Annotated in this window: 122 protein-coding genes, 10 tRNA genes, 3 pseudogenes, 2 riboswitches and 1 other annotated feature (2 of these 138 running past the window's edge); of the genes and pseudogenes, 115 read left to right on the forward strand and 20 right to left on the reverse strand. The window is 39.5% G+C overall.

Annotation, left to right across the window (positions count from 1 at the left end):
* Nucleotides 1–211 carry the final stretch of an acyl-CoA thioesterase gene (locus PI20285_RS02275; RefSeq protein WP_057771785.1) on the forward strand. The gene continues 245 nt to the left of window position 1, outside the view, so only the last 211 of its 456 coding nucleotides appear in the window; the start codon falls outside the window, past its left edge; its stop codon occupies nucleotides 209–211.
* Nucleotides 212–300: 89 nt separating this feature from the next.
* Here PI20285_RS02275 and PI20285_RS02280 read toward each other — a convergent pair whose 3' ends face one another.
* Nucleotides 301–1257, reverse strand: coding sequence for an alpha/beta fold hydrolase (locus tag PI20285_RS02280; protein ID WP_057771786.1), 957 nt, complete (start codon nucleotides 1255–1257; stop codon nucleotides 301–303).
* A 176-nt stretch (nucleotides 1258–1433) separates the two neighbouring features.
* Between PI20285_RS02280 and PI20285_RS02285 the strand changes: the two genes are divergently transcribed.
* From PI20285_RS02285 to PI20285_RS12070, 7 genes and pseudogenes are all read left to right on the forward strand, one after another.
* Entirely contained in the window at nucleotides 1434–1976 is a 543-nt protein-coding gene (locus PI20285_RS02285) for a MarR family winged helix-turn-helix transcriptional regulator (RefSeq protein WP_057771787.1), read from the forward strand.
* Nucleotides 1977–1999: 23 nt separating this feature from the next.
* Nucleotides 2000–3805 (forward strand): ABC transporter ATP-binding protein, encoded by a 1806-nt coding sequence (locus tag PI20285_RS02290; RefSeq protein WP_057771788.1) that lies wholly within the window; start codon nucleotides 2000–2002, stop codon nucleotides 3803–3805.
* Nucleotides 3793–4653, forward strand: a complete 861-nt coding sequence (locus PI20285_RS02295) for a TMEM175 family protein (protein WP_082623204.1) — start codon at nucleotides 3793–3795, stop codon at nucleotides 4651–4653. The genes PI20285_RS02290 and PI20285_RS02295 overlap by 13 nt, the downstream gene beginning before the upstream one ends.
* A gap of 88 nt (nucleotides 4654–4741) precedes the next feature.
* Entirely contained in the window at nucleotides 4742–5335 is a 594-nt protein-coding gene (locus PI20285_RS02300; protein WP_057771789.1) for a peptidylprolyl isomerase, read from the forward strand.
* Between the two features lie 75 nt (nucleotides 5336–5410).
* Entirely contained in the window at nucleotides 5411–5722 is a 312-nt protein-coding gene (locus tag PI20285_RS02305; RefSeq protein ID WP_057771790.1) for a nucleoside triphosphate pyrophosphohydrolase family protein, read from the forward strand.
* 203 nt (nucleotides 5723–5925) lie between these two features.
* On the forward strand, nucleotides 5926–6522 hold the full coding sequence (locus PI20285_RS02310) for a hypothetical protein (protein WP_057771792.1): 597 nt from the start codon (nucleotides 5926–5928) through the stop codon (nucleotides 6520–6522).
* Nucleotides 6523–6583: 61 nt separating this feature from the next.
* A pseudogene (locus tag PI20285_RS12070) lies at nucleotides 6584–6679 on the forward strand (LPXTG cell wall anchor domain-containing protein); the annotation flags it as partial.
* Nucleotides 6680–6793: 114 nt separating this feature from the next.
* Here PI20285_RS12070 and PI20285_RS02320 read toward each other — a convergent pair.
* A complete protein-coding gene (locus PI20285_RS02320) occupies nucleotides 6794–7183 on the reverse strand; it encodes a hypothetical protein (protein ID WP_057771794.1) in 390 nt (129 codons plus the stop codon).
* A 174-nt stretch (nucleotides 7184–7357) separates the two neighbouring features.
* On the opposite strand from PI20285_RS02320, the gene recQ reads away from it, so the two are divergent.
* From recQ to rpsN, 3 genes are all read left to right on the forward strand, one after another.
* Entirely contained in the window at nucleotides 7358–9142 is a 1785-nt protein-coding gene (gene recQ / locus PI20285_RS02325; RefSeq protein WP_057771796.1) for a DNA helicase RecQ, read from the forward strand.
* Between the two features lie 111 nt (nucleotides 9143–9253).
* Nucleotides 9254–9376 (forward strand): putative metal homeostasis protein, encoded by a 123-nt coding sequence (locus tag PI20285_RS11595; RefSeq protein ID WP_158694967.1) that lies wholly within the window; start codon nucleotides 9254–9256, stop codon nucleotides 9374–9376.
* A 6-nt stretch (nucleotides 9377–9382) separates the two neighbouring features.
* Nucleotides 9383–9652: a 30S ribosomal protein S14 gene (gene rpsN / locus PI20285_RS02330; RefSeq protein WP_057771798.1), complete on the forward strand. Its 270-nt coding sequence runs from the start codon at nucleotides 9383–9385 to the stop codon at nucleotides 9650–9652.
* Between the two features lie 53 nt (nucleotides 9653–9705).
* Here rpsN and brnQ read toward each other — a convergent pair whose 3' ends face one another.
* Nucleotides 9706–11091 (reverse strand): branched-chain amino acid transport system II carrier protein, encoded by a 1386-nt coding sequence (gene brnQ, locus PI20285_RS02335; protein WP_057771800.1) that lies wholly within the window; start codon nucleotides 11089–11091, stop codon nucleotides 9706–9708.
* Between the two features lie 74 nt (nucleotides 11092–11165).
* Nucleotides 11166–11405: a binding site (T-box leader), on the reverse strand.
* A 140-nt stretch (nucleotides 11406–11545) separates the two neighbouring features.
* On the reverse strand, nucleotides 11546–11692 hold the full coding sequence (locus PI20285_RS11695; RefSeq protein ID WP_164481576.1) for a hypothetical protein: 147 nt from the start codon (nucleotides 11690–11692) through the stop codon (nucleotides 11546–11548).
* A 184-nt stretch (nucleotides 11693–11876) separates the two neighbouring features.
* On the opposite strand from PI20285_RS11695, the gene PI20285_RS02340 reads away from it, so the two are divergent.
* From PI20285_RS02340 to PI20285_RS02385, 10 genes are all read left to right on the forward strand, one after another.
* Nucleotides 11877–12452, forward strand: a complete 576-nt coding sequence (locus tag PI20285_RS02340; protein WP_057771802.1) for a hypothetical protein — start codon at nucleotides 11877–11879, stop codon at nucleotides 12450–12452.
* A gap of 137 nt (nucleotides 12453–12589) precedes the next feature.
* A complete protein-coding gene (locus PI20285_RS02345) occupies nucleotides 12590–13222 on the forward strand; it encodes a TMEM175 family protein (RefSeq protein WP_057771803.1) in 633 nt (210 codons plus the stop codon).
* Between the two features lie 13 nt (nucleotides 13223–13235).
* Nucleotides 13236–14114, forward strand: coding sequence for an RluA family pseudouridine synthase (locus tag PI20285_RS02350; RefSeq protein ID WP_057771805.1), 879 nt, complete (start codon nucleotides 13236–13238; stop codon nucleotides 14112–14114).
* On the forward strand, nucleotides 14107–14658 hold the full coding sequence (locus tag PI20285_RS02355; RefSeq protein ID WP_057771806.1) for an NUDIX hydrolase: 552 nt from the start codon (nucleotides 14107–14109) through the stop codon (nucleotides 14656–14658). The genes PI20285_RS02350 and PI20285_RS02355 overlap by 8 nt, the downstream gene beginning before the upstream one ends.
* 98 nt (nucleotides 14659–14756) lie before the next feature.
* A complete protein-coding gene (locus PI20285_RS02360) occupies nucleotides 14757–15356 on the forward strand; it encodes a GNAT family N-acetyltransferase (RefSeq protein ID WP_057771808.1) in 600 nt (199 codons plus the stop codon).
* 145 nt (nucleotides 15357–15501) lie between these two features.
* A complete protein-coding gene (locus tag PI20285_RS02365) occupies nucleotides 15502–15948 on the forward strand; it encodes a hypothetical protein (RefSeq protein WP_057771810.1) in 447 nt (148 codons plus the stop codon).
* Between the two features lie 16 nt (nucleotides 15949–15964).
* Nucleotides 15965–16939, forward strand: a complete 975-nt coding sequence (locus PI20285_RS02370) for a Gfo/Idh/MocA family protein (RefSeq protein WP_057771812.1) — start codon at nucleotides 15965–15967, stop codon at nucleotides 16937–16939.
* Nucleotides 16940–17404: 465 nt separating this feature from the next.
* Nucleotides 17405–18952 carry a ribonuclease Y gene (rny, locus tag PI20285_RS02375; protein ID WP_057771814.1) on the forward strand — a complete coding sequence of 516 codons (1548 nt, stop codon included), beginning with the start codon at nucleotides 17405–17407 and terminating at the stop codon, nucleotides 18950–18952.
* Nucleotides 18953–18954: 2 nt separating this feature from the next.
* Entirely contained in the window at nucleotides 18955–19620 is a 666-nt protein-coding gene (locus tag PI20285_RS02380) for an HD domain-containing protein (protein ID WP_057771816.1), read from the forward strand.
* A gap of 12 nt (nucleotides 19621–19632) precedes the next feature.
* Complete coding sequence (locus tag PI20285_RS02385; RefSeq protein ID WP_057771818.1) at nucleotides 19633–20313, forward strand: phosphatase PAP2 family protein; 681 nt, start codon at nucleotides 19633–19635, stop codon at nucleotides 20311–20313.
* 69 nt (nucleotides 20314–20382) lie between these two features.
* Here the strand turns inward: PI20285_RS02385 and PI20285_RS02390 are convergent, their stop codons facing one another.
* A complete protein-coding gene (locus PI20285_RS02390) occupies nucleotides 20383–20844 on the reverse strand; it encodes a hypothetical protein (protein ID WP_057771820.1) in 462 nt (153 codons plus the stop codon).
* 232 nt (nucleotides 20845–21076) lie between these two features.
* Here PI20285_RS02390 and PI20285_RS02395 point away from each other — a divergent pair, with 232 nt between their 5' ends.
* Nucleotides 21077–22639 carry a bifunctional metallophosphatase/5'-nucleotidase gene (locus PI20285_RS02395; protein ID WP_057771822.1) on the forward strand — a complete coding sequence of 521 codons (1563 nt, stop codon included), beginning with the start codon at nucleotides 21077–21079 and terminating at the stop codon, nucleotides 22637–22639.
* A 100-nt stretch (nucleotides 22640–22739) separates the two neighbouring features.
* Nucleotides 22740–23636 carry a cation diffusion facilitator family transporter gene (locus PI20285_RS02400; RefSeq protein WP_057771824.1) on the forward strand — a complete coding sequence of 299 codons (897 nt, stop codon included), beginning with the start codon at nucleotides 22740–22742 and terminating at the stop codon, nucleotides 23634–23636.
* A gap of 15 nt (nucleotides 23637–23651) precedes the next feature.
* On the opposite strand, the gene PI20285_RS02405 is transcribed toward PI20285_RS02400, so the two are convergent.
* On the reverse strand, nucleotides 23652–23993 hold the full coding sequence (locus tag PI20285_RS02405) for a hypothetical protein (RefSeq protein ID WP_057771826.1): 342 nt from the start codon (nucleotides 23991–23993) through the stop codon (nucleotides 23652–23654).
* Nucleotides 23994–24138: 145 nt separating this feature from the next.
* Here PI20285_RS02405 and PI20285_RS02410 point away from each other — a divergent pair, with 145 nt between their 5' ends.
* The 5 genes and pseudogenes from PI20285_RS02410 to PI20285_RS02430 all read left to right on the forward strand — a co-directional run bounded on the left by PI20285_RS02410 (nucleotide 24139) and on the right by PI20285_RS02430 (nucleotide 28121).
* Nucleotides 24139–24801 (forward strand): metal-dependent transcriptional regulator, encoded by a 663-nt coding sequence (locus tag PI20285_RS02410; protein ID WP_057771829.1) that lies wholly within the window; start codon nucleotides 24139–24141, stop codon nucleotides 24799–24801.
* 218 nt (nucleotides 24802–25019) lie between these two features.
* Nucleotides 25020–25220, forward strand: coding sequence for a cold-shock protein (locus PI20285_RS02415; protein WP_046871276.1), 201 nt, complete (start codon nucleotides 25020–25022; stop codon nucleotides 25218–25220).
* A gap of 161 nt (nucleotides 25221–25381) precedes the next feature.
* A pseudogene (locus PI20285_RS02420) lies at nucleotides 25382–26125 on the forward strand (threonine/serine exporter family protein).
* A 13-nt stretch (nucleotides 26126–26138) separates the two neighbouring features.
* Nucleotides 26139–26585 carry a threonine/serine exporter family protein gene (locus PI20285_RS02425; RefSeq protein ID WP_057771831.1) on the forward strand — a complete coding sequence of 149 codons (447 nt, stop codon included), beginning with the start codon at nucleotides 26139–26141 and terminating at the stop codon, nucleotides 26583–26585.
* A gap of 111 nt (nucleotides 26586–26696) precedes the next feature.
* On the forward strand, nucleotides 26697–28121 hold the full coding sequence (locus PI20285_RS02430; RefSeq protein WP_105782174.1) for a GW dipeptide domain-containing protein: 1425 nt from the start codon (nucleotides 26697–26699) through the stop codon (nucleotides 28119–28121).
* An 86-nt stretch (nucleotides 28122–28207) separates the two neighbouring features.
* Here PI20285_RS02430 and PI20285_RS02435 read toward each other — a convergent pair whose 3' ends face one another.
* A complete protein-coding gene (locus PI20285_RS02435; RefSeq protein WP_082623206.1) occupies nucleotides 28208–29365 on the reverse strand; it encodes an LCP family glycopolymer transferase in 1158 nt (385 codons plus the stop codon).
* A 278-nt stretch (nucleotides 29366–29643) separates the two neighbouring features.
* On the opposite strand from PI20285_RS02435, the gene PI20285_RS02440 reads away from it, so the two are divergent.
* From PI20285_RS02440 to rpoC, 18 genes are all read left to right on the forward strand, one after another.
* Nucleotides 29644–30204: a GNAT family N-acetyltransferase gene (locus PI20285_RS02440; RefSeq protein WP_057771833.1), complete on the forward strand. Its 561-nt coding sequence runs from the start codon at nucleotides 29644–29646 to the stop codon at nucleotides 30202–30204.
* Complete coding sequence (locus PI20285_RS02445; RefSeq protein WP_057771835.1) at nucleotides 30191–30733, forward strand: Rrf2 family transcriptional regulator; 543 nt, start codon at nucleotides 30191–30193, stop codon at nucleotides 30731–30733. The genes PI20285_RS02440 and PI20285_RS02445 overlap by 14 nt, the downstream gene beginning before the upstream one ends.
* A gap of 40 nt (nucleotides 30734–30773) precedes the next feature.
* A riboswitch (Lysine riboswitch) is annotated at nucleotides 30774–30958 on the forward strand.
* Between the two features lie 122 nt (nucleotides 30959–31080).
* Nucleotides 31081–32550 carry an amino acid permease gene (locus PI20285_RS02450; protein WP_057771837.1) on the forward strand — a complete coding sequence of 490 codons (1470 nt, stop codon included), beginning with the start codon at nucleotides 31081–31083 and terminating at the stop codon, nucleotides 32548–32550.
* A gap of 131 nt (nucleotides 32551–32681) precedes the next feature.
* Entirely contained in the window at nucleotides 32682–33314 is a 633-nt protein-coding gene (locus tag PI20285_RS02455) for a deoxynucleoside kinase (RefSeq protein ID WP_057771839.1), read from the forward strand.
* Between the two features lie 279 nt (nucleotides 33315–33593).
* Nucleotides 33594–34871 (forward strand): serine--tRNA ligase, encoded by a 1278-nt coding sequence (gene serS, locus PI20285_RS02460; RefSeq protein WP_057771841.1) that lies wholly within the window; start codon nucleotides 33594–33596, stop codon nucleotides 34869–34871.
* A gap of 107 nt (nucleotides 34872–34978) precedes the next feature.
* Nucleotides 34979–35051 (forward strand) — tRNA-Val (locus tag PI20285_RS02465).
* A 2-nt stretch (nucleotides 35052–35053) separates the two neighbouring features.
* Nucleotides 35054–35126, forward strand: a tRNA-Lys gene (locus PI20285_RS02470).
* Nucleotides 35127–35144: 18 nt separating this feature from the next.
* Nucleotides 35145–35226, forward strand: a tRNA-Leu gene (locus PI20285_RS02475).
* Between the two features lie 27 nt (nucleotides 35227–35253).
* Nucleotides 35254–35326, forward strand: a tRNA-Thr gene (locus tag PI20285_RS02480).
* 20 nt (nucleotides 35327–35346) lie between these two features.
* Nucleotides 35347–35418: transfer RNA gene (locus PI20285_RS02485), tRNA-Gly, on the forward strand.
* A gap of 33 nt (nucleotides 35419–35451) precedes the next feature.
* Nucleotides 35452–35537: transfer RNA gene (locus PI20285_RS02490), tRNA-Leu, on the forward strand.
* Nucleotides 35538–35545: 8 nt separating this feature from the next.
* Nucleotides 35546–35619: transfer RNA gene (locus PI20285_RS02495), tRNA-Arg, on the forward strand.
* A gap of 103 nt (nucleotides 35620–35722) precedes the next feature.
* A tRNA-Pro gene (locus PI20285_RS02500) sits at nucleotides 35723–35796 on the forward strand.
* 68 nt (nucleotides 35797–35864) lie between these two features.
* Nucleotides 35865–35938: transfer RNA gene (locus PI20285_RS02505), tRNA-Pro, on the forward strand.
* A gap of 217 nt (nucleotides 35939–36155) precedes the next feature.
* A complete protein-coding gene (locus tag PI20285_RS02510; protein ID WP_057771843.1) occupies nucleotides 36156–36620 on the forward strand; it encodes a CtsR family transcriptional regulator in 465 nt (154 codons plus the stop codon).
* A gap of 20 nt (nucleotides 36621–36640) precedes the next feature.
* Nucleotides 36641–39124, forward strand: a complete 2484-nt coding sequence (locus tag PI20285_RS02515) for an ATP-dependent Clp protease ATP-binding subunit (RefSeq protein WP_057771845.1) — start codon at nucleotides 36641–36643, stop codon at nucleotides 39122–39124.
* Nucleotides 39125–39380: 256 nt separating this feature from the next.
* A complete protein-coding gene (rpoB, locus tag PI20285_RS02520; protein WP_057771846.1) occupies nucleotides 39381–43001 on the forward strand; it encodes a DNA-directed RNA polymerase subunit beta in 3621 nt (1206 codons plus the stop codon).
* 48 nt (nucleotides 43002–43049) lie between these two features.
* Nucleotides 43050–46691 (forward strand): DNA-directed RNA polymerase subunit beta', encoded by a 3642-nt coding sequence (gene rpoC / locus PI20285_RS02525; protein ID WP_057771848.1) that lies wholly within the window; start codon nucleotides 43050–43052, stop codon nucleotides 46689–46691.
* Between the two features lie 74 nt (nucleotides 46692–46765).
* Here the strand turns inward: rpoC and PI20285_RS02530 are convergent, their stop codons facing one another.
* Nucleotides 46766–47449, reverse strand: a complete 684-nt coding sequence (locus tag PI20285_RS02530; RefSeq protein ID WP_057771851.1) for a prepilin peptidase — start codon at nucleotides 47447–47449, stop codon at nucleotides 46766–46768.
* Nucleotides 47450–47788: 339 nt separating this feature from the next.
* Here PI20285_RS02530 and rpsL point away from each other — a divergent pair, with 339 nt between their 5' ends.
* From rpsL to fusA, 3 genes are all read left to right on the forward strand, one after another.
* A complete protein-coding gene (gene rpsL, locus PI20285_RS02535) occupies nucleotides 47789–48202 on the forward strand; it encodes a 30S ribosomal protein S12 (RefSeq protein WP_046871289.1) in 414 nt (137 codons plus the stop codon).
* Between the two features lie 13 nt (nucleotides 48203–48215).
* A complete protein-coding gene (rpsG, locus tag PI20285_RS02540) occupies nucleotides 48216–48686 on the forward strand; it encodes a 30S ribosomal protein S7 (protein ID WP_057771852.1) in 471 nt (156 codons plus the stop codon).
* A 135-nt stretch (nucleotides 48687–48821) separates the two neighbouring features.
* Nucleotides 48822–50921, forward strand: a complete 2100-nt coding sequence (gene fusA, locus PI20285_RS02545; protein WP_057771854.1) for an elongation factor G — start codon at nucleotides 48822–48824, stop codon at nucleotides 50919–50921.
* A 61-nt stretch (nucleotides 50922–50982) separates the two neighbouring features.
* On the opposite strand, the gene PI20285_RS02550 is transcribed toward fusA, so the two are convergent.
* Nucleotides 50983–51537, reverse strand: coding sequence for a cysteine hydrolase family protein (locus PI20285_RS02550; protein ID WP_057771857.1), 555 nt, complete (start codon nucleotides 51535–51537; stop codon nucleotides 50983–50985).
* Between the two features lie 313 nt (nucleotides 51538–51850).
* On the opposite strand from PI20285_RS02550, the gene rpsJ reads away from it, so the two are divergent.
* The 35 genes from rpsJ to rpsI all read left to right on the forward strand — a co-directional run bounded on the left by rpsJ (nucleotide 51851) and on the right by rpsI (nucleotide 70250).
* Complete coding sequence (rpsJ, locus tag PI20285_RS02555; RefSeq protein WP_046871293.1) at nucleotides 51851–52159, forward strand: 30S ribosomal protein S10; 309 nt, start codon at nucleotides 51851–51853, stop codon at nucleotides 52157–52159.
* Nucleotides 52160–52206: 47 nt separating this feature from the next.
* Entirely contained in the window at nucleotides 52207–52842 is a 636-nt protein-coding gene (gene rplC, locus PI20285_RS02560) for a 50S ribosomal protein L3 (protein WP_057771859.1), read from the forward strand.
* 18 nt (nucleotides 52843–52860) lie between these two features.
* Nucleotides 52861–53484, forward strand: coding sequence for a 50S ribosomal protein L4 (gene rplD, locus PI20285_RS02565; RefSeq protein WP_057771860.1), 624 nt, complete (start codon nucleotides 52861–52863; stop codon nucleotides 53482–53484).
* Nucleotides 53484–53771 (forward strand): 50S ribosomal protein L23, encoded by a 288-nt coding sequence (gene rplW, locus PI20285_RS02570; protein WP_057771863.1) that lies wholly within the window; start codon nucleotides 53484–53486, stop codon nucleotides 53769–53771. The genes rplD and rplW overlap by 1 nt, the downstream gene beginning before the upstream one ends.
* 26 nt (nucleotides 53772–53797) lie before the next feature.
* Nucleotides 53798–54646 carry a 50S ribosomal protein L2 gene (rplB, locus tag PI20285_RS02575; RefSeq protein ID WP_057771865.1) on the forward strand — a complete coding sequence of 283 codons (849 nt, stop codon included), beginning with the start codon at nucleotides 53798–53800 and terminating at the stop codon, nucleotides 54644–54646.
* Between the two features lie 29 nt (nucleotides 54647–54675).
* The gene (rpsS, locus tag PI20285_RS02580; protein WP_057771867.1) at nucleotides 54676–54963 is read left to right on the forward strand and encodes a 30S ribosomal protein S19; all 288 of its coding nucleotides are present in this window, start codon (nucleotides 54676–54678) and stop codon (nucleotides 54961–54963) included.
* Nucleotides 54964–54975: 12 nt separating this feature from the next.
* Nucleotides 54976–55323 (forward strand): 50S ribosomal protein L22, encoded by a 348-nt coding sequence (rplV, locus tag PI20285_RS02585; RefSeq protein ID WP_057751157.1) that lies wholly within the window; start codon nucleotides 54976–54978, stop codon nucleotides 55321–55323.
* A 12-nt stretch (nucleotides 55324–55335) separates the two neighbouring features.
* On the forward strand, nucleotides 55336–56007 hold the full coding sequence (rpsC, locus tag PI20285_RS02590) for a 30S ribosomal protein S3 (RefSeq protein WP_057771869.1): 672 nt from the start codon (nucleotides 55336–55338) through the stop codon (nucleotides 56005–56007).
* Nucleotides 56008–56009: 2 nt separating this feature from the next.
* Nucleotides 56010–56444 (forward strand): 50S ribosomal protein L16, encoded by a 435-nt coding sequence (gene rplP, locus PI20285_RS02595; protein WP_057771871.1) that lies wholly within the window; start codon nucleotides 56010–56012, stop codon nucleotides 56442–56444.
* Complete coding sequence (rpmC, locus tag PI20285_RS02600) at nucleotides 56434–56628, forward strand: 50S ribosomal protein L29 (RefSeq protein WP_046871302.1); 195 nt, start codon at nucleotides 56434–56436, stop codon at nucleotides 56626–56628. The genes rplP and rpmC overlap by 11 nt, the downstream gene beginning before the upstream one ends.
* Before the next feature lie 26 nt (nucleotides 56629–56654).
* A complete protein-coding gene (gene rpsQ, locus PI20285_RS02605; RefSeq protein WP_057771873.1) occupies nucleotides 56655–56921 on the forward strand; it encodes a 30S ribosomal protein S17 in 267 nt (88 codons plus the stop codon).
* Between the two features lie 54 nt (nucleotides 56922–56975).
* Nucleotides 56976–57344 (forward strand): 50S ribosomal protein L14, encoded by a 369-nt coding sequence (gene rplN / locus PI20285_RS02610; protein ID WP_057771875.1) that lies wholly within the window; start codon nucleotides 56976–56978, stop codon nucleotides 57342–57344.
* Between the two features lie 33 nt (nucleotides 57345–57377).
* On the forward strand, nucleotides 57378–57689 hold the full coding sequence (gene rplX / locus PI20285_RS02615) for a 50S ribosomal protein L24 (RefSeq protein WP_057771877.1): 312 nt from the start codon (nucleotides 57378–57380) through the stop codon (nucleotides 57687–57689).
* A gap of 25 nt (nucleotides 57690–57714) precedes the next feature.
* Entirely contained in the window at nucleotides 57715–58257 is a 543-nt protein-coding gene (gene rplE, locus PI20285_RS02620; RefSeq protein WP_057771880.1) for a 50S ribosomal protein L5, read from the forward strand.
* A gap of 18 nt (nucleotides 58258–58275) precedes the next feature.
* Nucleotides 58276–58461 carry a type Z 30S ribosomal protein S14 gene (locus tag PI20285_RS02625; RefSeq protein ID WP_074693903.1) on the forward strand — a complete coding sequence of 62 codons (186 nt, stop codon included), beginning with the start codon at nucleotides 58276–58278 and terminating at the stop codon, nucleotides 58459–58461.
* Between the two features lie 33 nt (nucleotides 58462–58494).
* Nucleotides 58495–58893, forward strand: a complete 399-nt coding sequence (gene rpsH / locus PI20285_RS02630; RefSeq protein WP_057771881.1) for a 30S ribosomal protein S8 — start codon at nucleotides 58495–58497, stop codon at nucleotides 58891–58893.
* Nucleotides 58894–58922: 29 nt separating this feature from the next.
* Nucleotides 58923–59459, forward strand: a complete 537-nt coding sequence (gene rplF / locus PI20285_RS02635) for a 50S ribosomal protein L6 (protein ID WP_057771883.1) — start codon at nucleotides 58923–58925, stop codon at nucleotides 59457–59459.
* Between the two features lie 34 nt (nucleotides 59460–59493).
* Nucleotides 59494–59859, forward strand: coding sequence for a 50S ribosomal protein L18 (rplR, locus tag PI20285_RS02640; protein ID WP_057771885.1), 366 nt, complete (start codon nucleotides 59494–59496; stop codon nucleotides 59857–59859).
* Nucleotides 59860–59880: 21 nt separating this feature from the next.
* Nucleotides 59881–60384 carry a 30S ribosomal protein S5 gene (gene rpsE / locus PI20285_RS02645; protein WP_057771887.1) on the forward strand — a complete coding sequence of 168 codons (504 nt, stop codon included), beginning with the start codon at nucleotides 59881–59883 and terminating at the stop codon, nucleotides 60382–60384.
* 12 nt (nucleotides 60385–60396) lie between these two features.
* Nucleotides 60397–60579 carry a 50S ribosomal protein L30 gene (rpmD, locus tag PI20285_RS02650; RefSeq protein ID WP_046871311.1) on the forward strand — a complete coding sequence of 61 codons (183 nt, stop codon included), beginning with the start codon at nucleotides 60397–60399 and terminating at the stop codon, nucleotides 60577–60579.
* Nucleotides 60580–60608: 29 nt separating this feature from the next.
* Nucleotides 60609–61043 carry a 50S ribosomal protein L15 gene (gene rplO, locus PI20285_RS02655; RefSeq protein ID WP_057771889.1) on the forward strand — a complete coding sequence of 145 codons (435 nt, stop codon included), beginning with the start codon at nucleotides 60609–60611 and terminating at the stop codon, nucleotides 61041–61043.
* Nucleotides 61043–62356 (forward strand): preprotein translocase subunit SecY, encoded by a 1314-nt coding sequence (gene secY / locus PI20285_RS02660; protein ID WP_057771891.1) that lies wholly within the window; start codon nucleotides 61043–61045, stop codon nucleotides 62354–62356. Before rplO ends, secY begins: the two co-directional genes overlap by 1 nt.
* Nucleotides 62357–62376: 20 nt before the next feature.
* Nucleotides 62377–63036 carry an adenylate kinase gene (locus tag PI20285_RS02665; protein WP_057771893.1) on the forward strand — a complete coding sequence of 220 codons (660 nt, stop codon included), beginning with the start codon at nucleotides 62377–62379 and terminating at the stop codon, nucleotides 63034–63036.
* Nucleotides 63037–63196: 160 nt separating this feature from the next.
* A complete protein-coding gene (gene infA / locus PI20285_RS02670) occupies nucleotides 63197–63415 on the forward strand; it encodes a translation initiation factor IF-1 (protein WP_057771895.1) in 219 nt (72 codons plus the stop codon).
* A gap of 30 nt (nucleotides 63416–63445) precedes the next feature.
* Entirely contained in the window at nucleotides 63446–63565 is a 120-nt protein-coding gene (gene rpmJ, locus PI20285_RS02675) for a 50S ribosomal protein L36 (RefSeq protein WP_011668476.1), read from the forward strand.
* Nucleotides 63566–63586: 21 nt separating this feature from the next.
* Complete coding sequence (gene rpsM / locus PI20285_RS02680; RefSeq protein ID WP_057771897.1) at nucleotides 63587–63952, forward strand: 30S ribosomal protein S13; 366 nt, start codon at nucleotides 63587–63589, stop codon at nucleotides 63950–63952.
* Nucleotides 63953–63973: 21 nt separating this feature from the next.
* Nucleotides 63974–64363, forward strand: coding sequence for a 30S ribosomal protein S11 (gene rpsK / locus PI20285_RS02685; protein ID WP_057771899.1), 390 nt, complete (start codon nucleotides 63974–63976; stop codon nucleotides 64361–64363).
* Nucleotides 64364–64445: 82 nt separating this feature from the next.
* Nucleotides 64446–65390, forward strand: coding sequence for a DNA-directed RNA polymerase subunit alpha (locus PI20285_RS02690; protein WP_057771901.1), 945 nt, complete (start codon nucleotides 64446–64448; stop codon nucleotides 65388–65390).
* A gap of 21 nt (nucleotides 65391–65411) precedes the next feature.
* Complete coding sequence (gene rplQ, locus PI20285_RS02695; protein WP_057771904.1) at nucleotides 65412–65795, forward strand: 50S ribosomal protein L17; 384 nt, start codon at nucleotides 65412–65414, stop codon at nucleotides 65793–65795.
* A gap of 231 nt (nucleotides 65796–66026) precedes the next feature.
* Nucleotides 66027–66863, forward strand: a complete 837-nt coding sequence (locus PI20285_RS02700; protein WP_057771906.1) for an energy-coupling factor ABC transporter ATP-binding protein — start codon at nucleotides 66027–66029, stop codon at nucleotides 66861–66863.
* A complete protein-coding gene (locus tag PI20285_RS02705; RefSeq protein ID WP_057771907.1) occupies nucleotides 66839–67711 on the forward strand; it encodes an energy-coupling factor ABC transporter ATP-binding protein in 873 nt (290 codons plus the stop codon). Before PI20285_RS02700 ends, PI20285_RS02705 begins: the two co-directional genes overlap by 25 nt.
* The gene (locus PI20285_RS02710) at nucleotides 67704–68501 is read left to right on the forward strand and encodes an energy-coupling factor transporter transmembrane component T family protein (RefSeq protein ID WP_057771908.1); all 798 of its coding nucleotides are present in this window, start codon (nucleotides 67704–67706) and stop codon (nucleotides 68499–68501) included. The genes PI20285_RS02705 and PI20285_RS02710 overlap by 8 nt, the downstream gene beginning before the upstream one ends.
* 10 nt (nucleotides 68502–68511) lie before the next feature.
* A complete protein-coding gene (truA, locus tag PI20285_RS02715; RefSeq protein ID WP_057771910.1) occupies nucleotides 68512–69279 on the forward strand; it encodes a tRNA pseudouridine(38-40) synthase TruA in 768 nt (255 codons plus the stop codon).
* Between the two features lie 120 nt (nucleotides 69280–69399).
* Entirely contained in the window at nucleotides 69400–69843 is a 444-nt protein-coding gene (gene rplM / locus PI20285_RS02720) for a 50S ribosomal protein L13 (RefSeq protein ID WP_057771912.1), read from the forward strand.
* Between the two features lie 14 nt (nucleotides 69844–69857).
* Nucleotides 69858–70250 carry a 30S ribosomal protein S9 gene (rpsI, locus tag PI20285_RS02725; RefSeq protein WP_057771913.1) on the forward strand — a complete coding sequence of 131 codons (393 nt, stop codon included), beginning with the start codon at nucleotides 69858–69860 and terminating at the stop codon, nucleotides 70248–70250.
* A 152-nt stretch (nucleotides 70251–70402) separates the two neighbouring features.
* Here rpsI and PI20285_RS02730 read toward each other — a convergent pair whose 3' ends face one another.
* Nucleotides 70403–70939 (reverse strand): phenolic acid decarboxylase, encoded by a 537-nt coding sequence (locus PI20285_RS02730; protein ID WP_057771916.1) that lies wholly within the window; start codon nucleotides 70937–70939, stop codon nucleotides 70403–70405.
* Between the two features lie 95 nt (nucleotides 70940–71034).
* Here PI20285_RS02730 and PI20285_RS02735 point away from each other — a divergent pair, with 95 nt between their 5' ends.
* Both PI20285_RS02735 and PI20285_RS02740 read left to right on the forward strand, forming a co-directional pair.
* Nucleotides 71035–71571 (forward strand): PadR family transcriptional regulator, encoded by a 537-nt coding sequence (locus PI20285_RS02735; RefSeq protein WP_057771919.1) that lies wholly within the window; start codon nucleotides 71035–71037, stop codon nucleotides 71569–71571.
* Between the two features lie 91 nt (nucleotides 71572–71662).
* Complete coding sequence (locus PI20285_RS02740; RefSeq protein ID WP_057771921.1) at nucleotides 71663–73084, forward strand: APC family permease; 1422 nt, start codon at nucleotides 71663–71665, stop codon at nucleotides 73082–73084.
* Between the two features lie 66 nt (nucleotides 73085–73150).
* Here the strand turns inward: PI20285_RS02740 and PI20285_RS02745 are convergent, their stop codons facing one another.
* A complete protein-coding gene (locus PI20285_RS02745; RefSeq protein ID WP_057771923.1) occupies nucleotides 73151–74104 on the reverse strand; it encodes an NAD(P)-dependent oxidoreductase in 954 nt (317 codons plus the stop codon).
* A 118-nt stretch (nucleotides 74105–74222) separates the two neighbouring features.
* Between PI20285_RS02745 and PI20285_RS02750 the strand changes: the two genes are divergently transcribed.
* The 12 genes from PI20285_RS02750 to PI20285_RS02805 all read left to right on the forward strand — a co-directional run bounded on the left by PI20285_RS02750 (nucleotide 74223) and on the right by PI20285_RS02805 (nucleotide 87890).
* The gene (locus tag PI20285_RS02750; RefSeq protein WP_057771930.1) at nucleotides 74223–74828 is read left to right on the forward strand and encodes an ECF transporter S component; all 606 of its coding nucleotides are present in this window, start codon (nucleotides 74223–74225) and stop codon (nucleotides 74826–74828) included.
* A 37-nt stretch (nucleotides 74829–74865) separates the two neighbouring features.
* On the forward strand, nucleotides 74866–75507 hold the full coding sequence (locus PI20285_RS02755; protein ID WP_057771932.1) for a glycoside hydrolase family 73 protein: 642 nt from the start codon (nucleotides 74866–74868) through the stop codon (nucleotides 75505–75507).
* A 20-nt stretch (nucleotides 75508–75527) separates the two neighbouring features.
* Complete coding sequence (locus PI20285_RS02760) at nucleotides 75528–76100, forward strand: xanthine phosphoribosyltransferase (RefSeq protein WP_057771934.1); 573 nt, start codon at nucleotides 75528–75530, stop codon at nucleotides 76098–76100.
* Nucleotides 76101–76230: 130 nt separating this feature from the next.
* Nucleotides 76231–77397 carry an ATP-grasp domain-containing protein gene (locus PI20285_RS02765; RefSeq protein WP_057771936.1) on the forward strand — a complete coding sequence of 389 codons (1167 nt, stop codon included), beginning with the start codon at nucleotides 76231–76233 and terminating at the stop codon, nucleotides 77395–77397.
* A 181-nt stretch (nucleotides 77398–77578) separates the two neighbouring features.
* Entirely contained in the window at nucleotides 77579–79840 is a 2262-nt protein-coding gene (pcrA, locus tag PI20285_RS02770) for a DNA helicase PcrA (RefSeq protein ID WP_057771938.1), read from the forward strand.
* Nucleotides 79841–79957: 117 nt separating this feature from the next.
* Nucleotides 79958–81124 (forward strand): CamS family sex pheromone protein, encoded by a 1167-nt coding sequence (locus PI20285_RS02775; protein ID WP_057771940.1) that lies wholly within the window; start codon nucleotides 79958–79960, stop codon nucleotides 81122–81124.
* Between the two features lie 263 nt (nucleotides 81125–81387).
* Complete coding sequence (gene gatC, locus PI20285_RS02780; protein WP_057771941.1) at nucleotides 81388–81705, forward strand: Asp-tRNA(Asn)/Glu-tRNA(Gln) amidotransferase subunit GatC; 318 nt, start codon at nucleotides 81388–81390, stop codon at nucleotides 81703–81705.
* Nucleotides 81706–83169 (forward strand): Asp-tRNA(Asn)/Glu-tRNA(Gln) amidotransferase subunit GatA, encoded by a 1464-nt coding sequence (gatA, locus tag PI20285_RS02785; RefSeq protein ID WP_057771943.1) that lies wholly within the window; start codon nucleotides 81706–81708, stop codon nucleotides 83167–83169.
* Nucleotides 83169–84596 (forward strand): Asp-tRNA(Asn)/Glu-tRNA(Gln) amidotransferase subunit GatB, encoded by a 1428-nt coding sequence (gene gatB / locus PI20285_RS02790; protein WP_057771945.1) that lies wholly within the window; start codon nucleotides 83169–83171, stop codon nucleotides 84594–84596. Before gatA ends, gatB begins: the two co-directional genes overlap by 1 nt.
* A 155-nt stretch (nucleotides 84597–84751) precedes the next feature.
* Nucleotides 84752–85777 carry a diacylglycerol kinase gene (locus PI20285_RS02795; RefSeq protein WP_057771946.1) on the forward strand — a complete coding sequence of 342 codons (1026 nt, stop codon included), beginning with the start codon at nucleotides 84752–84754 and terminating at the stop codon, nucleotides 85775–85777.
* Nucleotides 85778–85888: 111 nt separating this feature from the next.
* Entirely contained in the window at nucleotides 85889–87259 is a 1371-nt protein-coding gene (rlmD, locus tag PI20285_RS02800) for a 23S rRNA (uracil(1939)-C(5))-methyltransferase RlmD (RefSeq protein ID WP_057771948.1), read from the forward strand.
* Between the two features lie 289 nt (nucleotides 87260–87548).
* Nucleotides 87549–87890 (forward strand): helix-turn-helix domain-containing protein, encoded by a 342-nt coding sequence (locus PI20285_RS02805; protein ID WP_082623210.1) that lies wholly within the window; start codon nucleotides 87549–87551, stop codon nucleotides 87888–87890.
* A 199-nt stretch (nucleotides 87891–88089) separates the two neighbouring features.
* On the opposite strand, the gene PI20285_RS02810 is transcribed toward PI20285_RS02805, so the two are convergent.
* Nucleotides 88090–89421, reverse strand: a complete 1332-nt coding sequence (locus PI20285_RS02810; RefSeq protein WP_105782175.1) for an APC family permease — start codon at nucleotides 89419–89421, stop codon at nucleotides 88090–88092.
* 134 nt (nucleotides 89422–89555) lie between these two features.
* On the opposite strand from PI20285_RS02810, the gene PI20285_RS02815 reads away from it, so the two are divergent.
* Nucleotides 89556–90338, forward strand: a complete 783-nt coding sequence (locus PI20285_RS02815) for a GH25 family lysozyme (protein ID WP_057771953.1) — start codon at nucleotides 89556–89558, stop codon at nucleotides 90336–90338.
* Nucleotides 90339–90376: 38 nt separating this feature from the next.
* Here the strand turns inward: PI20285_RS02815 and PI20285_RS11820 are convergent.
* Nucleotides 90377–90769, reverse strand: a pseudogene (locus tag PI20285_RS11820) (DUF4828 domain-containing protein).
* 171 nt (nucleotides 90770–90940) lie between these two features.
* On the opposite strand from PI20285_RS11820, the gene PI20285_RS02830 reads away from it, so the two are divergent.
* Genes PI20285_RS02830 through thiD form a run of 3 tightly spaced genes read left to right on the forward strand, consistent with a single transcriptional unit; the run spans nucleotide 90941 to nucleotide 94139 of the window.
* A complete protein-coding gene (locus tag PI20285_RS02830) occupies nucleotides 90941–91942 on the forward strand; it encodes a Gfo/Idh/MocA family protein (RefSeq protein ID WP_057771956.1) in 1002 nt (333 codons plus the stop codon).
* A 17-nt stretch (nucleotides 91943–91959) separates the two neighbouring features.
* Nucleotides 91960–93312 (forward strand): DEAD/DEAH box helicase, encoded by a 1353-nt coding sequence (locus PI20285_RS02835; RefSeq protein ID WP_057771958.1) that lies wholly within the window; start codon nucleotides 91960–91962, stop codon nucleotides 93310–93312.
* A 2-nt stretch (nucleotides 93313–93314) separates the two neighbouring features.
* A complete protein-coding gene (thiD, locus tag PI20285_RS02840; protein ID WP_057771961.1) occupies nucleotides 93315–94139 on the forward strand; it encodes a bifunctional hydroxymethylpyrimidine kinase/phosphomethylpyrimidine kinase in 825 nt (274 codons plus the stop codon).
* A 158-nt stretch (nucleotides 94140–94297) separates the two neighbouring features.
* Here thiD and PI20285_RS02845 read toward each other — a convergent pair whose 3' ends face one another.
* Nucleotides 94298–95371 (reverse strand): IS30 family transposase, encoded by a 1074-nt coding sequence (locus PI20285_RS02845; protein WP_105782158.1) that lies wholly within the window; start codon nucleotides 95369–95371, stop codon nucleotides 94298–94300.
* Nucleotides 95372–95953: 582 nt separating this feature from the next.
* On the opposite strand from PI20285_RS02845, the gene PI20285_RS02850 reads away from it, so the two are divergent.
* The 4 genes from PI20285_RS02850 (at nucleotide 95954) to PI20285_RS02865 (ending at nucleotide 100805) form a co-directional block, all read left to right on the forward strand.
* Complete coding sequence (locus PI20285_RS02850; RefSeq protein WP_057775488.1) at nucleotides 95954–96916, forward strand: glycosyltransferase family 2 protein; 963 nt, start codon at nucleotides 95954–95956, stop codon at nucleotides 96914–96916.
* Between the two features lie 53 nt (nucleotides 96917–96969).
* Nucleotides 96970–97941 carry a glycosyltransferase gene (locus tag PI20285_RS02855; RefSeq protein WP_057775486.1) on the forward strand — a complete coding sequence of 324 codons (972 nt, stop codon included), beginning with the start codon at nucleotides 96970–96972 and terminating at the stop codon, nucleotides 97939–97941.
* 252 nt (nucleotides 97942–98193) lie between these two features.
* A complete protein-coding gene (locus PI20285_RS02860; RefSeq protein WP_057775484.1) occupies nucleotides 98194–99615 on the forward strand; it encodes a flippase in 1422 nt (473 codons plus the stop codon).
* A gap of 152 nt (nucleotides 99616–99767) precedes the next feature.
* Nucleotides 99768–100805: an LCP family glycopolymer transferase gene (locus tag PI20285_RS02865; RefSeq protein WP_057775482.1), complete on the forward strand. Its 1038-nt coding sequence runs from the start codon at nucleotides 99768–99770 to the stop codon at nucleotides 100803–100805.
* 106 nt (nucleotides 100806–100911) lie between these two features.
* On the opposite strand, the gene PI20285_RS02870 is transcribed toward PI20285_RS02865, so the two are convergent.
* On the reverse strand, nucleotides 100912–102153 hold the full coding sequence (locus PI20285_RS02870) for an ISL3 family transposase (RefSeq protein ID WP_245080621.1): 1242 nt from the start codon (nucleotides 102151–102153) through the stop codon (nucleotides 100912–100914).
* A 211-nt stretch (nucleotides 102154–102364) separates the two neighbouring features.
* Between PI20285_RS02870 and PI20285_RS02875 the strand changes: the two genes are divergently transcribed.
* Nucleotides 102365–103075 carry a hypothetical protein gene (locus PI20285_RS02875; protein WP_057775559.1) on the forward strand — a complete coding sequence of 237 codons (711 nt, stop codon included), beginning with the start codon at nucleotides 102365–102367 and terminating at the stop codon, nucleotides 103073–103075.
* Nucleotides 103076–103144: 69 nt separating this feature from the next.
* On the opposite strand, the gene PI20285_RS02880 is transcribed toward PI20285_RS02875, so the two are convergent.
* Complete coding sequence (locus PI20285_RS02880) at nucleotides 103145–103687, reverse strand: VanZ family protein (protein ID WP_057775557.1); 543 nt, start codon at nucleotides 103685–103687, stop codon at nucleotides 103145–103147.
* A gap of 214 nt (nucleotides 103688–103901) precedes the next feature.
* On the opposite strand from PI20285_RS02880, the gene PI20285_RS02885 reads away from it, so the two are divergent.
* From PI20285_RS02885 to PI20285_RS02905, 5 genes are all read left to right on the forward strand, one after another.
* Nucleotides 103902–104357 (forward strand): hypothetical protein, encoded by a 456-nt coding sequence (locus PI20285_RS02885; RefSeq protein WP_057775555.1) that lies wholly within the window; start codon nucleotides 103902–103904, stop codon nucleotides 104355–104357.
* Nucleotides 104358–104426: 69 nt separating this feature from the next.
* The gene (locus PI20285_RS02890) at nucleotides 104427–104705 is read left to right on the forward strand and encodes a hypothetical protein (protein ID WP_057775553.1); all 279 of its coding nucleotides are present in this window, start codon (nucleotides 104427–104429) and stop codon (nucleotides 104703–104705) included.
* Nucleotides 104706–104923: 218 nt separating this feature from the next.
* Nucleotides 104924–106579 (forward strand): peptide ABC transporter substrate-binding protein, encoded by a 1656-nt coding sequence (locus tag PI20285_RS02895; protein ID WP_105782179.1) that lies wholly within the window; start codon nucleotides 104924–104926, stop codon nucleotides 106577–106579.
* A gap of 358 nt (nucleotides 106580–106937) precedes the next feature.
* A complete protein-coding gene (locus PI20285_RS02900) occupies nucleotides 106938–107804 on the forward strand; it encodes a DegV family protein (RefSeq protein ID WP_057775575.1) in 867 nt (288 codons plus the stop codon).
* Between the two features lie 24 nt (nucleotides 107805–107828).
* On the forward strand, nucleotides 107829–108056 hold the full coding sequence (locus tag PI20285_RS02905; protein WP_057775573.1) for a helix-turn-helix domain-containing protein: 228 nt from the start codon (nucleotides 107829–107831) through the stop codon (nucleotides 108054–108056).
* Nucleotides 108057–108089: 33 nt separating this feature from the next.
* Here PI20285_RS02905 and PI20285_RS02910 read toward each other — a convergent pair whose 3' ends face one another.
* The 4 genes from PI20285_RS02910 to PI20285_RS02925 all read right to left on the reverse strand — a co-directional run bounded on the left by PI20285_RS02910 (nucleotide 108090) and on the right by PI20285_RS02925 (nucleotide 111204).
* Entirely contained in the window at nucleotides 108090–108938 is an 849-nt protein-coding gene (locus PI20285_RS02910) for an IS3 family transposase (protein WP_245080623.1), read from the reverse strand.
* Between the two features lie 20 nt (nucleotides 108939–108958).
* Complete coding sequence (locus PI20285_RS02915; RefSeq protein WP_105782181.1) at nucleotides 108959–109444, reverse strand: helix-turn-helix domain-containing protein; 486 nt, start codon at nucleotides 109442–109444, stop codon at nucleotides 108959–108961.
* 189 nt (nucleotides 109445–109633) lie between these two features.
* Complete coding sequence (locus PI20285_RS02920) at nucleotides 109634–110509, reverse strand: GW dipeptide domain-containing protein (RefSeq protein ID WP_057774187.1); 876 nt, start codon at nucleotides 110507–110509, stop codon at nucleotides 109634–109636.
* Nucleotides 110510–111130: 621 nt separating this feature from the next.
* Nucleotides 111131–111204: transfer RNA gene (locus tag PI20285_RS02925), tRNA-Arg, on the reverse strand.
* Nucleotides 111205–111371: 167 nt separating this feature from the next.
* On the opposite strand from PI20285_RS02925, the gene PI20285_RS02930 reads away from it, so the two are divergent.
* From PI20285_RS02930 to PI20285_RS02940, 3 genes are all read left to right on the forward strand, one after another.
* On the forward strand, nucleotides 111372–113243 hold the full coding sequence (locus tag PI20285_RS02930) for a heavy metal translocating P-type ATPase (RefSeq protein WP_057774193.1): 1872 nt from the start codon (nucleotides 111372–111374) through the stop codon (nucleotides 113241–113243).
* A gap of 96 nt (nucleotides 113244–113339) precedes the next feature.
* Nucleotides 113340–113573 (forward strand): heavy-metal-associated domain-containing protein, encoded by a 234-nt coding sequence (locus PI20285_RS02935; protein WP_057774184.1) that lies wholly within the window; start codon nucleotides 113340–113342, stop codon nucleotides 113571–113573.
* A gap of 101 nt (nucleotides 113574–113674) precedes the next feature.
* A riboswitch (purine riboswitch) is annotated at nucleotides 113675–113774 on the forward strand.
* Between the two features lie 110 nt (nucleotides 113775–113884).
* Nucleotides 113885–114301: the 5' end (the start) of a nucleobase:cation symporter-2 family protein gene (locus PI20285_RS02940; RefSeq protein WP_057774191.1), read on the forward strand. The gene runs 906 nt beyond the window's last position; only the first 417 of its 1323 coding nucleotides appear in the window; the start codon lies at nucleotides 113885–113887; its stop codon lies off the right edge, out of view.

Consider the following 114301-nt stretch of genomic DNA (forward strand, 5'->3'; position numbering starts at 1 on the left):
CGTTGCTGAAGTGTTTGGGAGAGCCTACAATTCAAAGCACGAACTGATTGCTTATGCTTTCTTCACATACATCGTGTTGAATAAGGCGTATCAGCTACCGGAAGTTATTCCAGAGACTGATGAAGAAAAGCAAATTGCGGCCGATTTTCTGAAACGGCAGCAGCGTTCGATGGAAGATCACGCTGCTGCTCAAGTTTGGATCAAAGATTAGATAAGGTTAATTTAAAAAAGTAAAAGCCCCTTAGGTAGATGCGGACAATAACTTGTCGCTCAAATCTATCTAAGGGGGCTTTTTTGACGTTAACTAATTAGTGGTGTCACTTGCTTGGTTAATTCAGCCAAGAAAAATTTTGGATTAGAAAAAAAACAGAGATGCCCACTATTTGGAACAATGATCATCCTTTTGTATGGGGCCTGGACCTGATTGAAATATGCTTGAGTTGCAGCGGTTGGCGTAATTGGATCATGACTGCCTTGAAAAACCACGAAAGGGATGCTGGTTTTGGAGAACAGCCGATTATAGTCGAAACTGTCCAGTTCTGGTTGAATAGCCTGACGACTGGCAATAAGTCCGCGACAAAAGGCCAGCCACGCCTTAATATTTAGGCCATAAGCATGCAGCAAGTTTTTGATGAATAAATCTGTAACCATATTTGGGACGTCCGTGTGTTGCAGCGCGAAAAAAATAGTAAATTGGGCAATTTGTTTGGCAGACCACGTGCTAGCGGCGTATGGTAATTTATTCAGCCAAGCCGTTTTTAAAACGTGTTTCTTAGAATCGAATAAGGTTTGATTAAAGGCAATTTGATGAGAACGACTGGTCATTTGTTCAGTAGCGATGTAGGCTGCAAAAGAGCTTTCAGCTTGCTGCACCATTAAATTGGCAATGATACTGCCAATGGAACTACCAAGGAGGACAATTTGGACGCCCGGAAACGCGCCTTTTAGTTGTTTTGTCAGAGCAAGACCATCATTAACTAATGTTTGGAGGTTATCAGGCATGACGGGTTGCTTTAGGTAAGTTTTGCCAGCACCACGCTGATCCCAATGAACAACGGTAAATGTTGTCGAGAAAAAACGAGTGGCTTCGGTAAACATCGAATAGGTTGACGCCGGTCCACCATGAATGATAAATAATAACGGATTCGTTGTTTCCTGGCCTTCAATTTGGACCCATTGTTGAATGCCATTAATAGGTAGGTAGCCTTGAAATGAAATTGCGTTTTTCGCGGTTAGCCTGGGCATTGATTTTTTCAATTGCGCACCTTCTTTTAGAGATTGATTTCTTAACTTAAAGTCTAAGAAGTTGGCGGGTATTTTGCAAATAAAATGGTCATGCGTAGTTAGTTTTGTGTTGACGACCGCTAACTAAATACGTACAATGGATTTCGTTTGTAAATGAGCCATTAAAATTAACTAAAAGAGGAATAGACATGTCAGAAGAATCACAGGAATTACTTAGCCTTTTTGGAAATTTATTCCAAGAAAGATTTTTCGTAGCCGCCGCCGTTAAAAGTAGTCGCGATGATGAGACTTCACAAGCTAATCAGCGTGGGCAACTCCGCGTTCTGCGTTTGCTGGTAGCCAAGGAGCCATTAACGAATTCGCAAATTGTCGAAGAACTAGATATTCGGCCGAGTTCCGCAAGTGTGCTCGTTAGTAAACTAGCAGACAGCGGATTAGTGAAGAAAGTCGATTCGCCAGACGATAAACGCGTGACTTTCATTTCATTAACGGATAAAGGGCGCGCATCACTCGAAAAATCGCGAAGGTTTAAGAACGAATTATCCGATTCTTTTTTCGAAACTTTATCTGATGAGGAACAACAGCAATTTAAAAGTTACATGCAAAAATTACTGCAAAACTTGAATGATAAAGCGCCTGAATGGGAAACCAAACAAAATTGGGCGGAAGTTTTAGGGGCTCCAGAGGGTTTTAATCCCAAAAATTGGAATCATCGACCTTTTCAAAATTAACGTTATATAACGGAGATAAAGAGATGCAAAATACACAAGAAACAGCCAAGTTAAAACAGGATAAATTTAATTTTACAGATTTTGCCAGTTTAGTTAGACAAATCAAACCCCACTTTTGGCAACTAGTTGTGGGTTTAATATTGGGAATTATTGCTACTGGTTCACAATTGATTGTGCCGAAAATCGCCCAAAAGTTGGTCAATCAGTTGAACCACACAATCAATGTCAAACTCGTGATTGTCGTCGTTGCCCTATGTGTGTTAGGTGCCGTTATCAGTGCGATCTCAGGGGCTGTTTTGGGGTTCTTTGGAGAAGACGTTGTAAACAAATTACGCCGATATTTATGGAATAAGATTTTATCTTTACCAGTGAGCTACTTTGATGAAACTAAATCTGGAGAAATCACTTCCAGACTAGTTAACGATACGTCGCAAGTAAAGGATATGTTGGCTAATTCCTTACCAAATATGATTACATCCATCCTTCAGTTGGTGGGTGCGCTCGTATTCATGGTTGTGATGGACTGGAAAATGACGCTGATTATGTTTATTGGCGTGCCGTTAGTGATTTTATGTATTATGCCCGTCATTTCCAGGTCGCATAAAATTGCGCTGGCTAGACAAGATGCCCTTGCGAAGTTTAATGGGGCAGTGAGTGAAACATTAGGTGCGGTTCATTTGGTGAAAGCATCCACTGCTGAGAACGCCGAACGGGCCTCTGGATATAGTAAAATCAATCGCTTGTACAAAATAGGGCTTAAAGAAGCCATTTATGATTCGGTGACGCAACCTATCACTCAAATGGCTATGATGGCACTAATTGTGTGTACCTTAATTTATGGGGCGAGCCGTGTTACCCAGGGGACGATGTCATTTGGAACTATTATTTCTTTCCTACTATACTTAACACAAATGATTGGGCCCTTCGCCATTTTAAGCCAATTTTTCACCAGTATGGCTAAGGCAAGTGGCTCAACCGCCCGCATTCATGAATTACTTCAGGTAACTGAAGAGGTTCAAAAACCGGGGAAACCGGCGAATGCGCAAGGAAAGACATTATCGGTTGAACATGTTAATTTTTCCTACGAAGATCAAAAGGCAATTTTAAAGGACGTTTCTTTTTCAGCGGAACCTAACAAAGTAATTGCGTTTGCAGGTCCATCTGGGGGCGGTAAGTCCACAATTTTTAGCTTGCTAGAACGTTTTTACGAGCCAACTAGTGGTCAAATTAAAATTGGGGACACGAAAATTAAAGATATTAATTTAACCGAATGGCGGAATCAGATTGGGTTAGTGAGCCAGGATGCAACCGTGATGAGTGGGACCATTCGCTATAACCTCACGTACGGATTAAAGGATGAATATTCGGATGATCAACTTTGGCGCATGCTAGACATGGCGTATGCCAAAGGGTTCGTCAAACATATGGAAAGAGGCTTGGATACCCAGGTTGGGGAACGTGGCACGAAGCTTTCCGGAGGCCAACGCCAACGAATTGCGATTGCGCGGGCATTTCTTCGCGATCCCAAAATCCTCATGCTGGACGAAGCAACGGCTAGTTTAGATTCAGAATCAGAAATGATGGTCCAAAAGGCTTTAGAAAAATTAATGTATAACCGGACCACCTTAGTGATTGCCCATCGTTTGAGTACAATTGTGGATGCGGATCAGATTTACTTTATTCAACATGGAAAAGTGAGTGGTCATGGAACCCATCAAGAACTGATTGATACCTTACCGTTGTATCATGATTACGTTGAAAACCAGTTGAACGTCCAATCAGATGAAGCAGTGCTTAATGGAAGAAAATTGTCATCATGGAGAAATTAAAGGAACGACTCGATATGTTTAGTGATGCGGTGATTGCCATCATCATTACCATTATGGTGTTGGAACTGCCCATGCCACAGCATGATTCTGTATCGGAGTATTTGCAGTTTGGGAAGGCGATTGGGATCTTCTTTATTAGCTTTTGTTATGTGGCCAACATCTGGTATCAACACTCAATTTTATACAATGATGCAGAAACGATTAATAATAAGGTCTTTATCTCTGAATTCATCTTTTTGGCCTTTCTGTCATTAATTCCGACCTTTACAAAGTTAATTACGGTTGATACCAATCGCCACACAGTTTTGTCGTACGGAATTCTCACATTTATTGTAAACGGATTGTTTATGTTGACGAGTTATGCAGTTGTGCACCAGAAGTACAGTGATAAAAGTGATACTCAAAAGATCTTTCAGAAGATTTACCTGAATCACAGTAACTTTTTAGGGATGATTAACGTCATTGTTTTGATTCTTGCCTATTTCAAACCAAACTGGGCAGTTTGGTGTTATCTAGCATTACCAGTGATTTCATTTGTGTTCAATCGCGATGATCAAGTAGATTTACAAGAAGTTACGAAGCTGCCCCAAGCTGATCAGGACAAATATTTGAATCTCTCGAACACAGATATGCGCGGATTTCGCAAAAGACAACACCAAATTGGGCAGAAGTATATGAAACAAAGACAGACTAATCCAAATTGGCAAGACGATATGGGAAAAGAAATGCGCGACCTATTTAAAGATGGTAGGTTTGATCGATCAGCAGTGAGAGGTGGCTATTCGGGTCGCCCACATCGATTTGAAGAAAATAACGATCAAGAAAAGAAAGATAAGCCAAGCAAATAAATTTGACAGAGCTTAGTTTACCTGGGAAAATACATTAGCACTCACACGGACTTAATCATTAGAATTTAAAATTCAAAGGAGATTTAACATGACTTATCCACAATTAGATTTAGAAAATGTTGCCGGACCTAAAGCAACCATCCAAACCAACCAAGGGGACATTAAGATTCAATTGTTTCCAGCCCAAGCTCCAAAAGCGGTCGAAAATTTTGTAGCTCTTGCTAAACAAGGATACTATGATGGCATTATTTTTCACCGTGTCATTCCTGATTTTATGATTCAAGGCGGGGATCCTACTGGAACTGGTGCTGGTGGTCAAAGTAGCTTTGGCACAGAGTTTGAAGATGAATTCTCTGATGAAGTATTTAACTTAAAGGGTGCTCTTTCAATGGCCAATGCTGGCCCTAATACAAACGGTAGTCAGTTCTTTATCGTTTCAAAGGAGAATGTGCCAGCTGATATGATTGGTGACATGAAACAAGCTGGTTACCCAAGTGAAGTTATTGATGCCTACAAGCAAGGCGGAACGCCATGGTTAGATCATCATCATACTGTTTTTGGTCAAACCATCGGCGGCTTAGATGTGGTCGAAAAAATTAGCAACGCAGCTCGTGATTATCAAGATAAACCTAATGATGATATTACGATCAAAACGGTTATTATTGAAGACGCGACAAAGTAAATAGTTTGATTAAACGTGGGGATCAATAATTTTGTGATCGCCACGTTTTTTATTGAAAGAAAAAGGAGAATCAGTATGGAAATTAAAGAATTAGCTGACCGGTCAAAGAGAATTCGGGAAGCCTATCATGAATTAGAACGTAAGCAAGATGGTCGACCATGGTCCCCAGAACAAGATGCCTTAGCGTTTTTGACGGATGCTGGACTAGTAGGTAGATTGGTGATGGATAAGCAAGGAAGTTGGCCAACTTCAGATCCGGAGCCAACACTTGATTATAAAATTGCAGAAAATATTTGGTGGTTGAGTAGTATTGCCGAGGCCAATGGAATTGACCTGGAAACAGCCTTAAATAACTTTTTGAAGTCCAGAGAGCAACATTTGAATTAACGATTAATTGATAAGTAATGTTCAGAGACTAACTGAACATTATTTTTTCCAAAATTTCAACCAGACAGGTCAATAGCAGGGTTCGTTAACGGATAGGGGTACTTTAATTACGATATCAGGTAAATAAATTAGAAAATTGGTTTATTATAGATGTATAACTGATATAATTGATTTATTTAGTAGCATAGTGGAGGTTGCATGGAATGGATTATAAATTAATTGCTTGGGTGCTGGGCGCACTTATTTTATTGGTACTAATTATTTTTTATTTCGCTTATTCGAAATACGCACGTCAAAAAATTGCAAGACACGCAGTTAATGGATTGGAAAGGTTGCTCAAACGAACCCGACTAATTTTAATTATTTTAGTCTTAGCACTAGCAGGGGATCTTGGCTATGGTCATTTTTCTCCCCAAAATAGTGCAATTCACATGAATCTGTTTGCAAGAACGAGCAAAGTTTTTTCGAGTGTCAAGAACAAGGTTTTCGATAAATCTGCTGAGAGTTCTTCAATGGATCTAAAAAAGAAAGAAAGTTCTGAAAAAGCTTCATCGAAAAAAGCTTCTTCTGAAAAAAAGGAGCAATCTGAAAAAAACGCGGTCAAGATTGTTAAGGGTTATTACGAAAAACAAGGAACTCAAACAAACGTCGAAAAATATGAATTTATTAAGACTAAGATCAGCCGTTATTCTAAGGATAAAGTATATGAAGTCGGGGCTTATGAGACCGAAAATGGCAAGCTAGTTCAGGTCCATGACTATGAAGTAAATATCAAAGGAAAGTTTAATCTGCTTTACTAAAACACAAAAAATTATAAGAATGAACTGAACAAACGCTGTTTTTACAACGACATTACCACAAACTGATGAAGCAAACAGTTCAGTAGCCATAGTTGGTTTACTTGGTGCTGTTACTGCATTATTCGGTTTAGCAGGTATCCGTCGTCGTGAAATCTAAATTAAATAACTTATTCTAAATCAAAAAGGCGATCTTATGATCGTCTTTTTTTGTGTTCAAAATTTCAATTATGATGTGTCTAATTAAGAAATTTTTCAATAAAAAAAGACCGTCCTATTCCTTTGGGAGATAGTGACGTTCTGGTAGTTTGTTACTGATTCGTTTTGCAAGAGGTCTGTCGCGTAATTCCTGATAATCTTTAAAGAGATTTTGTTTATCAACATTTAAATCAGCAACTTGTTGTTGCAGGTTTGTATATTGGTGTGGATCCAGATTTTTGTTTTGAAGAACGAGTTTTTTAGCCTCCAAATCAGCATCTAATTGAGCAAGCTCTTGAGTTTCTCGACTGATTTTTTTGCTTAATTCTGTCTCTTGTCGATTCAGCACTTCAAAGCGGCTATATAAGTTATTAACAAGTTGTTGATTTTTAATAACCTCAGCCGCAAGTTTTTCTTTTTGTTGAGTTAATTCATCAATCTTTGAAGATGAATTTTCTGCGGACATGACATCCAACCTCTTTTCAAATAATTAGATTAAGTAACAATATCATAACTCTTTAAAGTGCTTCCGTCACGTTTGCGTATTAACTTATGTAACGTATACTTAGAACTTTATTATCAATTTATCTAGTTTTCCGTTAAGATAGATATGAAGATCTTACAGAAAGAATGGCTGCATATGACACCAGAAACAATTCTAAAAGAAAAATTTGGGTATAGTACCTTTCGTGATGGCCAAAAACAAGTCATTAATAAAATTTTGAATAAGCAAAGTGTTTTAGCAATTATGCCAACTGGAGGCGGAAAATCTCTCTGTTATCAGATTCCTGCAATGCTTTTTAGTGGCATTACCTTAGTTATTTCACCGTTAATTGCTTTGATGAAAGATCAAGTTGACGCTCTGAATGAAAATGGGATTCCTGCCACCTTTATTAATAGTAGCATTGGTGTGACTGAAATGCGGCAACGATTCCAATTAGCAGCCAGTGGGCAAGTGAAGTTATTATATATTTCCCCAGAACGCTTAGATTCCAGTAGCTTTTTATATCAACTGCAGGATTTAGAGATTTCTTTAGTAGCCGTTGATGAAGCACACTGTATTTCCCAATGGGGTCATGACTTTCGACCCAGCTATTTGCGTTTAACCGACACTTTGGCTCAATTACAAATGAATCCTACCGTAGTGGCATTGACAGCGACAGCAACGCCTAAGGTAGCTGAAGACATCAAGAAACGGTTGAACATTCCTGCTAAACAGGAAGTTAAAACAGATTTCACCCGCGATAATCTTTCTTTTCAGGTCATTAAAGATCAAAATAGTGATCAGTTTTTGTTGGATTATTTAAAAACCAATAAAACCGAAGCCGGCATTATTTATGGTAGCACGCGCAAGGAAGTGGAACGATTAACGAAGCTTCTTAAAAAACATAAAGTGAGTGTGACTATGTATCACGGCGGGATGTCAGAGGACGATCGGCGCCAGAATCAAGAGGACTTTCTTTACGATCGTGATCGGGTTATGGTGGCGACTAATGCGTTTGGGATGGGAATTGATAAGAGTAATGTGCGGTTTGTGATTCATGCCCAGGTTCCTGGCAGCTTAGAAGCTTACTATCAAGAAGCGGGCCGTGCTGGGCGAGATGGCTTGCCTAGCGATGTGATTTTGTTATTCAAACTACATGATGTGCAAATTCAACATTTCTTTATTGATCAATCTGAAATGGATGATGATAATAAAAGTCGCGAGTATCAGAAATTGCAGGATATGACGCAGTATGCAAATACGCAAGAATGTTTGCAACAGTATATTTTGAATTATTTTGGTGAAGAGGGCCCTAAATGTGGGAAATGTAGTAACTGTTTAGATGAGCGCGATTCGCAAGACATTACGGTCGAGGCCCAAAAAGTGCTATCTTGTGTGAAACGGATGCACGAAAATTTTGGGAAAGTTTTAATTGCCCAAGTTTTAGCGGGTTCCAAGAATCAACGGATTAAACAATTTAGCTTTGACCAGTTAAGCACGTACGGCTTGTTAAAAAATAAATCCCAGAAGCAACTAACCGAATTAATTGATTTCTTGTCAGCAGCCGGCTACTTACAGGCATCAAATGGACAGTATCCGGTCCTTTCGTTAACGCAGACTGGCGTTCATGTTTTACAAGGAAGCGAACAGGTTTTCCGTAAAATGGCGGTTCCAGTCAAAACCAATATTTTGGAGGATAGTGAACTCTTTACCAAGTTACGGATGTTACGTCGCAATTTGGCGGAGACGCAAGGCGTGCCACCGTTTGTTATTTTCTCGGATAAAACGCTCCGGTCGATGTGTGCACTTTTGCCAAAGACGCTAAGTGAGATGGCAGAGGTCAAAGGGGTCGGGAGTCAAAAGTTAGAAAAATATGGACAACAATTTATTGATGTGATTCAAGCAGACGAGGGTGTCCTTTCCCAAGTTGCTGAAAAATAGAAAGATTAAACTTAACCGGTTTAATCTTTTTTTAAACTAAATGCTTGGCAAAAGTAAGTTAATGTGGTTAAATAGTAATCATTACGATTAACAGAAAGAGGCATTGAGATTATGAGAAAAGCAATGGATACAGCAAGTGCTTATCGCCGTTTGAAGAGTCCAAGTTTGAAAACGAGAAAAGCAGCTTTAAGAGTTATTAAAGCCGCTAAGAAGCAAAGAAAAGGAGTTGCATAAAACACAATGGCAAAGAAATCTAAGATTATTAAAGAGCAGAAAATTGAGGCAACCGTTGCTCACTATGCACAAATCAGAGAAGAGCTACGTAAGAATCATGATTATGCTGGATTAAGTCAATTACCACGGAATGCTTCCCCTACAAGAATGCATCGCCGTGATCACTTAGATGGGCGCCCACACGCATATATGCGTAAGTTTGGGTTATCACGCTTAAACTTCCGTGAATTAGCGCATAAGGGTCAGATTCCTGGCGTTCGAAAAGCTAGTTGGTAAATACACAAAAATACTTCACATCAATTTCAAGCTGATGTGAAGTATTTTTTTGATTAGTTTTGATCTTCTTGTGGGACTTGAACCTTTGTGGCAGCGTGTTGTTTTACCAGATGGCAAGCAACGCCAAGCACCATGCCGAGTAAAGCAGGTAGGAGCCAATCTAAGCCATACTGAGCGAGCGGTAGATAACTCTGTTGGAAATTAGCCATGAGTTTACCAAGCGCGCTCTGACTCACAACAGGAGGGAAAGCAGCCATCATATCAAATAGGGCGGGAATGACTGTGAAAGTAACAACGAATTTGTAGACCACCGGATCTCGTTTGAAAAGTGGTGACAAAACAGATAAGAGGATCAAAGCCATTGCTAAGGGATACAGGAACATTAACACAGGGGTTGACCACGAAATGATTTGGTTTAACCCGAGGTTAGCTGTTAAAAATGAGGCAGCACTGGTAAATGCTAACCAGGTTTTGTAACTGATTTTTGGGAAATGTTTGTGGAAATCTTGGGCAAATGCGGCAACTAATCCAATCGCGGTTGTCAAACAAGTTAAAGTGATCAATGCAGCTAGAATTGATTGACCGACAACTCCTAAGTAATGATTTACAATTTGGTCGAAGGCAATTCCGCCATTGGCACTAAGTTTGAATTTGCCAAGTGACATGGAGCCTAATAGGATTAAGGCCACGTAGATAACCCCTTCAAATCCCATTGAGAACAGGCCAGCGCGGGCAGTGACCATGGCGATTCCGTTGGGATTTTTCTTTCCCATGTATTTGATGGCTGTAACGACTGTGACACCAAAGGCCAGGCCGGCGAGCGCATCCATGGTGTTGTAACCTTGCAAGAATCCGTTTGTGAACGCGCCAGTCTTATAAGCTGAAGTAACAGCTTGTTTAACGGGTGTTCCCATGGGATTACTGAAACCAAGAAAGAATACGAATGCTAGTAAAACGAGAAAAACTGGATTTAACAGTTTGCCGACATTAGAAACAATTTTACTTTGTTCGACAGATAAGAAATATGCGAGTCCAAAGAAAACTGCGGAAAAAACGACTAAACCTAAAGTCTGATACTGAGCTGGGATGAGCGGAGCGAGGCCAACTGTGTAAGAAACAGTTGCCGTTCTTGGGGTTCCAAAAAGCGGGCCGATCGTGCCATGAATGAGAACCATGAAGACTAAAGCAAAAGTAGCTCCCAAAGGCTTGCCAATATCATAAACCCCTTCGGAACGGGTGATACTGATTGCCAGTACTGATAGCAAGGGCAACAAGACGCCAGTTACTAAAAAGCCTAAGGCAGCAGGTAACCAACTTGACCCCGATAATTGGCCAAGGTGAAGGGGGAAAATAAGGTTTCCAGCTCCGAAAAATAAGGCAAACAACATTGAACTTACGACTACATAATCTTTTTTGGTTAATTTTTTCTCTTCTAACATATAAACACTCCTTAAATTTTAATGACTGGCCGCAAGAAGAAATAAAAAAACGCCCCTGTCGGAATATAAATTCCAACAAGGACGTTTTAAACGCGTTACCACCTTTGTTTACAGCGTCATCACTAACACTGCCTTTTCGAGTACGGACCTGCAGATCGATACTCTAGCTCTATAATGGGAGCCCCCAGTGCCTACTCAAGATTCGTAAGCATCGCTCAAAGATGATAGCTTGAAAAATTCATTGACGTCCTTTCACCAATCGACGCTCGCTAAACAATGGAGATTTTTCGTACTTTTCTTTTCACAGCTTTTCTCATTTATTTATAATATGGATTTAATTTACTCTAATATTTAAAATACGTCAAGTACAAAATGAAAACTTTTTTGAAATTAAATGTAAAAAAAAAACAACCGCTAAAATCACAGTTGAATTTTTTAAATGGCAAAAAGCCGATTATTTAACTTTTGGTGTATCTACAATTTCTTCAGTCTTGCCTTTAGCGAAACGTTGGATAGCGACGATTCGTGCTTGACGACGACGACGTTCACGTTTACCAGCAACTGGACGACGCTTTGCAAATGAGTTATATGGTGATCGCATGATGTTCCTCCTAAAAAATAAGTTATTACCATTGTAATCTTAAACGACCCTAAAATGCAAATATATTTTAAAGAAAAATAAACTAATACGCCGATGTAAGCTTTTATTAATCTTAGTTTCAACGTCTAGTAATCTTTCTGAAATACTTTATCGGTAAGATTGAGGACAAGTTAAAGTAATTAACATGAGTCAAACAAATTCAAGAAACGATCAGAAAGGAGCATTGCTTATTAAAAGACATGGATATTTTACTAATTGGATTGAAAAGCAGCTCCAAAAAAGACGACCCAAACCTGCTAACTTCTTTACTACGTTTGGACGTCTAAGCCGGATTATGAACGCCATTGAGGATGACAAGGATTTATTGGTTAACTATGAGGACGAAGAAATCCGGGTGGCTCGATCATTAATGCACATGACCAACACAATGTTTTTAGATGAAATTGCGACGCTAAAAACACATACGGTTGAGCTTTCTGGTGATGGCATTCAAGTTTTACGCTGGTTTAAAGAGCGAGACTTAAATGACCAAGGAAATCTAGTCAGCAATCTCGGATTCTTAACAGATATTGTGCACGATCATAAGCAAGAGCAGACCTCGGCTTGGGATCAGCAAACAGTAAAAATTGCCAAAATGGCCGAACAACTCAATAATGATGAGTTGATCACGGCCCTTTTAAAAGTCCAAGCAAAGCAGCAAGTGCCTGAATGGAAAGCTAGTTATGCACCGAAAAATAAAACGACTGATTTTGATATTTAAACTCTCCTATTATGATAGGAGAGTTTTTTTATTACCGACCTAGCAAGCCGTGTTTCGTTCACCCTGCCAATAAACTAGGGTATAATGTTAACGAGTTGAAATAATTTGTTTGAAGCAGGAGCGGGGAGGTTAAAATTATGAAAGTTGATCGGATGCAGGCGTTTAGCGATGGGGTCTATGCCATTCTTATCACAATTTTGGTGTTGGACTTTAACGTCCCAGAATATCATGTGGGAAATTTACTGGCAGCCCTGATTAAACAATGGCCTACCATGTTTGCCTATGTGGTTTCATTCCTATACATTGGGACGGTTTGGCTGTTTCATCACGATTTTTTCCAAACGCTAAAATTCACGAATACGAGTTTGAACGTCATCAATTTAGTGATGCTTTTTTCTGTGACGCTGATTGATTATCCAACGGCGTTAGTCTCAAATTCATTGATCATGGGAAATGTGGCCGATATGCGCGTTGCTTTTATCTACTATGACCTTGTAGCGCTGTTTATCTCGTTAACTTTTGCGTGGTTATACAGCTATGTTCGTCATCACCCAGAGCTAACGCAGATGAAAAAAGATCAGCAACATTTTTATCAAGCCATCAAATTTGATCCCATTCGCAGTGTTTTAATCTATGGCTTGGCAATTGTCGCGACGTTCTTTTCAATTTGGCTAGGGACATTTTTATTGCTAGCCGGAATTGTTTATCATTTTCTTGCGTATTTAAGATTAAGCAAGTCAATGCGGCATGCGCTCAAAGTTTCAAAATAATGGAGAATTAAACATGATAATTAGCTTTCAAAATACAACTGCAGAACCGCTGAAAATTAAAGTTTTTTTGGTTTCTAAAGGCTTTAGCCACCGCTTAATTAGTTCAATAAAAAAAGGCGGGATCCTACAGATCAACGGTAAAAAGCAAACGACTGCAGACATGATTGCTCCTACTGAGGTTTTAAAGTTACGATTACCGAAAGAAAAGTCCGATCCAAATGTTCCTTTTAGTTTTCAGCCACTTTCTGTGGTGTTCGAGGATGATAATTGGCTGGTAATCAATAAACCAGCGGGACTTTCATCAGTACCAGGCCCAAGCAACCGGGATGATACGGTGGTCAATCGAGTTAAGGGCCATTTGAAAAATCAAGGAAGCCAGGATTTAGTGCCACACGTAATTACAAGATTAGACCGGTTTACGAGTGGAGTGATGCTAATTGCGAAAAATCGCTTGGCGGCCAGTGCTTTATCCCCACAAATCGAAAATCATACGATTCAAAAAAAGTATCGAGTTTTTGTTTCAGGGCAGTTAGATGAAATGCAAGGAGTCATTAACCAGCCAATTGCCAAGGCAGCAGATGGCATTCATCGTGAAGTTTCAGCAGAAGGACAACAGGCGCAAACCCGATTTCGACTAATTCACCAGTATGCTCATTTTGCAGAAGTAGAAGCAGAATTACTGACTGGTCGAACGCATCAAATTCGGGTCCACTTTGCCAGTTTGGGCCAGCCACTTTTGGGTGATGAATTGTACGGTGGACCGATGAACATGGGGATTAAGCGACAGGCACTGCATGCAGAGTCCTTAACGTTTACAGATCCGCTAACTGATCAAGAACATACATTTGAAGTGGTGTTACCAAAAGATATGGAGAGTGTAAAAAATGTTTAAAAATGAAGGCAAAACAGGCAAGATAGTGGCTCAGAAACAAGTCTATGCGGGGCCAATTTTTCAATTAGATAAACAAAAAATCGAAACGCCGGATGGTTTGTTGGTAAATCGGGATGTGATTGTGCACCAACCGGCCGTAACCATTTTGGCGTTTACGCCAGATCAACACGTTTTGTTGAATACAGAGTATCGGGTTGGGGTTAACGCGGAAAGTTTGTCCTTACCGGCAGGATTAATAAACGCAAACGAGACGGCAGAAGACGCCGCCAAGCGAGAATTACTGGAAGAAACGGGTTATGAAGCAACAAAAGTACAAGAGTTGACCACAATTACGGCATCGGAAGGATTTTCAACCGAAAAAGTAATTTTGGTTGTGGCGAAGATCAATCCGGTTAAAAAAGCTGCTCAACATTTTGATGCAGATGAGTTTGTAAATAGCCAGTTGATTCGCTATGACCATTTAAAACAGTTAATTAAGCAAGGTAGAATTCGCTCGGCCCAAGCAATTGCAACAGTTGGTTACTACGAAATGTTTGGTGGATAGTAATTTTCTAGTTCAGAAGAAGTTGGCATTAAGGGCAGGTAGCTTTACATTTTTATCATCATACCGTAATCTAGTAAATAGATTAAAGGAGGATTTTTGTGATAATTATACGTGAAGCTGATAAAGATGACGCCGGTCAGATAGCCCCATTAATTAATATTATTTATGAAGAAATGGAGCTTGATGAATTGGATGATGTCCCTGACCCTGTCTGGATGCGCGTGTTACAGCGGGCCTATCAAACAGATGCTTATACTGGTGAAAAAGCCACAACAATTGTGGCCGAGGAAAATACCACAGGTAAAGTGGTAGGGGTAGCTTTCGGGTATCCAGACCAGTATGAAGAAGATTTAGATGCGATTATTGATCGAATCAGTCTTAAGGCAAATGTTTTTGACGGGGATGTGTTGGATCCTGATTTGGAAGCCTTTAAAGATGAATGGTATCTTGATTCCATTGCAGTCGATCCAGACTATCAAGGGCAAGGAATTGGCGGTCGGCTATTAAAGGCCTTGCCAGAATTCGTTCGTCAAGACGGTGATACCATCATTGGGTTGAATGTGGACTTTGCAAATCCCGCCGCCGAACGTCTGTATTCCCGGCATGGATTTAAAAAAGTGGGGACTAAAAAAATTGGCGATCACATGTATGATCATATGCAAAAACCGATTGTGACGACCGAACCAGTTTACGCTTAAATACTTAAATTAAATAAAATGCATAAGTCGAATTCAGTTAGTTTTCTGAATTCGGCTTTTTTCTAATCGTAGCAGTATCTTTTACCCATGTTTTATTATAAAATCAAGGTAATCAAGAAAATAAGAAAGTGATGAGGTAATTAAATTGAGTAATGAAGATGAAGAATTCCAAGATATCGAATTAACATTAGGTGACGAAAAGTTTGACCAGATGCTGATGGTTTTAAATCACGGTATTACAAAAGACAATGCCAGTGAATATAATTTTAATGGCAATGACATGCAAGAAGTTGGCGAAAACGTTTGGGCCGTTCCAGCTTATATGGCAGACGACTTTTCAATCTTTTTCCTGTATACCCAAATTGATTCAAAAGATTGGGTTGTGGCCTTTACAGAAGGAAAAATGGGCAAGGAACAGTTTGAACTCGGTGTGCCAATGACCACTGGGAAGGGTTTAAATGTTTTAGCTGAAAAAGATATGGAACGTGCCCAAATGGTAACTGGTTTTGTGAATGATATTTCCAAAGCCGGCGAAGGTGAGTGGCGGATGATCAATGATCCAGATGCAGAAGAGGAACCAAAGAAAGACTAATCTTTGAGGCAATAAAATGGCAGAAAAACTTGTTCGATATGGCATTATGGGAGCAGCTTCCATCGTTCCACGTATCATTGCGGGGATTCAAGAGTCGCCTAATAGTGAGGTTGTGGCGATTGCTGCACGTAAATTAGACAAGGCCGCAGCGGTGGCAAGTCAATTTAAAATTTCCAAAGCCTATGGTAGTTATCAAGAGCTTTGCGAGGATCCTAATATTGATGTGGTTTACATTCCCCTTTGGAATGCTGGCCACTATTCGGGAGCTAAACTTGCGTTGGACAACCATAAAAATGTGCTTTTGGAAAAACCATTTACATTGACGTTTTCACAGGCTCAAGACTTATTTGAGCTGGCAAAAAAGCAACACTGCTTTTTAATGGAAGCACAAAAGGCCGCTTTTTTGCCCATTACGAAGCAAGTACGTACCCAGCTTTTAGATAAGCAAGCGATTGGCCAAATTCAAGGAGTCACGATTCAAGAATCTCATCCAGGGATCGATAAAATTCCGTGGTTTCACGATGTATCCGTCGGTGGGGGTGCTTTTTACGGAAGTGCATCGTACTCTTTGGAATACCTGCAGCTTGTCTTGAAAACCGATATTACGGATTATCAAGGCCAAATAAGTAAAGTTGGTTCACAAGCAGATGATCAAGCACAAGTGCATGTTCAACTTGCTTCAGGAATTTTGGCAAATGTTTATGTGACCACTACGACAGATGAAGTTCCGAGTCAGATCACCTTTTGGGGGACTGAGGGTTCTTTGACAGTGCCAAACTATTGGAAGACTGATCGTTATGAATTGACGATTGGCAATAAGACCCAAACGTTTAAACACACGCAAGCCAGTGAATTTGTTTATGAATTTGATCATGTCTCGAAACAAGTTTTACGCGGAAAACAAACCAGTTCCGTTATGACGCCAGAAATTACGTTACAAACGACGAAAATTATTGAGGACCTATATCGCGGTTGGTATCCCAAACATTAAAGTTCTGGTTCTTTCACGCCTTTTTGCTTGTTAGTTAGTTTCAAAGATGCTACTCTTTGTTGGGGGTAGGGTTCGATCTTAGTACCAAGCAATACCTGCAATGTCGGCCGATTTTTTGGATGGGCTGATGCTTATCATGTTGCAACGTTTTTAAGAAGAAAGTTTTGTGAAAGATTTTTTAATTAGATGCGTACAAATACGCTTTGGCTACTCTTCCTACCGAATCCTAGGAAAAGTAAGGAATCGTAATTGAAACAATATGTACCTTGAAACTTTATGTTTTAGATTGGTACTTAGATCTATCCCCAGGCACTTTTCAAGTTGAGCAGGTTCTTGAAAGGTGCTTTTTTGATGGATTTTTACGAGTTTTTATATGCCTGGAAAAGCAAGAAGCAACCAGAGACAATGTGATATAATGAAAGATATGAAATTAACGATTAAATTTTGAAATAGGAGGAAACTTAGATGTTTGTTGTGAGTATTATTATCCTTCTGATTGCTGTTGCAATTGGATTTGAAATTCGTAAAATTGAACATCAACGGCAGTTAAGAATTGCCCACGAACAAGCACAACAGACCCTTGAAAAAGCTGAACAAGAAGGCAAAGTTGCGGCCAAAAAAGCCTTGAAGTTGGGCAAAGTTGAGACATTGGCTTATCAAGAATCAATTGAGCAAGAAATTACAACTGACGTACAAGACAACGAACGTAAATCAACTTGGCTTGATCAACGAGAACAGGTTTTACAAGAAAAAGAAGACTTGTTGAATCGTCGTTTTGATAATTTTAAGTCTAAAGAAGCTGGTTTAAAAACCGAAAAGCAAGCCGTTAAAGAAATTAAACAACAGGCAGAAGAATTAGTTAACAAACGCGAAGACACGCTCCAAGATGTGGCGGAGATGAGCAAAGGTAAGGCTAAAGATTATGTCTTAGATCAGACTTCCCGTGATTTGAAGGAAGAAGAAAAGCGCGTCGTTCGGAACACAGAAACGGAGTATCAAAGTAGCAGTGAGAAGGAAGCTAAGAATTTAATTGCCCATTCTATTGAGCATAGTGGCATTCGCTCCCATGTGTACTCATCAAATCGGACGATGGATGTGCCAAATAATGAGGCACTGGGTAAAATTATTGGTAATTCAGGCCAAAATGTCCGGACTTTAGAGGCATTGACCGGGATTGATATTAATATTGACGATCAACAACGTTTGATAACGTTGAATGGGTATGATCCGATGCGCCGCGAAATTGCAAAACGGGCGATGACTCAGATTGTTCAAGTTAATCGAATTAATCCAGATATTGTGGAACAAATTGTGAACCAGACTGTCAGAACAGTTGATGAACTGATCCGCGGCTTTGGTGAACAGGCAATTAATGAATTAAATGTTAAAAATATCCATCCAGATTTAATTAAGTTTATTGGCAGAATGCATTTCCGGACCAGTTATGGTCAAAATATTTTGGATCACTCGATTGAAGCCGCTAATTTGGCGGGCGTGTTTGCTGCTGAATTGGGAGAAGACGTTGATCTGGCCAAACGAGCGGGCCTTTTGCATGATATTGGAAAGTCCATTGATCGCGATGTTGAAGCCACCCATGTTGAATTAGGGGTGGAACTTGCCACTAAGTATCATGAAGATCCCGTTGTTATTAATGCAATTGCATCGCACCATGGGGATGTTGAAGCTAAGTATGTTATTTCTGATTTGGTGGCTGCTGCAGATGCTATTTCTGGTTCTCGTCAGGGTGCGCGAAGTGAATCAGCAGCTGATTACTTGCAACGAATTTCTAGTTTAGAGGGGATTGCCAATAAATATCCTGGCGTCCAAGAAAGCTATGCGATTCAGGCAGGTCGTGAACTTCGGGTGATTGTCAAACCTAACCAAACGTCAGATAAAAGTATTGAAAAATTGGCTGGCAACGTTAAGGATCAAATCGAGCAAGAAGTGACCTATCCGGGACAGGTAAAGGTAACTGTTGTCCGTAAATTACAAGTAGTTGAGTACGCGGGGTAAGTATGAAAGAATTAAATAATAACGAACAAACAATTCTCAAAGGAATTGATAAATTTGTCTTTTCAAAACTAAATGATGATAAAACCGGCCACGACTATGCACATATTCAACGGGTGGTAAAAATGGCCCAACGGTTGGCTTCAGACAGTGATCAAGGACAGCTTTTTGTGGTGTTAGCAAGTGCTGAATTACATGATGTCATTGATGAAAAGATCGTTTCAGATCAAACGAAGGCTGAAAATGAAGTTCGCGCATTTTTGAAAGACCAAGATGTAGCTCAGACTGATATTGAGGCGATTTTTGCAATTATTACGCACATGTCGTTTTCGAAGAATCTTGAACATCACTATCAGCTGTCTGTTGAGGGCCAAATTGTGCAAGATGCTGATCGGTTAGATGCAATTGGGGCCATTGGTATTGGCCGGGTCTTCTATTATGGAGGTGCTCATGGGCATACTATGTATGATCCCCAAATTGCCCCCCGAACAGAGATGACGCATGCACAATATCGGCAAAACGAAACCGTGATTAATCATTTTTACGAAAAGCTTTTAAAACTTGTAGATTTAATGAATACCAAAGCTGCAAAGCAAATCGCCGAACAGCGAACAAAGGTCCTGACAGATTTTCTAGATGAATTCAAAGCTGAATGGAATCAAACTAAATAATTGGAGCGTATCATGTTAAAAAATCAAAACTCAATTTCTGCCAAATATGCCTGGACTTCAGGGCTTCTTTTTGTCTTATTACTGGCAGCTGTCAGAGCCAACTCTGCGATGCTTTTAAAGTTGGACACTGGGATTATTGGGATTGTTCAAAACAGCATGCCTACATTTGAAACCAGTTTGATGAAGGCTGTTACAACCATTGCAGAACCTAAATTTGCCATTGTCTATGCTGTTATTATTGCGGCTGTTTTATGGTTCATGCGGCTAAGAGTGGATGCAATTTGGACACTGGCTACTTTAGCTGGTGGGGATGTCGTGGCATACATTTTCAAAGAATTTGTGCAGCGTGCGCGACCAAGGTGGAATCAAGTAATCCCAGAGAGCGGCTTTAGTTTTCCTAGTGGTCACACGTTTGGCGCCGTACTAATTGTCTTTTTCTTGGTTTGGTTCTTTGTGAGCCGCATTCGGTCACAAAACTTACAAAAAGTTTGCCAAATCATCTTGATCATCTGGGTTGTTTTGGTGATGTACTCTAGAATTTATCTGGGTGCTCATTATCCTTCAGACGTATTGGCAGCATTCTTTTTAGCTGTGGCTTGGCTAGCAATTGCCCGATGGCTATACAAAAAGCTTTATGATTTTGTTGCCCGGTTCGTTGAAAAAGACGTTCAAGGCCGGCACAGTCAACATTAAAATAAGTGGTTAATAAAAAGGCGTCCTCAAACGATTTTCGTTTGAAGACGCCTTTTTTGATAGGAGAATCTAGTAAGTTCCTTTAATGACAAAATAAGAACCCCGAATGGTACCAGCTAAGCGAGATTTCTGATGGGCAAATTTGAATTTACCTTCAAATTCCTTTGGTACGGCCATCCCGTCTGAAAGTTTAAACCCGACTGCGCGTTTGCCAGTGGGGTCCAAGCTATACATGACATTTACAACAAGGCCATTTTCATAAAAGACGTAGGCCATTTTGAGACCGTCGACTTCAAACGTGCTCGTTTCCAGTGGCTCATATGGAAACTTCATATCTTTTTCTAAGAGAACTTTATTGATCCATTCCAGCGTTTTTGAGTCGTCTTTTGCCGGGGACGTCACAAAGACGTGTTTGTATTTATTCCAGTAATAGCGAGCCTCATTAGCGCGTAAACCAGCTAAAGTTTCAGCAACAGGTGAAGTTTCCAGACCAATTGTTGAAACTGTTTTAAAATTTACCTCATAAGCCATTCTAAGTTTCCTCATTTCTACATTTGTAATACTGTCAGTATAGGGGTTCACGGGGTTGGGGTCAATTTTTAAAGGCTACAAATGTAACAGTATTAGGTAACTAATTTTGAGGTGTTTAGAAATTATTTTACGAAAATTACCATTATCATTTGTTTTGGATTAAATAAACCTCGCGCTTAGATTAGTTTGTGGTAAAATTTAAGTTATCGAAAGTATTGCAGGGGGCGAAATTTTGGCATTTAATTTAACGTTACTTTCAACAAGTGATGTTCACGGCTTCGTGTATCCAACTAATTTTATAAAACGCCATTCAAATTTACCGTTCGGCCTTTTAAGAGCGGCAACTGTTATTGAAAATGAGCGTAAAAGTACGACAGATCCTGTTTTAACCATTGATGCAGGAGATGTGTTAGAAGGGTCCCCGTTGACCGAATATTTGGCTAAGTTTAGTAATCCGCCCGCACCGCACCGCTTACTGAAAGCCTACAATGCGATTAATTATGACATTGGAGTTTTAGGCAATCATGAATTTAATTACGGATTGAATTATCTGAAGACCGCGATTCAGAGTGCGACTTATCCAATTTTATCAGCTAATATTTTGGATGAAGAGAATCACCCAATCGGCGATGGTGCCTATCGGATTTTTAAAATTAAAGGGGTTCGCGTAGCTGTTTTAGGACTAACAACTGCTTATATCCCTTTTTGGGAAGATCCAGTACATATTGAAGGGCTCAAGTTTAACAAGGTGCTCGAAACGGCAAAACATTATGTACCTTGGTTAAAAGAACGGGCTGACGTGGTTATTGTTGTTTATCACGGTGGATTTGAACGAGATCTAAAAACGGGCTTAGAGACCGAATCGTTACGTGGTGAGAATGTTGGCTATAAACTTTTGGAAACAGTTAAGGGCATTGATGCTTTGATTTCGGCGCATCAACATCGTTTAATTGCGACTAAGTTATTTGGAATTCCGGTTGTTCAAGCAGGGCATCGCGGCGCTGCGGTTGGCAAGATTGTTTTAAAAATTGATCCCAAGAGCCCACATATGGTTGTCGGGGCCACTTCTGAACTGTGTTCAACGGCAAAAATGCCTGTACATAAAGATATAAAAGCAGTTATGGCAGATGTGGAAGCCGACACGCAAACTTGGCTGGATCAACCGCTTGGACGGGTTCATGGTGATATGAAAATTACGGATCCTTTCCAAGCGCGGATTGAAGAATCAGCCTTCATTGAGTTTATTCAAAAGGTACAGATGGCAGCCACCGGGACGTCCATTTCTGCAACGGCGCTATTTAACGATGAAGCAACTGGGTTTGGTGAAGAGATTTCGATGAGAGAAGTAGTCACAAATTATGTTTATCCCAATTCACTAGCAGTTCTCAGAGTTTCAGGAACAGATATTCGCGCAGCTCTTGAAGTGAGTGCCAAATATTTCAAACTGAATGAACATGATGAGTTAATTGTGAATCCAAGGTATTTGACCCCCAAGAAACGTCATTATAATTATGATATGTACGAGGGCATTGACTATACACTGGATATTTCCAAACCGGTTGGTCAACGGGTAACTCGGTTGAGTTGCAAAGGCCATGTCATTCAACCTAACGACTCGTTTGAAATTGTGTTGAATAAATATCGCGCAGTCGGTGGTGGCCATTATCCGATGTTTTCAGAATCTAAAATCATTCGCGAAAATACAGAGGCCATGTCAGAATTGATTGCCGATTATCTTCAAAAACATCCAATCATCGAAGCAACCGTTAATAATAATTTTAAAATCATCAAATAAGAGTTCGCGATTAAAAATTGCGGGCTCTTTTTAGATAACAGCCTGAGCTTGCTTAGTCGTCTGTTTTGGTTAATAATTATGACCGAAGGGGAGTTTTATGATGCATAACAAGTCAAAAATGAGCGGGACCCGGTTTTTGCTCGTTACAATTTTGAACGCTTTGATCACGGTGGTTGAACTGGTAGGAGGGATGCTTTCTGGTAGTTTAGCGCTTCTTTCTGATGCTTTTCATAATTTAGGTGATTCTGCATCGGTCGTGTTAGCGTACGTGGCAAGTCGAATTGGACTTAAAACTTCAAATGATTCTAAAACTTTTGGTTATCGACGGGCCGAAATTATTTCAGCGTTTGTAAATGCCATTTTTTTGATTTTGGTTTCGGTTGTCTTGATTGGCGAAAGTTTACGCCGGCTAATGCATCCCGAGCCAGTAAATGGCGGCATTATGCTTATTGTGGCTATTATCGGCACAATTGCAAACTTTGTGTCTGCCTTGTTGTTGAGCAAAGGAGCTAAAGATAATTTAAATCTAAAGGCTACATATCTGCACATTTTAAGTGATGCATTATCCTCTTTTGGGATTATTATTGGCGCCATTATCATTCAGATTTGGAAAATTGATCTTGTTGACCCAATTGTTACAATTCTAGTTTCAATTTATATATTACGTGAGACGTGGCCCGTTTTGAAAGAGTCCATTGATATTTTGATGCAAGCAGCTCCAATTCTGGATTACGAAGCGTTAAAACGAGATATGTTAAAGGAACCGGGAGTTGTCAATGTGCATCACATTCATGTTTGGCAAATCGATGAAAATCGGATTATGTTTTCTGCACATATCAATTTAAACGATCAATTATTAAGTGATGTGGAGCCTATTTATCGACATTTAGAGAATTTATTGCAAAAAAAATATCACGTGGATCACGTGACTTTACAAGCTGAAGTTTTTCGTGGAAAAAGTAATGAGCTATTTACGCGTGATCGCCATGATATTTAAAAAGGGGGCAGTTGGTTAGCTCTCTTTGACAAGTTGCTTGTGATGAGCGTTAAGCCAGTCATGCCAAGGTGTTTCTGGAACTCCATTAGAAGTGAAGTTTTGATCCAGATGTGCAATTACTTGCACATAATCTGTTCGTGAAGCTTCAACACTGATGGCTAGAAGCCCTTCTTTAGTTAGGTAGCGATTGCGTGTAATGAAGGCGTTGATATCGCTAAGATAGCCAGCAGGAACGTATGAAGAAATAATCTCGAGACTTTCTGTCTTGTAAAGTTGAATATAAAACTTTGCAAATGCGTTAACTGCTTTGAGTTGATTTGGTGCACTCAATTCTGTGATTGATACTGAATTACCCATAATAGTCCTTCCTAACTTTGTTGTTTACAATTTAAGTATAGACCTTAATCAATAAAAGTGTAAAATTAAAGTTTGGGATGCCTTAGTTGTATTTCCGAGCTATATGAGTTATAAAAGTAGTATTAATAATAATGAGGTGAATGAATTGACCCCTATGAAGGAAGACTATCTCAAAATCATTTTTGAGCTAGGCGGGAAATCAAAGAAAATATCTAACAAACAAATTGCAATGGGACTAAATATTGCGGCCGGTTCGGTTACGGAAATGGTAACCAAGCTAGTGGAAGAGGGGCTCGCAAAGCACACACCCTATGCTGGAATTTCGCTAACTGATGAAGGAATTCAAATTGCTGAGATCATGGTTCGCAAACACCGGATTTGGGAAACCTTTTTGGTGGATAAATTGGATTATAAACTTTCTGAAGTGGATACCGATGCGGAAGTTTTGGAGCATGTGACTAGCGACCACTTATTGGATTCGCTTGATAAATTTCTCGATTATCCAACCCATTGCCCCCATGGTGGTGTGATTCCGGATAAAGAGGGAAACTATCACGAAGACAGTCATACGCTGTTAGCCGACGTAAAAGAGGGAACAACGGTCACAGTAGATCGATTTATTGATAATCATGAACTGTTGAACTACTTAGATGAGATCGATTTAGATATTGGCGATAAAGTACATGTTATTCATCACGCCCCATTTGAAGGTGCCACAACGGTTAAACTAATTGATAATGATTCGGCGACTGATGAGCGTCAAATTAGTTATAAGGCAGCTCATTATGTTTTCGTCCAAGAAGATTAGCTTTATAAGGCTTAATTTAAGTTTAAAAAGACCCGTTAACAAAAAAACAACACTAATTTCTGAATTTACTTTCTTTTTCTAAAAATACATGGTACAATTACTTTGTATTTTGGTTAGGTAATTTTGGTAAGATTGTTTCATAAAGAAATATCCCCAATTTGCACCGGATCAAGTATTAAAATATTTAGTGCAAAAAGCACTCAGGAGGATTTTCTATTATGGAACATGGTACAGTTAAATGGTTTAACGCAGACAAAGGTTTTGGTTTTATTACTCGCGAAAACGGTAGCGATGTATTCGTACATTTCTCAGCTATCCAAGGCGACGGCTTCAAGACTCTTGAAGAAGGCCAAGCAGTTACTTTCGATGTAGAAGAAAGTGACCGTGGACCACAAGCAGTTAACGTAAACAAAGACTAATTTAAAATTAGAATTTATCAAGTCAGGAATTTTATTCCTGGCTTTTTTTGTGTTTTGAGCCTAAATATTCCTGTGCCAGTTTTAGGAATCCTGAATTAGTGGGTGTTTTGTTTGAAAGGCTATGGCATAATAGAGCTTGATTAATTAATGGGGTGATAGTTATGGACCAAACTGACTTGGTAGTGGATACCTGCTTGTTAGCAGGAAGAATTATGATTGAGAGCGGCTCAGAAATGGCGCGCGCGGAAGACACAATCATGCGAATTGCGACAAACTCGGGTTTTCCAAGTACCCAAGTTTTTTCCACGGTCACAGGAATTATTATGTCAATTCCAGATCAAAAAAATGCGTAGGTAATAAGTGTGAGTCGCCGCAGCATTGATTTGGAAAAAGTGAGTTGGGTGAATCGGCTCTCTAGAGATTATGCGGAGCACAAAATCACCCTAGAGACGTTTTACGATCAACTCCAGACCCTTGATCAGGCGGTTCCTTATTTTCCTTTTTGGTTACAAGTTTTGGGAGCAGCTTTAGTAAGTGGGCCATTAATGACCATCTTTTGTAATAATTTTTATGACATTGGGGTTACTTCCATTATTGGGGCAGTGGGATTTGCTATCTATTATGTGATCAACAAATACCTTAACATCAAGTTCATTAGTGAATTTGTGGCATCCCTTTTAATTGGCATAATGGCAGTGATAACGGTACGTCTTGGCATGGGCCATTCGGTGGATAATATTATTATTGGTGCTGTGATGCCTTTAGTTCCCGGTGTGCCACTAACAAATGCCGTTCGTGATATTTTGAACGGCCATTTTGTCAGTGGGCCAGCACGGGGCATTGAAGCACTTCTAACGGCGGCAGCAATTGGTTTTGGTATCGCGTTTGTATTCCGATTTTTCTAAGGTGGGACTCGAAATGATTATGATAGTTGAATTGTTTTTTGCGTTTATTGCAACAGTAGGTTTTGGCATTATTATTAATATTCCTCATCGTGCCCTGGTGGCAGCTGGGTCGATTGGGACGGTTGCCTGGCTGATTTATTGGGCGATTGTTAACATGAAACTTGGTTTAGCTTTAAGCAATTTGACAGCTGCGGTGGTGATCGGGATTTTAAGTGATGTAGCAGCTAGGAAAATGAAAATGCCAATGCTGATTTTTAATATCCCCAGTTTGGTGCCCCTTGTTCCGGGAGGGCAGGCCTACCAGATGGTCCGCAACATTGCATTGGGAAATGTCGCTCAAGGGGTTCATTTTTTAACCCAGGTGATTGAAATTACAGGCTCAATCGCGATTGGCTTTTTGCTTGCCGAATTGTTGAATAAACTATGGAAAAAGCTCAAGGCAAAAAAAGCATCTGTGTGAATGTCATAAAATTGTAAAAATGATGATATCGGAATGTTGGGTAGAAATATTAGTATGAAACTATACATAGTGATTAATTGTGCAGATCGGGAGAATATTGGAGGAATTAGTTTGAAAGAGACACAAAAACGGGGAATTATGACGGCGGTTTTATTAACGCTCACTTTATTGGTCGGACTATTAGTCGTAAAAACACCAAGTGTAAAAGCAGAAGCAGTCAATAGCTATATTAGTTCAAAAAAAATTAAACCCGCTGGTATTACAACAGCAATTTGGAGTGGTTTTCCAAAGAATGATTACAATAAGGGATATGGTAAGCCTGAAGGGGTTGTCGTCCATGAAACGGCTAACGCTAGCTCCACAATTTATGGCGAAATTAATTATATGAAGGCTAATTATAATAATGCGTTTGTCCACAGTTTTGTGGATGCCACTCACATTATTAACATTGCCAATACAAATTATTTGTCATGGGGTGTTGGGTATCCAGGAAACGGCAAATATGTCCAGTTTGAACAAATTGAAGTGCACTCTAAAAGTGCCTTTGCCCATGAAATTGCCAATGCAGCTTGGTATACAGCTTATTTGCTAAATAAATACAATTTAAGCCCGAATGACGCTTGTTATGATGGAAAAGGGACAGTGTGGTCTCACAAGGCAGTTGCCCAGTATTATGGGGGTTCAACCCATACTGATCCTTATGGTTATTACATGAGTAATGGGAAAAAATACTTTGGCCAGGGTTATACCATGGCGCAGTTCTATCAATTAGTTAAGAAATACTATACTTCTATCCACGTTAAAAATGTGAAATATACGAGCACTAACTTGACGATGGACGTCAAGTCAACTTCGGGTCATGATTTTTATAATCATGTTCCTGAAAGTAAGTATACGACGAAACGGGTTCATTATGGAAAGACCTACGCGGGTAAGACGATCACGGTTAATATGACTGGTAAACGTGACGGCACTGGCACCCTTTATTATCGTTGTTATTATAACGGTAAATTGATCGGCTGGATTTACGGCGGCGGCTTAGCTAAGCACGTGAGTTATACAACGACTAGCAAGACCATGGATGTAAAAGTAGCACCAGGTAACAATTTCTATAATCATGTGACAAGCAGTTTATATAATAATAAATTGTTACACTATGGCAAAACTTATGCAGGAAAAACGGTCACGATTGATAATGTGGCATACCGCGATGGCACCAAAACACCGTATTACCGTTGTTACTACAATGGCAAACGGATTGGCTGGATTTATGGTGGTGCTTTAGGAGTGCAAGTTACCTACAAGACCATCAATCAAACCAAGACGGTCAAGGCAGTTCCCGGTGCACATGACTTTTTAAATCATGTGACCGCTAGTAAATATACCGTAAAAAGAACCTACTATAGCAAGGATTATGCCGGTAAACAGGTTACTGTTGATAACATTGCTTATCGTGCGGATTGCAAAGTCCCTTATTACCGTTGTTATTATAACGGTAAATTAATTGGCTGGATCTACGGTAGTGCTTTAAACTAGGAAATTTCAGAAATTAAAACCAACAAAACAGGCTTTAGTACATGTATCAGCATGTAACTAAAGCCTGTTTTGTTGTAAATTTTTATTTAATAACCAGTTGTGTTATCTGTTCCTGTTTGGGTACTATCGTAATAGCTTGATTGACTTGTGTCAGCAGTGGTACCGGTTGTGACGCTGGTCAAATTGGCTGTTCCGGTTGATTTGTGACCAAGATCTAAACCTTTTCGAATGAAGTTTGTGACTCGCTGCATTTCAGTTTGACTGGTAACTTCAAAATCTTGACCATTGATAAGCTGAGTGGTTCCTTGGAGATGGGTAGACTTAAGATGATGTGTAGCTACCCGATATTTAGTGGATAAAGCAACAATCTCATTGAAGCTTAAATCAGTTTGGGTTTGTTTCTTTAAAGAATCCATAAAGTTTTGACTGAGTAAAGTGGAGATGGAATCACTTTTACGTAAAATAGCCATCAAAACTTGGCGTTGACGAACTTGCCGGCCATAATCACCTTGAGGATCGTCATCCCGCATCCGAGAATAGTCTAATGCGGCCTTTCCGCCTAAATGGATCTTTTTACCTTTGACAACGTTGGCTGCCCCATACTTAAATGTGAGAGTTGGTTTGACGGTCACACCACCAACACCGTTGACGATTTTCTCTAAGCCGCCCATATTGATCAATCCGTAGAAATCAATGGGGACATCTAATAGTTGCTGAATGGATTTGATACTGGTTCCCGCACCGCCAAATGAGTAAGCGGAATTTAATTTTGAAGGCGCATATTGTGTGTATCCCGGAATTGAAAGAGCAGTATCACGGGGGATACTAGTTAGGGTCATGCTTTTCTTTTTGGGATTTAAAGTGGCAATGATGATAGTGTCGGTTCGGCCACGATAATTTCGGCCAAGAGCCCCGGTATCAGTTCCTAAAAGTAAGATAGAAATGGGCTTATTTTTTTTGATAACCGATGAGACATCTCGCGCTTTTTGAATATTTGCACTATTAAAAACAGAATTTGCAGCTTTTTTCGCAGCATACCACTTGTAGGCGGCAAAAACACCGACTGCGATGATAAGAAGACAAACAATCGTGATAATGAGTCGTCTTCGCCGGGAACGTTTGGGACGATTTGGTCGCTGATGTTGACCACCGTTTTCCGGTTCTCTATGCATCTCGGTTCGAGTTGGCGGAACGTTAAAATGGTTGTGCAGCTCGGATCTTTTGGGTGTTTGGTCCTCATTCATGGGGTTGCCTCCTGAAGCAATATAAAATAAAAGTTTGTATGTGCTTAAGCATAACCGATTAAGCAGTCGAAAAATTGGATTTTATTTTGATTTAATCTTTTTTTAAACACCAAAAGTATATCACATATCTACCGCATTACGAAAACGCAATCAAAATAAAATTAGCTGATTTTGGTAGTTTTAATTAAAAGTGGCTTTTATAGGGAAAAATCTGGTATTCTTTAGGAAGAGAAGTGTGATCAGATGAGCATTCGATGAATCGGGTGGTGAGGAAAACTGTGAACAACAAAATTTTGACACCAAGATTAAATTTAAGACCATTTACGACGACGGATTTATTTAAGCTCCGAGAAATTGTTGAAAACGCAGAGATTGCTAAAAGGGCTGGCTTTCGCGTTTCTAACAGCGCCTTTGAGAGTAACTTTTTCTTACAGCAACTTATGCAGACAAATATTTGGGCGATCACTCTAAAGCAAAGTGCAGATGTTATTGGCAGCATTGGTTTATACTCAGTGAGTGATAAGACGCATGAACCGGACCCGCTGAAATTCGAGATTGGCTACATGTTAAATCAAGACTTTTGGGGCACGGGCTATATGAAAGAAGCTGTTTATTATGTTTTACAGCAAGCCTTTCAAGAAAATCCGGCGTATACTGTGTTAGCCAGTACTTATACTGAAAATAAACGGTCGAAACTACTTTTAGAGCACCTCGGGTTTGAAATGACCGGCCAGCATACTTTGCTAGCAAGTGTCTTGAACCCGGATCCTAAACAAGAGACGTACTATGAATTAACAGAAAAAGGATTTAGAGAAGGCGGTAATTATGCAACTCACTAAAGGGTTTGAACAGGCAGCATGTATCATTGCGTTATTATGTACTCAGGATCGAAAGGTTCCGTTGACAACGGCGGTTATTCACAAGCGGTTAACAGGTTCGGAGGCCTACTTACGAAAAATTATGCGTAAACTTGTGCTGGCCGGGCTAGTGACGTCGATTCCTGGAAATAACGGTGGTTTTCGTTTGGCTAAGGATCCAAGCAAAATTTCGTTGTTGGATATTGTAGAAGCTAGCGAAGGCACGATAAAAACGTATCCCGACATGGGGTTTATTGAAAACATTTTTTCTGATGCGCGGCCAATTGCCGAACGTGGTAAAGACGTTTTAAATAAAACGTTTCAAAGCGCTGATGATCTTTGGCGGAACTATCTAAAGGAACAAAGTCTAAGCGATATTCTTATGCAAATTATGGGCGAGCCAGCTGCTCCTGGAATTGATTGGAACGGCTCAGACTCGGAATTGCAAGCAAATTTTTTAAAGTTAAATCAAAAAATTGAAAACGTAAGAACTGATTTAAATGGGGATTAGGAGTTGTCAGACTAGTCTTGCTTGTATATAATTGAATCATATCGAAAGAAGAGGTTGCCAAATTCATAAGTAACAACTCTAAGGTGATAAAGCATCGATGAGGAGTTGTGAAAGGGGAGTTGGCCGAAATCTAAAGGTGCTTTTTCACTTTTGGGTTGGGCCCTGGTTCAACAAATCAGGGACTGTCGTAATGCTTGTAGAGCAGTACGGGGCGCTATCTACGATTTGACTGAGAAATTTATCGGAAGTCTTTTTGTATGGCGATTTGTTATACAAAGAGGCTTCTTTTTTATTGGTTAAAAATAGGATTGCCTTTTTAATTAGAAACTTAAGGAGGAAACATATTTATGGCAGAACAAGAGAATCACAGCATTGATCGCTCATTGAAGACCCGTCACATTTCAATGATAGCGCTTGGTGGGAGTATCGGAACTGGCTTGTTTGTAGCAAGTGGTTCTGCAATTTCAGAAGCAGGTCCTGGCGGGGCTTTGTTAGCATACGTGGCGATGGGGATCATGGTTTATTTTTTGATGACCAGTTTAGGCGAGATGGCCACTTATATGCCAGTTTCGGGCTCTTTTGCGACCTACTCAACAAAGTATGTGGACCCGGCTATGGGCTTTGCGATGGGATGGAATTACTGGTTTAACTGGGCCATTACTTTGGCTGTTGATATCAGTACAGTTTCAATCGTCATGAAATTCTGGTTGCCAAATGTCCCCGGTTGGGTATGGAGTGTGTTGGCGTTAGTACTAATTTTTTCCGTTAACGCTCTTACCGTCAAGGCCTTTGGTGAAACTGAATATTGGATGGCATTGATTAAGGTCGTTACAGTTATCATTTTCTTAGTAGTTGGTGTGGCCGTTATTTTTGGCATCATGGGTGGACATGCAACCTATTTAAATAATTTCACGTATAAAAAAGCGCCATTTGTTGGCGGAATTCCGATGATTCTTAGTGTATTCGTTGTCGCGGGTTTCTCATTTCAAGGAACTGAATTAATTGGGATTACAGCTGGTGAATCAGAAGCACCTGAAGAAAGTGTTCCTAAGGCGATTAACCAAGTGTTTTGGCGAATTATTTTATTCTATATTTTGGCGATTTTTGTGATTGCTTGCATTATTCCTTATACAAGTCCTGATTTGTTAGGATCTTCGGCAAGTGACGTTAAGATCAGTCCGTTCACCTTAGTCTTTCAACGAGCCGGGTTAGCCGGAGCAGCAAGTATCATGAACGCAGTTATTTTGACATCGGTCATCTCTTCGGCAAATTCAGGGATGTATGCTTCCACAAGAATGTTATACTCATTGGCTTTACAAGGGTATGCCCCAAAAACATTTGGATTAACAACAAAACGAGGAATCCCTTTAATGGCCTTGATTGGGACGACCATTGTTGGTGCGTTAACCTTTATCTCAAGTATTGAAGGCCCCCATATCTATATGTGGTTGGTTGCAGCAAGTGGTTTGACTGGATTTATTGCCTGGCTGGGGATTGCTATTTCTCATTTTCGCTTTCGTCGCGCATTTGTTAAACAAGGACACAAGGTGGAAGAACTTAAATATCATGCAAAATGGTTCCCATTTGGACCGATATTTGCTTTTGTAATTTGTTTGTTGGTCATTGCTGGCCAGGATCTTCATTCCTTTGCGACGTTTAACTGGGAAGCAATCGGAATTAGTTATATTAGTGTGCCAATCTTCATCGTTTTGTACGTATTCTATAAAGTGAAATATCATACGCATATTATTCCGTTGGACGAAGTTGATTTAACGCAACCCGATTTTATTTTAAAGTCTCGAAAAATCAAGAAATAAGTGTATAATGCAAGATGCTGTAATAAAAGAGAAATCATGGTAATTGGTTGATTTTTAAAACCATATATTGTTTTTGAATCTGAATATGCTACAATATATAGTATTAAAAGATGAATAAAGGGGAACTTCGAATGATTGCATTATCAGGTCCAATTGGAGCAGGAAAAACAACGTTAACGGAAATTTTATCTCAACATTTAGGCACAAAAGCTTATTATGAATCAGTTGATGATAACCAAATTTTGCCACTTTTTTACAAAGACCCTAAGCGCTACGCATTTTTACTGCAAATTTATTTTTTGAATCGACGTTTAGATGGCATCAAAGAAGCTTTTCAGACTAAAAATAGTGTGATGGATCGTTCGATTTATGAAGATTCACTTCTTTTCCATTTGAATGCAGATTTAGGACGGGCAACCAAGACAGAAGTGCAAATTTACGATTCTTTATTAACTAATATGATGGAAGAATTACCAGAAACCCATTATAAGAAAAATCCGGATTTATTGATTGATATCAACATTTCCTTTGATACGATGTTAAATCGGATTCAAAAACGAGGCCGTTCTTACGAACAAATTGATAATGACCCTAGCTTGTATGAATATTATCAGGATTTGAATCATCGTTATGCTGAATGGTATGACAATTATAACGAAAGTCCTAAGATTCAGATTGACGGGGATCAGTTTGATTTTGTAGAAGACCCACAGGCCCGTGAAAAGGTCATTCAAATTGTGGATAAAAAAATTGCTGAAATTTAGTTGTTTCTTGGAACTTTTTCGGTTATGATAAGTGTAAATAGTAAACGTGAAGCCTTTTTTAAGTAGATTTAAAGCGAGATAGAGCTAGTGAAAGCTATCAATCGAAACTCCGAGAGGCAAAAGCGGGTGAGTAATATCACACGGCTGCGGTCGTTAACCATAATTGAGGGTGCTGGTAACAGCAAACTTGGGTGGTACCGCGAAATAAAGTCTTTTCGTCCCAATTGATGGGATGAGAAGGCTTTTTATTGTGCAATTAAAAATTAGGAGGTTTTAATAATGTTAGATTTAAAAGAAATTCGAAATAATACGGATTATATTAAAGAACGCTTAGGCACACGAGGAATTGATCCAAAAGAAATTGATAAGCTTTTAGACATGGACCAAAAACGTCGAGATTTGATTGTTGAAAGTGAAAATTTGAAGAAGACCCGAAATGAAGTGTCAGATCAAATTTCACAGTTAAAACGCAATAAAGAAGATGCCAACGATAAAATTACAGAGATGCGTAAAGTCGGGGGCGAAATCAAAGAACTTGATCAACAGCTTCAAACTTTAACTGAAGGAGTTCAGAACAAGGCTGCGCATTTGCCAAATATCCCTAATAAAACAGTTCCAATTAGTTTGACGGAAGAAGGCAGCGTTGAGCTTCGTAAAGTTGGCAAGCCTCGCGAGTTTTCGTTTAGTCCTAAACCTCATTGGGAAATTGGTGAGGATTTAGGTATCTTAGACTTTGAACGAGCAGCCAAAGTTTCTGGTAGTCGTTTTGTGTACTATGTAGGACTAGGTGCTCGACTTGAGCGTGCGGTATACAACTTTTTCTTAGATCAAAACACTGAAGCCGGATATACAGAAATGATTACCCCCTACATGGTTAATGACGATTCTATGTTTGGCACAGGTCAATTTCCAAAGTTTAAAGAAACGCATGCTGGGTACGAAATTCAAGATAGTGACCTGACCTTAATTCCTACTGCTGAAGTACCATTGGTCAATTTTCATCGCAATGAAATTCTGGATGCTGATACTTTACCAATCAGTGAGACTGCATTATCCCCTGCATTTCGTTCAGAAGCCGGAAGCGCAGGCCGAGATACCCGAGGGTTGATTCGGATGCACCAATTCAATAAGGTAGAAATGGTGAAGTTCACCAAACCTGAAGATTCATGGAATGAACTTGAAAAGCTGACAAATCAAGCCGAAAGCTTATTAAAACTGTTGAAGTTACCATATCATGTGATTACGTTAACCACTAGTGATATGAGCTTTACAGCGGCAATGACACATGATTTGGAAGTCTGGATTCCAGCCCAAAATATGTATCGAGAAATCTCTAGTTGTTCAAACTGTACAGATTTCCAAGCCCGACGCGCACAGATTCGGTATCGTGATGACCAAGGGAAACTACAGTACGTGCATACCTTGAACGGTTCCGGATTAGCGGTTGGACGAACAGTTGCAGCCATTTTAGAAAATTATCAAAATGAAGATGGTTCAGTAACGGTTCCCGAAGCATTGATTCCATATATGGGTGGCATAACGAAGATTACTAAATAGGTAAGTCGAAAAGCTCGTTTTTTAGACAAATAATTTTTGCGACAACTACAAAATGTTATTGACAATTACTAATGGTCAATGATAATATTATGTAGTTGTCATTTGATGGAGGATTAGCTCAGTTGGGAGAGCGTCTGCCTTACAAGCAGAGGGTCACAGGTTCGAGCCCTGTATCCTCCATTGAGCCGTTAGCTCAGTTGGTAGAGCATCTGACTTTTAATCAGAGGGTCGGCAGTTCGAGACTGCCACGGCTCATTTACACATATAAGCATTGCGGGCGTGGCGGAATTGGCAGACGCGCAAGATTTAGGTTCTTGTATCGAAAGATGTAAGGGTTCGAGTCCCTTCGCCCGCACTTCTAATTAATAGATATTATTAATTAGCCGACTTAGCTCAGTTGGCAGAGCATCTGTCTTGTAAACAGGGGGTCGGAGGTTCGAATCCTCTAGTCGGCATTCACCAATTTAATAACTTTGCGGAAGTAGTTCAGTGGTAGAACATCACCTTGCCATGGTGGGGGTCGCGAGTTCGAATCTCGTCTTCCGCTTTGTAGTTTTATAACTACAAGCACATAAGCATTGCCGGGGTGGCGGAATTGGCAGACGCACAGGACTTAAAATCCTGCGGTCAGTGATGACCGTACCGGTTCGATCCCGGTCCTCGGCATTTAATAAGCACCCATAGCGCAATTGGATAGAGTGTCTGACTACGAATCAGAAGGTTGTAGGTTCGACTCCTACTGGGTGCATCATTATTATTAAAGTTTACTGTTTAATCAGTAGACTGAATAAGTTAAAATGCCAACTGTGAGTTTTTACAAGTTGGCATTTTAATTAGTTTGATAATATGAGCGGGAAGTAGCTCAGCTTGGTAGAGCACCTGGTTTGGGACCAGGGGGTCGCAGGTTCGAATCCTGTCTTCCCGATTAAGCACTAAGACGGTGGAAAAGTGCCCTTACGTAAGAATTACCCACTTAAAGTTATTTACCAGTAACGGGAAGTAGCTCAGCTTGGTAGAGCACCACGTTCGGGACGTGGGGGTCGCAGGTTCAAATCCTGTTTTCCCGATAATGGAAAATAAGAAAGTCACGAAGTCAAACTCGTGGCTTTTTTATTTTTTTAAAAGTGAAGCAATTAATTAAGATCTTAAAAACAATAATTTATCCCTAAAAATAGCTGTCATTAGTGCGAACCACCTTAGAAAGTTAAAAAACTTTGCTTTTTAATGAGAGTTTCGTATAATGAAAGTCAACATTAGTCAAAGATGCAAGAAAGGGTGTGCAAAATGAGTCAAAACATTTCCGATATCATTGAAAAATATTTAAAACAAATTTTGGCTGATTCAGAGGAAATTGAGATTCGGCGCTCGGAGATTGCTGACTTGTTTGATGTTGTGCCTTCTCAAATTAATTATGTCATTAAGACCCGTTTCACCATTCAAAATGGCTATGTAGTGGAAAGTAAACGTGGTGGTGGTGGCTACATCCGGATTGAAAAAGTCAAATTACTTGATGATTTGGATGTTTTAGATACACTTATTCAAGTGATTGGTGAGGCCATCAATCAACGAGACGCGCTCTCCATCGTTAAAAGTTTGTACGAGGACGATGTCATTGACAAAAGAGAAGGAAACTTGATTTTGGCGGCAATTGACAAGAAAACTTTAGCAATGAGTGATCGTGTTGAGGAAGATCAATTACGAGCAAGAATTTTAATTGGAATTTTAAATCATTTACGGTATGAGAGCTAAAAAGAAAGTAGGGTGTTAACATGGATAACTTATTTACACCAAGTGCAAAGAATGTTTTGGCTATTTCGCAAGAACAAGCTAAGCGTTTTAAACACCAAGCAGTAGGAACAGAACACTTATTGTTGGCCCTAGCGATAGAAAAGAACGGCATTGCCTACAAAGTATTTCAGCAGTTTTCGGTTACGGAAACAGATATTGTGGAAGAAATTGAACGTTTTACAGGCTATGGGACTTTAAAAAATATTGGCGCTAACGATTATTTGCCATATTCGCCAAAAGCCAAAGAAGTTTTGGCAACTGCTGGTGATGAGGCTAAGCGATTAGGTGCTGCTAAAATTGGCACAGAGCATTTACTGTTGGCTCTATTAAGTGATGAAAATATTTTGTCATCCCGGATTTTAATCAGTTTGGACATGGATCTTGCTCAAACACGCAAGGTTATTTTACGCAAATTGGGAGTCAGTGCTTCGGCACAAATTCGCCAAAATCAAGCGCAAACTCGGCGAGGGGCCAAACCTCAAGGTACACCAACGTTAGATTCAGTGGCGAGTAATATGAGTCAGATGGCCCAAGATGGTCAGATTGATCCAGTGATTGGTCGTGAAAAAGAAGTTAAACGAGTGATTCAAATTTTGAGTCGCCGTACAAAAAATAACCCAGTTTTAATTGGTGAACCGGGGGTTGGTAAGACAGCGATTGCTGAGGGCCTTGCTCAACGCATGATTGATGGCAATGTGCCTGCAGATCTTGCTAACAAGCGATTGATGATGCTTGATATGGGATCACTTGTAGCTGGCACAAAATATCGTGGTGAATTTGAAGATCGCCTTAAAAAAGTGATTGATGAAATCCATGAAGATGGCCATATTGTATTGTTTATTGATGAACTGCATACGTTGATCGGTGCAGGTGGCGCTGAAGGGGCGATTGATGCTTCTAATATTTTGAAGCCAGCCTTAGCGCGTGGTGAGTTACAAACAATCGGTGCGACCACTCTGAATGAGTATCAAAAATATATTGAAACAGATGCAGCTTTAGAACGACGGTTTGCCAAGGTTGAAGTTGATGAACCTACGACCGAAGAATCTGTTCAGATTTTACGGGGACTACGACCAAAATATGAAGAACATCACTATGTCGCAATTACCGATGATGCCATCAAACAAGCTGTGTCATTATCAGATCGATACATTAGTGATCGCTTTTTACCAGATAAGGCCATTGATTTAATGGATGAAGCGGCCGCTAAAGTTAGAATTGATCAAATGGGTGAAACCAAGAAATCAACTTCTGAAACTAAATTACAAAAATTGACGGATGAAAAAGAAGCCGCAATTGAAGCACAAGATTTTGAGGAAGCTCAAAAGATCAGAGTTAAAGAAGAAAAACTACGCAATAAAATTGAAAAAGCTCAGGCTGATTCTCAAGACGAAGATAAAAAGCCTAAGTATCAATTACAAGAAACTGCAGAAGATGTTGCACAAGTTGTTTCTGAATGGACCGGGGTGCCACTCACACAGTTACAGAAAACAGAAAGTGATCGTTTAGTTAACCTGGAATCAATCTTGCACAAGCGGGTGATTGGCCAAGAAGAAGCTGTCTCAGCAGTTTCACGGGCAATCAGACGTGCTCGGAGTGGTTTAAAAGATCCTGGGCGCCCAATTGGCTCATTTATGTTCTTAGGACCAACCGGAGTCGGAAAAACTGAGCTGGCAAAAGCTTTGGCAGAAGCAATGTTTGGATCGGAAGACAATATGATTCGCATTGATATGTCAGAGTATATGGAACGCTACAGTACAAGCCGTTTAATTGGATCGGCACCTGGCTATGTTGGGTACGATGAAGGGGGCCAATTAACCGAGCGAGTTCGTCAAAAGCCATACTCTGTCGTTTTATTTGATGAGGTAGAAAAAGCCCATCCTGATGTGTTCAATATCCTTTTACAAGTTTTAGATGATGGTTATTTGACTGATTCTAAAGGACGTAAAGTTGATTTTCGCAACACAATTCTGATTATGACTTCTAACTTGGGTGCAACAGCACTGAGAGACGAGAAATCAGTTGGCTTTGGTGCTAAAGATGCCAGTCAAAACTACACGGCTATGGCCTCTAAGATTCGTGAAGTCCTTAAGCAGAGTTTCCGTCCGGAATTTTTGAACCGAATTGACGAAAATATTATCTTCCATTCCTTAACTCGTCCTCAACTTCACCAAATTGTGAAATTGATGTCGCAACAAATTCTTAAACGAGTTGCTGATCAAGGAATGACGGTCAAAATCACGCCGGCTGCTATTGATGCCGTTGCGGAAGCAGGTTTTGATCCGGAGTATGGCGCACGGCCAATTCGCCGGGCTTTCCAGACCAAAGTCGAAGACCAATTAAGTGAGTTAATGCTTTCCGGTCAGGCCAAGATTGGTGACAACATCACAGTTGGAGCTCGTCATGGCAAAATTCAAGTCGTTGTGAAAAATCCAAAAGCGGATACGAAACAACCGACCGTTTAATTAAATAAATACTTGCAGTCAAATATTTGACATGCTTAAACAAAATGAGTATGATTAAATTTGTTTGTAACTGTGAATGAAATGAAGTGCTGCGATCTATTGTCCGTAGTACTTCTCATAAAAAGGCAAAAATAGCTTTCCGAAAAAAAGAGCTATTTTTGGTTTTTTTTTGCCAAAAAACAGGGCAATTTGGTAATTGTAATCAAATTGTAATATTTTCTGGCCGTTTGCGGAATATTTTAGAGAGGTGAATAACTTGGCAGGACATTTGGTAAAATACGGTAAACACCGAACTCGTAGAAGTTACGCACGGATTAAAGAAGTGCTGGAACTTCCTAACTTGATTGAGATTCAAAGTAATTCATACCAATGGTTCCTTGATGAAGGGTTAAAGGACATGTTCGATGACATTATGCCTATCGACGACTTTGCTGGAAATCTTTCTTTGGAATACATTGATTATCAGTTACTAGAACCAAAATATACGGTGGATGAAGCACGTGAACACGAGGCAAATTATTCAGCGCCTTTACATGTGACTTTACGTTTAACTAACCACGAAACTGGTGAAATTAAATCTCAACATGTTTTCTTTGGTGACTTCCCATTAATGACAGAACAAGGTACTTTCATTATTAATGGTGCAGAACGGGTTATTGTTTCCCAGTTAGTTCGTTCTCCTGGTGTTTATTACACTAAGTCTGCTGATAAAAATGGTCGTGATGTATGGGGAACCACGGTTATTCCTAATCGTGGGGCCTGGTTAGAATACGAAACAGATGCCAAGAACATTGCATATGTGCGTATTGACCGAACTCGTAAAATTCCAATGACTGAATTAGTCCGAGCACTTGGCTTTGGCTCAGATGAAGAAATTGTGGAAATGTTAGGTGAAACTGACGCTCTTGATAATACTTTAGATAAAGATGTGCATAAAAATTCTGAGGATTCTCGTGTTGAAGAGGCTTTAAAGGATGTTTATGAACGTTTGCGTCCTGGTGAACCAAAGACAGCTGACAGTTCACGTAGTTTGTTGACGGCTCGTTTCTTTGATCCAAAACGTTATGATATGGCTCCTGTTGGTCGTTACAAGGTTAACAAGAAGTTAAGTTTGAAGACGCGTTTGGTAGGCCAAACTTTGGCGGAAACTTTAGCAGATCCAGATACTGGTGAAGTTATTGTTCAAAAAGGAACAGTTGTTACTAAAGATGTGATGAAGGACCTAGCTCCATATTTAGATAAAAAAGATTTCAAGGCTGTCACATATACACCTTCTACAGAAGCAGTTGTGACAGAACCTATGACTGTTCAATCAATTAAGATTGTTAGTCCTAATGACCCTGAACGTGAGTTGACAATGATCGGCAACGACAACATTGATCTTAAACTCAAACATATTACTCCTGCAGATATTGTTTCGACGATCAACTACTTCTTCTTATTGCAAGAGGGTGTTGGTTCTACAGATGATATTGATCACTTGGGTAATCGTCGTATTCGTTCCGTGGGTGAACTTTTACAAAATCAATTTAGAATTGGTCTTTCACGAATGGAACGAGTTGTTCGTGAACGGATGTCAATTCAAGATGCAACTACAGTTACACCACAACAATTAATTAATATTCGTCCTGTTGTTGCTTCTATTAAAGAATTCTTTGGTTCATCTCAATTGTCACAATTCATGGATCAAACTAATCCTTTGGGTGAACTTACGCATAAGCGTCGTCTTTCAGCCCTTGGACCTGGTGGTTTAACTCGTGATCGTGCCGGATATGAAGTTCGTGATGTGCATTACACGCATTATGGTCGGATGTGTCCAATTGAAACGCCTGAAGGTCCTAATATTGGATTGATTAACAGTTTGGCTAGTTATGCCAAAATTAACAAATATGGTTTTATTGAAACTCCATATCGTCGTGTTTCATGGACGAGTCATGCGGTTACCAATAAGATTGATTATTTGACTGCTGATGAAGAAGATCAATTCATTATTGCGCAAGCTAACTCACCATTAAATGATGATGGTTCGTTTGTGGACAACGTGGTTATGGCGCGTCATGAAAGTGATAACATCGAAATTGGCATCGATAAAGTCGATTACATGGATGTTTCACCAAAACAAGTAGTTGCAGTTGCAACGGCCTGCATTCCTTTCTTGGAAAATGATGATTCTAACCGTGCTTTGATGGGTGCTAATATGCAGCGTCAGGCTGTTCCTTTGTTAGATCCTCATGCTCCATTAGTTGGAACTGGGATTGAATACAAAGCTGCTCATGATTCTGGAGTTGCCTTGATCTGTAAGCATGATGGAACGGTCGAATATGTTGATGCAAATCAAATTCGTATTCGTCGTGACGATGGTGCTTTAGATACGTATAAATTAATGAAGTTCCGCCGTTCAAATGGTGGTAAAAACTACAACCAACGCCCAATCGTTAAAGTTAACGATCATGTGGACAATGATGAAGTCTTAGCTGATGGTCCTTCTATGGAAGGCGGAGAATTAGCACTTGGTCAAAATCCATTAGTTGCTTTCATGACATGGCAAGGTTATAACTTCGAAGATGCCATCGCGATTAATGAACGTTTGGTTCGCGATGATGTTTATACTTCAATTCATATCGAAGAATATGAGTCAGAAGCGCGTGACACTAAACTTGGACCTGAAGAAATGACTCGTGAAATTCCTAACGTCGGTGAAGATGCTCTTAAAGATCTTGACGAAGATGGAATTGTTCGGATCGGTGCTGAAGTTGAAGATGGCGACATTTTGGTTGGTAAGGTTACACCTAAGGGAGTGACTGAATTATCTGCTGAGGAACGTTTGCTACATGCTATCTTTGGTGAAAAGGCTCGTGAAGTTCGAGATACTTCGTTGCGGGTTCCTCATGGTGGCAGCGGTATTATCCAGGATGTTAAGATCTTTACTCGTGAAAATGGGGATGAGCTTTCACCTGGTGTTAACATGATGGTTCGAGTTTATATTGCTCAAAAACGTAAGCTACAAGTTGGAGACAAAATGGCTGGACGTCATGGTAACAAAGGGACTGTTTCAGTGGTTATTCCTGAAGAAGATATGCCATACATGCCAGATGGTACCCCAATTGACATTATGTTGAGTCCCATGGGTGTTCCTTCTCGTATGAATATTGGCCAAGTATTGGAATTGCATTTAGGGATGGCTGCTCGTAATTTGGGTATTCATGTTGCAACACCTGTTTTTGATGGCGCAAACGATAAAGATATCGCAGATGCTGTTAAAGAAGCTGGAATGCAAACTGATGCTAAAACGGTCTTATATGATGGTCGTACTGGTGAACCATTCGAGCAACGGATTGCCGTTGGGGTAATGCACTACATGAAATTAGCCCACATGGTTGATGATAAGATTCATGCACGTTCAATCGGACCATACTCATTAGTTACGCAACAACCATTAGGTGGTAAAGCACAATTTGGTGGTCAGCGTTTTGGTGAAATGGAAGTTTGGGCCCTTGAAGCTTATGGTGCTGCCTACACACTTCAAGAAATCTTGACATACAAATCAGATGATGTGGTTGGTCGTGTGAAGACTTATGAAGCAATTGTAAAAGGCGATCCAATTCCACGTCCAGGAGTTCCTGAATCATTCCGAGTTCTTGTAAAAGAATTACAGGCACTTGGTTTGGATATGAAGGTCTTGGATAATGACAAGAACGAAATTGAGTTGCGTGATATGGACGACGAAGATGATGATGTTGTCAATGTAGATGCACTCAGTAAGTATGCTGAAGAACAGAAAGACAAATCAAAAGAGGAAGCTAAAAAAGCTTCAGCCTCCGCTGATAAAGCTTCTGCAAGTGAAACTAAAGCTGAAACAGAGAAAAATCAAAAGTAGTTTTTGAGACGTTAAACCAGTCAATAAATCAAGAAGGAGGTCGATCCTTTGATCGATGTCAATAAGTTTGAAAGCATGCAAATTGGGCTCGCATCACCTGACAAGATCAGAAGTTGGTCATATGGTGAAGTTAAAAAGCCAGAAACGATTAATTATCGGACTTTAAAGCCTGAAAAAGATGGCTTGTTCGATGAGCGAATTTTCGGACCAACAAAAGATTACGAATGTGCCTGTGGAAAGTACAAGCGGATTCGTTATAAGGGAATTGTCTGTGACCGTTGTGGTGTTGAAGTTACTAAGTCAAAAGTTCGTCGTGAACGAATGGGCCATATTGAATTAGCCGCTCCTGTTACACACATTTGGTACTTTAAAGGTATCCCAAGTCGAATGGGACTTGTTTTAGACATGAGTCCTCGGGCTCTTGAAGAAATTATTTACTTTGCTTCATACGTCGTAATTGACGCCGGTAAAACACCTTTGGAAAAGAAACAATTATTAACTGAACGTGAATACCGTGAAAAGCTTGGCGAATATGGGAATACATTTAATGCCAAAATTGGTGGAGAAGCTATCAAAGAACTTCTCCAAGATGTTGATCTTGAAAAAGAAGCTGAAGTTTTAAAAGTTGAATTAAAAGATGCTTCCGGTCAAAAACGGACACGTGCAGTGCGTCGTTTAGACATTATTGAGGCCTTTATTAAATCTGGTAATGAACCAGACTGGATGGTAATGGATGCCATTCCCGTTATTCCACCGGATTTACGACCAATGGTTCAATTAGATGGGGGACGTTTTGCCACATCTGATTTGAATGATTTATATCGTCGAGTAATTAACCGTAACAACCGTTTGAAACGCTTGTTAGATTTAAATGCACCTGGAATTATCGTTCAAAACGAAAAACGGATGTTACAAGAAGCCGTTGATGCTTTGATTGATAACGGTCGTCGTGGCCGTCCAGTTGCTGGTCCAGGAAATCGTCCATTGAAGTCTCTTTCACACATGTTGAAGGGTAAGCAAGGACGTTTCCGTCAAAACTTACTTGGTAAACGGGTTGATTATTCTGGTCGTTCTGTTATTGATGTTGGACCTTCACTTAAGATGAACCAAATGGGCTTGCCAGTTCCAATGGCTTTGGAATTATTCAAACCATTTATCATGAAAGAATTGGTTTCTCGTGGCTTAGCTTCTAACATTAAGAATGCCAAGCGTAAGATTGATCGTAAAGATGACGATGTTTATGATGTCTTAGAAGACGTTATCAAAGAACATCCAGTTCTTTTAAACCGTGCACCTACTTTGCATAGACTTGGTATTCAAGCATTCGAACCTACTTTAGTTAGTGGAAAAGCAATGCGTTTGCATCCATTAGTTTGTGAAGCTTACAATGCCGATTTTGATGGAGATCAGATGGCTATTCATTTGCCTTTATCAGACGAAGCACAAGCCGAAGCTCGTTTGCTTATGTTAGCTGCTCATCATATTTTGGCACCTGCAAATGGAAAACCAGTTGTAACGCCATCTCAGGATATGGTTATTGGTAACTACTGGTTAACTATGGAACGTGAAAATAGCAACGGCGAAGGCATGATCTTTAAAGATCTCAATGAAATTCGTTTAGCTATGCAAAATGGTTATGTTTCTGAGCATTCACGAATTGGTTTGCAAGTAAGTTCAATGCCAAAGAAACCATTCACTGATGAACAACGTCAGCAAATTTTGGTTACCACAGTTGGTAAAGCCATTTTTAATGACATTTTACCAGGTGGCTTAATTTACTTGAACGAACCTACTAATGAAAACTTGGTAGATGGCACACCAGATAAGTATTTCTTAAAGGCTGGTGAAGACATCAAGGCTTTCATTAAGGATCAACCATTGATTCCACCATTCAAGAAGGGATTTTTAAGTGACATTATTGCGCAAGTTTACAAGCAATATAAGGTTACAGAAACTTCTCTACTTTTGGATCGGATGAAGGACCTTGGCTATGATATTTCAACAAAATCTGGCTTAACAGTTGGGATTGCTGATATTACCGACTTGAAGGAAAAACCAGAAATCGTTAATGCTGCTCATAAACAAGTAGCTACGGTTACAAAACAATTCCGTCGTGGTTTAATTACTGATGACGAACGATACGAACGAGTTGTTGGAATTTGGAACGATGCTAAAGATGCTATTCAACAAAAATTGATGGAGAGTTTTGATCCTCAAAATCCAATTTACATGATGAGTGATTCTGGTGCTCGTGGTAACATTTCTAACTTTACTCAGTTAGCTGGTATGCGTGGATTGATGGCTGCCCCTAATGGTAAAATTATGGAATTACCAATTCTTTCAAATTTCCGTGAAGGACTTTCTGTTTTGGAAATGTTTATTTCAACTCATGGTGCTCGTAAAGGTATGACTGATACGGCCCTTAAGACGGCCAACTCAGGGTACTTGACTCGTCGTTTGGTTGATGTTGCTCAAGACGTTATTGTGCGTGAAAAAGATTGTGGAACCGACCGTGGTTTAACAATTTCATCAATTGTTGATGGTAATGAAGTGATTGAGTCCTTGTATGACCGGATCTTAGGCCGTTACACACAAAAATCAGTTTATAATCCTGAAACAGGTGAAAAGATCGTTGGCAAGAACGTCATGATTGACGAAGATATTGCTCAAAAAGTTATTGATGCTGGTGTTGAGACTGTTACTATTCGTTCAGCATTCACATGTAACACGCGTCATGGTGTTTGTGAACGTTGTTATGGACGTAACATGTCAACCGGTGACCGTGTTGAAGTTGGTGAGGCAGTCGGAACTGTTGCTGCTCAGTCAATTGGTGAACCCGGAACACAGCTTACTATGCGTAACTTCCATACTGGTGGTGTGGCTGGTAACGAAGATATTACCCAAGGACTTCCTCGTATTCAAGAAATTGTGGAAGCACGTAATCCTAAAGGTCGTGCGGAAATTACTGAAGTTACAGGTACTGTTGAATCAGTTGAAGAAAATCCCGCAGAACGTACTAAAGAAATTACGATCAAGGGTGAAACTGATACCAGAACTTATACTTTGCCAATCACAGCTCGGATGAAGATTGCAGAAGGCGACTTTATTCATCGTGGTTCTGCAATGAATGAAGGCTCAATCGATCCTAAGGAAATGTTGAAAGTTCGTGATGTACTTTCAACTGAAACTTATTTATTGGGTGAAATTCAGCGTGTTTACCGTATGCAAGGTGTAGAAATCTTGGATAAGCATGTGGAAATCATGGTTAGACAGATGCTTCGTAAGATTCGTGTTATGGATCCTGGCGATACAGATGTTCTTCCTGGTACCCTGTTAGATATCAATGATTTCAAAGATGCTAACTACAAGACATTAATTGCCGGTGGCATTCCAGCGACTGCCCGTCCTGTTTTACTTGGAATTACTAAAGCTGCTTTGGAAACAAATAGTTTCTTGTCAGCTGCGTCATTCCAGGAAACAACCCGAGTATTAACTGATGCTGCAATTCGTGGTAAGAATGATCCACTTGTTGGTTTGAAGGAAAATGTTATTATCGGTAAGATCATTCCTGCTGGAACAGGGATGCCTGATTACCGTAAGATTATTCCAAAGACCGTTGGTGGAAAAGTGGCAGAACCTAAGTCACTCAGCGATGTTGAAAAAGAAATGGATACTGAAACATCTAAATAGATGTAGTTAGTTCCATTAAACAAAAGGCAGTGCTTGATTTTTAAATCAGGCGCTGCTTTTTTGAATACATAGGATTAAAACGGGAGCAAAAAATAGCCGAAAGCTAAATACGGGATAAAAGGGATCTGTCGCGGAACGATTTTTTGAAAAATGAGTGTGAAACTTAAACAAGTTAAAGACGCAAAAAAAATAATTGCTGGAAGTGATTGGATACCATGCAGAATAGCAAAAACGAAAATGAGTTCAATATCGGCTTCACCAAAACCTTTAACTATATTGGAAAATTGAAAATGAGAAAATATACTTATTAAAAGAAAAAAAGCTAAAAGTAAGTTGATCGTACTTGGATGTTTTAAAAGCCCCAGTATTCCGAGAACCCCAATTAGACAGACGTTTACACAAGTGTGAGTTAAATCGTCTAAACTGAGATAGATTAAAATAGTGGCGGTCAGTAAATTCATGGTAAGAGGTAAAGGGTGGTAGGTGACAAAAGAAATTTGTAAATAAAGTAAACCCAAAGTCAGTTCAACCAAACAAGAGTTAGGCGGAAATGGTTGCTTGCAGTAACGACATTTACCGTTAAGGACACAATAACTAAGGATTGGAATGAGATCATAAGTCCGTAGCAGGTGATGGCAAGTGAAACAATGAGATCGTGGGCTAATAATTGATTGACCAAGATCAATGCGATCTATACAAAGTGTTAGAAAAGAACCAATAATTGTACCGATTATAAAAAAATAACTGTGAATAAGCATATTAAGACCTCCATTAATTATAAGTACGGGTTTTAAGAACTTTTTAACGAATAATCAGGTGAATATTTTTACGCTGTAATTTTCAATTAGCTTTTAAAAAAGGCGGTGCATCAGGAGTTATTTAAAAATAATTGACGAAACATCATTGACAAGTTATGCGGATGATGATAATCTAAAAAAGGTGCTTTTGTGGACAGGTTCTGTATTAGACAGACATGCTGACTGGAAACAGTGGTACAAAGCGATGTTCAGGCGCGTTTTTTTATAACAAAAAAAGGACCACCTGGATGTGTGTGCTTAAACTAAAAAGATTTTAAATTTGGAAGGGGAAACAAATCAATGCCTACAATTAACCAATTGGTTCGTAAGGGCCGTCATTCACACGGTTCTAAATCGAAGGCTCCTGCTTTGAATTATGGCTACAATAGCATGAAGAAAAAAGCAGTTGCTAACCCAGCTCCACAAAAACGTGGGGTTGCAACTCGTGTCGGAACTATGACACCTAAGAAACCTAACTCTGCTTTACGTAAATATGCTCGTGTACGTCTTTCTAACTTGATTGAAGTTACAGCATACATCCCAGGAATTGGCCATAACCTTCAGGAACATAGTGTTGTGCTTATCCGTGGGGGCCGTGTTAAGGATTTACCTGGTGTACGTTATCACGTTATCCGTGGTGCACTTGATACAGCCGGTGTTACAGATCGTAAACAAAGCCGTTCTAAATACGGTACAAAGAAACCTAAGAAGTAAGGAGGTAGTTTAAATGCCAAGAAAAGGCCCAGCATCAAAACGTGAAGTATTACCTGATCCAATTTATAACTCAAAGTTAGTAACTCGTTTAATTAACCATTTAATGTTAGATGGTAAACGTGGTACAGCTTCAAAAATTCTCTATAATGCATTTGATCTTATCAAATCCGAAACTGGTAACGAACCAACAGAGGTATTTGATGAAGCAATGAAGAACATTATGCCAGTTCTTGAAGTTAAAGCTCGTCGTGTTGGTGGTTCTAACTACCAAGTACCTATTGAAGTTCGTCCAGATCGTCGATCAACATTAGGTCTTCGTTGGCTCGTGAATTATTCACGCCTTCGTGGTGAACACACAATGACAGAACGTCTTGCTCGTGAAATCATGGACGCTGCAAATAATACAGGTGCTTCAGTTAAAAAGCGTGAAGATACACATAGAATGGCTGAAGCCAACCGAGCATTCGCTCATTATCGTTGGTAATTTTCCACTTGTTGCTTAAGCCAATTTGATTTGGAGAGCAACAACGAATGGCTATTATATGGAGCCCATATAGTAGTCATTTTTTCTAAATTTGATTATTTAACCATTCATTCGAAGGGAGAAACATTTTTTACTATGGCTAATAAACGAGAATTTCCACTTGAAAAGACTCGTAATATCGGAATCATGGCCCATATCGATGCCGGTAAAACGACTACTACAGAGCGGATTTTATACTACACAGGTAAAATTCATAAAATTGGTGAAACTCATGATGGAGCTTCACAAATGGACTGGATGGCACAGGAACAGGAACGTGGAATTACAATCACGTCTGCTGCAACTACTGCTGCTTGGAAAGATCACCGAATTAACATCATTGATACACCAGGACATGTTGATTTCACTATTGAAGTTGAACGTTCATTGCGTGTTTTAGATGGTGCAGTTGCGGTCCTTGATGCACAAGCAGGTGTAGAACCTCAAACTGAAACAGTTTGGCGTCAAGCATCTGATTACAGTGTTCCTCGGATTGTTTTTGCAAATAAGATGGATAAAGTTGGTGCTGACTTTGATTTCTCTGTTCAATCACTTAGAGATCGTTTACAAGCAAATGCTTTACCAATCCAAATGCCAATTGGTGCCGAAGATGATTTTGAAGGGGTCATTGACCTTGTTGAAATGAAAGCTGATCTTTACGATGAAGATAAGCTAGGTACTGAATGGGATACAGTTGATGTTCCTGATGATTACAAAGAAGAAGCTGAGAAGCGTCGGACTGCAATGATCGAACAATTAGCTGATATTGACGATGACATCATGGAAAAATACCTTGGTGGAGAAGAAATCAGTAAGGATGAAATCAAGGCTGCTATCCGTAAGGGTACTTTGAACCTTGAACTCTTCCCTGTATTAGCTGGTTCAGCTTTCAAAAACAAAGGTGTTCAAATGATGTTGGATGCCGTTGTTGACTACTTACCATCACCATTGGATGTTAAACCATACAATGCTGTTGATCCCGAGACAGACGAAGCCGTTGAATTAATTGCCGGAGACGACAAACCATTCTCTGCTTTAGCATTTAAAGTGGCTACAGATCCTTTCGTTGGTCGTTTGACTTATATCCGAGTTTATACAGGAACATTGGAATCAGGTTCTTATGTTTTGAACTCTACTAAAGACAAACGTGAACGTGTTGGTCGTTTGCTACAAATGCATTCTAATCACCGTCAAGAAATCCCAGAAGTTTTCTCAGGTGATATTGCAGCTGCTATTGGTTTGAAGAATACCACAACTGGTGATTCTTTAACTGATCCTGATCATCCATTACATTTGGAATCAATGACTTTCCCAGATCCAGTTATCCAGGTTGCCGTTGAACCAAAATCTAAAGCTGATCAAGATAAGATGGATATTGCTTTACAAAAACTTGCTGAAGAAGATCCTTCATTCAAGGCTGAAACAGATCCTGAAACCGGTGAAACATTAATTGCCGGAATGGGTGAGTTACATTTGGATATCATTATTGATCGTATGAAACGTGAGTTTAACGTTGAGGCATCTGTTGGTGCACCTCAAGTTGCTTATCGTGAAGCCTTCACAAAACCTGCTTCTGCACAAGGTAAGTTTGTGCGTCAGTCTGGTGGTAAAGGTCAATATGGTGATGTTTGGATTGAATTTACACCTAACGAAGAAGGAAAAGGATTTGAATTCGAAGACGGCATCGTTGGTGGTGTTGTTCCTCGTGAATTCATTCCAGCTGTAGAACAAGGTTTACGAGAAGCTTTGAATAACGGTGTGCTTGCCGGTTATCCATTAGTTGACTTGAAGGCTAAGTTATACGATGGTAGTTATCATGAAGTCGATTCTAGTGAAGCTGCATTTAAGGTAGCTGCATCAATTTCACTTCATAATGCTGCTAAAAAGGCTGCTCCAGTAATTTTGGAACCCGTTATGAAAGTTGAAGTTCGTGTTCCTGAAGAGTACATGGGCGATATCATGGGCCAAATTACTGCTCGTCGTGGACGTGTTGAAGGTATGGAAGCTATCTCTGGTGCTGAAGAGATTCATTCATTCGTACCTCTTTCAGAAATGTTTGGTTATGCCACAACATTGCGTTCAGCTTCACAGGGCCGTGGAACGTTTACAATGACATTTGATCATTACGAAGCAGTTCCTAAGTCAATTCAAGAAGAAATTATCAAGAAAAATGGCGGTTCTTCAAGTAAGGACTAATTAATTTTAATTGATAGAAAAAAACCTCCAAACAGTGAAAGCTGCTTGGAGATTTTTTGTGTTAAATGATTTCGGCACCTAAACAAGTTTTGAAGTGATTCAAAGCCCATTTATGCCCAGCTGGATCAAAACTTGCGACTGCAGACGCGGGAATTCTAAGCTGATAATTCAGGTTATACGCAGAAACTGCGGTGTGTAAAATGCAAATGTCTGTATACACACCAACTAAAGTTAACTTCTTTATATGACGACTACGTAAAAAGTTATCGAGATTTGAATTTACAAACGCGCTATAACGATTTTTATTATAGTAATAAACTTGAGAGCTATTTTGATTTTTCTGATACCATTGTTGAACTTGATCGTAAAGTTCATGTCCCCAAGTTTCTGCAAGGTTATGGGGCGGAAAAAGCTTTGTCTCAGGATGGTAGGGATCGTTTAAATCGTGTAAATCTGTCGGAAAAATAATAAAATTTCCTTTTTGTTTAAATTCATTTGCTAATTTAATGATTTGAGATTGAATTTCTTGTCCTGGTTTAGCGGTTGTTAGCGAACCTTGGTCAGCCACAAAATCATTTGTATAGTCTATAATAAGTAAAGCTTCCGCTGATTTCATTAAATAATCCTCCGATTTATTCTTAAGTATAATTGTTTTGATGATAGTAATCATCTTCTTTGATTGTTACAAATTGATTACATTTTAAGAAAGTAAGGATTAATTGGCTTAAAGGCCTTGTAAAGCCCGGGTTTATCTAGTAATATAGACAAGTACTTGAGTTTTGACGGGTGAACTATGCCCATCAATTCAGGTAAAACAAGGAGCTTTGATGTGAAAGGTTGCGACACACCCGGCCGCTTTGCCATGAGGGTGCGGCGGTAATTTTCACGGAGCAAGTCTCATTTTTAAAATAGACGAAGGAGGGAACACAATGGCAAAACAAAAAATTCGTATCCGTTTAAAGGCATACGAACATCGTATTTTAGATCAATCCGCAGACAAGATTGTCGAAACTGCAAAAAGAACTGGTGCCACAATTTCTGGTCCAATTCCATTACCAACAGAACGTACAATCTATACGGTTTTAAGTTCACCGCATAAATTCAAAAAGGCTCGTGAACAGTTTGAAATGCGTACACATAAGCGTTTGATCGATATCGTTAACCCAACACCAAAGACAGTTGACTCATTAATGAAGTTAGACTTACCCAGCGGTGTGGATATTGAAATTAAGCTTTAGTATTTAGATCTATATTTTAAAGAAACAAACACATTGGAGGTGTACTCATGACCAAAAAAGGAATTTTAGGAAAAAAGATTGGTATGACCCAAGTCTTTACAGACAACGGCGAGTTAGTTCCAGTTACCGTTGTTGATACAACGCCAAACGTTGTATTACAAGTTAAAACCGTTGAAAGTGATGGTTATAACGCAGTGCAATTAGGGTTCGATGACAAACGTAAAGTGCTAAGTAACAAGCCTGAACAAGGACATGTTGCAAAAGCAAATACGAATCCTAAACGGTTCATCCATGAAGTTAGAGATGTTGCATTGGACGAATTAAAAGTCGGAGATACAATTAGTGCTGACTTATTCGCTGCAGGTGATATCGTTGACGTCACTGGTACTACCAAGGGACATGGTTTCCAAGGTAATGTCAAAAAAGATGGACAACATATTGGTCCGATGGCACATGGCTCCCGTTATCATCGTCGTCCAGGTTCTCTCGGTGCTATTATTAACCGAGTATTTCCTGGAAAGAAGTTACCAGGACGTATGGGTAACAATACACGAACTATTCAAAACCTTGAAATCGTTAAGGCTGACACAGAAAACAACGTATTGTTGATTAAGGGAAATGTCCCTGGATCAAAGAGCTCATTCTTAGTTGTTAAGAATGCAGTTAAGCCACATAAAAAGTAGAAAGGAGGACTAAATTAAATGACAAGCGTATCTTTATTTAAACAAGATGGTACAAAAAATGGCGACGTTGAACTTAACTCAGACATTTTTGGTATCACACCAAACGATAATGTGATTTTTGAAGCTGTGATTATGCAACGCGCATCAATGCGCCAAGGCACACATGCTGTTAAAAACCGTAGTGCAGTTCGTGGTGGTGGAAGAAAGCCGTGGCGTCAAAAGGGAACTGGTCGAGCACGACAAGGTTCAATCCGTTCACCACAATGGCGTGGCGGTGGTATCGTCTTCGGTCCCACACCTCGTTCATATGCTTACAAGTTGCCAAAGAAAATGCGTCGTTTAGCACTGAAGTCAGTACTTTCACAAAAAGTATTGGATGACAGTTTGTTAGTTGTTGATGATTACAGCTTTGAACAACCAAAGACAAAGGCATTTGCCCAATCACTCGACAGCTTAAAAGTTTCGACGAAAGCATTATTAGTCCTTGAAGAAGATAACGAAGCAACTGCTCGTGCAGCTCGCAATCTTGAAAACATCAAAATCGTTTCACCAAGTGGTGTTAATGTATTAGATGTTATCAACAGCGATAAGCTTATTATCACTAAAAAGGCTCTTTCTCAAGTAGAGGAGGCTCTCGCATAATGGAATCACGTGATATTATTTTACGTCCAGTCGTCACTGAATCATCAATGGCTGAAATGGACAATAAACGCTATACATTCGATGTTGATACTCGTGCAACGAAGACAGAAGTTAGAAAAGCTGTTGAAGACGTTTTTGATGTTAAAGTTGTTAAAGTAAATGTTATGAATGTTAAAGGTAAATTGAAGCGTCAGGGACGTTATTCTGGTTATACTAAGAAACGTCGTAAGGCAATTGTCACTTTGTCTGCTGACTCAAAAGAAATCAAATTATTCGACGAAGAATAATTAATAAAATATAGGAGGAAAAACACGTGGGGATTAAGAAGTTTAAACCAACGACAAATGCTCGTCGTGGTATGACGCAGCTTGATTATAGCGAAATCACCAAGACGACTCCTGAAAAATCGTTACTTGAGTCTCAAAAACATACGGCCGGTCGTAATAACTCTGGTCGAATGACAGTTCGTCATCGTGGCGGTGGTAACAAGCGTCAATATCGTGTTATTGATTTCAAACGAATCAAAGATGATGTTGCTGCAACAGTTAAAGCCATTGAATACGATCCAAATCGTACTGCTAACATTGCTTTAATTGGCTATGATGATGGTGTTAAGGCATACATCATTGCACCAAAAGGATTGAAGGTTGGTGACAAAGTTCAATCTGGACCTGATGCAGATATTAAAGTTGGAAATACATTACCATTAACCAATATTCCTGTTGGTACTATTATTCACAACATCGAATTAAAGCCTGGCAAGGGTGGCCAATTGGCTCGTTCTGCTGGTGCTTCAGCTCAATTGCTTGGTAAAGAAGGAAAATATGTTCTTGTACGTTTAGCTTCATCAGAAGTTCGTATGATCTTATCTACTGGCCGTGCAACTATTGGTGCTGTTGGTAATGAAGAACATGAACTTGTTAATGTTGGTAAAGCTGGCCGTACTCGCTATGCTGGACAACGTCCACATGTTCGTGGATCTGTAATGAACCCTAACGATCATCCTCATGGTGGTGGTGAAGGTAAAGCACCAATTGGTCGTCCATCACCTCTTTCACCTTGGGGTAAGAAGACTATTGGTAAGAAGACACGTAACAAACGGAATAAATCAAATAAATTTATTGTTCGTGGTCGTAAACGCGGTCGCTTAGGTAATATTTAGTTGAAAATTTCCCTAAAGGAGGTTTCATAATGGGTCGTAGTTTAAAAAAAGGACCATTTGCAGATGAACATCTTTTGAAAAAGATCGATGCACAAAAAGATCAAGAAAAGAAATCTGTAATTAAAACATGGTCACGTCGTTCTACAATTTTCCCAAGTTTTATCGGTTATACAATTGCTGTCTATGATGGCAGAAAGCATGTCCCAGTTTATATTCAAGATGACATGGTTGGCCATAAGCTTGGCGAGTTTGTACCAACGCGTACATTCCATGGTCATGGTAATGGTACCGACGATAAAAAGACAACTGCTAAATAAGGAGGATGAATCATGGCTGAACAAGTAACATCTGCACATGCAACTGCAAAAACTGTTCGCATTGCCGCTCGTAAGGTTCGTTTAGTAGTTGATCTTATTAGAGGAAAAAGCGTCGCAGAAGCAATTGCAACTCTTAAATTTACACCAAGAGGCGCATCGCCAGTAGTAGAAAAAGTTTTAATGTCTGCTGTAGCGAATGCTGAAAATAACTTTGATTTAGATCGCGAAGATTTGGTTGTAAGTGAAGCTTATGTCAATGAAGGACCAACGTTAAAACGTTTCCGTCCACGGGCAAAAGGTTCTGCTTCACCAATCAACAAGAGAACAAGTCATATTACAGTAGTCGTATCTGAGAAATAGGAGGGAACACGCGTGGGTCAAAAAGTAAATCCAAATGGATTTCGTGTTGGTATCATCCGTGACTGGGAAGCAAAATGGTATGCTGAAAAAGATTTTGCTAACTACTTGCGTGAAGATTTACAAATTCGTAAATTCATCTCAACTAAGCTTGCCGACGCATCTGTTTCCAATGTAGAAATCGAACGTGCTGCAAATCGCGTTAACGTTTCTATCCATACCGCAAAACCAGGTATGGTCATTGGAAAAGGCGGATCCGAAGTAGAAAGCTTACGGAAACAATTAAATGAGCTTACAGGTAAACGAGTTCATATTAATATTATTGAAATTAAGAAACCTGATTTAGATGCTAAATTAGTTGGCGAAAACATTGCTGCTCAACTAGAAGGCCGTGTCGCTTTCCGTCGAGCAATGAAACAAGCAATGCAACGTACAATGCGTTCAGGCGCTAAGGGTATCAAAACCCAAGTTGCTGGACGATTAAACGGAGCAGATATGTCCCGTGTTGAGCATTACTCTGAAGGAACAGTACCTTTGCACACATTACGTGCTGACGTTGATTATGCTTGGGTCGAAGCAAGCACAACATACGGTCGTTTAGGTGTTAAAACTTGGATCTACCGTGGAGAAATCTTGCCAGAAGCAAAGAGTTCCAAAGGAAATTCTAAAGAACAAGGAGGGAAATAATCATGCTAGTACCAAAACGAGTTAAGTTCCGTCGTGTGCATCGTGGTAAGATGCGTGGTGCCGCAAAAGGCGGTAAAACTGTTACATTCGGCGATTTTGGTTTACAGGCTTTAGATTCACATTGGATCTCAAACCGTCAAATTGAAGCAGCCCGTGTTGCTATGAACCGTCACATGAAACGTGGCGGTAAAGTTTGGATCAAAATTTTCCCTCATAAGTCTTACACTTCAAAAGGTGTAGGTGTTCGTATGGGTAATGGTAAAGGTACTCCCGAAGGTTGGGTAGCACCAGTGAAACGCGAAAAAGTGATGTTTGAAGTTGGTGGTGTTGATGAAGAAACTGCACGTGAATCATTACGTCTTGCTTCAATGAAATTACCAGTAAGAACAAAGATCATCAAACGCGAGGAAGTAGGTGGCGAATCAGATGAAGGCTAAAGAAATTAATGAATTAACCACTGATGAGATGCTTAAAAAGGAGCAAGATTATAAAGATGAGCTTTTCAATTTACGTTTCCAATTGGCTACTGGTCAATTAGAAAATACAGCTCGTTTAAAGCAAGTTCGTAAGAACATTGCCCGAATCAAAACTGTTTTACGTCAAAAAGAGTTAAGTAAGTAGAAGAATACGAAGGGAGGACTTACCACATGAGTGAGGAACGTAACGCTCGTAAAGTATATCAAGGTAAAGTTATTTCCGATAAAATGGAAAAAACTATTACTGTTGAGATTAGTACTACCAAAAAACATCCTGTTTATGGCAAACGTGTTAAATATTCAAAGAAAATTAAAGCACATGATGAAAATAATGAAGCTAAAATTGGCGATGTCGTAAAAGTTATGGAAACCCGTCCGTTGTCCGCAACAAAACGTTTCCGTTTAATTGATATTGTTGAAAAAGCAGTTATTATCTAAATTTTGTTATTTAAACTCGTATTCTGATACAAAGATGGAAGGAGGACACTAACTGTGATCCAACAAGAAAGTCGTTTAAAAGTTGCTGATAATTCTGGAGCACGTGAGATTTTAGTAATTAAAGTTTTGGGTGGTTCTCGTGTTAAATTTGGTTATATTGGTGATATTATTGTTGCTACTGTCAAACAAGCAACACCAGGTGGCGTTGTCAAAAAGGGTGACGTTGTCAAGGCTGTAGTTGTTCGGACAAAAACTGGTGCACATCGTGCTGATGGCTCATACATCAAATTTGATGAAAATGCTGCAGTTTTAATTAAAGATGATAAGAGCCCACAAGGAACACGTATCTTTGGCCCCGTTGCACGTGAATTGCGTGACAAAGATTTCATGAAGATTGTTTCTTTGGCCCCTGAAGTATTGTAATTAAGGATCGGATCGAAGGAGGTGCAACACGACATGTTCGTAAAAAATGGTGACAAAGTTCGCGTAATTAGCGGCAAAGAAAAGGGCAAGGAAGGAACAATTACAAAAATCCTTGCTAAACAAAATCGCGTTGTTGTAAAAGACGTAAACAAAGTTAAAAAACATCAAAAAGCTAGCAACACTAATCCCCAAGGTGGCATTATTGATGTTGAAGCAGCAATTGATGCTTCAAACGTGATGTTAATTGATCCATCTACAAATGAACCTACTCGTGTAGGCTATAAAGTAGTAGACGGTAAAAAAGTACGTTTTGCCAAAAAATCTGGCGAAACAATCGATAAATAATTCATGAAAGGAGGAAAAATTTTTCATGTCTAACCGATTAAAAGAAAAATATGTTAAAGAAGTTACCCCAGGACTCATGAAGAAGTTTGAATATACTTCAGTTATGCAAACACCTAAGGTTGATAAAATCGTCTTGAACATGGGTGTTGGTGATGCAACAACAAATGCTAAAAACCTTGATGAGGCTGTTGAAGAATTAACTTTAATCTCTGGTCAAAAACCATTGGTTACAAAAGCTAAAAAATCAATTGCTGGTTTCCGTTTACGTGAAGGTATGTCTATTGGTGCAAAAGTTACGCTTCGTGGCGAACGTATGTATGACTTCTTAGATAAGTTAATCAACGTTTCTTTACCACGTGTTCGTGATTTCCACGGTATCAGTGCTAAAGCATTTGATGGTCGTGGTAACTATACACTTGGGGTTCGTGAACAATTAATCTTCCCTGAAATTGATTATGATAATGTTAACCATGTACGTGGTTTAGATATTGTTATCGTAACAACCGCAGAGACAGATGAAGAATCTCGTGAATTGTTGGCACAAATGGGAATGCCATTCGAAAAGTAAACGAAGGGAGCAATTAACTTGGCAAAAAAATCATTAGTTATTAAGAGTCAACGTCCTGCAAAGTATTCGACACAGAACTACACACGTTGTGAACGTTGTGGCCGTCCACACTCTGTATATCGTAAATTTCATCTTTGCCGTATTTGCCTTCGCGAATTAGCTCATGAAGGCCAAATTCCTGGCATGAAAAAAGCAAGCTGGTAAAATTATACCGGAGTAAAAGGAGGGTAAACATTAATGTCTATGACTGATCCTATTGCAGATTTCTTAACACGTATTCGTAACGCCAACATGGTGCGTCATGAATCATTGGAAGTTCCTGCATCAAAAATCAAACGAGATATTGCTGAAATTCTTAAGAATGAAGGCTTTATCAAAAATATCGAATATGTCGATGACGACAAACAAGGTATTATTCGTGTATTTCTTAAATATGGTAAAAACAAAGAACGCGTTATTACTGGCTTGAAACGTATTTCAAAACCTGGTTTACGTTCATATGTTAAAGCTGATGACGTACCTAAGGTCTTAAACGGTTTAGGTATTGCTATTATTTCAACATCTGAGGGTGTAATCACTGATAAAGAGGCTCGTGCCAAAAAAGTCGGTGGCGAAGTTTTAGCTTACATTTGGTAAAATTTTAAAAGTAAGGAGGTGCCATTAAATTGAGTCGTATTGGTTATAAAGCTGTAGAAATTCCATCAGGCGTTGAAGTTAAAGCCGATGGTGATCAAGTAACTGTCAAAGGTCCTAAGGGTACATTAACACGTACTGTTAGCACGGAAATCACAATGACTGTTAAAGACAATGTGGTTACGTTTGACCGCCCAAGTAATGATAATAAAATGCGTGCCTTACATGGTGCAACTCGTGCCAACTTCAATAACATGGTTGACGGAGTTACAAAGGGTTACAAGAAAGAACTACAATTGGTTGGTGTTGGATATCGTGCACAACTTAAAGGTAAGACTTTAGTTTTGAACTTAGGTTATTCCAACCCTGTTGAATTAGAAACTCCTGCTGATATTGAGTTAGAAGTTCCTGACAATACACACGTTAATGTTAGTGGAATTAGCAAACAACATGTTGGCGATTTTGCTGCTGAAATTCGTGCCGTTCGTTCTCCAGAACCTTATAAAGGTAAAGGTGTTCGCTATGTTGGCGAATATGTTCGTCTTAAAGAAGGTAAAACTGGTAAGTAATGCCGCATAGGCTAATCATTAGAAAATTTTAGAGGTGAAAATTGTGATTTCAAAACCAGATAAGAATAAAACACGTCAAAAGCGTCATTTACGTGTTCGTAGCAAGATTTCTGGGACTGCAGAGTGCCCACGCTTAAATGTATATCGTTCAAATAAAAACATCTACGCTCAAGTAATTGACGACGTAGCGGGTGTAACGCTAGCAAGTGCCTCAACATTGGACAGTGAAGTTAGTGAAGGTTCAAAAGCTGAACAAGCAAGTTCTGTTGGTGCTTTAGTTGCAAAACGAGCAGCAGCAAAGAAAATCGAAAAGGTCGTTTTTGATCGTGGCGGTTACTTATACCACGGACGAGTTGAAGCATTAGCTGAAGCAGCTCGTGAAAATGGACTTAAATTCTAAGATAAGGAGGGAATACCGTACATGTCGAATTATATCGATCCAGAAAAGTTAGACTTGGAAGACCGTGTTGTTTCTATCAATCGTGTAACAAAGGTTGTTAAAGGTGGACGTCGTCTTCGTTTTGCTGCTTTAGTTGTTGTTGGCGATAAAAATGGTCACGTTGGTTTTGGTACTGGTAAGGCTCAAGAAGTTCCAGAAGCTATTCGTAAAGCCGTTGAAAATGCTACAAAGAGTTTGGTCCAGGTACCAATTATTGGCACAACCATCCCTCACGAAATCATCGGTGAGTTTGGTGGCGGACGAATTTTGTTGAAGCCTGCTGAAGAAGGTTCTGGTGTTGCAGCCGGTGGTGCTGTTCGTGCCGTTATGGAACTTGCAGGAGTTGATGATGTTACAAGTAAACGTTTAGGTTCAAATACACCTGTTAACGTTATTCGTGCAACATTTGAAGGCTTAAAAGGTTTACGTAGTGCTGAGGAAATTGCTGCTTTACGTGGCGTTTCAGCAGATCACTTGGCTGAATAAGGAGGAACAATGATGGCTCAATTAAAAATTACACTTATTAAAAGTGCGGTACATCGCCTCCCAAAGCAACGCAAAATTGTTAAAGAATTAGGTTTGGGACGGGTTAACAGCTCAGTTGTCTTACCTAATAATGAGGCGACTCGTGGTGCAATTTTCCTTATTGCCCATTTAATCGAAGTTGAAGAAGTTAAATAATTTAAATTAGTTAGGAGGTGCTGAAACTTATGAAGTTAAATGAATTAAAACCTAGCGAAGGTTCACGTCGCGAACGTAACCGTCTTGGCCGTGGAACATCATCTGGTAATGGTAAAACATCTGGTCGTGGTCAAAAGGGACAAAAAGCACGTAGCAAGGTTCGTTTGGGCTTTGAAGGTGGGCAAATGCCACTTTATCGTCGTATTCCAAAACGTGGATTTACTAACATTAACCGTAAGGAATATGCGATCGTTAATCTTAATGACTTAAACGCCTTTGATGAGGGTGCAGAAATTACACCTGAAGCACTTTTAAAGGCTGGAGCTGTTAAGAAAGCACTTAGCGGTGTTAAAGTTCTTGGTAGTGGTGAGTTATCAAAGAAACTTACAGTTAAGGCTAACAAGTTCTCAGAAAGTGCAGTAAAAGCAATTGAAGCTGCAGGCGGCAAAACTGAGGTGATTTAATGCTATCGACTATCAAAAACGCTTTTAAAGTAAAGGATATTAGAAATAAAATTCTGTTTACACTAGGTGTTTTGATTGTTTATCGTTTAGGTGCGTATATCACAGTTCCTGGGATTAACGCCAAAGCATTACAAAGTGTTGCTTCCTCCGGATTGGTTGGCATTCTAAATACATTTAGTGGTGGTGGCCTATCCAATTACTCTATTTTTGCGATGGGGGTTTCCCCATATATCACGGCTCAAATTGTTATTCAACTTTTACAAATGGACATCGTGCCCAGATTTGTAGAGTGGAGTAAACAAGGAGAGGTTGGACGTCGAAAGCTAAATCAAGCTACAAGATATTTAACTATTATCTTGGCATTTGTTCAGTCAGTCGGAATTACAGCCGGATTTAATGCTTTAAGTAGTTTAAATCTAGTCGAAAATCCAAGTGTTCAAACTTACATTACAATTGGATTGATTTTGACTGGTGGTACAATGTTAGCAACTTGGTTGGGTGATATGATTACTGACCGGGGCCTCGGAAACGGGGTTTCAATTCTAATTTTTGCCGGGATTATTGCTCGGACACCAACAAGTATGTATCAAATTTATCAAGAACAATTTGTCGATACGGCAAAAAGTGATTGGTGGAGCAGTTTCTTATTCGTTGGTGCGCTGATTATCGCAGTTTTAGTTATTGTTATATTTGTCACTTGGGTTCAACAAGCTAGTCGTCGTGTGCCAATTCAGTACACTCGCCGTGCTTCTGGAGCTTCAGACAGCAGTTACTTACCGTTAAAGGTTAACGTAGCTGGTGTTATCCCTGTTATTTTTGCAAGTTCGTTTATCGCAACGCCTCAAACTATTTTGATGGCTTTTGCGAATAACCATGCGCAAGATACTTGGTACAAAGTGTTGTCAGATGTATTCAATATGCAGACAACAGATGGTGCAATTCTATATACTTTCTTGATTGTTGTATTCACATTCTTCTATGCTTTTGTTCAGGTTAATCCGGAAAAGCTGGCAGAGAATCTTCAAAAACAAGGGAGTTATATTCCTGGAGTTTGGCCTGGTCATGAGACGCAGAGTTATGTATCTCAACTTTTGATTCGTTTATCAGTTGTGGGTTCGTTATTCTTAGGATTAGTTTCACTAATTCCTTTAATTGCGCAAGACCTGTGGAACTTAGATGAATCAATTGGATTAGGCGGAACGAGTTTACTAATTGTTGTTGGTGTTGCGATTGAAATTATCAGTCAAATTGATGGCTTAATGATGAAGCGTGAATACGTCGGATTTATTAGGACACCAGAGCAAACCGATTAAAAACGGAGGGCAAAGATAATATGTCTACACTTAATCTTGTATTAATGGGATTACCTGGTGCTGGTAAAGGTACGCAAGCACAAAAAATAGTTGATGAATTTGAAATTCCTCATATTTCCACGGGTGACATTTTCCGTGCAGCAATGAAAAATGAAACTGAAATGGGACTTGAAGCAAAAAAATACATTGACCAAGGTAATTTAGTTCCTGATTCTGTTACAGACGGTATTGTGGCGGATCGTTTAGCTGAAGACGATACAAAAGTCGGCTTTATGCTGGATGGATACCCAAGAAATCTCGAGCAGGCACAGGCATTGGATTCAATGACTGCAAAGCTTAATAAGCCAATTAGTGCAGTTATCAACATTCATGTTGATGCAGATGTGCTAGTTGAACGTTTGTCAGGTCGATTCATCTGTAAGAACTGTGGTGCAACTTATCATAAGTTGTACAACAAGCCTAAGGTAGAAGGAACTTGTGACGTTTGTGGTCACCATGAATTTTACCAACGTGAAGATGATAAACCCGAAACCGTAAAAAATCGTATTGAGGTTAATACAAAGCTGAATACACCACTCATTGATTTTTATAATGATAAGAAATTATTGTATACAGTTAATGGTGATCAAGATATCAACGATGTATACCGAGAAATTCAAAAGGTATTACGAGCTATTTAATGCTTGCCTGTTCATTATTACCAGTTAATTTTGTTTGTTTGCAAATGAAATTACCTTATGGTAAACTTGTTCAGGTTTAGCTTATAGTACTTTTATGCACAATAAGCGCTTGAACGAAATGAATTTGTAAAAAAGACAGTAAAAATGGGAGGCACATTTAGTGGCAAAAGATAATGTCATTGAAATTGAAGGTAAAGTTAAAGAAACTTTACCGAACGCGATGTTTAAGGTGGAACTCGAAAACGGTCATGAGATATTGGCACATGTTTCTGGAAAAATTCGGATGCATTATATTCGTATTCTTCCAGGTGACAAAGTAACTGTGGAAATGTCACCATATGACCTTTCAAAGGGTCGTATTACCTATCGTTTCAGATAAGTTTTTAACGTTTTATTAGGAGGAATATTCATGAAAGTACGTCCATCAGTAAAACCAATGTGTGAACATTGTAAAGTAATTAAACGTAAAGGACGCGTTATGGTTATTTGCTCAGCAAATCCAAAACACAAACAACGTCAAGGAAAATAATTAAGCTGGAGGTGAAATTTAATGGCTCGTATTGCAGGTGTTGATTTACCACGTGATAAACGAATCGTGATTGCTTTAACATATATTTTTGGTATCGGAAATACAACAGCTGTCAAGATCTTAAAGGATGCAGGTGTCTCTGAAGATGTCCGTGTTCGTGATCTTGCTGCTGATGATGAAGATAAAGTTCGTGCACAAGTAGATAACTATCGTGTAGAAGGAGATCTTCGTCGTTCAGTAAGTCTTGATATCAAACGTCTTCAAGAAATCGGTTCATACCGTGGCATGCGTCATCGTCGTGGACTTCCAGTTCGTGGTCAAAACACGAAGAACAACGCACGAACTCGTAAAGGCAAAAAGGTATCAATTGCCGGTAGAAAGAAATAATAAATAAAGGAGGCTAGCATATTGGCAACCAGAAAAACTTCTCGTAAACGTCGAGTAAGAAAGAACATCGAAGCTGGAGTGGCACATATTCACTCAACTTTTAACAATACATTAGTTATGATTACAGATCCTCAAGGAAATGCTGTTGCATGGTCATCAGCAGGTTCACTTGGATTCAAAGGTAGTCGTAAGTCGACTCCATTTGCTGCCCAAATGGCTGCAGAAGCTGCAGCTAAAGCAGCTATGGAACATGGAATGAAATCCGTTGAAGTTGCTGTTAAGGGTCCTGGTTCTGGTCGTGAAGCTGCTATTCGGGCACTCCAATCCACTGGATTAGAAGTATCCGCAATTCGCGATGTCACACCAGTTCCTCATAATGGTTCTCGTCCTCCAAAGCGCCGTCGTGTATAGTGCGTCAATTTTTTGAGGGCTAACTTCATGATGCATTCAGAGTTAATATGCACAACGCGTTTTGAAAGGGGTAAAGATAAGAATGATCGAATTTGAAAAACCAAACATTCATAAAATTGATGAGAATATCAATTACGGCAAGTTTGTCGTTGAACCGCTCGAACGTGGGTACGGAACAACATTAGGCAATTCTTTGCGTCGTATTTTGTTGTCATCATTACCGGGTGCGGCGGTTACAAGCATTCAAATTGATGGCGTTCTTCATGAGTTTTCAACAATTGAAGGCGTAGTTGAAGATGTCACACAAATCATCTTAAACATTAAAAAGGTTTCTTTAAAGATCGAAAGTGATGATGAAAAATCTTTAGAGATTGATGTTAAGGGTCCTGCTACCGTCACTGCTGGTGACATTCAAGGTGACAGTGATGTTGAGATTCTTAATCCAGATCAGTATATCTGTACCGTTGCTGATGGCGTGACTTTTCATGCTATATTGACAGCTGATACGGGTCGTGGTTATGTTTCAGCTGATGAAAATAAGGCTCGCAAGGATGATATGCCAATTGGTGTGCTTCCAATCGATTCCATTTATACCCCAATCGAGCGTGTCAATTATCAAGTTGAGAACACACGTGTTGGTCAACGGGATGACTATGATAAGCTTACTTTGGATGTTTGGACCGATGGTTCCATTAGTCCTAGTGAGGCTACTAGTCTTTCAGCAAAAATTCTTACTGAACATTTGGCTCTATTTGTTAATTTAACAGATGAAGCTAAAGATGCTGAAATCATGGTCGAAAAGGAAGAAACACATAAAGAAAAAATGTTAGAGATGTCCATCGAAGAGCTTGATTTGTCAGTTCGTTCATACAATTGTTTGAAACGTGCTGGAATCAATACTGTTCAGGAATTAACTGACAAAACTGAAGCACAAATGATGAAAGTTAGAAACTTTGGGCGTAAATCCCTTGAAGAGGTTAAAGTTAAATTAACTGACCTTGGACTTTCATTACGCAATGAAGACTAATTATAAGGAGGGTTTCCATTCATGGGCTATCGTAAATTAGGTCGTACGAGTTCACAACGCAAGGCTTTACTTCGTGACTTGACCACTAACTTAATTGTTAATGAAAAGATCGTTACAACTGAAGCACGCGCAAAAGAAGTTCGTTCAACTACTGATAAAATGATTACATTAAGCAAACGCGGTGATTTACATGCACGTCGTCAGGCTGCTGCTTTTCTTCGCAATGTAGTTGCTGATGTTTCTGAAGATGCTGACGAGGTTAAAGTTACTTCTGCACTTCAAAAATTGTTTGATGATTTAGCTACTCGTTATGCTGACCGTAATGGTGGGTATACACGAATTCTTAAGACAATGCCTCGCCGCGGAGACGCTGCACCAATGGTTATCTTGGAATTTGTTGACTAAATATTCAATCGAATATTTAATTTTTTAAATTAACAAATTTATCACTAGAAGTTGTGGTAGGGTGTAATGATGTTGGAATTTATTCCGAGTCTAGCCCACGGTTAATACGTTGTATTAACTATCACTTCTTTTCAGTGATTTTTTTGTATCTACATAAAAGCATAAGTATACTGGTTAGTGCGTTTGGGTATGTTAAAATAGAAAAAATACCTATCAAAGGAATGTTCTCGGATGAATGAAGTGATTAAAGTTGCACACTTAACATATGCATATTCTAAAAATAGTCAACCTGCTTTAGATGACGTCTCTTTTACGATTTCAAGCGGTGAGTGGGTAGCGATCGTTGGTCATAACGGCAGTGGGAAAAGTACACTAGCTCAAGCGTTGGACGGACTGATTGATTTTAAACAAGGACAAATTTGGGTTGAAGGTACTGAACTCGCAGAAGAAAGTGTTTGGGAAGTTCGTAACAAAATTGGCATGATCTTTCAGAATCCGGATAATCAATTCGTGGGGGCCACTGTGGAAGACGATGTGGCCTTTGGTCTGGAAAACATGGCGATTCCGCATGATGAAATGCACGAACGCGTGATGCAGGCACTAGAAGAAGTTCAGATGAGCGAGTTTCGTCACAAACAACCTGATCAGTTATCTGGAGGGCAAAAACAGCGAGTGGCACTTGCCGGAGTGATCGCCATGCAGCCTAAAATTATTATTTTGGACGAAGCAACCAGTATGTTGGATCCAGTGGGTCGGCGAGAAATTATAAACGTGATTCGTAAATTAAAGAAACGTTTGGGAATCACCGTGTTGTCCATTACCCATGAAATGGATGAAACAACCGATGCGGACAAGGTCATTGTTTTAAACGATGGTAAAGTAATTCGTACAGGTACTCCGGAAACTATCTATAACCATAGTGAGCTGTTATTGCAGTTGGGATTAGATGTTCCTTATTCCCAGAGATTAAAAAGGGAGTTAAAGCAGCGTCAGGTGAAAACGCCGGAAGCTTATTTTGATGAGAAAGGAATGGTGGACTGGTTATGGCAATCACTTTTAAAGAAGTAACTTACACCTATTCGCCTGATACGCCTTTTGAATTTGAAGCTTTGAAAAATATCTCCACAAAAATTGAGGATAATTCGGTTACTGCGATAATTGGACACACAGGAAGCGGCAAATCGACGCTCCTGCAGCATTTAAATGCGCTTTTGAAACCTACTGGTGGTACGGTCCTGATCGGTGATACTGCGATCACTTCTGAAACCAGTAACAAGAATCTGAAGCCGTTAAGAAAAAAAGTGGGCATTGTATTTCAGTTTCCTGAAAAACAGCTTTTTGCGGAGACGGTAGAAAAAGATATTGCTTTTGGACCAGAAAATTTTGGTAATACCACTGAAGAAGCAAGCCAAGTTGCTAAAAGAATGGCTGGATTAGTAGGGTTGCCTGCAGAGGTGCTTTCCCGATCACCTTTCGAATTATCAGGTGGTCAAATGCGACGCGTTGCGATTGCGGGTGTCTTAGCTATGCAGCCCGAAGTTCTGGTGCTTGATGAACCCACGGCAGGCTTAGATCCCAGGGGCCGTCGTGAAATTATGCAGCTTTTTACGAAACTTCAAAACACGCAAAAATTTACCATTGTTTTGGTTACTCATCAAATGGAAGATGTCGCTAATTATGCAGATCATGTGATTGTGATGGAGGCCGGGAAGATTGTTAAAGAAGGCAGTCCACGAACTGTTTTTGCCGATGTCGAATGGCTACATGAAAAACAATTGGATGTGCCAGCTAGTACCGAATTTGCCTTTGAAATGCAGAAACGCGGCTTTCATTTCACCCAGTTTCCGTTAACGGAGTCGGAGTTGGCTGATGACATAGCCGATTTGTTTAAGAAGAGAGGCCAAACGCATGAATAAAATCCTATTTGGTCGTTATATTCCGCTAGACTCTTTTGTACATCGCATGGATCCCCGGTCAAAACTAGTTCTAAGCTTCCTATACGTGATTGTTATTTTTTTTGCGAATAGTTGGTGGATTTACTTATTAATGACAATCGTGGCGTTTCTAAGTATTCTAGCTTCCAAAATTAATTTTAAACTTTTTGTTGAGGGAATAATGCCCCTGCTTTGGATTATTGCCTTCACTATGGTTATTCAAATATTTTTCGGTACCGGTGGTCATTTATATTGGCAGTGGGGGATTTTTTCCATTACGAGTTTGGGAATTTTAAATGCGGCATACATTTTTGTCCGTTTTACACTGATTATTTTAATTTCAACCCTTTTGACACTTTCTACTTCACCAATTCAGATTTCTGATGCCCTAGAATCTTTGTTGATGCCGCTTCGAAAGATACATTTTCCTGTTTATGAAGTCGCGTTGATGCTTTCGATTGCCTTACGGTTCGTACCGACGTTGATGGATGAAACGGAAACAATTATGAATGCGCAGCGAGCCCGAGGTGTTGATTTTGGGACAGGCAACATTGTGCAACGTTTAAAGAAAATTATTCCCATCCTGATTCCACTATTTGTGAGCGCGTTTAATCGGGCCGAGGATCTTGCCACCGCGATGGAAGCACGTGGCTACCAAGGAGGAACGGGAAGAACTAAGTATCGCCAATTAAAATGGGGGAATCGTGATACGATTGCGAGTTTAGTCTATTTATTAATGACGGCAAGTGTATTCGCGCTACGATTACTTTAAGGAGATTTTTATGTATCGTTATAAAATTACGATTGCCTATGATGGCACCAATTTTGCAGGCTTTCAAAAACAACCAAAACAGCGCACGGTGGAAGAAACTTTGGAACGAGCTGTAAATAAAATTGCTAAAAAACCGGCCAAATTAATCAAAGTGTATGGATCTGGTAGAACGGACGCGGGCGTTCATGCCTTGGGTCAAGTTGTTCATTTCGATATTCCTTTTTCTTTGTCTGATAACGCCATGATCCACGCCTTGAATAGTATTTTGCCATTGGATATTGAGGTGTTAGAAGCTCAGCAAGTAACCTCAGAGTTTCATGCTCGCTATGGAACACAAGGAAAAAGATATCGGTATCGCTTGGCGTTAGGTGAGTTTGTCGATCCATTTAAACGCAATTATACGGCTCACTGGAAGTTTCCACTAGACCTGCAGGCCATTCAGACGGCGTTACCAGATTTGATTGGTGAGCACGATTTTTCAAGCTTTTGTGCTGCTGGTGGGCACACAAAGACAAATATTCGGGAAATTTATGAAGCAACTGCGGTTTACGATGAAGCGCAAAATGAAATTGTTTTTGAATTTTATGGAAGTGGATTTCTTTATAATATGGTCCGGATTATGGTGTCGGTCCTAATTGAAATTGGGAGTGGCAAACGCCCGGAACATGATATTATTCGGCTCCTTAAGGTGAAAAATCGTGATCAGGCGCGTGTAACTGCCCCAGCAAGTGGTCTTTATTTAAAAAAAGTCTATTATCCAAAGAATTTTGGTAAATGATTATTGACTTTAGTGGTGTAAATTAGTAAAATTAAATTTGGTATTGTTTACCTCCACAAATAGGCCCCGGAAACTTATTTAAAGTTGAGTTAAACAAAACAGAAATTGGAGGAATTACAAGTGCGTACAACATATTTAGCAAAACCAGGCGAGGTAGATCGCAAATGGTACGTAGTAGATGCTACAGACATTCCTTTGGGACGTCTAGCAAGTACAGTTGCATCTATTTTACGCGGTAAAAATAAACCAACATTCACACCTAACGTTGATACAGGTGACTTTGTCATCGTTGTGAATGCAGCAAACATCAAATTAACAGGTCGTAAAGCAACACGTAAATTCTATTATCACCATTCTAATCACCCAGGCGGCTTAAAAACCAAGACTGCTGGTGAAGTTCGTGATAAGACTCCTGAAAGATTAATTGAGATGTCAGTTAAAGGGATGCTTCCTCATAACTCTCTTGGTCATAAAATGGGACTCAAATTACATGTCTACGCTGGCGAAGATCATGATCATCAAGCTCAACAACCTGAAAAGCTTGATATCACAAACTTAATTTAAGGAGGAAACGAATTTTGGCAGAAGCACAATATCGCGGCACTGGTCGCCGTAAAAACTCTGTTGCCCGTGTACGTCTTGTACCCGGAACAGGTAAAATTACTGTAAATGATAAAGCAATTGAAGATTACATCCCATTTGCTAACTTGCGTCAAGTTGTTATCCAACCATTCGAAGTTACAGAAACAACAGGTACTTATGATGTTCTTGTAAACGTTAATGGTGGTGGTTTCTCTGGACAATCAGGTGCTATTCGTCATGGAATCGCACGTGCATTGCTCGATGTAGATCCTGACTTCCGTACACCTTTAAAACGTGCTGGTCTCTTAACTCGTGACCCTCGTATGAAGGAACGTAAGAAATACGGTCTTAAAAAGGCTCGTAAAGCAGGACAGTTCTCAAAACGTTAAAATTTATTTTTTCAATGTTTCAAACACTTCTTCTGGCGGAGAGGTGTTTTTTTGTATAAAAAAAGCAAGGTAGAAATCACAATGTTTGTTGTTTTAACGGATGTGACTAGTTAAAACTTCAAATTAGATTTCTATCTTGCTTTTTAATTTATTTATTTGTTGATTCGTTTGTAATTTTCATCAAAGTATTTTCCTGCGCGGATCTCATCAGGCAACTCTTTGTAAGGAGCCTCACTGATCACATCGTCATTGTTTTGACCAGCATCACCAATATAAGTGATCTGAGCAAATTCAGGAACTACCATCTTTGGATAAGTTTCATATTTTTCACGAGCAGCTTCCATAACGTCAATATGGTCGTTTTGGAAAGTTACAGTAATTTCTGGATGTTCTTGAACCCATTTTGGAAAGAAGATTGTTCCGTTGACTTTCTTGTCATTTGGCATAAAGTCCAAAGCTACATCGGTACCGGTTGGTTCTGTCCAAGAAACCTTATAGATCCCAGGAACTAGCATCACAATGTTAGCTTCTTGATCTTTTACCCAGCGGCCAGCAACCATTCCGCCGTGAATGCGGTAGTCAACTGTATGATCGTTTTTAGCGTACCACTCGTATTCCCAACCGTTATCGTATGTGTAAATAAAATGTGTTCCCAAAAAATCGTCTAGTGTCTTAAATGTTTTTGCCATTCTAATAATTCCTCCTAATGTGTAATTAATTACATGTTTTAATCAACTTGGTTATGTTACAATTTTTTTAACGAAACGTCAAGGAGGAAGATTCGATGGCTCAAAAAAATCGCCTGAAATATGTATTATTAGGATTATTAAAAAGTAAAAAACAAACTGGTTATGATCTTGCAAAATCCTTTGATTCGGACATTGGTGAGTTTTGGAATGCAAATCACAGTCAAATTTATCCACTCTTAAAACGGATGGAAGATGATGCGCTGATCGGTCATGAATCAATGACGGTGGGCCAGAAGCTTCACAAAAAACAGTATTTTATTACCAGTGCGGGACAAGAGATTTTCAACGCTTGGTTAAAAAGTCGTTCTGAATTGGATAACACGCACGACGAATTTATTTTGAAGTTGTTTTTTATTGATGATGCGCAATCGCCGTTGTTAAAACCCATGATTGCAACTCAGCAAAAGTATCACGAAGATAAATTAAAACAATTAACTAGCCAATTTAAACAAAAGTTTTCTACACAAGAAAAGATTGATCAAAGTTTTGGGCATTCTTTGGTTCTCCGCCACGCAATTGATCGAGAACAAGGTTACAGTAGGTGGCTTGAAGAAATGTTGACACTAATTTAGAAAATGAGAAGCATAATTGACTTTTTCTTAAATATTGATTAAAATTAAACTTTATGTTTAATAAACAACTCATTTTGATGGGAGCTAAAGCATGTCAAAAACAGGAAAATTTGCCGATTTGTTTGTTCGTAAAGAAGTTAATACAGATATGTTTAAGAAAACTGGGCTTGATAAAACCTTATCAGCCTTTAGTTTAACAACGATGGGGGTCGGCGCAATTGTTGGTGCGGGGATATTTATCACACCAGGAATTATTGCCGCTTCGTACAGTGGGCCAGGGGTATGGCTGTCCTATCTAGTTGCCGCGGTGGTCTGTTCCTTAGCAGCGTTATGTTATTCTGAGTTTTCTTCGACCATTCCATTGGCCGGAAGTGCCTATACCTATATTTATGCGGTATTCGGCGAGCTCATTGCTTGGATCCTCGGCTGGGCCCTCATTTCAGAATATTTATTTGCAGTTTCTTCGGTGGCGGTCAGTTGGTCGGCTTATTTTCAAAATGTTTTAGCTGGCTTCAATATTCACTTACCAGCGATTTTTCGGGCCGCCTATGGCACTGCTGGAAGTCCACGCGCCCTTTTCGACTTACCAGCATTCCTAATTACGATGATTATTGCCTACTTGTTGGTTCAAGGGGTGCGAGAATCTGCAAAAGTTAATGCTGTCATGGTTATTTTGAAGATCGCTGTGATTGTCTTATTCATCGTTGTCGCGGCGTTTTACATTCGTCCGACTAACTACAGCCCAATGTTACCTTTTGGCGCAAAAGGCGTGATCCGGGGCGCTGCTGTGGCGTTCTACGCCTATATAGGTTTCGATGCCGTTTCGACAGCCTCAGAAGAAGTTAAAAATCCTAAACGTGATATGCCCATTGGAATTGTCTCGTCATTGATTGTGGCATCGGTTCTTTATATCTTATTATCAGTAGTTTTGGTCGGAGTTGTGCATTACACAAAGTTAAACGTGGCTGATCCAGTTGCGTTTGCCCTGCATTTTATTCATCAAAACTGGGTCGCAGGAATCGTATCTTTGGGAGCGGTTGTTGGAATGACCACCGTTTTGATCGTGATGTTGTACGGGGGGACGCGCTTGATTTTTGCAATTAGTCGCGACGGTTTGTTGCCCAGTGCTTTGCATAAACTAAATCCGCAAACCCACGTACCAACGATTAATACGTGGGCGTTAGGCTTTATTGCCAGTGTTTTTGCCGGAATTATTCCGTTAACCAAAATTGCAGAATTAGTTAATATTGGGACGCTGTTCGCCTTTGCGATGGTTTCTCTTGGAGTCGTCTTTTTGCGAAAGGATCGCCGGTTCCGGGATTTGCCTAAGTCGTTTGAAGTTCCGTTTTATCCAGTGATTCCAATCATTTCGTTTCTGGCTTGTATCTACTTGATGCTTCAGCTAGCTTCATTTACTTGGATGATGTTTGGTATTTGGTTAGCAATTGGATTAATTGTTTACTTTGGTTATGGATTTTCACATAGTCATGCACGACAAAACGAAGAAAAATAACAAAAGGATTTCTGAAAAGTTGGTAAGCAATACTTACCGATGATTTCAGGAATCCTTTTTAAAATTTTAATAGCCGTTATTCAAATCGACCTTATTTTCGTAAACAGAACCAGTTTCCACAAAAGATTTTAAATTCGGCAAAAAAATGGCGTGCCAAGCACTTCCTAGATTTTCCATTTCAGACGAATAGTGGGGCGTCACCAACACATTTGGTAGTTCCCATAAAGGACTAGTATTAGGCAGGGGCTCTTCTTCAAAGACATCAAGCGCTGCATGCTGAACTTTATGATCTTGGATGGCCTGAATTAAGGCGTTAGTGTCAACCGACTTACCGCGACCAACGTTTACGAATAAGTACGTTTCGGGCAGAGATTGGAAGAATTGATCATTAAAAAAGTGGGTAGTTTGATCAGTTAAAGGCATGATGTTGACGATCACATCGGTATGCGCAACGGCCTGTTGCCAATCCGATTGGGCATAAGTTTTATCAAACGACGAAACAGCATGGCCACTGCGATTTACGCCAATTGTCTTTGCATGAAAAGCTTTTAACAATCTAGCAAGTTCGGCACCGATGTGGCCCGTGCCAAAAATTGTCCACGTTGACTGACTTAAGGTGCGAATATTTGTAAACTCTGAATGTTCTGCCCAACGTTGTTTTTGACCGTTAGCCAGGACAGTGGGAAAATCGCGCGCAAAATACAAAGCGTATAGTAAAACGGTTTCTGAAATAGGGGTGGCATGCACGCCACTCATGTTACTGACCAAGATATTTCTTTGTTTGAGTTCAGCCAAGGGCAAATAATCAATCCCGGCACTGACAGTTTGAATCCATTTCAGATGACTATTGACAGCAGTTAAAACATTTTCAGATAAAGGTAACTGCCAACCAAGCATGATGGTGATGTTTGCGTAGTCGTCTGGCGTGATACTTTCCGGGGTAAAAATTTTAACGCCCAATTTCTGATAGGCAGCAACATCTAATTCTGAATTATGAGGTAAAATCAAAAGGTTTTCCAAAGTGTAATAACTCCTTTATAAAGTGGCTTGTAGTTAATTTTTCCGTTGCTTTCATGATATAATGATTTTTAACAATTAAGAAATTAAAAGACTTTTCAATTCTTGTGAGGGACTTAAAATGGGGAAAAACAGTTCAGCGGCACGAATTAGTATCTTAGGGTTGTTTGCGGCAATTATTATTTTACAAAATTACGTTCCAATGATTGGTTACTTGCCAGTTGGTCCGCTAAATATCACGACAATTCACATCACCGTGATTATTGCGGCGGTCGTTTTGGACCCGGTCGATGGAGCTCTGGTCGGTGGTATTTGGGGAATTGTGGATTGGATTCGCGCACTGACAGTGACATCGAGTGCGTTAGGTAACATTGTGATGGTGAATCCGTTAATTTCCATCTTACCGCGAATTTTAATTGGTTTGATTGCAGGATGGCTATTTTCAAGGCTAGCCCGGAATAAAGATAAGCTCACCTTACCACTCATAATTAGTGGCATCGCTGGTTCATTAACCAATACGGTACTTGTTTTAGGTGGGATTGCGCTCTTTTTTGGAAACGGCTCGACTATTTTACATGCCATTAACTTTCAGGCATTGACGCCATACATTTTATTGGTGGCAGGCACCAACGGAATTCCCGAGGCCATTGCGGCCGCAATCTTGGTACCGTTAATTTCGGCGCCATTGCTTAAATATACGAAATTAGGTAGAGATCGGTTTAGATAAAGTTTTTTAAAAGAATGAAATAGAAAGATGGAGAAATTTGGCAAAACGAAAAAAACGACGAAAAACTAATTTTTTATTTAAAAAGGGAAAACTCCAGTTATCGGGAGTTATTTCGCTAGTTTTAATTTTTGGAATGGTCGTAGTTTTGGCAGTCCAACTAATTCCACGCATTTCCTTTTCAACTAATCAACCGGAGACAACTTTGAATACAACTAATCATCAAAAATTTATTCGGACCCTTGCACCTTATGCGCAAACGATGCACAGAAAATACGGGGTTTTGCCAAGTATTACGATTGCTCAGGCAATTTTAGAATCTGATTGGGGGACCAGTCAACTTTCTGATCGTTACAATAATTACTTTGGGATGAAAGGTACGATCTATCAGACAACCAAAGAAATGAAAACTCAGGAATTTACGAATGGCAAATGGGTGACTGTAACCGCTCGTTTTCGGGTGTATAATAGTTGGAAAGATTCTGTAAAGGATCACACGATGTTATTTGTGAACGGAACAAATTGGAATCGTGATCAGTACAAAGGCGTTTTGACAGCCAAAGATTATAAAACGGCTGCCCAAGCGCTGTACACGGCTGGTTACGCAACCGATCCGGATTATCCAAGCAAATTGATTGAATTAATTCAGAGTTACCAGTTAGAAAAATATGATCAACAATAAAACTATGTGGAGGCAAAATTGTGAAGTTATTAGAAGACCGTATTCGTAAAGAGGGAATTGTTCTCCCTCATGATGTTTTGAAAGTAGACAGCTTTTTGAATCATCAGGTAGATCCTGAACTCATGTTTGAAGTTGGTAAGGAGTTTGCAAAGTTGTTTGCAGATAAACCCATCACAAAGATTTTAACCGTGGAGTCTTCAGGAATTGCGCCTGCCGTAATGACCGGGTTGGCGATGCACGTGCCCGTTGTTTTTGCCCGGAAGCATAAAAGTCTAACCTTAACTGATGATTTACACACAGCGGATGTTTATTCTTACACAAAACAGACCACGAATAAGATTTCGATTGCTAAACGATTTATCGAACCAAACGATTCTGTCTTGATTATTGATGACTTCCTGGCTAACGGCCAAGCAGTGGAAGGCTTGTTAACAATTATTAAAGAGGCAAACATCGAAGTTCAAGGAATTGGAATTGTAATTGAAAAAACGTTCCAAAAAGGGCGGGCGTTGATTGAGAAACGGCAAATTCCGTTGGAAGCGTTAGCGCAAATCGCTAGTTTGGAAAATGGCCAAGTTCAATTCGTAAAATAGCCTTAAAAACAGGAAAACCACTTGCCAAGTAAGCCTGACAACAGTAATATGAAAAGTGAAGATAAAAATCGGAGTAAAAGATAAAAAGAATACTGCACGGCGAACAAGTGCATGAGAATGGGTGGTTTAAATGACAGTTTCGAATAACGCAATGCTATATCCTGGAGATACTTTGGGAATTGTTGGAGATAGTTCTAATGGTTCACAATTAATCACGGCAGCTCGTCGGTTAGGGCTGCGAGTGATTGCTTATGGTCCAAACGAAGTAAGTGAGACTATGCAATTGGCTGATGTCCATATTGTTGGGGCGCTTAATGATGGAAACAAGCTTCAGGAATTTGGCGAGAAATGTGATTCTGTGATTTACGAATCCGAACATGTAGATGTCCAAACCATTAAATATCTCGAGCAGTATACAAATATTCCTCAAGGAACCAACGGACTAGAAGTGACGCAAGATCGTTTGATTGAACGGGCATTTTTTGATCAACTAAATCTGAATTCAGCTCCTTATGCCACCGTAATTAGTTTGAGTGATATTTACGAATCTATAAATTCAATTGGCTATCCAAGTATCTTAAAGCCAATTCAAAAAAGTATGGAGAAAAATACAGAGCTCCGAATTAATACCCAGACGGATATTCCTGAAGCAGCTGACCTATTAAACGAACGAACTTACGTATTAGAATCCACTGTCGATGCTAAACAAGAGTTAGTGATCACCGTTGCTCAAGGAATGAACGGGGAACGCAAGATCTTTCCGATTGCAGAAAATATTTATGCTGAGGAACATTTAGTAGAGACCATCATGCCGGCAACGACTTCTAATGGTGTTCAAAATGAGCTTTTACGTATTGCCAATCAAATTGCTGATGAATTAGGCTACGTGGGTGTGTTCGAGATCTCATTTGCCATTACAGCTAATGAAGATATTTATGTTAAACGGATTGTGCCTTCTATTCATCGTCCGGGGTATGTGTTTAATCGCGCAACCAATGTGAGTGTCTTTGATCAACATTTGCGGGCCATTGCGGGGATGCCGTTAAGCGATATTAAGCTTTTTGTGCCAACCATTATGGTTAACTTTGATAAAGATCAAATGCAAGCGATTCGGACCCAGTGGAATATTAAGAACAATTGGTATTTCCATGTTTATGCCCAAAACAAGACGACTGAAAAAGAAACCCGTGCCGGTTATGTCTTGGTAGAAGCTAATTCAGTCCAACAAGCTCAAGAACAAATCGATAACACAGAGATTTGGACTAAGACCGTGATTGACTTTGAAAGCCTAGATTAATAATTTAAATGATTTGGAATCAAGATGGTGAATTAGGATCTTGATTCTTTTTTTGTAATTTTTTAAGAAGTCGAAGTAATTTTGGTTTTAGGGTCAAGTATTGCCGAGTTTTTGGTATAATTAGAACTGATTGAATTTTTCAGAACAAGAAATGGTTTTAGGATAGAGAGGATTGAAACTTTTGCCCGAAAATAGGTTATTAAAAGGTCTAAATGACAAGCAACAAGAGGCTGTTAAAGCAACTGAGGGTCCCTTATTAATTATGGCAGGTGCCGGTAGTGGTAAAACCCGTGTTTTGACACATCGGGTGGCTTATCTTATTGAAGAGAAGGCTGTTAATCCTTGGAATATTTTAGCAATCACCTTTACAAATAAGGCTGCTAAAGAAATGCGCGAACGAGTTATTAAACTGTTGGGAGCAACCGGATCCGATATATGGGTATCCACATTCCATGCTTTGTGTGTGCGTATTTTACGGGCAAACATTGACCAAATTGGATACAACCGGGCTTTTTCGATTGCCGACATGAGTGAGCAACGGACTTTAATGAAGCACATTGTGGCTGATTTAAACTACGATCCGAAGAAATTTGATCCCAAATCATTATTAGGAGCCATTTCAAACGCGAAAAACGATTTATTGACGCCAAGTGACTATAAGGCCAACGCTAAAACCCCGTTTGAAGTGGTTGTGGCGGCTGCTTATGAAGAATACCAACGGCGTTTGAAGATTAACCAGGCGTTGGATTTTGATGATCTCATCATGCAGACAATCACACTGTTTCAAAAGAATCCCGACACTTTGAGTTTCTATCAAAACAAATTCCACTATGTTCATGTGGATGAATATCAGGATACTAATCAGGCCCAATATACGTTAGTTAAGATGTTGGCTAAACGATTCAAAAATATTTGTGTGGTTGGGGATGCTGATCAGAGTATTTACGGTTGGCGAGGAGCTGACATGCAAAACATCCTGAACTTCGAAAAGGACTATAAAGATGCCCAGGTGATTTTGTTAGAGCAAAATTATCGCTCAACAAAGAAAATTTTGGATGCAGCTAATTCAGTGATTAAACACAACACAACGAGACGTCCTAAAAAATTGTGGACAGAAAATAATGATGGCGATGATATTACCTATTATCGGGGACAAAGTGAAAATGATGAAGTCCATTTCATTGTGCAACAAATTAAAAAGCAAATTGAAGACAATCATTATCAATTCGGCGACTTTGCTGTTTTGTATCGGACCAACGCTCAGTCACGAGCAGTTGAAGATACCTTTTTGAAATCAAGTGTTCCTTATACCATGGTTGGTGGGCATAAGTTCTATGACCGAAAAGAAATTCGCGATGTCTTAGCCTACTTAACATTGTTAGCTAATCCAGATGATTCGATGAGTTTTGAGCGGATTATTAATGAACCAAAACGAGGAATTGGAACTAGTTCAATTGAGAAATTAACTGATTTCGCAAACTATAATCATTGGTCATTATTTGAGGCTGCTCAAAATGTCGAGGTTGCTAATGATCTTGGCGGACGTGCTAAGAATGCGATTGACCAGTTTGCGGGCGTTATGACAGATCTTAAAAAGATGGCTGAATTCGTGCCAATCACCGATTTGACTGAGCAAGTTTTAGATAAAACAGGCTATCGGGCCGAATTGAAGAAATCGCGTTCTCTAGAAGCTGAGACGCGTTTGGAAAATATCGAAGAATTTTTGACGGTTACAAAACAGTTTGATGATAGCCATCAAGACGAAGAAGAAACAACTGCCGAGACCCGTTTGGCCGACTTTTTGGCTGATTTGGCGTTAGTTTCTGATCAAGATAGTGTTGAAGAAGAGCCATCAGCTGTGACCTTAATGACTTTGCATGCTGCTAAAGGCCTTGAATTTCCAGTTGTCTTTTTGATTGGAATGGAAGAGGGCATCTTCCCATTATCACGAGCTGCAATGGATGAGGATCAATTGGAAGAAGAACGGCGCTTAGCATACGTAGGAATCACCCGGGCCCAAAAGAAATTGTACATTTCCAATGCCTATTCACGCATGTTGTATGGCCGTCTTCAAAATAATCCCGCTTCGCGTTTTATTGAAGAAATCGATCCTGACGTTTTGGAATCAGCTAATCAAACGGCTGGGGCAACCCCAAATAGTTATGGCAATCGGCAAAAAGCTTATCCATTTGATCACAAGATGGAACGGGCGACGGCGACTACGTATCAGCAACCACAAGCTAAGCCACAGAAATATGTGGGAACAGGTGCTGACAAAGTGAGCTGGTCCGCTGGTGACAAGGTGCAACATAAGGCTTGGGGAACTGGGACAGTTGTTAAAGTAACTGGAAAAGGCGAAGATGCTGAATTAGATATTGCCTTTCCAGACCAAGGTGTCAAACGATTGTTGGCAGCATTTGCGCCAATTACCCGTTTGGATTAATAAAAATCTTAATTTTAAAGAAATAAATCGCATTTACAAAGGAAAGACCTTGACAGTTTTCTGGTTTAATCCTCATAATTCAGTAGTGAATTATGATTGAAACGGAGGAAGTACACGGTGAATCTAAAGAAAAGTTTGGTAGCAGTTGCGCTACTATTTAGTGCGTTGATCCTAGCATCTTGTGGTAATAGCAGTAATACGAGTTCCAGCTCAAGCAGTAAAAATGGAACGAGTACTAGCAGCACAAAAAGTGGCAGCTATCAGGTTACGGGTCGGACGAATAGTAGCCAGTATGCAGGGGTCATTAAAAATGGCAAGTATTTGACGAGTAAATCGCGTGGAGTGACTGTTAGTCAGAGCTCTGGTAATTTAATGAATTTAAAGAGCTTTGAAGCTGGGTTACAAGATATTTCCAAAAATGAATTTTCAACTTCAAAATACATTTTTCAAGAAGGCCAGTATTTAAGTAGTGACACTGTGAAAAATTGGTTAGGCCGAAAGTCTAAATCCAACGCAGATGGCTTAAATCCAGCCAGTAACGGTTCAACTACCCCAACGGGACGTAATCCGATTTATTTACAAAGTATGGAAGAGCAGGATTATGTTCAAAAAAGTGGTAGTAAACTAAAACTCAGTGGAATTACCATTGGATTAGCAATGAATTCAGTTGACTATTATCGAAAGACGACTTATGGCGCTGAATATCAGACTAACATTAGCGATGCCACTCTTGAAAAAGAGGGTAAAGCGATGGCTAAAGAAGTTTTGGCCCGATTGCGTAAGAAAAAGGGATTGGAAAATATCCCAATTGTGATTGCAGTCTATAAACAAGCTTCTAATGATAGTTTGGTTGGTGGAAACTTTGTAAGTTATTCCATAAATAAAGGGAATTCTATTGAGAAGTGGAAGGCGCTGGATATTAAAAATGTAGTCTTCCCACTAAAGTCAGATGAATCGGCACCTAACAGTAATGATTCAGATGCTTTCTCTAACTTCAAGTCAGAGGTCGAAAATTTCTTCCCTAATTTGAGTGGGGTTACGGCACAGGCTCAGTATAAGAATGGGTCGTTGCAAGGAATGAATGTGTCGGTGACGACGCAATTCTATAGTGAAACTGAGATTAATAGTTTTACGCAATTCTTGGCGGATCAGGCGGAGAAGTACTTGCCAAGTGGAGTGAAGATTGATATTACGGTGAGCTCAACGACGGATGGGGTGCAGAGTTTCTTGAGTCGTTCAAGTACGGCAAAGAGTTTCTCGACGCATGTGTTTGAAAGTTATTAAATAAAGAGTGGTTAAAAAGGCGTTTAGCTTCTGAGTACTAGCCTAGATAACTGAATGATTCGGTTTAGGAATCGTTTGACTATCGTAGCTAAGCGGAAGAAGCTGCCTCAAGAGACACGTTTCAGCGAAAGCAGCAGAGCATTTCCACCCAAACAAACAGCTGCGAGATACACATTTCCAACAGTCTATGGATAAACGACACTTTAAAATATATAAGCAATTTATGGTAAAATAATTTGATAGATTTGAAAGAAGGATTACACATGGCAAACGAACAGAAGATTGATAAATCTCAAGTAGAACATGTTGCTAGTTTAGCTAAGCTAGAGTTTGACGATGCCGACTTGGGTAAATTCACCACGCAATTAGGCGATATTATGGATCTTTTCAATACCCTTAGCGCAGTGGATACAGACGGTGTTACGCCAACGTTCAGTGTGACGGATCAATTTAACACGATGCGTGAAGACGTTGCGGTTAACAGCCATGAAAAAGATGCCTTATTGAAAAACGCGCCCGATACTCAGGATGGTTACATTCGAGTTCCCGCAATTATTGATGAAAGCGAAGGGGCAAAGTAGATGAATTATTTTGATACAGATTTGACAACTTTGCATGAAAAGTTAGTCAATAAAGAAATCACCTCAGAACAATTGACAAAAGAAACCCTTGCAACAATTAAAGCAGACAACGACAAGTTGAATGCTTATATTACGATTGATGAAGAAGCGGCTTTGGCTGCAGCTAAAGTCGTTGACGAAAAAGGAATTGACGCAGATAATCTCTGGGCCGGAATTCCCATCGCCATCAAAGATAATATTGTGACAAAGGGTTTGAGAACAACTGCTGCTTCAAAAATGTTGGAGAACTTCAATCCAATTTATGATGCCACAGTTATCGAGAAACTCCGTGCCAATGATGTGGTTATTATTGGAAAAACCAACCTAGATGAGTTTGCAATGGGTGGTTCAACAGAAACTTCTTACTTTAAGACTACCCATAATCCTTGGAACTTGAGTAAAGTGCCTGGTGGTTCTTCGGGTGGTTCGGCCACAACTGTTTCCGCTGGTGGCGTATTGGCTGCTTTAGGAACAGATACTGGTGGTTCAATTCGGCAACCAGCTTCATTTACTGGAGTTGTTGGTGTAAAACCAACCTATGGACGAGTTTCTCGTTGGGGAATTATTGCCTTTGGTTCAAGTTTGGATCAAGTGGGTCCTTTCACGCGAACCGTTAAAGATAATGCTGCTTTATTAAATATTATTGCTGGTCATGATGATCATGATTTGACGAGTTCTGACAAGGCCGTTCCTGATTTCACAGCCGGTTTAGATGGCTCTGTTAAAGGGATGCGCATTGCTCTTCCTAAAGAATACTTAGGTGATGGTGTTGACGAAAACGTCAAGAAGGCCGTTTTGGATGCTGCTAATACATTCAAAACCCTTGGAGCGACAGTTGACGAAGTGTCATTACCAAACAGTAAGTACGGAATTGCTGCATACTACATCATCAGTTCTTCAGAAGCTTCTTCAAATTTACAAAGATTTGATGGGATTCGTTACGGTTACCGTGCCGAAGATGTTAAGAATTTGGAAGATGTTTATGTACGTTCCCGTTCTGAAGGGTTTGGCGATGAAGTTAAACGCCGGATCATGTTGGGAACTTATTCATTGTCAGCTGGTTTCTATGATGCATACTTCCGCAAGGCTGCTGAAGTCCGGACATTAATGATTAATGACTTTAAGAAAGTATTTGAAGATCATGATTTCATTATTGGACCAACTGCACCAACCCCAGCCTTTGGAATTGGTGAAGATTCCAATGATCCAAAGAAAATGTATATGAATGATGTTTTGACAGTTCCAGTCAACATGGCCGGTTTGCCCGGAATGTCCTTACCAGCAGGCTTTAGTAATGGCTTGCCAGTTGGTTTGCAGATTATTGCCAAACCATTTGACGAACAAACTTTGTATCGTGCTGGCTATGCATTTGAACAAGCAACTGACTTTCACAAAGAAACTCCAGAGATTGGGGGAGACAAATAATGAATTTTCAAACGACAATCGGACTTGAAGTCCATGTTGAATTAAAAACAAACTCAAAAATCTTTAGTCCTTCTCCCGTAGCTTTTGGTGATGATCCCAACGCCAATACTAACGTAATTGACTGGGGGTATCCTGGTGTTTTACCAACAACCAATAAAGGAGTAGTTGAGTCTGGCATTAAAGCGGCTCTTGCTTTGCATGCGGAAGTTGAACAACATAACCATTTTGACCGTAAAAATTACTTCTATCCTGATAATCCAAAGGCTTACCAAATTACCCAGGCTGACAAACCTATCGCCCATGATGGTTGGATTGAAATCGAAGTTGACGGCGAAAAGAAAAAAATTGGAATTGCCGAAATGCATATCGAAGAAGATGCGGGTAAAAATACCCATAATCCCAATGGCTATTCATTCGTCGATTTAAACCGTCAGGGAACGCCATTAATCGAAATTGTTTCTAAACCAGATATTGCTTCACCTGATGAAGCTTATGCTTACCTTGAAGCTTTACGCCAACGGGTTCAGTTTACCGGTGTGTCTGATGTGAAGATGGAAGAAGGATCTATGCGAGTTGATGTTAACATTTCAATTCGTCCTTATGGATCCGACAAATATGGAACCAAAACAGAAATCAAAAACTTGAACTCGTTTAATTACGTTCGTAAGGGTCTTGCTTATGAAGAAAAACGACAACAACAAGTTTTGATGTCTGGTGGGACTATCCAACAAGAAACCCGCCGTTTTGATGAAACCACTGGTCAAACAGTTTTGATGCGGGTCAAAGAGGGTGCTGATGATTATCGGTATTTCCCAGAACCTGATTTACCTGCTTTAGCAATCAGTGATGACTGGATTAAATCAATTGAAGACAGTATGCCAGAAATGCCTGGGAAACGTCGTGAACGTTACGTCAAAGAACTTGGATTGAAAGATTACGATGCTATGGTTTTGACGCAGACCAAGGAAATGTCAGATTTCTTTGATGCAACTGTTAAAAATGGTGCTGATGCTAAAATGACAGCCAACTATTTGATGGGTGATGTGAATGCTTATCTGAATGATCAACAAGTTGATTTGCAGGATACGAAACTCACACCGGAAAACTTGGCAGCCATGATCAAAATGATCAGTGATGGCACGATTTCTACAAAGATTGCCAAAAAAGTTTTCAAAGCCATTACTCAAGGTGAAGAACCCGTTGCTTGGGTTAAGAGCAAGGGATTGATTCAACTTTCTGATCCTGCCCAGTTGGAGCCAATTATCAAGGGAGTTGTTGATGATAATCAGCAATCTGTTGATGACTTTAAAAACGGTAAAGATCGTGCAGTTGGTTACTTGGTAGGTCAAGTTATGAAACAAACTCATGGTCAGGCCAATCCTAAGGTTGTTAACCAGATTTTGATGGCTGAGTTGAAGAGTCGTTAAAACTGGTTTAGCTGTGACTTGTATAAACGTGTTGAAAAAGCCAGCTTCTTCCGCTTAGCTACGATAGGCAAACGATTCCTAGTGCGAATCATTTGCCTATCTAGGCTATGCTCGGAAGCTGAACGGCTTTTTCAACACTCTCGGAGGAAACACAAATGCAAAAAAGAGCTCGGGTCATTTACAACCCAACTTCAGGACGCGAAGTTTTAAAACAAAGCATGATCGACATCTTGAATATTTTAGAAGAAGCTGGTTTTGAAGCAAGCGCCTATGCCACCACGCCTGAACCGAAATCTGCCGAAAATGAGGCCCGGCGCGCTGCTAAAGCTGGGTTTGATTTAGTCGTGGCTGCCGGTGGCGATGGAACCATTAATGAGGTCGTCAACGGGATTGCAGACTTGCATTTTCGGCCAATGATGGCTATCATTCCAGCAGGGACTACAAATGATTATGCCCGAGCTTTGAAAATTCCTCGGGAAGATCCTGTGGCAGCTGCTAAAGTGGTCCTGAAAGATCAACGGATCAAGATGGACATCGGAAAAGCCGGTGAAAACTACTTTATTAACATTGCCGCGGGTGGTTTGCTGACCGAGCTAACTTATGATGTCCCTTCAAATATGAAGAGTATCTTTGGTTACTTAGCTTATTTGGTAAAAGGGGCAGAGTTACTTCCCCAGATCAAACCGGTTGATATGGACATCGAATACGATGGTGAACATTTTAACGGAAAAGCTTCAATGTTCTTTTTAGCGCTGACAAATTCAATCGGTGGGTTCGAACAGATTGTGCCGGATGCTTCTTTGGATGATGGGCGTTTCACGCTAATTATCGTCAAGGCATCGAATTTGGTTTCGATTCTTCATTTGATGGTTAAAGCCTTAAATGGAAATCATATGAATGATCCCCGGATTATTTATCGCAAACCAAAACGAGTTAAAGTTAACCCGGTAAATGATCGAGTTATGGTGAACATTGATGGTGAGTACGGTGGGGATGCACCCATGGTCTTCAAAAACTTGCATAAGCATATTGAGATGTTTGCCAACTTGGACAAGATTCCAGATGACGCTTACGATTTGTCGGAGCCAAAAGTGACAAAGGCTGAAGAGAACTTTATTAAACAGGTTAAAAAACTTCATGAAGACGATACTGAAGAGACGGATCAGGATAAAAATAAGTAAGAAGCCGTCCTTGGGCGTGATGGAAGAATTAGTGATGACGTGTCACTAGCACCATGATTCAATGGGACGGTTTTGTGGATTTTACTGAAGAAAAGAAAAATGAGGAAAAATATGAAATTTAGAGCACCAGTTTCAAAGAACGAAACGTATGACGTTACAATTATGGATTTAACTTACCAAGGAATGGGGGTCGCAAAAATTGATAGTTTTCCAATTTTTGTTGCCAACAGTTTGCCTGGTGAAGAAATTGTGATGAAGGTTACCAAAGTTGCAAAGACCTATGCATTTGGCCGGGTAATGGAATGGAAATCAAAGAGTCCAGACCGAGTTGAAGATAAGGACGCCCAATATACACAAACAGGGATCGCGCCTTTACAACATTTAGCTTATCCAGCCCAATTGGAATTTAAACAACACCAGATTCAAGAATTGTTTTATAAAGTGCATCTCAATTCAGTTGAAGTGAGTCCTACAATTGGAATGGACAAACCTTATGGCTACCGAAACAAGGCCCAGATTCCCGTTCGGAGTGTGAATGGCCAATTAACAACCGGTTTTTATCGTCGTAACAGCCATGATTTGGTACCAATGGAAGACTTCTATATCCAAGATCCTGAAATTGATAAGGCTATCGTGGTGGTTAGAGATATTTTAAGAAAGTATCATACTGCACCATATAACGAAGAAAATCATACGGGTGTTATTAAAACAATCATGGTTCGTCGTGGCCATTATTCTCATGAAATGATGATTGTTTTGATTACACGTGCGAAGAAGATTCCAATGAACTTTGAAATTACAGAAGAAATTCGCAAACAATTACCAGAAGTTAAGAGCATTATTCAAAATGTGAATGCTGCTCAAACCAACGTTTTAATGGGCAAAGAAGAAAAAATTCTCTGGGGTAGTGCAGTTATTCATGATACCTTGTTGGGTCAAAACTTTGCCATTTCAGCCGATTCTTTCTATCAGGTTAACCCTGTACAAACAGAAAAGCTTTATGAGCTGGCAATTAAAAAGGCTGGCTTGACTGGTAATGAAACTGTGATTGATGCTTATTGTGGAATCGGAACAATTTCATTAGCAATGGCGCAACATGCCAAAACAGTTTACGGTGTTGAAATTGTTGATAAGGCGATCCAAGATGCTAAAATCAACGCTAAGTTAAACAAGATTCATAACGTGAAATTCTTCACAGGTAAAGCTGAGGAACAAATGGACAAATGGCAACATGACGGCTTGGAACCGGATGTGATTGTCGTAGATCCTCCACGTAAAGGTTTAGCAACAGAGTTTATTACTGCTGCCACTGCCATGACGCCTAAAAAAGTGGTTTATGTCAGCTGTAATCCATCAACATTGGTCCGTGATGTCCAATTATTCATGGAAAATGGTTATCATGTGGATCAACCAGTAGTTCCAATCGACCAATTCCCACAAACACCACACGTGGAAAGTGTCACTGTGTTAGTGAAAGATTAATAAATAAAAATAAATCAATCTCTATCGACCATTTTGAGTGGTTGCATAGGATTGATTTTTTTTTTAGATTTTTCGCCAATTGTCAGAGGTACGTTGTATGACAGGAGGCATATTAATTGTGTTAAAAATGACATAAGTCAGTTTCAATTGGTTGAAGAAAATAAAATGGTGATTCAGCAAATAATGGACGAGATTCACCAAATTATGGAAGAATTAGATGAGTTAGTTTAAAATGAGGATAGGCTTTCCAGAATAATGAAAACAAATTAATTTCAGGAGGGAAGAGCATATGGCGGACATGTATATCAAAGATTATACAAATACTTTTATTGTACACGGTCATGAATATGAAGTTACTTCACCTGCGCGATTCAATAGTGACACTGACGAAATAGTTGATGATATGACGTTGGATGATCGAGCCGTTGAAATTGCCAATCAAATGTATCGTGATGATATAGGACTAGTTTCTCCTGATGATATTAAGAAGTATCGGGTGAAAATTGGTTTATCACAACGTGAGTTTGCCAAATTACTTGGCAGGAGCACTAATACTATTGCATTGTATGAAACTGGAGCTTCTCCATCTCGATCTAATAATAAATTATTAAAAGACCTAATGGAAAAGTAAACTTCACAGATATACCGAGTGAAGATTAGTTGCTTTGGTTGCTGACTATCAGGTGTCCGTTAAAAGGTAGACTACTGATGGGATTCCTGATGAAGTTGATGTGGATAAAACTTGAGAATAAAACATTAATAAAAAAGCAGATTAGGTCTCACAGAAGCACCCACCAAACGGGGCAAACTTCTGGAAAGCTAATCTGCTTTTATTTCAATCGATAATATCTAGTAGTTAAGTAGTAAACGGGGATGCCTAGTAGGGTGATTAAAATGCCAATCACTGCCAACCAAACCTGAGTTACGACGGTTGTCACCAAGATGAAGATTCCACCAAGGATGGCAATGGCCGGGATGACAGGATAGCCTGGCACCCGATATGGCCGTTCTAAATCTGGTTCACGTTTCCGAAGAATGAACACGGCGATGAAGAGCAAGACGCTAAAAATCCACATTACAAAGACCAACATATCTGTTAATAAATCAAAACTTCCGAGCAACATCATCAACGCAGCAATCACAAACTGTAAAGTGCCCGCTCCATAAGGGGCACCGGAATGGCGGCCTACTTTGCGAATGAACTTGCTAAAAGGGAGGGTTTGCTCCTCAGCCATAGCGAGCGGAACGCGCATACCAGTCATGGTATAGCCATTAATCGCCCCATACACGGAAATCAGAATGCCAATCGTCACGAGTTTTCCGCCCAGAGCGCCAAACAAGTGAATTGCCGACTCAGAAGCGGCGTTTAAATTCCCGGCAATATCTGTGATCGGTAAAGTTTTCAAGAAAACCAAATTAATTAGCGTATAGATGACAGTAATTAGTGCCAAACCCCAGCCAATCGCGCGAGGCAAATCTTTTTTAGGATTTTTCATTTCGCCGGCAATTGCCCCCACGCCCAGCCAGCCATCATAAGCAAACATGGCTGCTAACAAGCCGCTGCTAAAGGCGCCGGCCAAACCGGTATGTGAGGAGAGATGGGTTGGGATGAAATGAAGGGCCACATTTCCAGGTGTGAATAAACCAACGACCACGATCACAATAATGGGAATAAGTTTGATGATTAGTGTCCCGGATTGCAAACGGCTTGCGGCTTTAGCTCCCAGAAAGTTAATTAGAGTAATCGACAATCCAGAAATTAAAGCGATGGGCAAACTGATCTGCGAGTTTAAATGGAAGAGATCTACAACTTGAGTGCCAAATACGATCGACAAGGCCGCAATGTTAGCGGGAAAATAGATGAGACTTTGCGCCCAGCCGAACAGATAGGCAGGTAGTTTTCCATAGGTATATTCTAAGTATTTAACGGCGCCTCCAGTTAAGGGGATGGCAGCGGCCAATTCTGCACTGGTTAAGCCAGCACAGATGGTCAACAAGCCACCGAGAACCCAAACTAGTAGGGTCAAACCGGCCGATTGCGTGGATTCCACGACACTCGCTACTTTGAAGAAGACCCCGCCACCAATGACGGTTCCCATGACGGTCGCTAGGGCCGCAAAGGTACCAACTTCTTTTTTTAAGCCATCGTTTTCTTGTTGCATGGGCATGTTCTCCTCTGTTTTTCAGTAATCGTATTATTATAGCAGAAACGCCGGGGGATATAAATGTCTGAAACTCAAGCAAAATGGTTTTGGTGTACAATAGACAGAAAAGTAGCGGTGAGGGATGAATTGATTTGGCCCGAGAAGATATCAAACCGATTTATAGCAACACCTATAAACGAAAACGAAAATTTAATTGGAAAAAATGGCTCTTCGTGCTTCTGATTTTGGTTGCAATTGGCTCAGGAATTGCCGGATGGCATCTGTGGCGCGTGCATCAAACACAAACGTTGCAGCAATATCCAATTCGGGGTATCAGTGTGTCGCAGCAGGACGGCTTCGTGGATTTTGAAGGCGTCAAAAAAGCTGGGATGTCGTTTGCTTATTTGCGAAGTACTAGTGGGACCACTTATTTTGACGATAATTTCACGGCCAATTATGATCGAATCCAAGGCGCAGAATTAAAAATTGGAGTTTATATGATGTTTAGCTTCAGTAAGTCGGCCAAGGAGCAAGTTAAGTATTTCGAAGAAAAGGTGGGGCATAAGGTTGGCAATTTGCCAATTGCGGTTCAAGTAGCCTATTACGGCGATTATGCGAATAATCCGCCTAACAAAGCTAAGCAAGGAAAACAATTACGGGAATTAACGCGAGAGCTGGCTAACTATTATGCCACCCCATGTGTAATTTGGACAACGCCAACAATTGCCAAACAAATGATTACGCCGTATCTTTCAGATAGCCGTCAGTGGCTAGTTGTGAAGGATTTGACGGCATTGCGGAAACGAAAAATCGACAGTCAAACTGAATTTGTGCAATATAGTGACGGGGCTGATCTCAAAGTTGATGGTCAAAAAACGAGTTTCACGACTTCAGTATTTACTGGTAAAAAACAAACTTGGCGAGAAATTGAATAAAGAAAGACCCTGTATCTTTTATGAAGATACAGGGTTATTTAATCGGTTTTAGGATTCTTAGTAATTTTATAATTACTAATTAAAATGGGATAGGTTTCATTGTCCGTTTCGTCATAGATGGAAATAGGGCGCTGCTCATTTGCACGAATCCGAATGTGATAACCGTAATTATCTAGAAAAGTAATGGTATATTTATCCCAACTTTCCACTTTGACTCATACTTGGTGGGAATCAATGAACAAATCTAAGTTTGGTCGAATCTCAATGGTGTGGATGCGATCAGAGTCGTCGGCACGGTAATTCCAAGTGCCGACAAAAAACAACGGATTGCCTGGGTCCGGGATATCTTGTTCATGAAGTTTTTTTGAAGTTAAAATCCCAGTTAAAAACGAAGCAACTACCAAGGCAATGTTTCTAGGCTTCACTTTCATCGCATCCTTTCGTAAAATCCTTACACCTAAATAATATCATTTGTAACTGGTAAACACACGTAATTTTAATTAAATTTTACCGATTTTTTAAAACTGTCGGCTTTTAAATATACTTACCCCGCTAACACTGATAAAATGGATAAGGAAGTAAACAAAATTGGAGGGCAAATCATGATTAAACTGGGAATCATTGGCACCAATTGGATTACACAACAATTTGTAGATGCGGCACACGCCACAAAAAAGTATCAATTAACGGCGGTATATTCGCGCACAACTGAAAAGGCCAAACAATTTGGTAAAAAAAATGGCGCAACCGGATTTTTTGATAACTTAACGGACTTTTTCAAAAGTGAGACGATCGATACATTCTACATTGCATCACCCAACAGCTTGCATTTTGAACAAGCTAAACAGGGAATTGAAAACGATAAAAATGTGATTGTCGAAAAACCGATTGTTTCAAACATTAAACAGATGGAAATTTTGCGTCAGACTTTAGAAGAACACCCACAAGCGCGTTTATTCGAAGCTGCTCGTCAGGTTCATCAACCAAATTTCAAAGTGATTAAGGGCCAAGTTGCGATGCTTGATCGGGTTCAAGGCGCCACCTTAACTTACATGAAGTATTCGAGTCGTTACGACGCGGTGTTAGCTGGTGAAACGCCTAATGTGTTCACCCTTAACTTTGCCGGTGGGGCTTTACAAGACTTAGGAGTTTACGTAGCCTATGATGCGGTTGGCTGGTTTGGGATGCCGGATGACGTCGCTTATTACCCAACGCTGACTTCTACCAGAGTTGATGGCAAGGGCGTGGCGATTCTTCGTTATCCTGAGTTTGATGTGACCTTAAATATCGGGAAGACTAGCAATTCGTATTTAGGCTCCGAAATTTATGGCTTGAAAGATACAATTGTGATGGATAATCCCGCTGAATTGGGAAATGTCAGCATTCGTGATGAGGCTGGTAAAGAAACGGTCATCGGCACGAAGCCCGCTGATAATCCCATGATTTCTGAAGCAGAAGATTTTGGCCGAGTAATCAATGATCCCCAGAATGAACTTAATGATCGTGATTACTGGACTTGGCTTGATTTAAGCCAAAATGTTAACAAGTTACTATATAATTTACGTCAATCCGGCAAAATTGTTTTCCCGGATGATGCTCAATAGATAGATAGGAATTGAAAATGGATAAGGAATTTGAACAATTTTTTCAGCAACAAGGATTTAAAACGGCTACTGAGATTCAAACAGCCGTCTATGAGCCCCTCAAACAGGGTCGCTCGGTGATTGGTTTAGCTCCAACGGGATCTGGAAAAACCATCGCCTTTACAGTGCCGTTACTCGAAAAAACAGCACCTGGGGACGGTACCCAGATTCTCGTGTTGTCTCCTTCCCAGGAACTAGCGGTGCAAACGACCGATGTCTTCCGCCAGTGGGGAGCGGTCAATAATATTAAGGCCACTTCATTAACTGGAGGGGCTAATATGCAACGCCAAATTGAGCGGTTGAAGAAGCATCCTGAGGTCGTGGTGGGAACGCCAGGCCGAATGTTATCATTGATTCATGAAAGTCGCTTAAAGCTCAAAGACATTCAAACGATTATTGTGGATGAAGCAGATGAACTTTTGACCGGCGAAACGCTGGATGAAGTTCGGGAGATTGTGATGTCGGCGCCGTCTGATGTGCAACTGGGCTTTTTCTCCGCTACGCAAACGCATAAACCTGCAGAACTTGAAGAAATCTTTGGTGTGGACATCGAAGAGTTTGATGTTCGGCAAACAGATAAAACACAAGGTGAAGTGGTTCATGGGTTAGTTCGGGTGGCAGATAATAAGAAGGTTGTGTACTTACGCCGATTGGCAAAACTCAAACACTTTCAGGCTTTGGTCTTCTTTAATCACGTTTCGACCCTTGAACACGTGGCAGCTGAATTAAAGCATGAACATGTTTCCAGTGTGAAATTAGCTGGGCATCAAGTGCAAACGGAACGAGCAACCGCCATGCGGAAGTTCCGTAAGGGTGAAGCTAAGTTGTTGCTTACCACAGAAATGGCAGCTCGGGGACTGGACATTGCTAACCTCCCAGCGGTAATTAATTTTGATTTGCCACCTAATGCGATTGCCTACACCCATCGAACGGGACGGACCGGACGCATGGGAAATACAGGGATGATCGTTAACATGGGAAATGACCATGATTTGCGGAACTTACGTAAATTGCTCCCTGAAAAAACGTTCAAGCCATTGTATCTGATGCACGGCAAACTAACGGATCAACTTGAAGAAGAAAAACCAGCCGAGGCGGTCGAAACCGTTGAAAAGAAGCAGGCTAAAGCTGAGGTTGATCCCAATGCAACTGTGGTGATGATGCCAACTGCCAAACCAAAAAAAGCAGTTAAAAAACATCCGACAAAAGCGAAGCCCAGTAAGCCAGCCTTTGCGGGTGGAAAACCTAAGAAACATGTGAAAAAGAATAAGCATTCCAAGAAAAAGGGAATGCGGCACAAAAATATTGAACGTAATGATAGGAAGAAATAAACATGACAACACCTTTAAAAACTTTAACAATTGCCGGTAGTGATACCAGTGCTGCTGGTGGAATGCAGGCTGATTTAAAAACATTTGAAGAATTCGGTACCTATGGAATGGTTGCTTTGACTTGTATCGTGACTATGGACCCCGCTGACTGGAGTCACCATGTTAATCAGGTTGCGCCCCAAATTTTGAAGGATCAATTAGCCACTGTGTTTAGCGGGGGCAATCCTGATGCAATGAAGACCGGGATGCTTGGCGATCAAGAAACAGTGGAGATTGCCTATCACGCCATTAAGGATCATCAACTTAAAAATGTGGTGATTGATCCGGTAATGATATGCAAGGGTGAAACGGATGTCTTGAATCCTGATGCAGCGAATGCCATTCGTGATTTGTTGATGCCATTGGCTGATGTGACAACGCCTAATTTGTTTGAAGCTGGTGTTTTATCTGGGATGGGGACATTACACAACTTAGATGAAATGAAGCAAGCAGCTAAGAAGATTCATGAGTTGGGCGCCAAAAATGTGGTGGTCAAAGGTGGTAAGGGCCTTAAGAGTGATGAAGCTGTTGACGTCTTCTATGATGGTCAGACTTTTGAAACGTTGAGTGCTAAGAAACAAGCGAGTGATCGCAATGCCGGTGCGGGCTGTACTTTTGCCGCAGCGGTAACTGGTGGCTTGGCAAATGGCCTTAGTGTGAGCGATGCGGTTCACCTCGCTAAGAAGTTTGATACAGCTGCCATTCAAAATGGCTTTGACCTAAATAAGTTTTTAGGACCCGTTTTTCACCCTGCATATCGGATGGAGAACGTTGGCAAGCTGATTTAAATATTAAAAAATAGATAAAAATCATACGGGAAAACCTCATCAGAAAGTTGAAGACGTTTTCTTTTTTTATTCCTTCGGAAATTGCAAGAACAAGTTAGCCACCCCGCAGGCGAAGTTGCGGGGCAAGTCAGAATATCTATTGAAGGTCAAGATAATAGCTACGCACTACATGATTTACGAATACGTGCTGCTTCAATTTGAAAAGCTTCTTTTGGGGTTTGATACTTCAAGATACGTCGCGGTAATTGGTTAAGACGACTTTCAACCATTGAAACCGTCTTGGGACCAATCGTATCTAATGAGTGTCCCTTAGGTAAATATCGTCTAATCATGCGGTTATGAGTTTCATTGGTTGCTCTTTCAAAGGAACTATACGGATGGGCATAATAGATGTCAGCTACGCCGTCTAAGACTGCATTCAAGGCTGTGAACTCCGTTCCGTTGTCAGCAGTAACAGATTTAATAAGATCACCAAATTCAGCACAAATTCCCTTAAGTGCATACGATACCGAATCAGCATCTTTGCCTTCAATCAAGCGAACAATATCATAACGAGTTTTACGTTCCGTGAAGGTCAATAATACACTTTCATGTCCACTTCGTTTACCAACTACAGTATCAATCTCAAAGTGGCCAAATTCCTTGCGTTTGTCGACCCTTTTAGGACGTTCCTCAATACTTTTACCAGCTAAACGTCGATGCTTGTTTGACCAGTGATGTTTAGTACGACGGTTAGCCTTCTCCACCAAATCAAGATTACGGATCTCTAACAATTGCGCATCGATATAGTTGTAGAGAGTTTTCGTACAAACCATCTCCGTGCGCTTAAACAGATGTTGTTGGTGGGCGAAGCCGACTGCTGCATCAGGTGACCAATCATCTTGGTGGAAATGATCATCAAAGTAAGCCAGAAAGTTAGTAACAAATTTAAATTTTAGAGGTCGATGACAGCGTTGTCGATTCGTTTGATACCGAACTTGGGCCGTATCAGGCGCATAAACGCTAAAGTACTGTTCTTTACCATTAAGTTTCTTTACCTGTTGAATGCGGCCACGCTTAAGCTCATTATTAATAGTTTGATGACAGACACCAATTTCAGCGGCAATTTGACGAGCAGATTTGCCTGCAGAAAGTAAGCCAGCAATTCTGCCTCGCTCAATTGGAGTTAAATGATGACCCTTTACGTGAGATGTGATAAGCTGTTCTTGCACCAAGACGAAAACCTCTTTCATTGTTTAGTGTGGGAACTTCAATGATACCTGATTTTTTCGTCTTGGTGTCTTTTATTTGGCCACTTTTAAAAGGTGGCTAACTTGATTATAAAATTCGCGATCGTAAATACAGAGAATTTAAAGATGGCAAGAATAGATGATATCGGAGGCAATTTTCTTTTAAAAAGTAAGGCATGTTAAGGTGTACGTACTACTATTTTTTGATGTAGTTTAAATAAGTAATATCACTTTGTAATTCTGCACTCTTCTCGATAATTCAATAGCCAAAGATCAACAATATATCCCTAATCAGGCAAATTGAGCACAATACCAAAGTACCAAAACTAAAAATGAGCTGTGAGATTGTACTAAAAACTTTTTGACTCATTGAGTATCTGATGATATTAAAATACCTTGTGGATAATAGTCTGTAATGTTCGTAAGTAGGTGCATTTTACGTTATTTGAGACTTGGTCTTGAAATTGTACTTTGTTTTGGTCGTGCCGAATTTTTCCTTTAGCTGGGGTGTCTTTAGGAAAAAATTATAGCTGTTGCATCTTTCTAAAAGCAATTAATCACACCATATAAAATAGAGGGAAATATATGAAACTTAATCTTAGTGTTATTATAACGACATTTAATTCCAAGAAAACTATTGTTAATTGCTTGAATAGCTTAGCAGCTTCATGCGCACATGCAGGATACGACAGTGGACTTGAAGTTATCATAGTGGATGATGGTTCTACTGATGGTAGTATGGAAATAATAAGATATTTTAATAGTATATTTGCCAATTATAAAATAATAGAGAAAAAAAAGAACACTGGGAATGCCGATACTCGTAATGTAGGCTTAGACGTAGCGTCAGGAGAATATATTACTTTTATCGATAGTGACGATGAAGTAACTGTGGATTATTTAACAGAAATCAACAAAAATCTTAGTGAAAAAAAAACTGACATGCTTATTTTTGGATATAATCAGGTTGAAGACGAAAATATTGTACAAGAAAAGATTAAAATAGAAGAGATACATGACAAAAATTTAGTGTTAAAAAAATATTTTCATATTGAAGATGGAGATGCAATTGGTTCATACACATGGAACAAAGTGTTTAAAAAATCGTTGCTATCAAAAAATAAAATTAGGTTTCTCTCGGGAAAAAAATTTGAAGACGTTCCTTTTTGTTTTAATTGTATATTGTGCGCAAGTTCAGTTAAATGCATAAACAAATGTCTTTATAACTATATATATAGAAGCGATTCTACCGTACACAATGTAACTGAAGAGCTTATTTTGGATAGATTGTGGAGCTTGAAAGAAATTAAAAATATGATGATAAGAAGCCACATGGAGGAGCTATATCCGGATTATTACCAATACTGTTTATCTGCATACTTTTATCTATACAAGCAGGTAAATCAGGAGATGCCTAGGTCTTCGTTAAAGGGAGATCTAAAGTATAAAATCATCCAAGTGGCCAGTAAAATAAAACCTACAACAAAGGACAAAGTGAAATTAGTTTTATTACGCATGAATGTATTGTCCTTACTTTATTTAATTTAAAAAATACCTTTGCTTGATATGATGGAATCCTTGTCAAAAAAGGAGAAAATAAGATGTGTAAATTATCAATAATTATACCCACCTATAATTCTGGAAAACTAATTGAAGAGTTGCTAGATGGTTTAGATAAACTGCGCGATGTTGAGTTTGTTTTTGTGGATGATGGTTCAACTGACAACACTGTTGATATCATTAAGAATCGGTTAAAGCAGAATAATACAGAATTTCAATTCCAAATTTTTCTGTGCAAGCACTGTGGAGTGAGTCATGCTAGAAATGTTGGATTGACAAAGAGTAATTCTGCACGAGTAATGTTTGTCGACGCTGATGATAGAATTGATCCGCAAATTTTACAACAAGTGATTGATGATGATGCATCATCTGCTGACATTATTTCTTTTACTAAGAATTGTCAAAAACAGTATCAAATTAGTGACAAGCATCCATTGATAGCAGAGCTACTATTAAACAAGCATGAAAAAATAATTCCTGCACCATTTTCAAAAATCTATAAAAGTGAATTTTTAAAGACAAACAATATTTTTTTTGTCGAAAATGTTGTTGTGGGTGAGGATATGCTTTTTAACTTAAAAGCAATTTTAAAGAGCAATTCTATTCTTATTTCTGGGAAAAGTTTTTACTTATATCGACAAAATGCTAATTCGGTAACAAAATCTATAAATTATGACATTGAGAAAAACAGCCTTAACTTTGTAAACGAACTATTTGATATCTTAAAAAAGTTTCCAGAACACCAAGAATTATTGAATAGAGTGGTAATTAATTCTTGGGTGGGAGACTCAATCATGATTTGCAGATATCAATTTAATAAGGAAAAACTTGTAAATTTCAAAAAAAATATACATCAGAAATATTCGTTTAGTGAGATTTTTTCTTTGCGTTTAGGATTAAAAAAGGACATTTTAAAGATGCTTCTTTTGATAAACGCATATCAGATAGTTTTGTTATTACTCCATTCAAACAAGAAAATTAGCGTACCAAGCAAATCATTTATGAAGATATAATAGAAAGAAATGTTTCATTTTGCACTAAGAAAGGCAAGTACACAACAATTAAGGGAGTATACGCCAAAAGTTATAGACTCAGGACAAGAACCTGTTTTGGTTATAAAAAATTGGCCAAAAACTGCACATAAATAAGAACTTATTACGAATTATATTGAAATTTAGGTGCTTATCTTTAAAAATTTTAAGTTTGTAGAATCATATCAGGATAACCTCACACTTTTTAGATGATAATAAAGGAAAATGTTTTCTATGAAAATAATAAAAAATTTCATTTACAATGCTTCTTACCAATTATTTGCACTGATAGTTCCATTAGCTACGACTCCCTATATTTCGCGTGTCTTAGGTAGTGAAGGAGTTGGAACTAATGCTTATACAAATTCTATTATTCAATATTTCGTTCTGTTCGGTAGTATTGGTATTAGTACATATGGCAACAGGCAGATAGCATATCAAAGAAACAATAAAGTTGAATTAAGTCAGACTTTTTGGGAAATTAGTATTCTGAGATTTTTTACGATTGGTGCGGCTTATATAGCTTTTCTGATCTATCTTTCGTTCGTCAGTAGATTCAAAATTTATTTTATTGGGCAGTCATTTCAAATAATTGCGGCAGCATTGGATATCTCATGGCTTTTTATGGGGTTAGAAGACTTTAAAAAAACTGTTACTAGAAATATAATTGTCAAGCTGGTATCTGTAATTTGTATATTTGCATTAGTGAAGAGTCCAAGTGATTTGAGCATGTATATACTTATACTAAGTCTTTCAACTTTGCTTGGTAACTTGTCATTGTGGGGGTATGTACGCCATGCAATTATTAAGCCTAATTTAAAACGATTTCACATATTGAGGCATTTGTCGCCATCAATTTCATTGTTTATTCCACAGATTGCCATCCAAATTTATTTGGTATTGAACAAAACAATGTTAGGAAATATTTCAGGAGTTAAGGCAGCTGGATGTTTTGATAATGCGGATAAAATAGTAAAAATAGTTTTAACAGTTGTTACTTCACTTGGTACTGTTATGATGCCAAGAATGGCAAGCGTATTTGCAAACAAAGAATATAAAAAGCTTGAGCATTATTTATATATGTCTGGTGATTTTACCAATTTTCTTTCGGTTCCTCTTGCGTTCGGTTTGGCAGGTATTGCACCCAGATTTGCTCCATGGTTTATGGGAAAAGAATTTGCAATTACAGGCGAACTTATTTCTGTAGAATCAATAGTTATTTTTTTAATTGCTTGGGGAACGTTAATTGGAGTGCAATATTTAATTCCTACTAATCAAGTAAAAAAATATACGTGGGCTGTTAGCGCAAGTGCAGTAGTTAATTTGATTTTGAATGTACCTTTAATTTATATGTATGGGGTCGTGGGCGCTACTATTGCAACTGTTGTCTCTGAAATAACATCAACTGGACTACAGCTTTATTTTATTCGAAACCAAATTAATTTGAAAAATATGTTTCATGGATTTTGGAAGTACTTGATAGCCGGCTTACTGATGTTTGTCGTGGTAAGGTACATAAACAATAATATGCGTATGTCGATTATAGGGCTGGGTGTTCAGATTTGTAGTGGAGTTATAATTTATTTTGGTATAACACTTTTATTGAGAGCTCCTTTTGTCAACACCATTACTAAGTTTGTAAAACATGAGTTGTAAAATCCGCAAATGTAGCAAGTAATGAATAGACGTTTTACAAACTGAGTAAGTACTACACATATTTTTATACAAAGGTTAAGTTTGTGAAGATTTAATGAATTTTACGATGAAGTAGCATACAATGATAATAGTTAATTTTCAGGAGGCGTGGCATGAGACATGAACATGAACCTAAACAAAGAAAGCATACAGTAAGAAACGTGATTTTGACGGTTATTTTGGTTTTGTTGGTTTCAGTGGGGGCATATGCAGCACGGAAATACTACAATATCAAACATGCGGTTGATAATACGTATCAAAGTGCTGGGATCAAGAAAAACCGGAATGCAAATGCTGTGATTCAGGCTAAAAGCCCCATTTCGATCTTAATTATGGGGACTGATACGGGTGCGTTGGGACGTTCTTACAAAGGACGGACAGATACGATGATGTTGATTACGTTGAATCCTAAGAAGGATAAAACAACGATCACAAGTATTCCTCGTGATACCGGTGTAACCATTCCAGGATACGAGAGTGAATCCCCATCGAAGATCAATGCAGCTTATGCGTTTGGAAGCTCTGGTACCGCCATTAAGACGGTTCAAGAGATGCTGAATGTGCCGATTGATTTCTATGCGGTCATGAACATGGGTGGCATGGAAAAAGTAGTCAACGCGGTTGGTGGTGTAACAATCACACCTACGTTGAGTTTCTCTTATGATGGCTATACTTTCACCAAGGGGCAGTCTACTAAGATGAACGGTAAGAAGGCTCTGGCCTATTCACGAATGCGTTATAGTGATCCTGATGGGGATTATGGGAGACAAACGCGTCAACGCGAAGTGATTATGGCGATTATGAGTAAGGCTGGATCAATATCAAGTTTGCTTAATAAGGACTTCTTGGATTCAGTCTCATCCCAAATGAAGACAGATTTGACGTTTAGTGACTTATCAGCGATTGCGCAGAACTATCTTGGCGCACGTAAGTCAGTTTCACAGACTCATTTACAAGGAACTGGTCAGACGGTTAATGGTCAGAGTATGGAGCTGATGGCTAAGAGTGAGTTACAGCGTGTGACGAACCTTAACCGAAAGAACCTTGGCTTGGATCATGCAACAACTGGGAATATTGCATTGAGTGTGTCCGATGCTAGTTCCAGTTCTGATAGTAGTGTGCAGAGTGCTAATGTGAATGCAGGAAATTAAAAAAACTAAAAAGACATTTGAATTCTAAAATTCAAATGGGTCTCTGTCAAATCGTATTGGTGGAGATTTTGAACGGCACATTCACTTCGGTGAATGTGCTTTTTGTTTACTCATGAATTAAACTAATCCGGATAAAGAAGTTGTCAATATTTCGAAAACCAAAACAGTTACGCTTTAATGCCTTGATTTTACGATTAAGTCCTTCAATTGGACCGTTGGAAAATGGATAACGACAACTGTTTAGAAGGGCTGAACCATTTTTGATAAACGTGTTGATCGTTATGTCCATTTGATTACTAGTGGGTTGGTAGTTAGTAAGTAAGGATTGGAACGCATTAGCATCCTTTTGGTGTATGGCACTTAAGATACCTTGATAGGTTTGATACACAGATCTAAATCTGGGAAAAGCGTCTAGAGCTAAATCAATGGCGTTTTGTTGCGTCATATACTCGTTAATTCCGCGTAAATAAACAGCCTTAGAATCATTAACTTTTATTTCATCAAGATGAAATAAACGCCATTGAGATTTTAAAATATGATAAATTCGTGAATGCTTATCTTGGATAGTACGAATGGTCTGCGTGCGTTCATTATCTAAGGCACGCCCAGCCAGTTGAATAATATGGAAACGATCGATAATCGTGGCCGCATTGGGAAATAAGCGATGAATGAAGCTGCCATATTCAGCATTCATGTCAATCGTCACTGATTGAACTTGGGCACGTTCTTGAACCGAAAAACGAGCTTCAAAGTAGTCAATGATATCTTTACTTAGCCGATCTTTTAAAGTAACAATTCGGCGATGACTAATGGCATCGCAACAATTAAAGGACATCCAGTGATTACAGGAACGAAATTCATCAAAGCAAAGATTCTCTGGGAGATGTTTAACACGATAGGCTAAGTGAATATTGGCATTTAGGATTCGTTGAACACTGCTTGGCGAAATTCCACAAAGTTTAGCAATTTCTTTACTCGTCAACATATCGCGTGCCAAAACGATCACTTGATGTTTGATATTATGTGTGAAAGTTTCGTTACGATTAACCAACTTAGTTTTAGCACCACAGGTTTTTGAACAATCTTTACATTGGTATCTTTGACGTTTTAAATGCATTTCGTAACGACCACCGGATAAGGTTCCTAAACGCAGGTGACTCATGTGAGTTCCGTTTTTAATTAAGCTTTTATGGCCACAATGTGGGCACTTTAAAAGTTGATAAGACAAAGTTGCATGGACGACATGAATACGTTGGTTTGTGGAACACCGTTCTTTAGAAATACCAGTGACAATTAAGTTTGGGTCTGTTATTTCGAATAAGCATAAGATAGAATTAGTTAGGGACATCTGAATTTACTCTTTTCGATTTGTTTTGGCGATTAAATCGTAGCACAAAGAGGACAGATGTCCTTTTTTATTTTTCTGATTTTCAAAACAGACAAAAAACCGGTATTAGTTATTCACCAATACCAGAAAGTGTAGACCCATTCAAATGTCTTTTTGAAATTATATAACTAAAAGTCAATATTTTATTGAACTAAGAAATGGAGAAGGTCAAATGGACAATAATGAAGGCTATCTAAATTTATTTAAGAATCCAACAATATTAAAGCCGGGCCAACAAATGGTTGTAAAGTTTGTATTGCCGGAATATGTGAAAGATTTATTAAGCGGGAAAATATATATGCGACAGTTAAAGTTCTTTAAAGGGCTTGAAGATGAGCAACGGGGTGATAAACACGAAGGAACCTGGCGACAGTCTTTTTCGGATGGAGAAATTAAAATGGAGTCAAGCATATCATATAAATTTGTTGATGAAATTCAAATTGCTTGTTTTACTTTATTAGATAAAGAAAGAGATTTCTATAAATTGAATGATAGTTGGTATATGCTGAAGCCAAACGCAGCAAAGAATTTAGAAAAAATAAGAGAAAAAAGAGATGCTGTATTTTATGATGCTAACGACTTTCTTCAATCGCTGGTTCAAACAAATAAAAATAATCCAGATTTTACTTGGTCAATGATAGAGTACACAAATTGTATGCAAAAAGCTGTAAATAATGAGTTTAGAATGCAGCATATCGAAGGCCAAGCTTTTATAAAAGATAGCTTTTTTGCAAACCAACGTGAATTAAGGTTAATGAAGATTGAATCAAATAAAAAGGATTCAACAAATATTCAATTACTTGGTCCACGAAAGTATAGGCATTTTGCAGGTTCCGCTTTGAATTTGAGAAAATTAAAAATTAGTGCAGAAATGTTTGCATAAACGGTGACAAGAATTTTGTCGTAGATTATTTAAGACTATCCCTTTAATTGAATAAATACAAAAACGACCTCAGAATTTACTTTTCTGAAGGTCGTTTTTTTCGGTTTTTAAGAATAAATTGAAAGGGGACATCAAGTAGAAGCCAATTACCACACCAGCGGCATTGTGGATCACATCCATTATGTCAACAGTTCGGTTGAGGTGAACGACTTGATCTAATGCAAATTGGCCGCCTTCGTTAAATAGGGCGAAACCTAAAGCGATGAGCAGGACCTCAATTAGCAGTGGGCGATCCTTGTGGCCAAAGATATAGAGATAGACACCCATTGGGACGGTCATCACGATGTTTAACATGCCTTGCATGCCATAATCCTGATAAGGGGTCATAATGACCTTAGCGTAGCCAATATGGATTGCGTGTGAGTATAATTCAGAGCCAAAGGAGTAGACGCCCGGGGTAAAGATTAAGTAGAACACGCTGATAGCGTAAACGATAAAACTGAGGCGCACAATTCCAGCAGTTATAGAAGGTTTCTGCTTGAGATTTTGTAAATTATAGATTGCGACCAGCATTGAAATTATTACAAACGGCACGTATTTCAGAATCGTCACTTGACCACCTCCCAAAATTAATTAATGTTTCCATTGTATCGCAAATATTCTTTGAAGGAAACCCATAAGTACGCGGCTTTTCGTTAACTTTTTCTTAAGGCCTTCGAAGTTCCTTAAACTTTTAAAAAAAGGTATTGCAATCAAATCTGGAATGCTATATGATGAACCTGTAAAGAGATTGTAATATTAATGTAACATTTTGGAGGCGGTTTTGATGAAAAAAGTAATGCGATTTTTATTAATAGTAAGTATGGCGATGGGTTTGTTTTTAGTAACAAATAATACGACAAGTCAGGCCGCTTCTAGAAGATCTGTTCCAGTTGCAATGCGCGGGAATTGGTACTTAACTAAACGGACTGGTTTAAATATTAAAAAGAGTTCAATGGTGGGTTTGAATCATACCGTTATGGAGAGAACATATGGTAAAAATATGGTCTTTAAATATTACTACAAAGGCAGCTACTCATTATCTGACAAACGTTGGGGATTCGGATTCTTTTTCAAACTAGTCACCGTCCGTGGTAAGAACGGTAGAAACTACAAAGCACTTGCGATGTGGGGCCAAGGTCCTGAAGCGCAACTCTATTACAAGAAGCTCAATAAGAATGAACGCCACAGTTTATCATGGAAGAAAACGATTAAATTAATGAACGGTCAAAAGAGTTTCTAGCGTCTGGCTTTACCTATCGGGCAAAAGGCTTTATAATGTGAAGATACGCCCTAGGAAAGGATGTTAGTCATGGCAGAAAAAAAAGTAGAAAAAAAGATCGATAAAAGAGTTCCAAAAGAAGAAGAAGAAGTTGAACCCAAACCATTTGATATTGGTGATCGAGTTCACGTTAAAAAAACTGCCTTACTCCCAACCGGTTTTGATGGCCAAGTAGGTAAGGTTTACGAAAATTCAATTTTGATTGATATTGATGCAGACAGTGTTGCAGAAGCTCGCAGCGAAGAATTACATGATCTTCACGGTCGTGTGATTGTCCGTTTCGCAGAAGCAACCAAGCTTGAAGCCTAATAAGATATAAATACGAAAGCAATGATATTGAAAAATATCGCTGTTTTTTTTTCGGCTAAATTTAATTTTCCTCATAAAAATCACAGTTTAACGGTACTATTTAATCTTAATTTAATTTTGAAGTTGACAGAACACCTCCTATGAGCTATATTTGTTATTAAATTATAATTAGATTTTTTCTCATAATCAGTTTTAAAACATAGGGAGTTGGAGAATTTATGAAAATCAAGAAAAGTTCAGTAACGCTGTTGGTGGCATTACCGTTACTCTTATTAGCCGCTTGTGGGAATGGGAGTTCCTCTTCAAACAGTGCTGCTACTAAGGGTAACCTAGCAGATAAACAAGTTGTGAATTGGACAGAAACGGCGGAATTACCTTCGCTGGATCCATCTCTTGCAACCGACCAAATTAGTTTTGATGCTATGAATAATGTAGGAGAAGGCTTATATCGCTTAGGTAAAAATAATAAAGTATTACCAGGAATTGCGAAGAAAACTGCGATCTCTAAAGATGGGAAGACATACACATTTACCCTTCGAAAGAATGCTAAATGGAGTAATGGCGATAAAGTGACTGCTAAAGACTTTGTTTATTCTTGGCAACGAATTAACAACCCTAAGACAGGTTCACAATACGCATACTTATACAGTGGGATTAAAAATGCCGACCAGATTCAGGCCGGCAAAAAACCAGTTAGCAGTTTAGGAATTAAAGCCGATGGAAACTATAAATTGACCGTGACGCTTGAAAAAGCCATTCCTTACTTCAAGTTGTTAATGGGCTTCCCAAGTTTCTTCCCACAAGATCAAAAAGTGGTTCAGAAATATGGTGATAAGTACGCAACTCAAAGCAAGTACCAAGTTTATAATGGTCCTTACACAATGACCGGCTGGACGGGAACCAATAACAAATGGTCCCTTGTTAAAAATAAGAACTACTGGGATAAGAAGCACGTTTACTTAACCAAAATTAACGATCAAGTTGTTAAGGATACCCAGACTGGCTTGAACTTATTCCAAGGCAAACAAGTTGATCAGACTGTTTTGTCTGGAACCCAAGTTGCGAATATGAAGAATGACAAGTCCTTCTTCTTAGGTCGTCAGGCTCGTAATTCTTATCTTGAATACAACACCGCAAAAGTTAAAGTCTTCAAAAATGTCGATATCCGGCAGGCAATGTCTCTTGCCGTCAATCGGAAACAGTTGGTTGGCAAAGTGTTAGCCGATGGGTCAACGGCACCTAAGGGATTTGTGACAGATGGTTTGGCAGCTAATCCGAAGACCGGTGAGGACTTCGCTAAAGAAGCGTACACCGGTACCGGAGTGACCTATGATTTGGCAAAAGCTAAGAAACTTTGGGCTAAAGGTTTGAAAGCAGAAGGTAAGACGAGTGTGACTTACACCTTAACTGCGGACGATACTGAAGCTGCTAAGAAAACAGCAGAATTTTTGCAGACTCAGCTAGAAAAATTACCTGGTTTGAAGATCAACATCCAATCAATTCCTTACAAGACTCGTTTAGCACGTTCTGCTAAGGGACAATTCCAATTAGTTATCACAAACTGGGGAGCTGATTTCTCAGATCCAATCTCTGATTTGGGCTTGTTTACATCAGACAACAGCTTTAATAATGGTAAGTGGAGCAACAAGGAATACGATGCTTTGATCGATAAAGCTAACAATGCCGATGCTAACAATACACAAAAACGTTGGGAAGACATGGTTAAAGCCGAAAAGATTTTGATGAATCAACAAGGAAACGCACCATTATTTAACGGAGTGGTTCCACAATTGATTAATACTAAAGTTAAAGGTTATGTATACAACACTGCCGGTGTTCCATGGAACTGGAAGGGTATGTATGTTACAAAATAGTTAAATTAAAATTCGGAATTGCCGGTAAATGGCGATTCTGAATTTTTTTGCGGCGCGCAATGCTTCGAATTCTTTGACTTTCTGCATTTTAGCTAGTAATCTCTATGGAGGGTAGTTAATAATGTGAGGTAATTTAGATGGCAACGTTTTAGTGATTGTGACAATTCAATTTCGCGTGTCACGAGATGAAAATGTTTAAAAGTCTGATACACGGGTATTTGCGGAATTAGTTGAGCATGATGGCGGTTATTTAGTGGGATACAGGGTATAATTTGATCACTAACTAAACGTGTCTAAAAGGGATTAGTTTCGTGCAAGATGCCTTTTAAGGCACTCTCAAGGTATGGGAGTGAAAGTTTTGACTAAAATTGCAATTGTAACTGATAGTACCGCGTATCTCGCTCAAAATATTTGTGACAGGCTGCATATTACGGTGGCGCCAATTTCGGTGGCCTTCGGTGATCAACAATATCGGGAACGAGTCGATATTAGCGACGCGGAGTTTTATGAACGATTGAAAACAGAAAAGGTTTTTCCTACTACGGCACCACCTTCAATGGGAGTCATGGGCGAACTCTATCATAGCTTGGCAGAAGCTGGCTATGAAGAGGTTGTCAGTATTCATTTATCCGGTGGGATCAGTGGGTTTATTAACAATTTACATGCATTTGCGGCGGGGATAACTGAGATCAAGGTTCATGTGGTCGATGCCCAAATTGCCGTCCAACCCATGGGATACATGGTGATTCAAGCGGCCAAGATGGCAGTTGCCGGTAGTTCAGCAGAAGAAATCATCGCTAAAATGACAGAGTTGAAAGCAACAATTGGGGAATATTTTATCGTGGATGACCTCCAAAACTTGGTCCACAGTGGTCGTTTAGGAAGTGGATCGGCGTTTGTGGGATCATTGTTGAAAGTTAAACCGATTTTATCACTAAACAAAGAGAAGTATAATATTGAAGCTGTCGATAAGGTGCGTTCGATGAAACGAGCCCGAACTAACATTGTCAGCTGGTTTCTTGAAGAAACCAAAAACCTACCCTACACAGTTCGCGTGTTTTTATGTGGAACAAATAACGAACCAGAAGTTGAGAAGTGGCAACAAAGTATTCAATCCAAATTAACCAACGTGGCAGCTGTGGAAACCGGGCAAATCGGTCCAGTTGTTGGTGCTCATTTGGGTTCAGGCGTGTTTTCCATTTTATGGATAAAAGAGGTTGCGTAGGCGCAAAAAGAGAGGAAGAAATAAATGAAGAAGCTGAAAATTGATTTGAATGACGAAGACTACATGGGTAGCCATGAAGCCAGTGTAATGTGGGGTAAACAAAAGGATTACGTACGGACCATTTTCAATAAGTATCCAAAACGGTTCCCAGAAGGTACCATTCGCAAGTTTGGTAAACAATTGGTTGTGACCCGCGAAGGTATGGAAGCTGTTACGGGAATTAGAAAAGACCAGTTAGTTGATAAAAAATAAAATTGAACTGAACCCCCTAATTTGGAGTGAATTTTAAGCAACCAACTGGTCGGATAGGTTTCGGTATTGTACCGGAGTTTTTCCGGCCAGTTTTGTTCTAATTCTTTTATTATTATAATAACTAACGTATTCAGTTATGGCTATTCTTAATTCTTCGTAGGAGGAATAGTGGTTATTATGCACCGTTCCAACTTTTAAAATATGGAAACAACTCTCAGCAACCGCATTATCCAGACAAGTCGCTTTGCGACTCATACTCTGCATAATGTGGTTTTTCTTTAGCTTAGAAACATACTGATAATTCTGATATTGAAAACCTTGATCTGAATGAATTGTCATCTTATAAGGTAATTGTGGTTTTGAACGAATTAAATCCATTAAAGGTTTTGTGACAAACGCTACATTAGGGCTAAGACCAATATTCCATGACAATATCTCGTTACTGTAAAGATCAGCAAATGAAGTAAAATAAGCACGCTCAGAAATCGAACCAGAACCCCAGCGAACTTCAGTCACATCGGTCACTACTTTTTGATAAGGTCGATCCGTATTGAATCTGCGATTCAGTTTGTTTTTAGCAAGTTTACCAACAGTACCTCGATAAGAATTATATTTTCTAGTTTTTCGATCAAAAGCATGACAAAGCACGTCATTCTGTTTCATGATCTTTAATACCACTTTATGGTTAACAATTTTACCGTTGTTCCTTAATGCATCGGTAACGGTACGATACCCGAAATCTGGATTATCTTGTCTAATTTGAAGAATTTCATCCACTAAGTCCTGGGAATAATTAGTTTTATATTGTCGGTTAAGTGCATCATGATAACTACTACTTGACATACCGACAACTTTTAAAATAAAGCTAAGCACTTCGTTCAAATCACGCCTTAATTCAGCAACTATTTGTGCTTTTTCCTGGTTTTTAATGCTTTCTTTTTCTGAACCAAGGCGTGCAATTTTTCCAAATAAGCTAATTTAACTCTCAATTCACGGTTTTCTTCTTCTAATTCCTTTTTAGACTTTTCATTATTACTATCTGACATGGTATTTGACCGCCTTTGATTAGGATTAAGGCGTCCTTGTTCAAGAGCTCGTTCCCATTGCCAAATTACAGCTGAATGTTTAATTCGAAACTGCTTAGCAGTTATCGGCAAGGATGCATTTTGATCTAAACGCCATTTAATTACTTTCATTTTAAACGAATAATCAAAGTAAGTCTTCCTATGGTTTAAACTTAGACCTTCAACACCGAACTGTTCTAACCTGCGTTTCCATTCATATAAAGTGGCAGAGCCCTTGATACCGTACTTTTTCATGATAATACTTTGCGGCAGGCCACTAGTTAATTCTAAAACTGCATTTATTTTATTTTCCTTTGAGAACATAACAAAACCCCGATAATTTGGATTACTCCAATTATCGGGGTTCAGTTCAAATGTGCAATCGCTGAAACTTTTAGTTTCCAAGGTTTATGACTTGGAGGCTGAGAGGTTTGGCGATTTTATTGTATAAGCGCATAAAAAAAGCTAAAACAAGTTTGGAGATGCTTGTCTTAGCTTTGAGATAGGTTGTGTTTAGCGGGCGTTAGATAATGCACCGCCGTAGATCCAGCCAATATTTTTACCATTTACAGCACAACGATAATAAGGAGTTTTGGTTCCTTGACGCGTACCTTGCATGTTAATGGTAACTTTTTTATTTTTGTACGTTTTACCGTAATGAGTGAGTTTAGTTGCATAGACGCTTGAAGTTACATGATTGTAAAAGTTGTTAGTTGGTTTTGCGACTACTGTAGCTGTTTTCTTAACAGTCTTGTAAGTAGTGACATTTACCAATGCGCCACCGTAAATCCAGCCAATTGTCTTGCCTTTATAAACGCAACGGTAGTAGGGTGTTTTAGTACCTTTTCTAACACCACTCATGTTGACAGTGACTGTCTTACCTTTATATGTCTTGCCATAATGAGTCCGTTTTGTGGCGTACTTGCTACCTGATACATGATTGTAGAAGTCATGTCCTGGGGTTACTTTAACTTGTTTTGATAATTTTTGTGTTTTATAAGTAACGGGAAGTACTGTCTTTGTGTAGTACAGTTTGTTTAACAATCTAGTCTTTTTAGTAGCAGCTGTGTATATGAAATTTACGCGAAAGCGGTTGGGTGTATATCCCGAAATGTTTGGAGCTCCGGCAAAGCCTTTCAAGTTTTGGGTAATTACTCCTTTGCTATTGGTTATATTACTTGCACCCCAACTTTCAAAGACAATATCACGCGTTTTATTACCTACGAGTACTTTAGCATGTACTATAGGATAAGCATCAGCAGCATGTGCAACTGCCGGTTGACCCACTGCATAAGATGATGTAGCTCCTGCAGCGACACCGACTCCCACCAATGAAACGCCTGCTAATAAGGTAATGATAACTTTCTTAATTCCAAATCTCTTAACCATAAATAAACTCCTCCTGTTTTTCTATGTTTTCAGCTATTTCAATAGCTAGTGACAGTGTACAATTATGAAACGACACATTATGTCATCGGAGAAGCTAAAAAAGAGTTTGTCAGAATAAATATAAATATTTTTGTGCTTTTAGAAGGCGAGGGGGAAGCTTTTTGACTAATTTTATGAATAAAAACTTTATTTTAAACAAAAAGCTTGAATAAACTGATTAAGGGTGTAAAATAATCTATTGCTGTGGAGATGCACAACTACCTTTCTTGAGCCCCTCCTAAAAGAGTTTAAGAGAGTATAAGCCTCACTGATTAATTTCAGTGGGGCTTTTTTTATGAAATCCGGCAAATATCATTTGATACGCGAAAAAAATATCTGTTTTGCTAGAACGAGTTTTACAAAGTTAGTTCATACTAATACGCTGGTTTAATTAATATGCATTGAATTATTGGGGTGAGTAGAATAATTGATTGCGGCATATTATCGTACTGATGGTCTGAAGGTAATCAAAGAGTGGACTTATGAAGTTGGTATTCCAGGTGTCCAGTTTCCTAAAAGCGGCTAAACTAAAAGAACGAATGAACTAATCCCTTAATTGGGTTAGCACATTCGTCCTTTTGATGTCCCCGGCGAGAATCGAACTCGCAACCTATCGCTTAGGAGGCGATTGCTCTATCCAGTTGAGCCACGGAGACAGGTTACCTTTCGTATTTTGCCATAAAATCAGGGCATAAGCAAGCAACCGCCAAATTTCCAGAATAAAAATAAATATAAATCCTGTAACTTGATCTCAGTCAATTTCAAAGGTTAGTTTTCCGGTTATATTAGACTTATTAAATAAGACAAGGGGATAATGATTATGATGAAATTTGAGCAGGTTGTACAAAAAAATATTAATCCAATTACATGGACTTCGGCAGCATTGATTGCCGTTGGTTTTCTGGGCGAGGCACTGGGTTCCCAAATGTTATATACAGTGGCGTTTGTCCTTGCCTCAATTATTGCCGCAGTGCCCATTGTTATCCGGGCTGTTGAGGCTTTGAAAGTTCGGGTTATCGGAATTGAGTTATTGGTAAGCATCGCCGTGATTGGTGCCTTTGTGATTCAAGAATATAATGAATCGGCAATTGTCACATTTTTATTTCTCTTTGGAAGTTTTCTAGAAACTAAAACTTTAGCGAAAACGCGTGAATCCATTAAAACGTTGACCGAAATGGCACCCACAACAGCCGGGGTCGTTCAAGCGGATGGTTCTGTTGTAGAAACTGACGTTGACGATGTTGATGAAGGCGATGTGGTTCTCGTAAAAACCGGTGGTCAAGTCCCAATTGATGGGGATGTTGTTGAAGGATCCGGTTATTTAAATGAAGCAAGTGTTACTGGTGAATCTAAATTAGTCACTAAACAAGTGGGCGACGGTGTTTTCTCCGGAACGATTTTAGATAACGGAACCTTAAAGATTAAAGCTACCAAAGTCGGTGACGACACAACGTTTGCCAAAATCGTGGAATTAGTTGAAGATGCGCAGGATACTAAGTCTCACGCAGAAAAATTTATTGATCAGTTCGCCAAATACTATACGCCAGCGGTCCTCGTTTTAGCTGTCCTAGTCGGGTTTATTTCTGGAGACTTCAAGTTAGCCATCACGGTCCTAGTGCTTGGATGCCCTGGAGCCTTGGTCATTGGTGCTCCCGTTTCAAACGTTGCCGGAATTGGTAATGGTGCGAAAAACGGAGTCTTGATCAAGGGTGGCGAAGTTGTTGATACGTTTGCTAAAGTTGATACCTTAGTCTTTGATAAAACAGGAACTTTGACGAAAGGGAACACAGAGGTTTCTGCCATTAAGAACTATGCAGATGATCCAAAATTAGGCTTAGCTTTGACTGCTAAACTGGAGAGTCAGTCTGATCATCCTTTAGGAAAAGCAATCACGACTTACGCAACTAAAAATGAAATTGATTTCCAAGATTTAAAAATTACTTCCAATAATACGGTTAAGGGACAAGGGATTGAAGCTGAAATTGAACAACATCAAGTTTTAGTGGGGAACCTTAAACTGATGGCAGCCAATCATATTGATCTCACTGACGAACAAGACGCTAATTTAAAGGAACTTCAAGAGACTGGGAGCTCTACAGTCATCGTAGCGATTGATCAAAAAGTGCAACAGATCATTGGAGTTTCTGATGTGATTCGTGATAATGTTAAGGAGAACCTGGCAGCATTGAAGAAGCTTGGCATTAAAAAGCTGGTAATGTTGACAGGAGATAACGAAATTACCGCTATTCACGTTGCTTCAGAACTGGGTATTGATGAAGTCCATGCAAATTTATTACCAGAAAATAAAGTTACCTTTGTGAAACAGCTCAAGGATACTGGACATACAGTAGCGTTTGTTGGGGACGGCATTAACGATAGTCCGTCGATTGCAACGGCCGATATTGGGATCGCCATGGGTGGCGGAACAGATGTCGCAATTGAAACTTCTGACATTGTCTTGATGCAATCTAGTTTCCAAGAATTGGTTCATGCGTATGGCTTGGCTAAAAAGACCGTTGCCAACACCCGACAAAACATTGTGATTGCCATTGGCACAGTGGTTTTCTTACTCATCGGGTTGATCTTTGGATATATCTACATGGCCAGTGGAATGTTTGTTCATGAAGCCAGCATTTTGGTTGTTATCTTCAATGCGATGCGCCTGATTCGTTATCATGCCGTCGGAGCAAAATAAATTTAAAAAAGTTTTCAAAAATTGATGTTGATCAAGTTTTATTAACTGATTTGGCCTTAAAATGAATTCATAAAGTTAAGAAAGGGAGTTTTTAGAATGACAAAAGCAATTTTACAATTAGGTGCATTAACTTGCCCATCATGTTTACAAAAGATTCAAGGCGCTTTGGAAAAACAAGCTGGAGTAGAAAAAGTGAAAGTTTTATTTAACGCCAGCAAGGCTAAGATTGACTTTGACGAAACCGTCAATAACGCTGATGCCTTGGCAGAGGTTGTTACAAAATTAGGTTACGAAGTTAAGAGCATCAAAGTAAAAGAACCAGCTAAATAATTTTTTAAAAACGGCAGCATCCGATTAATCCCTAGGATGGTGCCGTTTTCATGCGATTTAACAACCGTTGTCCAAGTAAAAATTCAGTGTTATAGTATTTTAGTAATTAAAATCGAAATGCATATATAAGCGCCTTAATATGGTTGGCGAGTTTCTACCCAGAACCGTAAATTCTGGACTATACGCAATAAACTCATCAAACGATGTCTCTATTTGCGGACATCGTTTTTGTTTTGCAGTGATATAGGTTATATATGGATTCAACAGGGGGTAACGTGTTGGTTTCAAAGGAAGAATGGGCACAAGAACAGATTGATTTTGACGCAGGAGAGGGCGTTCCACAAGAAGACGGTACTTCGAATGGACATGCCGCAGTCCTGGGTTTGCAACATTTATTAACGATGTATTCTGGAGATGTCATGGTTCCGCTCTTGATCGGCGCCATCGTTCATTTCTCGGCCGCCCAGATGGCTTTATTGATCTCCATGGATTTATTCATGTGTGGAGTTGCCACCCTATTACAAGTCCATCGCACGCGTATGGTGGGCATTGGTTTGCCAGTAGTTTTAGGTTGTGCAGTTCAAGTAATTACCCCCTTGGGAACAATCGGGAAAACGCTTGGCATTACCACAATGTATGGCGCCATTATTGTTTCGGGATTATTTGTCTTTTTAATGAGCGGCGTTTTTTCTAAAATGCGCAAATTGTTTCCACCAGTGGTCACCGGT

This window comes from Pediococcus inopinatus, assembly GCF_002982135.1.
GTDB classification, from domain to species: Bacteria; Bacillota; Bacilli; order Lactobacillales; family Lactobacillaceae; genus Pediococcus; species Pediococcus inopinatus.

What these genes read in the sequence shown, in the direction of transcription:
- gatA (WP_057771943.1), top strand. Translation starts at nt 81,706, where the DNA reads ATGAATTATTTTGATACAGATTTGACAACTTTGCATGAAAAGTTAGTC.
- secY (WP_057771891.1), top strand. Translation starts at nt 61,043, where the DNA reads ATGCTATCGACTATCAAAAACGCTTTTAAAGTAAAGGATATTAGAAAT.
- PI20285_RS02710 (WP_057771908.1), top strand. Translation starts at nt 67,704, where the DNA reads ATGAATAAAATCCTATTTGGTCGTTATATTCCGCTAGACTCTTTTGTA.
- PI20285_RS02805 (WP_082623210.1), top strand. Translation starts at nt 87,549, where the DNA reads ATGGCGGACATGTATATCAAAGATTATACAAATACTTTTATTGTACAC.
- rlmD (WP_057771948.1), top strand. Translation starts at nt 85,889, where the DNA reads ATGAAATTTAGAGCACCAGTTTCAAAGAACGAAACGTATGACGTTACA.
- PI20285_RS02350 (WP_057771805.1), top strand. Translation starts at nt 13,236, where the DNA reads ATGATAATTAGCTTTCAAAATACAACTGCAGAACCGCTGAAAATTAAA.
- PI20285_RS02380 (WP_057771816.1), top strand. Translation starts at nt 18,955, where the DNA reads ATGAAAGAATTAAATAATAACGAACAAACAATTCTCAAAGGAATTGAT.
- PI20285_RS02290 (WP_057771788.1), top strand. Translation starts at nt 2,000, where the DNA reads ATGCAAAATACACAAGAAACAGCCAAGTTAAAACAGGATAAATTTAAT.
- PI20285_RS02930 (WP_057774193.1), top strand. Translation starts at nt 111,372, where the DNA reads ATGAAATTTGAGCAGGTTGTACAAAAAAATATTAATCCAATTACATGG.
- recQ (WP_057771796.1), top strand. Translation starts at nt 7,358, where the DNA reads ATGACACCAGAAACAATTCTAAAAGAAAAATTTGGGTATAGTACCTTT.
- rpsH (WP_057771881.1), top strand. Translation starts at nt 58,495, where the DNA reads ATGTCTATGACTGATCCTATTGCAGATTTCTTAACACGTATTCGTAAC.
- PI20285_RS02705 (WP_057771907.1), top strand. Translation starts at nt 66,839, where the DNA reads ATGGCAATCACTTTTAAAGAAGTAACTTACACCTATTCGCCTGATACG.
- serS (WP_057771841.1), top strand. Translation starts at nt 33,594, where the DNA reads ATGTTAGATTTAAAAGAAATTCGAAATAATACGGATTATATTAAAGAA.
- gatC (WP_057771941.1), top strand. Translation starts at nt 81,388, where the DNA reads ATGGCAAACGAACAGAAGATTGATAAATCTCAAGTAGAACATGTTGCT.
- PI20285_RS02915 (WP_105782181.1), bottom strand. Translation starts at nt 109,444, where the DNA reads ATGTTCTCAAAGGAAAATAAAATAAATGCAGTTTTAGAATTAACTAGT.
- PI20285_RS02435 (WP_082623206.1), bottom strand. Translation starts at nt 29,365, where the DNA reads ATGAATGAGGACCAAACACCCAAAAGATCCGAGCTGCACAACCATTTT.
- PI20285_RS02425 (WP_057771831.1), top strand. Translation starts at nt 26,139, where the DNA reads ATGATTATGATAGTTGAATTGTTTTTTGCGTTTATTGCAACAGTAGGT.
- PI20285_RS02700 (WP_057771906.1), top strand. Translation starts at nt 66,027, where the DNA reads ATGAATGAAGTGATTAAAGTTGCACACTTAACATATGCATATTCTAAA.
- truA (WP_057771910.1), top strand. Translation starts at nt 68,512, where the DNA reads ATGTATCGTTATAAAATTACGATTGCCTATGATGGCACCAATTTTGCA.
- thiD (WP_057771961.1), top strand. Translation starts at nt 93,315, where the DNA reads ATGACAACACCTTTAAAAACTTTAACAATTGCCGGTAGTGATACCAGT.
- PI20285_RS02740 (WP_057771921.1), top strand. Translation starts at nt 71,663, where the DNA reads ATGTCAAAAACAGGAAAATTTGCCGATTTGTTTGTTCGTAAAGAAGTT.
- PI20285_RS02730 (WP_057771916.1), bottom strand. Translation starts at nt 70,939, where the DNA reads ATGGCAAAAACATTTAAGACACTAGACGATTTTTTGGGAACACATTTT.
- PI20285_RS02905 (WP_057775573.1), top strand. Translation starts at nt 107,829, where the DNA reads ATGAAGAAGCTGAAAATTGATTTGAATGACGAAGACTACATGGGTAGC.
- PI20285_RS02510 (WP_057771843.1), top strand. Translation starts at nt 36,156, where the DNA reads ATGAGTCAAAACATTTCCGATATCATTGAAAAATATTTAAAACAAATT.
- PI20285_RS02320 (WP_057771794.1), bottom strand. Translation starts at nt 7,183, where the DNA reads ATGTCCGCAGAAAATTCATCTTCAAAGATTGATGAATTAACTCAACAA.
- rpmJ (WP_011668476.1), top strand. Translation starts at nt 63,446, where the DNA reads ATGAAAGTACGTCCATCAGTAAAACCAATGTGTGAACATTGTAAAGTA.
- rplW (WP_057771863.1), top strand. Translation starts at nt 53,484, where the DNA reads ATGGAATCACGTGATATTATTTTACGTCCAGTCGTCACTGAATCATCA.
- rpsN (WP_057771798.1), top strand. Translation starts at nt 9,383, where the DNA reads ATGGCAAAGAAATCTAAGATTATTAAAGAGCAGAAAATTGAGGCAACC.
- PI20285_RS02875 (WP_057775559.1), top strand. Translation starts at nt 102,365, where the DNA reads ATGGACAATAATGAAGGCTATCTAAATTTATTTAAGAATCCAACAATA.
- PI20285_RS02750 (WP_057771930.1), top strand. Translation starts at nt 74,223, where the DNA reads ATGGGGAAAAACAGTTCAGCGGCACGAATTAGTATCTTAGGGTTGTTT.
- PI20285_RS02835 (WP_057771958.1), top strand. Translation starts at nt 91,960, where the DNA reads ATGGATAAGGAATTTGAACAATTTTTTCAGCAACAAGGATTTAAAACG.
- gatB (WP_057771945.1), top strand. Translation starts at nt 83,169, where the DNA reads ATGAATTTTCAAACGACAATCGGACTTGAAGTCCATGTTGAATTAAAA.
- PI20285_RS02890 (WP_057775553.1), top strand. Translation starts at nt 104,427, where the DNA reads ATGGCAGAAAAAAAAGTAGAAAAAAAGATCGATAAAAGAGTTCCAAAA.
- rpsM (WP_057771897.1), top strand. Translation starts at nt 63,587, where the DNA reads ATGGCTCGTATTGCAGGTGTTGATTTACCACGTGATAAACGAATCGTG.
- PI20285_RS02860 (WP_057775484.1), top strand. Translation starts at nt 98,194, where the DNA reads ATGAAAATAATAAAAAATTTCATTTACAATGCTTCTTACCAATTATTT.
- PI20285_RS02830 (WP_057771956.1), top strand. Translation starts at nt 90,941, where the DNA reads ATGATTAAACTGGGAATCATTGGCACCAATTGGATTACACAACAATTT.
- PI20285_RS02920 (WP_057774187.1), bottom strand. Translation starts at nt 110,509, where the DNA reads ATGGTTAAGAGATTTGGAATTAAGAAAGTTATCATTACCTTATTAGCA.
- rny (WP_057771814.1), top strand. Translation starts at nt 17,405, where the DNA reads ATGTTTGTTGTGAGTATTATTATCCTTCTGATTGCTGTTGCAATTGGA.
- PI20285_RS02795 (WP_057771946.1), top strand. Translation starts at nt 84,752, where the DNA reads ATGCAAAAAAGAGCTCGGGTCATTTACAACCCAACTTCAGGACGCGAA.
- PI20285_RS02845 (WP_105782158.1), bottom strand. Translation starts at nt 95,371, where the DNA reads ATGAAAGAGGTTTTCGTCTTGGTGCAAGAACAGCTTATCACATCTCAC.
- PI20285_RS02550 (WP_057771857.1), bottom strand. Translation starts at nt 51,537, where the DNA reads ATGAAATCAGCGGAAGCTTTACTTATTATAGACTATACAAATGATTTT.
- PI20285_RS02310 (WP_057771792.1), top strand. Translation starts at nt 5,926, where the DNA reads ATGGATTATAAATTAATTGCTTGGGTGCTGGGCGCACTTATTTTATTG.
- PI20285_RS02530 (WP_057771851.1), bottom strand. Translation starts at nt 47,449, where the DNA reads ATGCTTATTCACAGTTATTTTTTTATAATCGGTACAATTATTGGTTCT.
- PI20285_RS02855 (WP_057775486.1), top strand. Translation starts at nt 96,970, where the DNA reads ATGTGTAAATTATCAATAATTATACCCACCTATAATTCTGGAAAACTA.
- fusA (WP_057771854.1), top strand. Translation starts at nt 48,822, where the DNA reads ATGGCTAATAAACGAGAATTTCCACTTGAAAAGACTCGTAATATCGGA.
- rpsJ (WP_046871293.1), top strand. Translation starts at nt 51,851, where the DNA reads ATGGCAAAACAAAAAATTCGTATCCGTTTAAAGGCATACGAACATCGT.
- rplQ (WP_057771904.1), top strand. Translation starts at nt 65,412, where the DNA reads ATGGGCTATCGTAAATTAGGTCGTACGAGTTCACAACGCAAGGCTTTA.
- PI20285_RS02735 (WP_057771919.1), top strand. Translation starts at nt 71,035, where the DNA reads ATGGCTCAAAAAAATCGCCTGAAATATGTATTATTAGGATTATTAAAA.
- PI20285_RS02895 (WP_105782179.1), top strand. Translation starts at nt 104,924, where the DNA reads ATGAAAATCAAGAAAAGTTCAGTAACGCTGTTGGTGGCATTACCGTTA.
- rplE (WP_057771880.1), top strand. Translation starts at nt 57,715, where the DNA reads ATGTCTAACCGATTAAAAGAAAAATATGTTAAAGAAGTTACCCCAGGA.
- PI20285_RS02765 (WP_057771936.1), top strand. Translation starts at nt 76,231, where the DNA reads ATGACAGTTTCGAATAACGCAATGCTATATCCTGGAGATACTTTGGGA.
- PI20285_RS02870 (WP_245080621.1), bottom strand. Translation starts at nt 102,153, where the DNA reads ATGTCCCTAACTAATTCTATCTTATGCTTATTCGAAATAACAGACCCA.
- rpsG (WP_057771852.1), top strand. Translation starts at nt 48,216, where the DNA reads ATGCCAAGAAAAGGCCCAGCATCAAAACGTGAAGTATTACCTGATCCA.
- PI20285_RS02515 (WP_057771845.1), top strand. Translation starts at nt 36,641, where the DNA reads ATGGATAACTTATTTACACCAAGTGCAAAGAATGTTTTGGCTATTTCG.
- rplO (WP_057771889.1), top strand. Translation starts at nt 60,609, where the DNA reads ATGAAGTTAAATGAATTAAAACCTAGCGAAGGTTCACGTCGCGAACGT.
- rplV (WP_057751157.1), top strand. Translation starts at nt 54,976, where the DNA reads ATGGCTGAACAAGTAACATCTGCACATGCAACTGCAAAAACTGTTCGC.
- PI20285_RS02385 (WP_057771818.1), top strand. Translation starts at nt 19,633, where the DNA reads ATGTTAAAAAATCAAAACTCAATTTCTGCCAAATATGCCTGGACTTCA.
- PI20285_RS02405 (WP_057771826.1), bottom strand. Translation starts at nt 23,993, where the DNA reads ATGGGTAATTCAGTATCAATCACAGAATTGAGTGCACCAAATCAACTC.
- PI20285_RS02935 (WP_057774184.1), top strand. Translation starts at nt 113,340, where the DNA reads ATGACAAAAGCAATTTTACAATTAGGTGCATTAACTTGCCCATCATGT.
- PI20285_RS11595 (WP_158694967.1), top strand. Translation starts at nt 9,254, where the DNA reads ATGAGAAAAGCAATGGATACAGCAAGTGCTTATCGCCGTTTGAAGAGT.
- PI20285_RS11695 (WP_164481576.1), bottom strand. Translation starts at nt 11,692, where the DNA reads ATGCGATCACCATATAACTCATTTGCAAAGCGTCGTCCAGTTGCTGGT.
- PI20285_RS02690 (WP_057771901.1), top strand. Translation starts at nt 64,446, where the DNA reads ATGATCGAATTTGAAAAACCAAACATTCATAAAATTGATGAGAATATC.
- PI20285_RS02810 (WP_105782175.1), bottom strand. Translation starts at nt 89,421, where the DNA reads ATGCAACAAGAAAACGATGGCTTAAAAAAAGAAGTTGGTACCTTTGCG.
- PI20285_RS02340 (WP_057771802.1), top strand. Translation starts at nt 11,877, where the DNA reads ATGAGTCAAACAAATTCAAGAAACGATCAGAAAGGAGCATTGCTTATT.
- PI20285_RS02865 (WP_057775482.1), top strand. Translation starts at nt 99,768, where the DNA reads ATGAGACATGAACATGAACCTAAACAAAGAAAGCATACAGTAAGAAAC.
- rplD (WP_057771860.1), top strand. Translation starts at nt 52,861, where the DNA reads ATGACAAGCGTATCTTTATTTAAACAAGATGGTACAAAAAATGGCGAC.
- PI20285_RS02355 (WP_057771806.1), top strand. Translation starts at nt 14,107, where the DNA reads ATGTTTAAAAATGAAGGCAAAACAGGCAAGATAGTGGCTCAGAAACAA.
- PI20285_RS02390 (WP_057771820.1), bottom strand. Translation starts at nt 20,844, where the DNA reads ATGGCTTATGAGGTAAATTTTAAAACAGTTTCAACAATTGGTCTGGAA.
- rpsE (WP_057771887.1), top strand. Translation starts at nt 59,881, where the DNA reads ATGTCGAATTATATCGATCCAGAAAAGTTAGACTTGGAAGACCGTGTT.
- PI20285_RS02450 (WP_057771837.1), top strand. Translation starts at nt 31,081, where the DNA reads ATGGCAGAACAAGAGAATCACAGCATTGATCGCTCATTGAAGACCCGT.
- PI20285_RS02345 (WP_057771803.1), top strand. Translation starts at nt 12,590, where the DNA reads ATGAAAGTTGATCGGATGCAGGCGTTTAGCGATGGGGTCTATGCCATT.
- PI20285_RS02295 (WP_082623204.1), top strand. Translation starts at nt 3,793, where the DNA reads ATGGAGAAATTAAAGGAACGACTCGATATGTTTAGTGATGCGGTGATT.
- PI20285_RS02455 (WP_057771839.1), top strand. Translation starts at nt 32,682, where the DNA reads ATGATTGCATTATCAGGTCCAATTGGAGCAGGAAAAACAACGTTAACG.
- PI20285_RS02885 (WP_057775555.1), top strand. Translation starts at nt 103,902, where the DNA reads ATGAAAAAAGTAATGCGATTTTTATTAATAGTAAGTATGGCGATGGGT.
- rplP (WP_057771871.1), top strand. Translation starts at nt 56,010, where the DNA reads ATGCTAGTACCAAAACGAGTTAAGTTCCGTCGTGTGCATCGTGGTAAG.
- PI20285_RS02300 (WP_057771789.1), top strand. Translation starts at nt 4,742, where the DNA reads ATGACTTATCCACAATTAGATTTAGAAAATGTTGCCGGACCTAAAGCA.
- rplC (WP_057771859.1), top strand. Translation starts at nt 52,207, where the DNA reads ATGACCAAAAAAGGAATTTTAGGAAAAAAGATTGGTATGACCCAAGTC.
- rpsQ (WP_057771873.1), top strand. Translation starts at nt 56,655, where the DNA reads ATGAGTGAGGAACGTAACGCTCGTAAAGTATATCAAGGTAAAGTTATT.
- PI20285_RS02305 (WP_057771790.1), top strand. Translation starts at nt 5,411, where the DNA reads ATGGAAATTAAAGAATTAGCTGACCGGTCAAAGAGAATTCGGGAAGCC.
- rpmC (WP_046871302.1), top strand. Translation starts at nt 56,434, where the DNA reads ATGAAGGCTAAAGAAATTAATGAATTAACCACTGATGAGATGCTTAAA.
- rpmD (WP_046871311.1), top strand. Translation starts at nt 60,397, where the DNA reads ATGGCTCAATTAAAAATTACACTTATTAAAAGTGCGGTACATCGCCTC.
- rplX (WP_057771877.1), top strand. Translation starts at nt 57,378, where the DNA reads ATGTTCGTAAAAAATGGTGACAAAGTTCGCGTAATTAGCGGCAAAGAA.
- PI20285_RS02285 (WP_057771787.1), top strand. Translation starts at nt 1,434, where the DNA reads ATGTCAGAAGAATCACAGGAATTACTTAGCCTTTTTGGAAATTTATTC.
- PI20285_RS02370 (WP_057771812.1), top strand. Translation starts at nt 15,965, where the DNA reads ATGGCAGAAAAACTTGTTCGATATGGCATTATGGGAGCAGCTTCCATC.
- rpsL (WP_046871289.1), top strand. Translation starts at nt 47,789, where the DNA reads ATGCCTACAATTAACCAATTGGTTCGTAAGGGCCGTCATTCACACGGT.
- PI20285_RS02400 (WP_057771824.1), top strand. Translation starts at nt 22,740, where the DNA reads ATGCATAACAAGTCAAAAATGAGCGGGACCCGGTTTTTGCTCGTTACA.
- rpsS (WP_057771867.1), top strand. Translation starts at nt 54,676, where the DNA reads ATGGGTCGTAGTTTAAAAAAAGGACCATTTGCAGATGAACATCTTTTG.
- brnQ (WP_057771800.1), bottom strand. Translation starts at nt 11,091, where the DNA reads ATGTTAGAAGAGAAAAAATTAACCAAAAAAGATTATGTAGTCGTAAGT.
- PI20285_RS02445 (WP_057771835.1), top strand. Translation starts at nt 30,191, where the DNA reads ATGCAACTCACTAAAGGGTTTGAACAGGCAGCATGTATCATTGCGTTA.
- PI20285_RS02850 (WP_057775488.1), top strand. Translation starts at nt 95,954, where the DNA reads ATGAAACTTAATCTTAGTGTTATTATAACGACATTTAATTCCAAGAAA.
- PI20285_RS02415 (WP_046871276.1), top strand. Translation starts at nt 25,020, where the DNA reads ATGGAACATGGTACAGTTAAATGGTTTAACGCAGACAAAGGTTTTGGT.
- PI20285_RS02665 (WP_057771893.1), top strand. Translation starts at nt 62,377, where the DNA reads ATGTCTACACTTAATCTTGTATTAATGGGATTACCTGGTGCTGGTAAA.